Here is a 114,266-nt window from a genome sequence, read left to right on the forward strand (position 1 = left end):
AACGATAGCGGCGTTCAGTGCGCCGTTTTTCAGGATGATGTCCTGAACTGCTTTCAGCTCTTTGCCCTGCAGCATGTAGCCGCCATGGCTGGCGAAACGCTCGCGAACGGCGTCATATACGGAGTCAACGACCACAACAGACTGTTCAGAAGCACAGATAACGCCGTTATCGAAGGTTTTAGACATCAGTACAGAAGCAACGGCACGTTTGATATCAGCGGTTTCGTCGATAACAACCGGCGTGTTACCTGCACCAACACCGATAGCAGGTTTACCGGAGCTGTATGCTGCTTTAACCATGCCTGGACCACCGGTCGCGAGGATCAGGTTAATGTCCGGGTGATGCATCAGCGCGTTAGACAGTTCAACGGAAGGCTGGTCGATCCAACCGATCAGATCTTTCGGTGCGCCAGCGGCAATAGCAGCCTGCAGCACGATATCAGCGGCTTTGTTGGTTGCATCTTTAGCACGCGGATGTGGGGAGAAGATGATCGCGTTACGCGTCTTCAGACTGATCAGTGATTTAAAGATTGCTGTGGAAGTCGGGTTAGTCGTCGGAACGATACCGCAGATAATACCGATTGGTTCGGCGATAGTGATAGTACCGAAAGTGTCGTCTTCAGAGAGAACACCGCAGGTCTTTTCATCTTTATATGCGTTATAGATGTATTCGGAAGCGAAGTGGTTTTTGATGACCTTGTCTTCGATAATGCCCATGCCGGATTCGGCAACGGCCATTTTAGCGAGAGGGATTCGAGCATCTGCGGCAGCCAAAGCGGCTGCACGGAAGATCTTATCAACTTGTTCTTGAGTGAAACTGGCATATTCACGCTGGGCTTTTTTTACGCGCTCTACGAGTGCGTTAAGTTCAGCGACATTAGTAACAGCCATAATGCTCTCCTGATAATGTTAAACTTTTTTAGTAAATCAGTAGCTCGATTCGACAGTATAGTCAGCCTGTTAACAGCTTGCATCTAAATGTTAAGAGGCGATTTAGACGCTGCTGGCTTCATTGATTTACTAAATAAGCTTGTGGGTGTTGCCTCTCAGGTACCGCTGTTTTGCACTCTTTGGTGTGAACAAGGTTACTCACTTCTGAGTACGATTTACGTGATTTAGATCAAGTTTACGTGAAGCTGACACCTTTCAGCTGGTTGTTTATTGACCGGTTAAATCAAGTGTAATAATAATTATGCAAAATAAGTGAGTAAGTAGCATGGCGGAAACAAATATATAACATCCGGTTTTGTCACAGTTATACGCACATTTTAGATGAATTATGCTGCCAAAAAGCGTATCTTCTGCGCGAATATTTTATGTGACTAACTGTCAACAGCCATTATTAATGATGCTGCGGAGCGCACTGTGATCCAACCGTTGTTTGATTTTTCAGCTTACTTCAAGTTTTTCATCGGGTTATTTGCGCTGGTAAACCCGGTCGGCATCATTCCCGTCTTCATTAGTATGACCAGCTACCAGACGGCGGCGATCCGCAATAAAACCAACCTGACGGCAAACCTTTCCGTCGCCATCATTCTGTGGACTTCGCTGTTCCTCGGTGACGCCATATTGCAGGTCTTCGGCATTTCTATTGATTCATTCCGTATTGCCGGCGGGATCCTGGTGGTGACCATCGCGATGTCGATGATCAGCGGCAAACTGGGTGAGGATAAACAAAACAAGCAGGAAAAATCAGAAACTGCGATTCGTGAAAGCATTGGAGTTGTGCCGCTGGCATTGCCGTTAATGGCCGGGCCAGGGGCGATTAGTTCGACCATCGTCTGGGGGACTCGCTATCACACCGTGGCGCACCTGTTTGGTTTCTCGGTCGCGATCGCACTGTTTGCGCTGTGCTGTTGGGGTATTTTCCGCATGGCGCCATGGCTGGTTCGCCTTCTCGGGCAAACGGGGATCAACGTCATCACCCGTATTATGGGTCTGTTGCTGATGGCGCTGGGTATTGAGTTTATCGTCACCGGTATTAAAGCCCTGTTTCCTGGTCTGGTGGGGTAAGCCGACTGACATCCGGCGGAGCTCAGCGTTCCGCCTTTTTTGATTATTAGCAAAACATATCAATATAGCTGATACAGGCGCGTAAAATACTTTTCCGTGATGTTTGTTTTTGTCTTTTATTATCATGTAGTTATTGAATTTTCTCTCTGTTTCCCTCACTTTATCCTCTTCGTAATAACTGTTATTTTCTTCACATCATTCTCTGGTGCTTGCCGTTGGATAATTGAAATGATATTAGTAATTTCACTATCAGAGCAGATGAATGTGCTAAAAAATAATCTATTGTTAAATTTTCGTACAAAAAAGCATCATCGCCACGTTGCCGGGGCTTTGACCGAAGGTTGAAAACTTATCTGTATGAAATATAAATGCTTTACTCTGCCAGAGTTTTGAAAGCAGGACAGGGCGGTAGGGTAAGAACAAAGATAAAAGAGAATTCGGTAACATATTTGCAAATTGCATTGGCGGTGGTGATGGCCTTTTGATATTTTCCGGCCTGATCCTTCGCTCAAAAATATACGTAAATGAGAATCATTATTAATTAACTCGTTGCGACCACCCTGAATAAGCGGGTGAAAGAATCGACGCTAAGGCTGCCGTTTGAGCGGCCGTAATAAATAAGTCGGTGATAGCAAGCAGTAAAGTCTGACAGCAGCAAAAACTCCTGCACTGTACAGAATCCCGCAAGGGGAAAAAAACAGGCTGGTTAAATAGCCAGTAATTATAATGAATGGAGTAACAACACAATGACCATCATCACCAAAAAAAGTCTGGTAGCTGCAGGGGTTCTCTCTGCGCTAATTACCGCCAATGTTGCCATGGCGGCAGATGTACCTGCTGGAGTGCAGTTGGCGGACAAGCAAACGCTGGTTCGTAATAACGGCGCAGAAGTGCAATCGCTGGATCCGCATAAAATTGAAGGCGTGCCGGAATCCAACATTAACCGCGATTTGTTTGAAGGATTAGTGATCGGCGATGTAGAAGGCCATCCAATTCCTGGCGTGGCGGAGTCCTGGGATAATAAAGATTTTAAAGTCTGGACGTTCCATATTCGCAAAGATGCAAAATGGTCTGACGGCTCGCCGGTCACCGCACAAGATTTCGTTTACAGCTGGCAACGCCTGGCTGATCCAAAAACCGCTTCCCCTTACGCCAGCTACCTGCAATACGGCCACGTGCTGAATGTCGATGAGATTATCGCCGGCAAAAAACCGACCAGCGACCTGGGCGTGAAAGCCATCGATGATAAAACCTTCGAAGTCACGCTGAGCGAACCGGTTCCTTATTTCTATAAACTGCTGGTTCACCCATCAGTTTCTCCGGTCCCTAAAGCCGCTATTGAAAAATACGGTGAGAAGTGGACCCAGCCTGCCAATATCGTCACCAACGGCGCTTATAAACTGAAAGACTGGGTGGTGAACGAGCGTATTGTGCTTGAGCGTAATACCAACTACTGGGATAACGCGAAAACCGTCGTTAATCAGGTTACCTACCTGCCGATTGCTTCGGAAGTAACTGACGTTAACCGTTATCGCAGCGGCGAAATTGACATGACCTATAACAACATGCCGATTGAACTGTTCCAGAAACTGAAGAAAGAGATCCCGAAAGAAGTTCACGTCGATCCGTATCTGTGCACCTATTACTACGAAATTAATAACCAGAAAGCACCGTTTACCGACGTGCGTGTACGTACCGCCCTTAAAATGGCGCTGGATCGCGACATTATTGTCAATAAAGTGAAAAACCAGGGCGACCTGCCGGCTTATAGCTATACGCCGCCATATACCGATGGGATGAAAGTTGTTAAACCAGAGTGGTTCAACTGGACTCAGGACAAGCGTAACGAAGAAGCGAAAAAACTGCTGGCTGAAGCGGGATATACCGCTGATAAACCGCTGACCTTTAATCTGCTGTATAACACCTCTGATTTGCATAAAAAACTAGCGATTGCCGTTGCCTCCATCTGGAAGAAAAATCTGGGTGCCAACGTGAAGCTGGAAAATCAGGAATGGAAAACCTTCCTCGATAATCGTCATCAGGGGACCTTCGATGTGGCGCGTGCCGGCTGGTGTGCGGATTACAACGAACCGACTTCCTTCCTTAATACCATGTTGAGCGACAGCTCAAACAACACCTCTCATTATAAGAGCCCGGCTTTCGATAAGATCATCGCTGCAACCCTGCAGACCACTGATGATGCGAAACGTGCAGACCTGTACGCGCAATCGGAACAACAGCTGGATAAAGACTCTGTGATCGTACCGGTGTTCTATTATGTCAACGCCCGTCTGGTTAAACCGTGGGTCGGTGGCTACACCGGTAAAGACCCGTTAGATAATATCTACGTTAAAAATCTGTATATTATCAAACATTAATGGCAATACGTGGGGCAGGCGCAGCTTGCCCCACCGTGTCTGAATTCATCGCACTCGATAGGCACAGGCCAGAAGGTACGGGCAATGTTAAAATTTATATTTCGTCGCTGTCTGGAAGCGATTCCGACGCTATTCATTCTAATTACAATTTCTTTCTTCATGATGCGTCTTGCACCGGGGAGTCCGTTCACTGGTGAACGCACACTGCCGCCGGAAGTCATGGCGAATATCGAAGCCAAATACCATTTAAATGACCCCATCATGACCCAGTATTTTCATTATCTGAAACAACTGGCGCACGGTGATTTCGGTCCTTCTTTTAAATACAAAGACTATTCGGTAAACGATCTGGTGGCCTCGAGCTTCCCGGTCTCTGCCAAATTAGGTCTTGCCGCCTTTTTGTTGGCGGTCATTCTTGGCGTCACTGCGGGGGTGATTGCGGCACTGAAACAAAACACCAAGTGGGATTATGCGGTGATGGGGGTGGCCATGACCGGGGTAGTGATACCCAGTTTCGTGGTCGCGCCGCTGCTGGTGATGATATTCGCCATCACCTTGCACTGGCTGCCCGGCGGTGGCTGGAACGGTGGGGCGTTGAAATTTATGATCCTGCCGATGGTGGCCCTGTCGTTAGCCTATATCGCCAGTATCGCGCGTATTACCCGCGGCTCAATGATTGAAGTTCTGCACTCTAACTTCATCCGTACCGCCCGGGCGAAAGGGCTGCCGATGCGCCGGATTATCTTCCGCCATGCGCTGAAGCCTGCACTGCTGCCGGTCCTTTCTTATATGGGGCCCGCGTTTGTTGGGATCATCACCGGTTCAATGGTCATCGAAACGATCTACGGTCTTCCGGGAATTGGTCAGCTGTTCGTGAATGGCGCGTTGAACCGCGACTATTCACTGGTGTTGAGTCTGACCATTCTGGTCGGCGCGCTGACTATTCTGTTTAACGCGATTGTTGACGTGCTGTATGCCGTTATCGATCCGAAGATTCGCTACTGAAGCCGGGGTTCGCCATGATGTTAAGTAAGAAAAATAGCGAAGCGCTGGAAAACTTCAGTGAAAAGCTCGAAGTTGAGGGACGTAGCCTGTGGCAGGATGCCCGCCGCCGCTTTATGCATAACCGCGCCGCGGTTGCCAGCCTGATTGTGCTGGTGATTATCGCGCTGTTCGTGACCATTGCACCGATGGTATCCCAGTTCTCCTACTTTGATACCGACTGGGGCATGATGTCCAGCGCACCGGAGATGGAGTCCGGCCACTACTTTGGCACCGACTCTTCCGGTCGTGACCTTCTGGTTCGCGTCGCCATCGGTGGGCGTATCTCGCTGATGGTTGGTGTGGCTGCCGCGCTGGTGGCGGTGGTGCTGGGGACGCTCTACGGTTCGCTCTCCGGCTATCTGGGCGGCAAAGTGGATTCGGTAATGATGCGTCTGCTGGAGATCCTCAACTCCTTCCCGTTCATGTTCTTCGTCATCCTGCTGGTCACCTTCTTCGGCCAGAACATCCTGCTGATTTTCGTGGCTATCGGGATGGTCTCCTGGCTGGATATGGCGCGTATCGTGCGCGGCCAGACGCTGAGCCTTAAACGTAAAGAGTTTATCGAAGCAGCGCAGGTTGGCGGGGTATCCACCTTTAATATTGTGGTTCGCCATATCGTGCCGAACGTGCTGGGAGTGGTGGTGGTGTACGCCTCGCTGCTGGTGCCAAGCATGATCCTGTTTGAATCCTTCTTAAGCTTCCTTGGTCTGGGTACCCAGGAGCCGCTGAGCAGCTGGGGCGCATTACTCAGTGATGGTGCTAACTCCATGGAAGTATCGCCATGGCTGCTGCTGTTCCCTGCCGGTTTCCTGGTGGTAACGCTGTTCTGTTTCAACTTTATCGGCGATGGCCTGCGTGATGCCCTCGACCCGAAAGACCGTTAAGGAGCGCCGTCATGAGCATAATTGAAACGGCAAAAGCGCCGCAGGCGCAGCAACAATCTGGCCTGCTGCTGGATGTAAAAGATCTCCGCGTGACCTTTAAGACACCGGATGGCGATGTTACGGCGGTCAATGACCTCAATTTTAACCTGCGTGCCGGGGAAACTCTGGGCATCGTCGGTGAATCGGGCTCCGGTAAATCGCAGACCGCATTTGCCTTGATGGGCCTGCTGGCCTCTAACGGCAATATCGGCGGCTCGGCGTTATTTAACGGCCGCCAGATCCTTAATTTGCCGGAACATGAGCTGAATAAGCTGCGTGCCGAACAAATTTCAATGATCTTCCAGGACCCGATGACCTCCCTGAACCCTTACATGCGGGTGGGTGAGCAGCTGATGGAAGTGTTGATGCTGCATAAAGGTATGGGCAAAGCCGAAGCGTTTGAAGAGTCGGTGAAGATGCTCGATGCGGTCAAAATGCCGGAAGCGCGCAAGCGCATGAAAATGTACCCGCACGAGTTTTCCGGCGGGATGCGTCAACGCGTGATGATTGCCATGGCGTTGCTGTGTCGGCCAAAACTGCTGATTGCCGATGAACCGACTACCGCGCTGGATGTGACCGTTCAGGCGCAGATCATGACCCTGCTGAATGAGCTCAAGCGCGAGTTCAATACTGCGATCATCATGATTACTCACGATCTCGGTGTGGTTGCCGGGATCTGTGACAAAGTGCTGGTGATGTACGCCGGACGCACCATGGAATATGGGATGGCGCGCGATGTGTTTTATCATCCTTCGCATCCGTACTCGATTGGCCTGCTGAACGCGGTGCCGCGCCTGGATGCCGAAGGCGAGTCGCTGCTGACCATTCCGGGCAACCCGCCCAACCTGCTGCGTCTGCCAAAAGGCTGTCCGTTCCAGCCGCGCTGCCCGCATGCGATGGAAATTTGCCATAGTGCTCCACCGCTGGAGGAGTTTGCACCGGGCCGCCTGCGCGCCTGCTTTCAACCAGTAGGGGATCTGCTATGAATGCCGTTACCGAACAAAGAAAAGTCTTGCTCGAAATCGCCGACCTGAAAGTCCATTTCGATATCAAGGACGGGAAACAGTGGTTCTGGCAGCCGGCCAAAACGTTGAAAGCGGTCGATGGCGTCACGTTGCGTCTGTACGAAGGTGAAACCCTGGGCGTCGTTGGCGAGTCCGGCTGCGGTAAATCGACTTTTGCGCGGGCGATTATTGGCCTGGTGAAAGCGACCGATGGCAAAGTGGCCTGGCTTGGCAAAGATTTGCTCGGCATGAAACAGGAAGAGTGGCGTGCGGTGCGCAGCGATATCCAGATGATTTTCCAGGATCCACTGGCCTCGCTGAACCCGCGTATGACGATCGGTGAGATTATTGCTGAGCCGCTGCGCACCTATCATCCGAAAATGACGCGTCAGGAAGTGCGTGACAAGGTTAAAGCGATGATGATGAAGGTGGGGCTGTTACCCAACCTGATCAACCGCTATCCGCACGAGTTCTCCGGCGGCCAGTGCCAGCGTATTGGTATTGCCCGCGCGCTGATCCTGGAACCGAAGCTGATTATCTGTGATGAGCCGGTATCGGCGCTGGACGTGTCGATTCAGGCGCAGGTAGTCAACCTGCTGCAGCAGCTACAACGGGAAATGGGCCTGTCGCTGATTTTTATCGCCCATGACCTGGCGGTGGTGAAGCACATTTCCGATCGCGTCCTGGTGATGTATCTCGGGCACGCGGTGGAGCTGGGCACCTATGATGAGGTGTACCATAATCCGCTGCACCCTTATACCAAGGCTCTGATGTCCGCGGTACCGGTTCCGGACCCGGATCTGGAAAAGAATAAAACCATCCAGCTGCTGGAGGGCGAGCTACCCTCGCCGATTAACCCGCCATCGGGATGCGTGTTCCGTACCCGCTGTCCTATTGCCGGGCCGGAGTGTGCGAAAACACGACCGGTGCTGGAGGGCAGCTTCCGTCATGCGGTTTCCTGTCTGAAGGTAGACCCGTTATAATCTCAGGGGCTGACGTAGGTCAGCCCCTTATTTTTTGAGAGGTTAACGTGGCCGTCCATGCTTATTCCGCCCGCCAGCGGCTGTATCATTTACTCTTCGATCAATCCCGACGCTCCGGGCGCCGCTTTGAAGCCCTGTGCGGCATGTTTGCGCTGCTCAGCGTGCTGGTGATATTTGTCGAGTCTGGTCTTGGCACGCAATATCATCTGACCTTTGATGAATGGCATATTTTTGTCTGGCTTGAGATTTTTGTTACCGTCGTTTTTACCCTGGAATATATCCTGCGTATTGCCACCTGGCCGAAACCACTGAGCTATATTTTTAGCTTTTGGGGTATCATCGATCTCGCCACGATTCTGCCGCTCTATGTCATGTGGATGTGGCCGGAAATGAGCCTTAATTATGTTTTTGCCTGGCGAGCGATGCGGGCGATCCGCTGTTTGCGTATTCTCAAACTGCTGCGGTTTATGCCGTCACTGAATATTTTCTGGGTGGCCGTCGTCAGCGCCCGCCATCAGTTAATCCTGTTCTATTCATTTATTGCGATCGTGATGGTGATTTTCGGATCGCTGATGTACCTGATTGAAGGCCCGGAATATGGTTTCACCACCTTAAATGCGTCGGTGTACTGGGCAATCGTCACCATCACAACGGTAGGCTATGGGGATATCACCCCGCATACCCCAATGGGAAGGGTGCTGGCGTCGATCCTAATCTTAATCGGCTACTCGATTATTGCGATCCCGACGGGGCTGATTACCACCCATATGACCAGCTCGTTGCAGGAGCGTCGTGCTCGTCGGACGTGCTCCAGCTGTCAGCACACGGCGCATGATAAAAATGCACGCTATTGCAATGCCTGCGGGAGTGAACTGCCGGAGTGACGGGAGAGTGAAAATAAAATGGCAGCCGGTCTGATGAGCGGCTGCCATTTTTTTAGCTGTTGCGGCGAGCAGGGCGCTTATTCACGCCACAGGATATGGCACAGCTTATGATCTTTTTCACGGCACAGCAGAATGCGCGCGAAGATATCATTAATTTCGCCACCATCGGTATCGGCAAGGCCAATCACCACTTCGGCGAAGAAGTCCGGGTTCAGGTCGTAATCGACATGCTCTTCCCAGTCCGCCGCAGGGTCAAACAGCTCGGCACCGCCGCGCTCTTCAAACTGCAGGTTGAACAGAATGACATCCGCCGGATCGAGGTTGTCGACAGCCAGCTCCAGGAAGATGTCATACGCTTGTTCAAGCGTTTCGTCTTCGGTCAGGCGATTGTTTAAATCCATATCCATGATTGCTACCCGTTAAACATCTGATTGGCACGTTTTACAGCAACGGACTGAAGAAGTAAAACAGTCGCTCAGCGATCCGTTGCCACAGCGGACGTTTTAACCACAGCTTCGCATCCAGCAGGCGCGAACGGGAAATATAATCATCCTGAACGGCCGCCAGATCGCCGCCGAATCCGACGTCATCAATCACCAGGGTGATTTCGAAATTAAGCCACAGGCTACGCATATCGAGGTTCACCGTACCGACCAGGCTAAGCTCGCCGTCAACCAGGACACTCTTAGTATGCAGCAGGCCACCTTCGAACTGATAAATTTTTACCCCGGCGGCCAGCAGTTCGGTAAAGAAGGCCCGGCTGGCCCAGCCGACCAGCAGTGAATCATTCTTCCGCGGCAGGATAATGCTGACGTCGACCCCGCGCTGCGCTGCCGTACAGATCGCATGCAGCAGATCGTCGCTGGGCACGAAGTACGGCGTGGTCATGATCAGGTGTTCTTTGGCGGAATAGGCGGCGGTCAGCAATGCCTGATGAATCAGGTCCTCCGGGAAGCCCGGGCCCGAGGCGATAGTGTGGATAGTATGGCCGCTGGCCTCTTCAAAGGGCATGATATTGAGGTCCGGCGGTGGCGGAAGAATGCGCTTGCCGGTCTCAATTTCCCAGTCGCAGGAGTAGACAATGCCCATTGAGGTGGCGACCGGGCCTTCCATACGCGCCATCAAATCAATCCACTGACCCACACCGGAATCCTGTTTAAAGAAACGCGGATCGACCATGTTCATACTGCCGGTATAGGCAATATAGTTATCAATCATGACCATTTTGCGGTGCTGGCGCAGGTCCATGCGGCGCAGAAACACACGCATCAGATTGACCTTCAGCGCTTCGACAACTTCAATTCCGGCGTTGCGCATCATCGCCGCCCACGGACTGCGGAAGAAGGCGACGCTCCCGGCCGAATCCAGCATCAGGCGGCAATGAACGCCGCGTCGTGCTGCGGCCATCAGCGATTCGGCAACGTTATCGGCCATTCCACCAGGCTGCCAGATGTAAAACACCATCTCGATGTTGTGCCGGGCCAACTGGATATCGCGTATCAGCGCCTGCATTACATCATCCGACTCCGTCAGCAGCTGGAGCTGGTTACCTTTAACACCGGCAATCCCTTGACGGCGCTCGCAGAGCTGGAACAAGGATTCCGCAACCGGGCTGTTATCATCGGCAAAGATATGTTTGCAGGCTTTAAGGTCGTTAAGCCATTTGGCGGTAGAAGGCCACATCGCCCGGGCTCGTTCTGCCCGGCGTTTGCCCAGATGCAGTTCGCCGAAGGAGAGATAGGCGATAATCCCGACCAGCGGCAGAATATAGATAATGAGTAACCACGCCATTGCGGAGGGAACGGCGCGCCGTTTCATCAATATGCGTAACGTTACACCGGCGATGAGTAGCCAGTAACCAAGAATGACCAGCCAGTTCACTACCGTGTAAAAGGTTGTCATAGATGAAAAATCCTTTTGAATTACTCTATGTCATGAGTTTACGCATCAACATGCATCTGGCAAATAAAAACACAGCGAAAGCGTTGGTCTGCCAGATTCATAGGTTTATAATGTGGACTGTTTTTCACTTGTAGAGTAGTAGCAATGAAGCGTAGTAGAACGGAAGTAGGGCGCTGGCGTATGCTAAGACAGGTGAGTCGCCGTAAGTCCCGCTGGCTGGAGGCCCAATCGCGCCGCAACATGCGCATCCTTTCTATCAGAAAGGAGTTGGTGAAACGACAACGTGGCTCCCTGCTGTTTGTCTTCACTGATTACTGATAGCTGAGTACCGATAAGAAAGGCACCGTTTACGGTGCCTCTGTTCTTTAAGCGCCCAACCGGTCTCAGAAAACCTGCTTATAAGGTTTTACTGACACGTTCTGATATACCCCAGCGGCGTTATAAGGGTCATCATTTGCCCATGCTTTTGCCACTTCCAGCGATTCAAACTCTGCAATGACCGTTGAACCGGTAAAGCCAGCCGCGCCAGGTTCATTACTGTCAACTGCCGGCATTGGGCCGGCGGTCAGCAGACGACCTTCATCACGTAATAATTGTAAACGTGCCAGATGGGCAGGGCGAACCGACATGCGTTTTTCCAGAGAATCGGCGATGTCTTCAGCGTAGATAACGTAAAGCACGGCAAGGCTCCTTATCAATAAATTGGCGAATCACGTTAAGTGAATCCACCGTTGACTGCAATGCAAAGATGCGAGTCAGCACGAAAATGTCTGGCCTCAACGTTTTTTTTCCACAAAATGAGGCAAATATTGATGCCAGATAACACGGCTTATTGAATATGATTGCTATTTGCATTTAAAATCAGACCATCATTTTTCAACAGAAACGACTATGAGCGCAATGACCCTTGATTTACCTCGCCGCTTCCCGTGGCCGACGCTGCTGTCTGTGGTTATCCACGGTGCCGTTGTAGCCGGGCTGCTTTACACCTCGGTACATCAGGTTATTGAAAGGCCATCGCCCTCTCAGCCCATCGAGATAACCATGGTCGCGCCAGCGGATCTCGAACCGCCTCAGGCAGTGCAGCCGGTGGCTGAACCTGTCGTCGAGCCAGAGCCTGAACCGGAAGTGGTGCCGGAGCCGGAGCCGCCGAAAGAAGCGCCGGTGGTTATCCATAAGCCTGAGCCGAAGCCAAAACCGAAGCCGAAGCCAAAACCTGAGAAAAAAGTTGAGCAGCCGAAGCGCGAAGTGAAGCCGGCGGAACCGAAGGCGGTCTCACCGTTTGAATCGACGAATACCGCACCGGCGCGTACCCAGCCGAGCACCGCCACGGCGAACGCGAAGCCAACGCTGACGACGCCGAGTGGCCCGAGAGCATTGAGCCGCAACCAACCCGCATACCCGGCACGCGCCCAGGCGCTGCGTATTGAAGGTTCAGTTCGCGTTAAATTCGATGTGACGCCAGACGGGCGGATTGATAACGTGGTCATTCTCTCCGCACAGCCGGCGAATATGTTTGAACGTGAAGTCAAAAACGCGCTGCGTAAATGGCGTTATGAAGTAGGTAAGCCGGGCTCCGGCGTGACGATGACCATCAAATTCCGCCTGAAAGGTGTGGAAATCAGCTAACCGCACAGTAATCAGTAACCGTAATAAGGCCCCTATGGGGCCTTTTCCAGTAGCACGTCATCCAGCGCTTTTTGCACCACCACCAGGTGCTGCCCGCCGAACAAAATCGCCCGGTTCAACAGTGTGTAAAGCTGATACACCGGCTGGCGGTCGAGGAACCCGGAAGGTAGCGGCGAAACCGACTGATAGCCGTCGTAGATCTGCGGCGGCTGTTCCGGGTGCAGCGGCAGCATGGCAAGGTCGCACTCTCTGTCACCCCAGTAGCAGGCGGGGTCGAAGATGTAGGGGCCGTTTGGCCCAAGCGCGCAGTTACCGGACCAGAGATCGCCGTGCAGCAGCGACGGTTGAGGCTGGTGATTGCTGAGGCGCTGTTGCACATGATCGACAATCGTATCGATGTCGCCGAAGTTGAGCCCTTTTTCGGCAGCCAGTTCCAGCTGCCAGCCGATGCGCTGTTCGGCAAAAAACGTCGACCAGCGGCGTTGCCAGGCGTTGGGCTGCGGCGTGGTGGAAAGATCGTTATCAAAATCCAGCCCGAACTGCGGCTGATCGCTCCACTGATGCAGGTGCGCAATTTGCTGCCCGAGTAAAAAGGCGTTGTGCGCATCCAGCGGGCGAGGGGGCAGATACTCCATCACCACAAAGCTGTAATCGCGATCGCTGCCGACGGCATAAACCTGCGGGACGCTAACGGTGTTACTGCGCGACAACAGCTCCAGCTGGTCAGCTTCAGCGGTAAAGATAGGCAGCAACTCACGTTCATCACATTTGACAAAGTAATCTCGCCCACCGAAACGCAGGTGCCAGGCTGCGTGAATCTCACCACCGGGTAGTTCATTGCGCAGTTCGATTTCAGCTGCTTCAGTGTGCCAGTCGCTTAACAAATTACTGATAGCTTGCCACATGCTGTCTCTCCCCTTGTTTTCCACCATTTCATAAGGTTAGCTCATAACCCCGGTGTAAAATTCGAACTAACGCACAACTGGTGCTTTCCGCTGCGCTAATCGCACTTATTGAGCTTTCAACCACGCATCAAATGTGGTGACCGTGACGTCAACGGGACGACCGAGCGCGGTTTCCGCCAGTCCGGCACACAACGCTTTGACTTCATCCGTCGTCTGCGCTGAGATCATGCCGAAGGTGTTAGTACCCAGCTCATGAACCTTGCCGTTCTCATCATTGAGCACGAGAGTGAATCCTGCACGGGTGAGGTGATTACTGAGTTCGTTAATTTCGGTTAGCGTCTCTTCCTGAAAGTTAACCGTTGCGACGTGAGTAACAATTTCTGTGCTCATTTTTCACCCTGTTGTAAACCATGAAATTTTTAGCATAGACCAAGATGATGATTTGGCGACTCCCTCTGCGCGAGCAGAGGGAAGGGGAATTAGCGACCGCAGAGGTAGCGGTAGATTTTTTGCGTGTTTTCCAGCGAGCACAGCCGGGTGCCCTGGTTGATGGTGGCGGCGCTGCCGGCGGAGACGCCGAAGCGGACCATGTCTTCCAGACTGGCATTTTTAGCCAAACGCAGGGTCATGGCGCCGACCATGCTGTCACCGGCACCGACGGTGCTTTGACTTTTCATCGGCGGCGGTACGACATGAACACTACCGTTGGCATCAACGCCCAGCGCCCCCTGGGGACCGAGAGAAACTACCACCCGGCGTGCTTTGCCCGAATGGATTAACTCTTCCGCGGCCTGACGCACATCATCCGGCTGGCTGAGATCGCGCTGGACCAGAGCACTGAGCTCTTTTTGGTTGGGTTTCACCAGCTCGATATTGCCGACGGTCAATGCCGCCGCCAGCGCGTCGCCGGAGCTGTCAATAATGCAGCGTAGTCCGTGCTGCTGCGCGTTTTTGACCAGTTGGGTCAGGTCATCAACGCTAATGCCCGGCGGAAGACTGCCGCTGACGACCAGCAACGAACCCGGTTCGATAGCCAGCACTTTTTCTTCCAGCCGCTGGAATTCTTCTGCCGTTAAGGCGGCCCCTGGCATGACAAAACGGTATTGCTCGCCACTGGTGCTGACGTGCACATGCAGGTTTTGCCGTGTCCAGTCCTGAGCGTCGATGGTGTCCACCGGAACATGTTCACTTTCCAGCAGGGCGGTGAGGTGTTCCCCGGTGGCGCCACCGGCCGGATAAATCGCCGTGGCCGTACCGCCAAGGAAGGTGATGGCGCGCGCGACATTAATGCCGCCGCCGCCGGGTTCGAAAACCGGCGCGCTGCAACGAAGTTTACCTTCAGGATAGATTTGCGGGGTCAGCGTGGCGCTGTCGAGCGAAGGGGCCAGCGTAAGCGTATAGATTTTGGTCATCCAGATTCCTCCATGATACGAATTTAGCTGCTGTGGTTTTAAGCATGGCACTTCTTGTCTGGAAGGGGAAGCGGTGGCAGGTGGTGTTTTGTAAAGCGCTATTTATTTTTATCATTATGAAATAATGATTGTTCTGAGAGCTGTCTTATTCAAAAAATGAAATAGTAATTGATTGCTATGTTAATCGTGCTTTTTTATAATTCTCTGCCTTTCATTGGACCTGCAAGATACAAAAAATCATTCAAGATGCGTCGAGGCGGCAAGGAAAGATTTACCTCCGGGAGCACAGCACATGCTGTGATAGAGGAAGTCTTAGCGGCGCCAGCAAAGAAGTAGCCTGAAGGATGACGCGTATAGCGATCCTTGCGAAAGTTTCCGGGACCCGACGGGTCTCTCTTTATGTTGTACGGACTCTAAATTAAATGAAGCTTTTGATGACAGTACCCGCAGCGGCATTGCTGGCGGGGGGGCTCTTTGCGTCTATGCACGCACTGGCCGATGATTCCGTTTTTACTGTTATGGATGACCCTTCCACTGCCAAAAAACCTTTCGAAGGTGCTGTTAACGCCGGTTATCTGGCGCAGTCCGGAAATACGAAAAGTTCTTCAATGACTGCGGATTCAACACTCACCTGGTACGGCAGCACCACGGCATGGTCGCTGTGGGGTAATGCCAGCAACACCTCGTCGAACGACCAGCGCTCTTCCGAGAAGTATGCGGTGGGTGGTCGTAGCCGTTACAACCTGACCGACAGCAACTATGTCTTTGGTCAGGCCAGCTGGTTGACCGATCGCTATAACGGTTATCAGCAGCGCGATGTATTAACCGCCGGTTACGGTCGCCAGATCCTCAACGGCCCGGTCCACAGTCTGCGTTTTGAATTCGGTCCTGGTGTACGTTATGACGAGTTTACCGATGGCGACAACGATACCCAGCCGCTGGGCTATGCGTCCGGCACCTGGGCCTGGCAGATGACGGATAACACCAAGTTCACTCAGGGTGTATCGGTCTTTGGCGCGCAGGACACGACGCTGAACTCGGAAAGCGCATTAAACGTCGCAATCAATGCGCATTTCGCACTGCGTGTTGCCTACAATCTGACCTGGAACTCCGAGCCGCCGGCATCGGCGCCAGAGCACACCGATCGTCGCACCACGCTGTCGCTAGGTTATAAAATGTAATATATTTCAGGCCGGTAAATCCGGCCTGATTGTTTTGAAATTAGCAATAAGTGACATTATTATTTTTGGTCTTCAGTTTTGTTTTTTATAAAAAGAAAATAGCCTCCATATTTCCTTCACAATTGCTTAATTCGACACGCCTTCTGACATGTTTTACGTTAATTTGACACAAATAGCTAAATATTGGCTCGGACAAAGTTGTGATCTGGATCTATACTGTGGTTTATCGACAGAGACGAACGCTTTGCCGAAAAACCTTAAGTAAATAAGAGAACCACCATCATGAAAAATAGCAAAATCGCAATGGCGGCTGCCGTGCTGTGCACCCTGTCGTTTGGCGCATTCGCCGCCGATCAGGTCCCACCGTCAGGCGCTACCGAACATACACAAATTGGCATTGCCAAAGCGACGGATGTCGAAGCGGGTTCTAATATTGCTCCCGGTTCACAATCAACCGGCCACACTATGGATGATGCTTTTAATGTGCATACTCTTGTTGCCGGTGAGTGGTCCTGATATTTCGCCTGTACATCGCGTATATTAAATTCAGGAAATATAAAGCCGGGTAAAGATGTACCGGTTTATTTCCCGAGTTTTACTCCCAAGTCATTTATGTTTTCTCCTGTATTCTACGCCTGATTATTTTAATGACGGCAGCGCGGTTTCATGGTTTATCCCCTGACGAATTACCCCATCGTTTTTTATCCACCCCCCTTGTTTTATCAATCATTGCAACCATTTATCTTGTTCAGACTTTTAACCCGCAGAAATGATGTGTAGACTAAAGGTCGGTGTTATCAGCAGGCGGCTACAGGTGGGAACGGTTCGGTAAACGGGCGTCCTCATATTTCGCAGAGTGAAGCGGGAGCTGTGCTACAACTTGTTGATAATTATGATTATATTGTTTTGTATGTGCTCTTTCGTGCGGGGCACCACTGCAAATAAGGACATGAAATGCCTGTAATTACGCTTCCTGATGGCAGCCAACGCCATTTTGACCACGCAGTCAGCCCGCTGGATGTTGCTCTGGATATTGGTCCAGGCCTCGCGAAAGCGACTATCGCCGGACGTGTTAATGGTGAGCTGGTTGATGCCTGCGACCCTATCGAAAACGATGCAACCCTCTCTATCATCACCGCTAAAGATGAAGATGGGCTGGAGATCATTCGTCACTCCTGCGCGCATCTGTTAGGTCATGCCATTAAGCAACTGTGGCCCAATACCAAAATGGCCATCGGCCCGGTTATCGACAACGGCTTCTATTATGATGTCGACCTCGACCATACGCTGACCCAGGAAGATATCGACGCGCTCGAAAAACGTATGCATGAGCTCGCCGAAAAGAACTACGACGTCATCAAGAAGAAAGTCAGCTGGCACGAAGCGCGTGAAACCTTCGTCAAGCGTGGCGAAACCTATAAGATTTCAATTCTTGATGAAAACATCGCCCATGATGACAAGCCTGGCTTGTACCATCACGAAGAATATGTCGATATGTGCCGTGGGCCGCACGTACCGAACATGCGTTTCTGTCATCACTTCAAACTGATGAAAACCGCAGGCGCGTACTGGCGTGGCGATAGCAACAACAAGATGCTGCAGCGTATTTACGGCACCGCATGGGCCGATAAAAAAGCGCTTAACGCGCATCTGCTGCGTCTGGAAGAAGCATCTAAGCGTGACCACCGTAAGATCGGTAAGCAACTCGACCTGTATCATATGCAGGAAGAAGCGCCGGGAATGGTGTTCTGGCATAATGACGGCTGGACTATCTTCCGCGAACTGGAAACTTTCGTACGTTCTAAACTGAAAGAGTACCAGTATCAGGAAGTGAAAGGCCCGTTCATGATGGACCGCGTGCTGTGGGAAAAAACCGGGCACTGGGACAACTACAAAGATGCGATGTTCACTACCTCTTCTGAGAACCGTGAATACTGCATCAAGCCGATGAACTGCCCGGGTCACGTACAGATCTTTAACCAGGGTCTGAAATCGTACCGCGATCTGCCGTTGCGTATGGCAGAATTCGGTAGCTGCCATCGAAACGAGCCGTCGGGTGCACTGCATGGCCTGATGCGCGTACGTGGCTTCACACAGGATGATGCACACATCTTCTGTACTGAAGATCAGGTACGTGATGAAGTTAACGCTTGTATTCGTATGGTCTACGATATGTACAGCACTTTTGGCTTCGAGAAAATCGTCGTCAAACTCTCAACTCGTCCGGAAAAACGTATCGGTAGTGACGAGACCTGGGATCGTGCTGAGGCGGATCTGGCAGTCGCGCTGGAAGAAAACAATATCCCGTTTGAATATCAACTGGGTGAAGGCGCGTTCTACGGTCCGAAAATTGAATTTACATTGTATGACTGCCTCGATCGTGCATGGCAGTGCGGTACTGTGCAGCTGGACTTCTCCCTGCCGCAGCGTTTAAGCGCCTCTTATGTTGGCGAAAGTAACGAGCGTCAGGTCCCGGTAATGATTCACCGTGCCATTCTTGGTTCACTGGAGCGCTTCATTGGCATCCTGACCGAAGAGTTCGCCGGCTTCTTCCCAACCTGGCTTGCGCCGGTGCAGGTTGTAGTGATGAATATTACTGATTCTCAGTCTGAATACGTTAACGAATTGACCCGTAAACTACAAAATGCGGGTATTCGGGTAAAAGCGGACTTGAGAAATGAGAAGATTGGCTTTAAAATCCGCGAGCACACTTTACGTCGTGTCCCGTATATGCTGGTCTGTGGCGACAAAGAAGTCGAAGCCGGCAAAGTTGCGGTGCGTACCCGTCGTGGTAAAGACCTCGGCAGCATGGACGTAAACGAAGTGATCGAAAAGCTGCAACAAGAGATTCGCAGCCGCAGTCTTCAACAACTGGAGGAATAAGGTATTAAAGGCGGAAAACGAGTTCAAACGGCACGTCCGAATCGTATCAATGGCGAGATTCGCGCCCTGGAAGTTCGCTTAACAGGTCTGGAAGGTGAGCAGCTGGGTATTGTGAGTCTGAGAGAAGCTATCGAAAAGGCTGAAGAGGCCGGAGTAGATTTAGTTGAAATCAGCCCTAACGCCGAACCGCCAGTTTGTCGTATTATGGACTACGGCAAGTTCCTTTATGAAAAGAGTAAGTCTTCTAAGGAACAGAAGAAGAAGCAAAAAGTTATCCAGGTTAAGGAAATCAAATTCCGACCTGGTACCGATGATGGCGACTATCAGGTAAAACTCCGCAGCCTGATTCGCTTTCTGGAAGATGGCGATAAGGCCAAGATCACGCTGCGTTTCCGCGGTCGTGAGATGGCCCACCAACAGATCGGTATGGAAGTGCTTACGCGCGTCCGTGACGATCTGAGTGAACTGGCAGTAGTCGAATCCTTCCCAACGAAGATCGAAGGCCGCCAGATGATCATGGTGCTCGCTCCTAAGAAGAAACAGTAAGGCCTTCAAGTAGCAATGTCTGTGGAGCCTTTAGGTTCCGCAGTTGTTGCTCGCCTACGTTTCGTTTATTAACAATGCGAAGTGGAAGTTATTAAAATGCCAAAAATTAAGACCGTACGCGGTGCTGCTAAGCGCTTCAAAAAAACCGGTAAAGGTGGTTTTAAGCACAAGCACGCTAACCTGCGTCACATTCTGACCAAAAAAGCTACCAAGCGTAAACGTCACCTGCGTCCGAAAGCCATGGTTTCCAAAGGCGATCTGGGCCTGGTAATCGCGTGCCTGCCGTACGCATAAGTCGTTAACCCTTTTAACTTTTTAATTAGAATAGATACAGGAGAGCACATATGGCTCGCGTAAAACGTGGTGTAGTTGCCCGTGCACGTCACAAGAAAATTTTGAAACAAGCTAAAGGCTACTACGGTGCGCGTTCTCGCGTATACCGCGTTGCCTTCCAGGCTGTTATCAAAGCTGGTCAGTACGCTTATCGTGACCGTCGTCAGAAAAAGCGTCAGTTCCGTCAACTGTGGATTGCGCGTATCAACGCAGCAGCACGTCAGAACGGTATTTCTTACAGCAAATTCATCAACGGCCTGAAAAAAGCCTCTGTTGAAATCGACCGTAAGATCCTGGCTGACATCGCAGTATTCGACAAATTAGCGTTCACCGCGCTGGTCGAAAAAGCGAAAGCAGCTCTGGCATAAGCCAGTTGAAAGAGGGAGCTTGTCTCCCTCTTTTTGTTTATGCCCGTCTTAGAATTATTTCGGGCATAACCCTATCAGAAGATTGACTTTTATTGCTGTAAGCTTTTCAATACAGCTCTTACGTTTAGTTCCTGACAAGGTAATGCAAGCATGAATGCTGCTATTTTCCGCTTCTTTTTTTACTTTAGCACCTGAATCCAGGAGGCTAGCGCGTGAAAGATGAAACGGAAAACAGCGCCAGAAAGCCTCCCACTGTGGAGGCTTTTTTCGTATATGAACCCGTTCATGCTATTTCAAGCTGCAGGGGCGTTAGTGAGTTTGCGCCTGCGACGACAGAGATCTTTTTGCCACGTGATGCGCGGCGCTGCCTGTAACTCGAAATAGTCAGAACAACATAATGACCATAACCGGTGTCTGCACCGACATAATGAGGAAAACCATGTCACATCTCGCAGAGCTGGTTGCCAGTGCGAAGGCAGCCATTAATGAGGCATCAGATGTTGCCGCGCTGGACAACGTCCGCGTGGAATACCTGGGTAAGAAAGGGCATCTGACCCTTCAGATGACCACCCTGCGTGAGCTGCCGCCAGAAGAGCGTCCGGCCGCTGGTGCGGTCATCAATGAAGCGAAAGAGCAGGTTCAGCAGGCGCTTAACGCGCGTAAAGCTGACCTGGAAGGCGCCGCGTTGAACGCCCGCCTCGCCGCTGAGACCATCGACGTCTCTTTACCGGGGCGCCGTATTGAAAACGGTGGCTTGCATCCGGTAACCCGCACCATCGACCGTATCGAGAACTTCTTCGGTGAGCTGGGCTTTACCGTGGCGACCGGTCCGGAAATCGAAGATGATTACCACAACTTTGATGCGCTGAATATCCCGGGTCACCACCCGGCTCGTGCCGATCACGACACCTTCTGGTTTGATGCCACACGTCTGCTGCGTACCCAGACCTCTGGCGTGCAGATCCGCACCATGGAAAACCAGCAGCCGCCGATCCGTATCATTGCCCCGGGCCGCGTCTATCGTAACGACTACGACCAGACCCACACCCCAATGTTCCACCAGATGGAAGGCCTGATTGTTGATACCAACATCAACTTCACCAACCTGAAAGGGACGCTGCATGACTTCCTGAATAACTTCTTTGAAGAAGATCTGCAGATTCGTTTCCGTCCGTCCTACTTCCCGTTCACCGAACCGTCCGCGGAAGTTGACGTTATGGGTAAAAACGGTAAGTGGCTGGAAGTGCTTGGCTGCGGCATGGTGCACCCGAACGTCCTGCGTAATGTCGGCATTGACCCGGAAGTCTATTCCGGCTTCGCATTCGGGATGGGGATGGAGCGTCTGACGATGCTGCGCTACGGCGTGACCGATTTACGTGCGTTCTTCGAAAACGATTTGCGTTTCCTCAAACAGTTTAAATAAGGGCAGGACAGAATAATGAAATTCAGTGAACTGTGGTTACGCGAGTGGGTGAACCCGGCGATCGACAGCGAAGCGCTGGCGAACCAGATCACCATGGCTGGCCTGGAAGTTGACGGCGTTGAGCCGGTGGCGGGGACGTTTAATGGCGTCGTGGTTGGTGAAGTGGTTGAGTGCGGCCAGCACCCGAACGCTGACAAACTGCGGGTAACCAAAGTCAACGTCGGTGGCGAACGTCTGCTGGACATCGTCTGCGGCGCGCCAAACTGCCGTCAGGGTCTGAAAGTTGCGGTAGCGACCATCGGTGCCGTACTGCCGGGCGACTTCAAAATTAAAGCGGCTAAACTGCGTGGCGAGCCGTCTGAAGGGATGCTGTGCTCGTTCTCCGAGCTCGGTGTTTCCGACGATCATAGCGGTATTATCGAACTGCCGGCGGATGCGCCGATTGGCACCGATATCCGTGAATACCTGAAGCTGGACGATAACACCATCGAAATTAGCGTCACGCCGAACCGCGCTGACTGCTTAGGTATCATCGGCGTGGCCCGTGATGTGGCCGTGCTGAACAAATCTCCGCTGAACGCGCCGGAAATCGCACCGGTCGCGGCGACCATTGCCGATACGCTGCCTATCAGCGTTGAAGCGCCGGACGCCTGTCCGCGCTACCTGGGCCGTGTGGTCAAAGGCATCAACGTCAAAGCGCCGACGCCGCTGTGGATGAAAGAGAAGCTGCGTCGCTGCGGCATTCGGTCGATCGATGCGGTCGTTGACGTGACCAACTATGTGCTGCTTGAGCTGGGCCAGCCGATGCACGCGTTCGACTGCGACCGTATTGACGGCGGCATCGTCGTGCGTATGGCGAAAGAGGGCGAGAAGCTGGTTCTGCTGGATGGCAGTGAAGCCAAACTCGATACCGACACCCTGGTGATTGCCGACCATCACAAAGCGCTGGCAATGGGCGGCATCTTTGGTGGCGAACACTCTGGCGTCAATGATGAAACCCAGAACGTGCTGCTGGAGTGTGCTTTCTTCAGCCCGCTGTCAATCACCGGTCGCGCACGTCGTCACGGCCTGCACACCGACGCCTCTCATCGCTATGAGCGTGGTGTTGATTCCGCGCTGCAGTATAAAGCGATGGAACGTGCAACCCGTCTGCTGATCGACATCTGCGGCGGCGAAGCCGGCCCGATCATCGACGTGACCAACGAAGCGACCTTGCCGAAGGCAGCAACCATCACGCTGCGCCGTAGCAAACTCGATCGTCTGATTGGCCATCATATTGATGATGCGCAGGTCAGCGATATCCTTACCCGTCTGGGCTGTGAAGTGACGGCAGGTAACGGCGAATGGCAGGCGGTGGCACCGAGCTGGCGTTTCGATATGGAAATCGAAGAAGATCTGGTGGAAGAAGTTGCCCGCGTTTACGGCTATAACAATATTCCCGATCAGCCGGTGCAGGCGGGGCTGATTATGGGCACCCACCGCGAAGCCAATCTGTCGCTGAAACGTGTAAAAACGATGCTCAACGACAAAGGCTATCAGGAAGTGATTACCTACAGCTTCGTTGACCCGAAAGTACAGCAGCTGGTTCACGCGGGTGAAGAGGCGCTGATTCTGCCAAGCCCGATCTCCAGCGAAATGTCGGCCATGCGCCTGTCGCTGCTGACCGGCCTGCTGGGTACGGTAGTGTATAACCAGAACCGTCAGCAAAGCCGTGTGCGTATCTTTGAGAGCGGTTTACGCTTCGTACCTGATACTCAAGCGCCGCTGGGGATTCGCCAGGACGTGATGCTGGGCGGTGTTATTTGCGGTAACCGCAATGATGAGCACTGGAATCTGGCAAAAGAGACCGTCGATTTCTATGATTTAAAAGGCGATCTGGAATCCGTTCTGGACCTGACCGGTAAATTAGCCGACATCGAGTTCCGTGCAGAAACGCACAGCGCCCTGCATCCGGGCCAGTCAGCAGCGATTTATCTGAAAGGTGAACGTATTGGTTTCATTGGGGTTGTTCACCCGGAGCTGGAACGTAAACTGGATTTGAACGGCCGCACTTTAGCCTTCGAACTGGAGTGGAACAAGCTCGCAGACCGCGTGGTGCCTCAGGCGCGCGAGATTTCACGTTTCCCGGCGAACCGCCGCGATATCGCTGTTGTAGTAGCTGAAAATGTACCTGCAGCTGATGTTTTGACCGAGTGTAAGAAAGTTGGCGTAAATCAGGTAGTTGGCGTAAACTTATTTGACGTGTACCGCGGTAAAGGTGTGGCGGAAGGCAGTAAAAGCCTTGCGATTAGCCTAATCCTTCAGGATACCAGCCGTACACTCGAAGAAGAGGAGATTGCCGCTACCGTCGCCAAATGTGTAGAGGCATTAAAAGAGCGATTCCAGGCATCATTGAGGGATTGAACCTATGGCGCTTACAAAAGCTGAAATGTCAGAATATCTGTTTGATAAGCTTGGGCTTAGCAAGCGGGATGCCAAAGAACTGGTAGAGTTGTTTTTCGAAGAGGTGCGTCGTGCTTTGGAAAACGGAGAACAGGTTAAACTCTCCGGGTTCGGCAACTTCGATTTGCGGGATAAAAACCAACGCCCGGGTCGTAACCCGAAAACGGGGGAAGATATTCCCATTACAGCCCGGCGTGTGGTGACCTTCAGACCAGGTCAGAAACTGAAAAGCCGTGTCGAAAACGCTTCGCCCAGAGAAAAATAATCTGAACTAACTAAAAAGGCCGCTTCTGCGGCCTTTTTCTTTGGCATTTTTTTCTATTGTATTGAACGTTAAGACTTTACGGCCGTTATCATCACTTCGACCAGAATGTCCGGGCGCGCCATCTCGGCCTGCACCGCCGCTCGTGCCGGGCTGTGACCTTCCGGCAACCATGCAACCCACTCCTCATTAAACCCGGCAAAATCTCGCGCCATATTCTTTAACCACACCTGCGCGGAAAGCAGGTGGCGATTATCGCTTCCGGCCTCAGCCAGCAACGCATCAACTTTCGCTAACACCTCCCGGGTCTGCAGCCGGATATCCTGGTCGCTGCTAATCGGGGTTTGCCCGGATAAAAAAATCAGATCGCCATACCCGACGCTGGCGGAAAGACGGGGCTGCGGGTGGTTACGTTGGATTGTCATACGGCGTGTTCCCATGTCAGGCCTGCTAAAGAAATTGCAGGGTTATCATCATTGAGCAGGGCGGCAAGGACTACCGCGCTGCCGGCAGCCAGGGTGAAGCCAAGGCTCCCCTGACCGAGGTTCATCCACAGATTCTGATAGCCGGCACGGCCAAGCAGCGGCGGCCCGGCCGGTGTCGAAGGGCGCATGCCGCACCAGGCTTCAGCATCCTCAATGCCCTGTAACTCCGGAAAGCTACGAGCGACGATCTTTTTGAGTGCCTGGATCCGCTCCGGGCGCAGTTCATCGCCGTCATAGCCGATGTCGACCATCGCCGCAATGCGCAGGCGGTTGCCCAGGCGGGCGTAGACCACCTTATGGCCGTAGTCGGTCACGCTGAGATCAGGGGCGATACCGGGCACTGTCGGGAAGGGCAGGGTCAGACTGTAGCCTTTCAGCGCACACAGCGGCACGCGCACGCCGGTCGTTGCCAGTAAGGGCGCGCTGCCGTTACCCGCCGCCACGATGTACTCATCGCCGACGATGGTTCCCTGGCTGGTGTCGACGGAGTGAATGCGGCCGGCTTGTTTATTCAACTGCTGCACTTCGCAATGGCTGGTCAGCGTAAAGGTGGGGCTGGCGTTCAGCTTGCGAAGCAGCGCCTGACAGAATTTTTGGCAATCGGCGGTTTCATCGCCCGGGGAATAAATACCGCCATGCAGCGCGGAGTGAATGTATTTCAATGCCGGCTCAAGCTGAATACACTCATCGGCATTCAGCGCCTGCTGATATTGCGGGTTAATACCTTTGGCGGCTTTATTGAAATCATATGCCCGGCGATGAACAATTAATTTCCCGGAACGCCGCCAGTGAAAGTCGCTCAGATTATCCGCATTCAGCCACTCCTGCATCACCTGACGGCTCAATAATGACAGACGCAGAATATGGTCGCCGTTGACCTTATTGGTCTGGCTGTTACAGGCGCGGAGAAACTGCAGCAGCCAGCGCCATTGATCCGGCGCCATTTTCAAACGCATATTCAGCGGAGAGTCGCTTTTCCCCATCCACTTTATTCCCTGCAGGGGAACGCCACGGTCGGCCAGCGGCGCCACATAACGGTAGCTGAGCTGTCCGCCATTGGCGAAACTGGTCGCCATTCCGGGTTGTGCCTGACGCTCCAGCAATTGAACCTGGTGGCCGCCTTTAATTAACTCATAGGCCGTTGCCAGCCCAATCACTCCGCCGCCGATAATGACAATACGCTTTTTCATATCCTGATATATCCGCCACTGATAAATACCTGCGCTTTATGTCAAAGCATTTACCGGTGGGGCGCAATTGACTTTTTATTTTCAGGGTATAACTCCAGGTTAATCTCCTGCAGCTGATAGCGAAGTCGCTTGCAGAGAAAATCGACCAGTTTCTGGCTAATGGGACTGAGGGAAACGTCCGCCCGTCGCAGCAGACACAGGGGGAGCAGCATCGGCGGCTCGATAGGGTGAATCAGCGCCGGGTCGAGGTTATGCCGGGCGGAAAAAATATCGGTAATGCTGCATCCCATTCCCCGTTTCACGAACTCGGTGGCCATGTAATAGGTTTGCACGTTCAGGCGGGTGGTTAAAAAATCACGGCGGGTGGCAATGGCGGCGGAGAGCGAGTGGGGGCCGGGCGAGATCCAGCGCTGCTGGTCAATCTCATCAATTGCCACCGCACCCTGACGGAAATCCCGGTCGATATAGACCAGCGGAACTTCGGCAATCACGGTAGATGTGATCTCCCCTTGCTGAACGGGCTGTAACGTCAGGGCCAGATCGATCTCGCGCAGGTCCAGTTTTTTGACCAGGGTCTCAGTATGTTCGGTACTGAGGGTCATCACCAGATTGCTGTTTTGCTGATAGAAATCGGTGACCAGTTCCGGGACCAGACTCAGGCCGAGGCTCGGCAGGCAGCCAAGGCTGATTTTCGCTCTCGGGTCACGGGCCAGGTTATCGGCCAGCAACCGTAGGTTATCCAGATCCTGGTAGATACTCTGGGCTTTTTCGAACAGCGTCAGCGCTTCGCTGCTCGGCAGCAGCTTGCCGCGAACCCGCTGGAATAGTTGAAAACCGAGCTTCTGCTCGGCGTTTTTCAGCGCTTTGCTGGCGGCGGGTTGAGAGATATTCAGCGATTCCGCCGCGCGAGAAAGTGTGCCGCAGGTCATCACGGCGTGGAAGATTTCCAGGTGACGCAGTTTCATGACGAGTTAACTCAGGGTTATAGAGAACAGATAAAAAGTCATTTTCTAATAACAGTAAGTTAACATAAATTTAATCCGCGTTCAGCGCGCCGTTCACATATTGCGCTGGCTGCGCCGCCGTCAGGCGGATAATCCGATTCTCAGAACATGATCTGTAAACCCTACACACCCCTCAGGCGACAGAGCCAACAATGATAACGAGGGGGGATATTTTCTGAGCAGGTCCGAAAACGCCGCGCTGAAATAACGGCCGGTTTGATTGGCAATAAGGAGTTATATGAGTGACTCAACGCTCTCTGGCAACCCGATATCCAGACAAAATATCACCAGAAAAAATATTTTTATTGGCCTGCTGTTAGGGGTGTTTTTATTGACCGCGCTCTGGTGCCACAACCAGCCCGTCGCGGAATTAGGCTTGCTGAGTTTTACGCCGCTGGTTGCATTAGCGGTGCTGTCGATCGTCGGCGTGGATATTGTGCTGGCGGTGATCTCTTCCATTATTATTGCGATGATCATGACCTCTACCAGCCTGCCCGAAATGGGCACGATGCTGGCGAAGTCCACCGGTTCTTTTATCGCCACCGTCGGTCTGATTATTATGCTCGGAGCCGGGGTCGGCGAAGTGGCCACCCGCACCGGCGCGGCAGTGGAACTGGTGAAATTTGTGGTGCATCGCATCGGCCTGTCCAGCCAGACCCGGGTTAAATTTGGCATCGTCATCTCGTCGATCCTGATCTGCGGGGCGCTGGGCACGATGGCCGGCGGCAACGCGATCATTGTGGCGGTAATTATTCCCGTTGCTGCCGCGGTCAGGCTGACGCCGCCGACGGTCGCCGCGCTGATGATGACCGCCGGTTCGATCGGTCTTTTTACCGGGCCGTTTACTCCCAGCACCGTGACCATCCTTAAACTCGGGGGGCTGAGCTACCCGGATTACCTGCTGTATGTCGGGCTGCCAATGAGCGCCGTCACCCTGCTGGCCGGTTGGGTGATGGCGGGGCGGATTCAGAAAATGACCGAAGGTAAACTGAGTTATGAGGTTGACCTGTCGGAAAAAATCCAACAGGAAGAGAGCCCTGCGGTGTCTCGCCGCAAGAAGCTGAGCGCCCTGGCCTTTGCGGCAACCATTATCGTGATGGCGGTGATTGGCGTGGTGATTAAAGCCGGCTTTAGCTTCGCGATTATTGTGATGCTGCTGGTGGCGCTGATCACCGGGCTGGTCGGGGGACTGCGGCCCACGCAGATTTTGCAGGCGCTGTATCATGGCTGCGGTCGTCTGGTGTGGATGTTTATCCTCTACTGGCTGTATAACCCGATTCTTGAGCTGATGGACGGGCTCCATGCCTATCAGGGTCTGCTGGATTATACCCAGCCGCTGCTGGAGGGGATCTCGCCGGCCTGGCTGTGCTTCTGTATCTTTGCGTTCAATATTATCGGCCACGTGCCCGGTGCAGCGGTGGCGCAGATGACCTTCACCCATAAAATTTTTGGCCCGATGCTGATGGCCGCCGGGGTGCCGCCGCAGGGAACCACCGCGGTGCTGCTGGCCTCATCGCAGGTAGACTGGTTTGGCCCGTTCCCGTCCTCGGATATGTTTGGTCAGATGGGGCTGGCGCAGTCGACGCATCTCAAATATATGCTTTATAACGGCTGGGCTATCGTCATCGCCAACATTATTCTCTTTGCGCTATTGTTCCAGGTGCTGGTGTAAGCGCTCTTCAACGTCGCGCGGCGCGCCGGAATCGCTGGCGCCGCGCTTCCCGAACCCTCCGCGATAAATGCTGTCGACGGAGGTTTTGCTTTTCTCCCCCGGATCCCCACCGTAAAATCAACGGCATCTCTTTCTTGCGTCACGGAAATTATGCTGACCTTTGCTCAGATTCAACAGCGCCGCAGCCGGCGCTGGCTTATCGCTTTACTGCTGTTGCTCCTCGCCATGGTCGTTGTCAGCCTCTGCGCCGGAGAACAATGGATCGGCCCGCAAGAGTGGTTCAGCGCCAAAGGGCAGCTGTTTATCTGGCAGATTCGCCTGCCGCGCACCGTTGCGGTGCTGTTGGTGGGCGGCGCGCTGGCGCTCTCCGGGGCCATTATGCAGGCACTTTTCGAAAATCCGCTGGCAGAGCCGGGGCTACTCGGGGTCTCTAACGGCGCCGGGGTCGGGCTGATTGCCGCGGTATTGCTGGGGAAAGGCTATCTGCCGGGTTGGGCGCTGGGGCTATGCGCCATTGCCGGCGCGTTGCTGATCACCTTTATTCTGCTGCGTTTTGCCCGCCGCCATCTCTCAACCAGCCGTCTGCTGCTGGCGGGCGTGGCGCTGGGTATCATCTGTAGCGCGTTGATGACCTGGGCGGTCTACTTTTCAACCTCCTTCGACCTGCGTCAACTGATGTACTGGATGATGGGCGGATTTGGTGGCGTAGACTGGCAGCAGCTCTGGCTGATGCTGGCGCTGCTGCCGGTGCTGGTCTGGGGATGCCTGCAGTCGCAAGCGCTGAATCTTCTGGCGCTGGGTGAAGTCTCGGCCCGTCAGCTGGGTCTGCCGCTGTGGTTATGGCGGCGGCTGCTGGTGGTCGCGACCGGCTGGCTGGTGGGGGTGAGCGTGGCGCTGGCGGGAGCCATTGGCTTCATTGGCCTGGTTATCCCTCATATTCTGCGGCTCTGTGGATTAAGCGATCACCGCGTCCTGCTGCCCGCCTGCGTGCTCGGCGGCGCCAGCGCGCTGTTGGGGGCGGATATTATTGCCCGCCTGGCGCTGTCGGCGGCGGAACTGCCGATCGGGGTGGTCACCGCGACGCTGGGGGCGCCGGTCTTTATCTGGCTGTTACTGAAATCTGTCCATTCGCACTAAGCAATAATGCCTGAGTAAGCTGGCGCAGCGCAGGCCGCCGCGCCAGCGCAGGGATTACCAGCCTTGGATGGCATCGCCTTTATAGACTTCCATCGCTTTATCCGCGACTTCTTTGGTCTGGAAGGCCGCGGTCAGCTCCTGAATCTTCTTGCTGTCTTTGTTGTCATCGCGAGAGACGATAGCATTGACATACGGCGAGTCTGGCCCTTCCATAAACAGGCCGTCACGGGCGGCAGAAAGCCCCGCTTGCGCCGAGAAGTTGGTGTTGATAATCGACAGTGCGACGTTCGGGTCGTCCAGCGTACGGGTCAGCTGCGGGGTGTCCACTTCAACAATTTTCAAATGTTTCGGGTTATCGATGATATCCAGCGAGGTTGGCAGATAGCCGACGCCGTCTTTGAGCTTAATTAAGCCCTGCGCCTGTAACAGCAGCAGGCTGCGGCCCAGGGTAGTGGTTTCGTTGGAGATAGAAACCGTCGCGCCATCCGGGAGCTCGTTGAGGTTTTTAATTTTGCGCGAGTAGGCGGCGATCGGGAAGACAAAGGTCTTGCCGACGACAGCAAACTTGTAGCCACGCTCTTTTGACTGTGCTTCAAGGTAGGGCAGCGTCTGGAAGGCGTTAGCATCCACGTCTTTATTATTTAACGCTTCGTTAGGCAGCACGTAATCATTGAAGGAGATCACCTCGACATCGAGGTTATATTTTTCCTTTGCAACCTGCTCAACCACCTTCCAGATAGCTTCATCCGGGCCGGTGTTGATCGCAACTTTCACCTTGTTGTTATCGTCAGGAGAGCAGGCCGATAACAACACCACCGATGTGGCGATTAACACCGAACTTAACAACTTTTTCATCTCAAAAACTCTCTCAAATTAGTCCATAAGAAAATGCTATTACATCCATTTAACACTCTACACTGAATTGCCCTTCTACCATATTGAGAGGAATTCATGTTGCCAGAGGGCCGGTGCGGTGTAACCGATAGCGGATTCAAAGTACAATAGCGCGCTGTGAATCCGCTACAGTAGATAGGGATCACCTTAAACAACAACCGGTTTTATCGACTGAGGGAAGGCTATGCAACACGATATTCTGAATACGGAAGTCACCACTATCGATGGCGAAAAAACGACGCTGGCGGGCTACGCGGGTCAGGTACTGCTGATCGTAAACGTAGCATCAAAATGTGGTCTGACGCCGCAGTATGAGCAACTGGAAACCTTGCAAAAAGATCTCGAAAACGACGGGTTTACCGTGCTTGGTTTCCCGTGCAACCAGTTCCTGGGCCAGGAGCCGGGGAGCGAAGAAGAGATTAAAACCTTCTGCAGCACCACCTACGGCGTGACTTTCCCGCTGTTCAGCAAAATTGATGTTAACGGTGAGCATCGTCATCCGCTGTATCAGAAACTGGTCGATGCTGCGCCGCAGGCCGTGGCGCCGGAAGGCAGCGGTTTCTACGAGCGAATGGCTAGCAAAGGCCGCGCGCCGGTCAACAGCAACGACATTTTGTGGAATTTCGAAAAATTCCTGATCGGCAAAGATGGCCTGGTTATCCAGCGCTTCTCGCCGGATATGACCCCGGACGATCCGCAGCTGGTTGCCGCCATTAAAGGGGCGCTCGCGAAATAATGCCGTTTTTGATGCAGCTTGCAGATGTCGAAGAGGCCGGGCGGCTGGCGCCATTTAGCGCGCAGATCCGCCCGGGCGAAATGGTGCATCTGGTGGGGCCAAACGGCGCCGGTAAAAGCACCTTACTGATGCGCATGGCGGGGCTGAGCAGCGGCCCCGGACAGGTTCTTTTCAATGAACGCCCGCTGACGCAGTGGCCGGCGCAGGAACTTTCCCGGCACCGGGCCTTTCTGAGTCAGCATCAGGCGCCACCATTCGCCATGCCGGTCTGGCATTACCTGTCGCTACATCTGCAAAACGGTGTGCAAAACGAACTGCTCGGCACGGTGGCCGCACAGCTGGGCCTGAGCGACAAGCTTGGGCGTCAGGTCGGCCATCTGTCGGGCGGGGAGTGGCAACGCGTGCGCCTGGCTGCGGTGATCCTGCAGGTTCATCCGCAGGCCAATCCGGCGGGGCAGTTGCTGCTGCTGGATGAACCGATGAACAGCCTTGACGTCGCGCAACAGGCGGCGCTCGATCGCGTACTGGCCGGACTGTGCGAGGCGGGCGTAGCGGTGGTGATGAGCAGTCACGATCTAAACCATACCCTGCGGCACGCGCAGCGGGCGTGGCTGATCTGTCGCGGGCAGGCGATCGCCTGTGGTGATACATGCGCGGTATTAACCGAAGAGAATTTAATCGCCGCTTACGACATTCCCTTTGAGCGCATTGCGGTTGCCGGTCATTTTATGCTCGTTGCATCACAGTAGCACGATGCTACCTTGCCAGTGCATTGATAAACCAGCTAAATTATCCTGACGAAATCATAGGGAACAGAGGAATCGTCTGAGATGCGTTTGTGGTTCATTTTATTGACGGCGCTATTTCTGGCTGGCTGTAGCCACCACCGGGCGCCGCCGCCGAATCCGCGGCTGGCAGATTCCATCACCGTTATCGCCAACCTCAACGAGCAACTGCGCAACTGGCGTGGCGCGCCGTACCGCTACGGCGGCATGTCGCCGCGCGGAGTGGACTGTTCAGGCTTCGTGGTGATGACCTTCCGCGACAAGTTCTCGATGCAGCTGCCGCGCGAAACGCGCGAACAGGCGGAAGTCGGCACCAAAATTGATAAAAGTGACCTGCTGCCGGGGGATCTGGTGTTCTTCAAAACCGGGTCCGGTGAGAGCGGGTTGCACGTAGGGATCTACGATACCGATAATCAGTTTATCCACGCCTCAACCAGCCAGGGCGTGACACGCTCTTCGCTGGATAACGTCTACTGGAATAAGAAATTCTGGCAGGCGCGCAGAATATAGCATCGGGTAGGTATCGTGGATGCAGTGAAAGGGGAAGCGCGGGCTTCCCTTTTTTTATGTTGATAACCCTGCGGTTCACCCGTGTTAATACCTTGTTGAAGGCACTACACTGGAGACAGGAGGAACCATGACCCTGTCTTTTACTACCCACTGGCGTGATGAACTGCCAGATTTCTATACTGCGCTCGCGCCCACACCGCTGCACAATGCCCGGCTTATCTGGCATAACCCGGCGCTGGCGCAAACTCTGGGCGTCCCTGACTCACTGTTCCACCCGGCGCAGGGCGCTGGCGTGTGGGGCGGCGAAACGTTACTGCCCGGCATGTCCCCGCTGGCGCAGGTCTACAGCGGCCACCAGTTTGGCAGCTGGGCTGGTCAACTGGGCGATGGCCGGGGGATCCTGCTCGGCGAACAGCAGTTGCCCGATGGTCGTCGCGTCGACTGGCATCTGAAAGGCGCCGGGCTGACCCCTTATTCACGAATGGGAGACGGGCGGGCCGTACTGCGTTCAACGATTCGTGAAAGTCTGGCATCGGAAGCGATGCATGCGTTAGGGATCCCGACCACCCGCGCCTTAGCCATGGTCACCAGCGACACCCCGGTACAGCGCGAGACCCTCGAGAGCGGGGCGATGCTGATGCGTATTGCCGAGAGCCACGTGCGCTTTGGCCATTTTGAGCACTTCTACTACCGCCGCGAGCCGGAGAAGGTCCAGCAACTGGCGGATTATGTGATCCGCCATCACTGGCCAGAACTGAACGATGAAGCGGATAAGTACGTGCTGTGGTTCCGTGACGTTGTCACGCGAACGGCGACGATGATCGCCAGCTGGCAGACGGTGGGCTTTGCCCATGGGGTGATGAATACCGATAACATGTCGATTCTTGGCCTGACCATGGACTACGGTCCTTACGGCTTCCTCGATGACTTCAAACCTGATTTTATCTGCAACCACTCCGATTATCAGGGGCGCTACAGCTTCGAGAATCAACCGGCTGTTGGCCTGTGGAACCTTCAGCGCCTGGCGCAGTCGCTGTCACCGTTTATTCCGGTTGAGGCGCTGAATGCGGCATTAGACAGCTATCAGCATGCTTTGCTGACGGTATATGGCCGCCGTATGCGCGACAAACTGGGCCTGTTTAGCCAACAGAAAGGCGATAACGACCTGCTGGATGGCCTGTTTGCCCTGATGATCCACGAAGGCAGCGATTATACCCGCACCTTCCGGATGCTCAGCGTCAGCGAGCAGCACAGCGCCGCATCGCCGCTGCGCGACGAGTTTATCGACCGGGCAGCCTTCGATAGCTGGTTCGACCGCTATCGTGCGCGTTTGCGTGACGAGCAGATTGATGATGCTCAGCGTCAGCAGCAGATGCAGAGCGTCAACCCGGCGCTGGTGTTGCGAAACTGGCTGGCACAGCGCGCCATTGAGCAGGCAGAGCAGGGAGATATGGCTGAACTGGCACGTCTGCATCAGGTATTAACTCAACCGTTCAGCGACCGGCAGGACGATTATGTTAATCGCCCTCCCGACTGGGGAAGGCATCTGGAGGTCAGCTGCTCGAGCTGATGCCACGCTAAATGCCTTCTCCGCCCGGTGGCTGGAGAGGGCTTATTTGGTGAGGATCAGTTTGCCCGCATGGGTCTGGCGCAGCAGATAGTGCTGGCCGCCGTGTTCTATCACCACCCGGCCTTCCGGCCCGAGCAGGGTGCGGCTGTTAATCTTACGATCCGTCGGCACGGGGTAAGGGGCATTGTCTTTTGTTTTTTCTGCTGTGGCAGTGTTATCCATTCGCGTCATAGCACCAAAATAAAAATAAAAGCAACAATGATAATCATTATCAGTAATGTTAATTTTTACGGCAAGCGTTATTTGTGAAAACCCTGGATTTTGGGGGTGTTAGCGGGGAAATAGCGTACAACGAAGGGGTGAAACAGCCCTACCACAGAGCGGCAGGGACAGGGCAATACAGTAACTACAGGCGGGTAGCGGTAGCGGCGGCCAGTTCGGCCAGCAGACGCTCGCTGTCTTCCCAGCTCAGGCAAGGGTCGGTAATTGACTGCCCATGGGTAAGCGGCTGACCGGCAACCACCTTCTGAGTCCCTTCCAGCAGGAAACTTTCCGCCATGATGCCGGCAATAGCGGTGGAACCAGCACGGATCTGCTGGCAGATATCGGCACACACCTCCAGCTGACGGCGGTGCTGCTTCTGGCAGTTGCCGTGGCTGAAATCCACCACCAGCTGTTCCGGAAGCGCAAACTCGCGCAGCGCCTCGCAGGCCGCGGCAAGATCTTCCGCGTGATAATTCGGCCGTTTCCCACCGCGCATGATGATATGGCCATACGGGTTGCCGCTGGTCTGATAGATCGTCATCTGCCCCTGTTTATCCGGCGACAGGAACATATGGCTGGCGCGGGAGGCGCGAATCGCGTCAACGGCGATGCGGGTGTTACCATCAGTACCGTTTTTGAAGCCTACCGGGCAGGAGAGCGCCGAGGCCATTTCACGGTGGATCTGGCTTTCGGTAGTACGCGCGCCGATGGCGCCCCAGCTAATCAGATCGGCAATAAACTGCCCGGTCACCATATCGAGAAACTCGGTTGCGGTGGGGACGCCCAGCTCGTTCACCTGCAGCAACAGCTGGCGGGCCAGCTCGATACCATGGTTTACCCGGTAGCTGCCATTGAGGTCAGGATCCGAAATTAACCCTTTCCAGCCCACCACGGTACGCGGTTTTTCAAAGTAGGTGCGCATCACGATTTCCAGCTGCGGCTGGTAACGCTCACGCATTTCCTGCAGGCGGCGGGCATAGTCCATCGCCGCGTCGGTATCGTGAATGGAGCATGGGCCGATGATCACCAGCAGGCGGCGATCTTCACCATTAAGGATCTTCTCAATCCGACGGCGGGAGGCGGCGACATGCGCCGCAACATCGGCAGACACCGGGTGGCGCTGCGCCAGTTCCGCGGGCGTCACCAGGCTTTCAATGCGCGCGGTACGCAATTCGTCTGTTTTATTCATTGGAGTCTCAAAAAATCTGTTTCTTCCGCGGCGAAAATGCCGGGAAGTGATGCGCATCACGATAAACCAATCCCTGCTTATTGCAAGAGCAGGTCATGATCCTGTATAGGCCACGGGTGATAGCATAAACACATTTCATCCAATGCACTAGCTCATTAGTACATTCTTCGATTCAGCCCCATGATGTCCATGATTTTAGTGGCAATTTCTTCAACCGAATAATTGGTACTATTCAGGCAGGGAATTTTATTCTTGCGGTACAGCGCTTCCACCTCGGTGACTTCCATCCGGCACTGGCGCATCGAAGCATAGCGGCTGTTTTCGCGACGCTCTTCGCGGATAGCGGCGAGGCGCTCCGGGTTAATGGTCAGTCCGAACAGCTTATGCTGTAACGGCTTAAGGGAGGCCGGCAGGATTAAGTTATCCATATCGTCGGCGATAAACGGATAGTTTGCCGCGCGGATGCCGTACTGCATGGCCAGATAGAGGCTGGTGGGGGTTTTACCGCAACGGGACACCCCGAGCAGAATCACCTGTGCCTGATCGAGGTTACGCAACGAAATACCGTCATCGTGGGCGAGGGTGTAGTCGATAGCCGCAATACGGGCATCGTATTTATTGAGGTTACCCGGCGTCAGGCCGTGGGTCCGATGGGCGATGGGGGTCGGGTCGAGACGCAGCTCCTGCTGTAGCGGAGCCACCAGCGCCTGCACGATATCCTGACAAAATCCCTCACTTTGCACGATGATATTGCGAATTTCCGGGATCACGATGGAGTAAAACACCAGCGGACGGATGCCGGTCTGCTGGTAGATGGTGTCAATCTGCTCCTTAACGGCCCGCGCGCGACTGACATTTTCGACAAACGGCAGGGTAAAGCTGCTGATGGCAACAGGAAATTGCGACATCACCGCATGCCCCAGTACTTCTGCCGTAATGGCAGTACCGTCAGAAATATAAAATACGTGGCGATCTACAGCACTTTCCATTTTTGACCATCCGGTATAATGAGTTTAATTACCTGAAAGCAGATATTAAATTTAAGCATATCCCCCCTCGGCTTGTCTCATTTTAAAAATGAAACGGTATTTTTATTTTTAATGAAAAGGATGGTTCAGTTTTCTGTTTTTTCTGGATTCTGTATCAAATTGCAGCAGATTTCAGCAGAATCATTGGCTTAGGTATATTGCTGGAACTGTCCTAAAACAGGAAAAATAATTTGCTTGAACGATTCACCGTTTTTTTAAGCCGCATAAATATGTCAGGATAAATCCCGTAGTTGATCGTGAGTTTTTTATCACTGGTATTAAATCACAAAAGGATTGTCTCGATGTCCAACAATGGCTCGTCACCGCTGGTGCTTTGGTATAACCAACTCGGCATGAATGATGTAGACAGAGTTGGGGGCAAAAATGCCTCCCTTGGTGAAATGATTACGAATCTGTCCGGTATGGGTGTTTCCGTACCGAACGGCTTTGCCACCACCGCTGATGCTTTTAATCAGTTCCTGGACCAAAGCGGTGTTAACCAGCGCATCTATGAGCTGCTGGATGAAACCGACATTGACGACGTTTCCGCATTAGCGAAAGCGGGCGCCCAGATCCGTCAGTGGATCATTGACACGCCGTTCCAGAGCGAACTGGAAGACGCTATTCGTGATGCTTATCGACAGCTGTCCGCTGACAATGCCGAGGCCTCCTTTGCCGTGCGTTCCTCCGCCACCGCGGAAGATATGCCGGACGCCTCCTTCGCCGGGCAGCAAGAGACATTCCTCAACGTGCAGGGCTTTGATGCCGTGCTCGTCGCCGTGAAGCACGTGTTTGCTTCGCTGTTTAACGATCGCGCGATCTCCTACCGCGTGCATCAGGGTTATGACCATCGCGGCGTGGCGTTGTCCGCCGGGGTTCAACGGATGGTGCGCTCCGATCTCGCCTCATCCGGCGTCATGTTCTCCATCGATACCGAGTCCGGTTTTGACCAGGTGGTGTTTATTACCTCCGCCTGGGGCCTCGGCGAAATGGTGGTGCAGGGGGCGGTGAACCCGGATGAGTTCTATGTCCACAAACCGACGCTGGCCGCTGGCCGCCCGGCGATCGTGCGCCGTACCATGGGGTCGAAAAAGATCCGCATGATCTATGCGCCGACCCAGGAGCATGGCAAGCAGGTACGTATCGAAGACGTACCGCAGGAACAGCGCGACATTTTCTCGTTAACCGATGAGGAAGTGCAGGCGCTGGCCGTCCAGGCGGTACAGATCGAGAAGCACTACGGTCGACCGATGGATATCGAATGGGCGAAAGACGGCCACACCGGTGAGCTGTTTATTGTGCAGGCGCGTCCGGAAACCGTCCGTTCCCGCGGTCAGGTGATGGAACGCTATACCCTGCATGCGCAAGGTCAGGTCGTGGCCGAAGGCCGCGCCATCGGCCACCGCATCGGGGCAGGTCCGGTTAAGGTGATTCACGATATCAGTGAAATGAACCGTATCGAGCCGGGCGACGTGCTGGTGACCGACATGACCGACCCGGACTGGGAACCGATCATGAAGAAAGCCGCGGCGATCGTCACCAACCGTGGCGGGCGTACCTGTCACGCGGCGATTATTGCCCGTGAGCTGGGGATCCCGGCAGTGGTTGGTTGCGGCGACGCGACGGATCGTATTCAGGAAAACCAGAACGTGACCGTCTCCTGCGCTGAAGGTGATACTGGCTACGTGTACGCCGAGCTGCTCGACTTCAGCATCAAGAGCTCCAGCGTCGGTGAAATGCCGGATCTGCCGCTGAAAATCATGATGAACGTCGGTAACCCGGACCGTGCATTCGATTTCGCCTGTCTGCCGAACGAAGGCGTGGGTCTGGCGCGTCTGGAATTTATCATCAACCGGATGATTGGCGTACACCCGCGCGCGCTGCTGGAATTTGATGACCAGGAGCCCACGCTGCAGAAAGAAATCCGCGAGCTGATGAAAGGCTACGACTCACCGAGAGAGTTCTACGTCGGTCGCCTGACCGAAGGGATCGCTACACTCGGCGCGGCGTTCTATCCGAAGCGCGTGATCGTTCGTCTCTCTGACTTTAAATCTAACGAATACGCCAACCTGGTCGGCGGTGAGCGTTATGAGCCGGAAGAAGAGAACCCGATGCTTGGCTTCCGCGGTGCCGGTCGTTACGTCTCCGACAGCTTCCGCGATTGCTTCGCCCTGGAGTGTGATGCGGTTAAGCGCGTACGTAACGATATGGGGCTGAGCAACGTCGAGATCATGGTGCCGTTCGTACGTACCGTTGCTCAGGCGAAAGCGGTGGTTGAAGAGCTGGCGCGTCAGGGACTTAAGCGCGGTGAAAATGGCCTGAAAATCATTATGATGTGCGAAATCCCATCGAATGCGTTACTGGCCGATCAGTTCCTTGAGTATTTTGACGGCTTCTCTATCGGTTCGAACGACATGACGCAGCTGGCGCTGGGTCTGGACCGCGATTCCGGCGTGGTTTCTGAGCTGTTTGATGAACGCAACGAGGCGGTGAAAGCGCTGCTGTCGATGGCGATTCGCGCAGCGAAGAAACAGGGTAAATATGTCGGCATTTGCGGGCAGGGCCCGTCAGACCATGAAGATTTTGCCGCGTGGCTGATGGATGAAGGGATCGACAGTCTGTCCCTCAACCCGGACACCGTCGTGCAAACCTGGCTTGGCCTGGCTGAACTGAATAAATAAGCCCGGCGTTAAAACCACAAAATCCCCGTCAGTAATGACGGGGATTTTTTTATTTTCTTTTCCTGATGCAGAACCGCATATTTGCAGTCAGTCACATAAACAGAAAAAAACAAAATATCGTAACCACGCAGTGAATTTCGACAATTGTTGCCTCGCCGGACATTCTCAATACTGATACCGCGTCATCGGATTCTGATACTAACGACTTAGTGATAAACGCTATCTTGCGTGTAAGGATAATAATGACTATCTCCTCTGTATTGACCATAAAAAATAAAATTGGTTACGGCCTTGGCGATATGGCCAGTGCGCTGGTGTGGCAAACTGCCACGCTGTTTCTGGCCTATTTTTATACCGACGTATTTGGTCTGCCTGCGGCGATTATGGGCACGATGTTTTTAGTCGTGCGGGTGGTGGATGCTGTGGTCGATCCCTGTATCGGTGCGCTGGTGGACCGTACCCAGACCCGTCACGGACGCTTTCGTCCCTGGCTGCTGTGGTTTGCGATCCCTTTTGGGGTCAGTTGCATCATCACCTTCTACGTGCCTGACGTCGGCGAAACCGGGAAAATCATTTACGCCTGTCTGACCTACACCATTCTGAGCTTTATCTATTCGGCGATTAACGTCCCGTACTGCGCGATGCCAGGCTCCCTGACCATGGACCCGCACGAACGGCATTCGCTGCAATCGTGGCGCTTTGCGTTATCGTTTGTCGGCGGTCTGATTGTCACCGTGATTGCGCTGCCGCTGGTGGCTCATCTGGGGGGCGGGAATGCGCAGAAAGGCTATTTTTATGCCATGAGCCTGATGGGACTGCTTGGCATCGTGCTTTTCTTTAGCTGTTTTTTCCTCACTCGCGAACGCTATACCCCACCGCGCGATACCTCCGGTTCATTATTAAAAGACCTCAAACTGCTGGCCGGTAATAGTCAGTGGCGAATCATCTTCGTGTTTAACATTTTATTATTAACGGCTGTCGTTACGCGCGGGTCGGCGACCATGTATTACGTCAAGTACGTGATGCAGCGACCGGATATGGTGTTTACGTTTATTGTCTCCGGAATGATTGCGGCTCTGCTCGGGGCATTATTATCCGAGCGCTTATTGGGTAAATTCGACCGGGTCCGCGCTTATCAGTGGACGATTATTACTTTTGTCTGTTTTGCCACGGCTATTTTCTTTATTCCAGCGAATCAGGTGTGGCTGATATTTGGCGTCAACGTGGTCTTTAGCTTTATTCAGAACCTGACCACGCCGCTACAGTGGACCATGTTCTCGGACGTGGTGGATTACGAAGAGCATCGCAGCGGCCGTCGCCTCGACGGGCTGGTCTTCTCCACGGCATTGTTCGCCATTAAGTTCGGCCTTGCGCTGGGTGGCGCGGTGGTGGGCTGGGTTCTCGGCATTGTCGACTATATCCCTAACGCCACAACCCAGTCGGCGACGGTGCTGAGCACCATTAATACCCTGTTCACCTTGATCCCGGCGGTCCTGTTTATTGCAATGGCGCTGCTGCTGGTGTTCTACAAGCTCAATAGCGCCACGGCGGACAGCATTGCCCGCGATCTTATCCGTCGCCGCGAAACCAACCTCACGGACACCGCACAACCGGCGCTGAATACCGCCTTACAGGAGTAATTGTATGACCGAAATTTATCAGGATGCCAGTCGCCCGATTCAGGAACGCGTCGCGGATTTACTGGCGCGCATGACGCTGGACGAGAAAATTGCCCAGATGCACGCCTACTGGTTGGTGCTCGTGGAAGATGGTGAGCACCGGGAGCGCAGCGACATGAGCGATGAGTTTGCCGGCGTCAGCGCGCAGGCGTCTCTGGCCGAACGTTTAATGCTCGGCGTCGGACAGATAACCCGTCCGCTAGGCACCCACATTGTGACGGCGCAAAGCGGCGTACGCGCGGCCAACCGTCTGCAAAAAATGCTGGTCGAGGAGACCCGACTCGGGATCCCGGCGCTGTTCCATGAAGAGTGTCTGGTGGGGCTGCTGTGTAAAGAGGCGACGTTGTTCCCCTCATCGCTCAACTACGGTTCGACCTGGGACCCGGCGCTGGTGGCCCGGGCGGCGCGGGAAATCGGCGCTGAAGCGCGATCGACAGGCTGTAAGCAGGGGCTGGCGCCGGTGCTGGATGTGTCACGCGACGTGCGCTGGGGGCGTACCGAGGAGACCTTCGGTGAAGACCCGTGGCTGGTCGGAGTCATGGCCTGCGCCTATGTGGAAGGATTACAGGGGGAAAAGCGTGACCTGCTAGCAACCCTGAAGCACTACGTCGGCCATTCGTTCAGCGAAGGGGCCCGCAACCATGCGCCGGTGCATCTGGGATTTTGCGAACTCAACGATACCTTCCTGCTGCCGTTTGAGATGGCGATCAAGCTGGCAAACGCCGGGTCAGTGATGCCAGCCTACCATGATATCGATAACCAGCCCGGACACAGCGACCACTTCCTGTTAACCACTATTCTGCGCGAGCAGTGGGGTTTCGACGGCATTATCGTGGCCGACTATGGCGGCGTCAGTTTGCTGCATCAGCACCACGGCATTGCCCATGATGCAGCGGAGTCTGCCGCGCTGGCCTTCAACGCCGGTCTTGACGTGGAGCTGCCGAAAGATGACTGCGCGCGCCATCTACAGCAGGCGCTGGAGCGGGGGCTGATCACCCTCGAGAAAATCGATGAAATTGTCGGGCGTACCCTGACGGAGAAGTTCCGGCTTGGCCTGTTTGAACAACCCTACACCGATGTAGCCGGCATTACCTTGCAATCACCTGCGGCCCGCCAGGCGGCGCGTGACGTGGCAACCCGTTCGCTGACTCTGCTGGAAAACCGCGGCATCCTCCCGCTGAAAGGGCAGCCGAGGGTTGCAGTGGTGGGACCCACTGCCGACGATCCGCTGGCGCTGCTCAGCGGCTACAGTTTCCCGGTGCATCTGATTATCAGTGATATGGTCGACGAGGTGTCTCAGGTGACCACACCGCTGGCGGCCCTGCGCCACATGCTGGGTGAGGCGCGGGTCAAGTACGCCAAAGGCTGCCATATTATCGAGCAGCGCATGGCGGGGGCGCCGGTGTTCCCCGGCGACAGCGGCGGCAAACCGACGCAGACCTCGCCGGTGTCGTTCGATATCAGCCTCATCCCCGACGCGGTCAGCGTGGCCCAGGAGAGCGATGTTATCGTTGCCTGCGTGGGCGATCTGGCCGGGCTGTTCCAGAGCGGAACCGTCGGTGAAGGGTCCGATACCGATAGCCTGAATCTGCCGGGGGTACAGCAGCAGCTGCTGGAGGCGCTGGTCGCCACCGGCAAGCCGGTCATTGTGGTGATGACCGGCGGGCGGCCTTATCACCTGCAGGGGATTGAGGATCGCGTGGCGGCATTGCTGATGGCCTGGGCGCCAGGACAAGAGGGCGGTTGGGCCATTGCTGACGTACTTACCGGGCGCGAGGAGCCGCAAGGGAGGCTGGTGGTCAGCGTGCCGAAAAGCGCCGGTGCGATGCCTTATTACTACAACCACAAACTCAAAAGCGGCGGAACACCGTTTGCTTTCCACTTTGGCTCACGCTATCCGTTTGGCTACGGGCAAAGCTGGACCACCTTTGAGTATGGTCAGCCCGAGCTGCTGGCGTCCCAGGTGGCATCGGACGGGGAAATAGCCCTTCAGGTAACGGTACGCAACAGCGGCGATCGTCGTGGGAGTGAAGTCGTCCAGCTATACGTCCGCGATAAAGTGGCATCGATGGTGCGTCCGCTGCAGGAGCTCAAAGCCTTCCAGCGGGTGACAATTGACGCCGGTGCCAGCGCCACGCTGACCTTCTCCGTGCCTGTCGATATGCTGAATTTCACCCGCCGTGACGGCAAGCGTATTGTCGAGCCGGGGGAGTTTGAGCTGCAGATCGGGGCATCTTCGGCGGATATCAGTGGCACGGCCACCGTGACCGTACGCGGCCAGGTCCGTGAACTGCCGCAACACTGGCAGATGATGAGCCGCTGTGAGGTGAGCTAAACGTTCAGGTATTTCTTCGACAGAGGCGGCCTGTGACTCTGAAAACAGGTCCGCATCAAAATAATCTGAGGTTGCAGGATAAAAAAAAGCCCATCGTGGGAGATGGGCAAAGACTACACACAGCAATTCGTTGTTTCACTCAGGGGATTTCCATGCTTATAAATCAACGTATTGATTCATAACCGTGCCCTAATAGTAGATATCGCTGATTAATGCGTCGATCGGATTCATCCCAATAGTTAAATTGGTGTGAAGTATGATTGTGAGAATGGCGGGAAATACGACGAAGAAGGTGAAAGTTAAGGGTGTTTTTATTAGATTTTCTTATATTTAAGGCGGGTTTCCCCGCCTCATTTTTTTACTTCTCGCAGCTGTTATTCACCGCATTGAGCTCTTCCAGTTCGGCGAGCACCTGATCCGGATCTTTTGGCGGCGGCGGAACCTCATGCAGCCAGGCGTCGAACAGGCGCCAGGAGACGGCGAGCAGCACCGGGCCGATAAACAAACCAATCATCCCGAAGGCGATCAGGCCTCCGATAACGCCGGAAAGAATCAGGATCATCGGCAGGTCGGCGCCCATTCGAATCAGCATCGGGCGGATAACGTTATCCATGGTGCCGACGACGCAACTCCACACCAGCAGCACCGTGCCCCAGGTGGTATCCCCGGTCCAGTAGAGCCAGATAATCGACGGGATCAGCACAATCAATGGCCCCAACTGCACCAGACAGGTGAAGATCATCACCACGGTCAGCAACGCGGCGTAAGGTACGCCGCTGATGGCCAGACCAATCCCGCCCAGTACGGCCTGGACCAGCGCGGTGACCACGACGCCCAACGCCACGGCGCGAACCGCCTGACCGGCCAGCAGCACTGCCGCGTCGCCGCGTTTAGCCGCCAGACGGGTGGCAAAATAGCGCAAACCGTAGGCGACCTTTTCACCCTGCCAGTACAGCAGGGCGCTGAACAGCAGCATCAGACCGCAGTACACCAGCAGCTTGCCAATATGCGCTGCCTGGCCGACAAACCAGGTGGTGGTGGTGCCGATATAGGGACGAATTTTAGCCATAATGGCCGCGCCGCCCATATCCAGCAGGCCATGCCAGGCCGCGTAAAGTTTATTACCAATCAATGGAATACTGTTGAGCCAGGCCAGATCCGGCAGGCTGACGTTGCCGCTGGTGATGACTTTGATCAACGGCGCGCTGTTATCCACCAGGCTGTTGACCAGCAGCGCAATGGGGATCACGAACAGTAAAAATAGCAATATGGTCATCACCAGCACGGCGAGGGCGCGTTTACCAAACAGCACACGCTGCAGGCGTATCAGCACCGGCCAGGTGGCGATGACGACGGTGCCTGCCCAGGCGAAAGACAGAATAAAGGGTTGCACCACCCATAAGCAGGAGATAATTATCAGGGACAAGAACAGTACCGACAGCAGAACTTGCGGTATATCCCGGGGCTGGCGATCGTTAATCATAGAGAAATTTTACCTTTCCAGTGGCGTCAAAATGCTGACGCTGCGTAAATCCATGTACTGATAATAATATCAATAATTTCACGGGCCTGATTTTGCACATAAATCTGGTGGGCGCATATGAAAAAAATGTGATAAAAAGTTGAGTGCACTACGCAATCGTTTAGTTACCCATACACAAAATCATCCAGCATGCATTAAGGCGGCGAAAGGGTCCTGCGGTTTTACATCAGTAAACCCCCCGGTACACCGATGCGCCAACGAGAGGCAGTCTGAAGGATGAAGTTTATACAACACAACATAGTCAGGCAGGGTCAAGCGTTATGATCCCACAAATTTCTCAAGCACCAGGTGTCGTTCAACTGGTATTGAATTTTTTGCAGGTACTGGAGCAACAAGGATTTACCGGCGATACCGCCACAAGTTACGCCGACAGGCTAACCATGGCGACAGATAACAGCGTTTATCAGCTGTTGCCGGATGCAATATTATTTCCCCGCTCGACGGCAGATGTGGTTTTGCTGGCAAGGATCGCGGCGGAAGAACGTTTTAAATCACTGATCTTTACCCCGCGCGGCGGCGGCACGGGAACCAATGGTCAGGCGCTAAACGCCGGGATCATTGTCGATATGTCCCGCTATATGAACCGCATCCTCGAAATTAACCCTGAAGAAGGGTGGGTGCGGGTTGAAGCGGGGGTGATTAAAGATCAGCTCAACCAATATCTGAAACCCTACGGCTACTTTTTTGCCCCGGAACTGTCGACCAGCAACCGTGCGACGCTGGGCGGGATGATCAACACCGACGCTTCCGGCCAGGGATCGCTGGTGTATGGCAAAACCTCAGACCACGTGCTGGGCGTTCGCTCGGTGCTGATGGGCGGCGACATTCTTGATACCCAGGCGGTCCCCGTAGCGCTGGCTGAAACGTTAAGCCAGGAGCAGTCGGCGATAGGGCGCATTTACCGTACCGTATACCAGCGCTGTAAAGCGCAGCGTCAGCTGATCATCGATAAATTCCCCAAACTTAACCGCTTCCTGACCGGCTATGACCTGCGCCACGTCTTTAACGACGATATGAGCGAGTTCGACCTGACGCGGATTCTCACCGGTTCGGAAGGGACGCTGGCCTTTATCACCGAAGCGCGCCTGGATATTACCCGCCTGCCGAAAGTGCGCCGTCTGGTGAATATCAAATATGACTCCTTTGACTCGGCGTTACGCAACGCGCCGTTTATGGTCGAGGCAAAAGCGCTGTCGGTGGAAACCGTCGACTCGAAAGTGCTTAACCTGGCGCGGGAAGATATCGTCTGGCACTCGGTCAGCGAGCTGATCACCGATGTGCCGGATAAAGAGATGCTGGGGCTGAATATTGTCGAATTTGCCGGCGATGATGCACCGCTTATCGACAACCAGGTGACCACGCTGTGCCAGCGCCTGGATGAACTGATCGCCGCCAGCGAGGCCGGCGTCATCGGCTGGCAGGTGTGTAACGAGCTGGACGGCGTGGAGCGAATCTACGCGATGCGTAAAAAAGCGGTCGGCCTGCTGGGGAACGCCAAAGGCGCCGCCAAGCCGATTCCGTTCGCCGAAGATACCTGCGTCCCGCCGGAACATCTTGCCGACTATATCGTTGAGTTTCGTGCTCTGTTGGACGGCCACGGCCTGAGCTACGGCATGTTCGGCCACGTGGATGCCGGCGTGCTGCACGTCCGCCCGGCGTTGGATATGTGCGATCCGCAGCAGGAAGTGCTGATGAAGCAGATCTCTGACGAGGTAGTGGCCCTGACGGCAAAATACGGCGGCCTGCTGTGGGGCGAACATGGCAAAGGATTCCGGGCGGAATACAGCCCGGCCTTCTTTGGCGAGGCCCTGTACGGCGAGCTGCGCAAAATTAAAGCGGCGTTCGATCCGCATAACCGCCTCAATCCGGGCAAAATCTGTCCGCCGGAAGGCGTGGACGCGCCGATGATGAAGGTGGACGCGGTGAAGCGCGGCACCTGGGATCGCCAGATCCCCATCGCGGTGCGCACCTCCTGGCGTGGGGCGATGGAGTGTAACGGTAACGGATTGTGCTTTAACTTTGACGTGAAAAGCCCGATGTGTCCGTCAATGAAGGTCAGCAATCACCGCATCCATTCGCCGAAAGGGCGGGCAACGCTGGTGCGCGAATGGCTGCGTCTGCTGGCCGATCGCGGCGTTGACCCGAATCAGCTGGAGAAGGGGCTGCCGGAAAAACGCGCCAGCCTGCGTACCCTGGTGGAACGTACCCGTAATAGCTGGCATGCGCGCAAGGGCGAGTATGATTTCTCTCACGAAGTCAAAGAGGCGATGTCCGGCTGTCTGGCCTGCAAAGCCTGTTCGACCCAGTGCCCGATTAAAATTGACGTGCCGGAGTTCCGCTCGCGCTTCCTGCAGCTCTATCACAGCCGCTATCTGCGGCCGGTGCGCGACCACCTGGTGGCGACGGTCGAGTCCTATGCGCCACTGATGGCTCAAGCGCCGAAGACCTTCAACTTCTTTATTAATCAGCCGTGGGTGCGCAAGCTTTCCGAGAAGCATATCGGTATGGTCGATCTGCCGTTACTCTCGACGCCGTCGCTGAAGCAACAAATGGTCGGGCATCGTTCGGCGAACATGACTCTGGAGCTGCTGGAAACCCTCAGCGCGGAGCAAAAAGCCAGGATGGTGCTGGTGGTGCAGGATCCGTTCACCAGCTACTACGACGCGCAGGTGGTGGCCGATTTTGTCCGTCTGGTCGAAAAAGTCGGCTACCAGCCGGTGCTGCTGCCGTTTTCACCTAACGGCAAGGCTCAGCACATCAAAGGTTTCCTGTCGCGCTTTGCCCGCACGGCGCAAAAGACCGCAGATTTCCTCAACCGCGTGGCGCAGTTGGGCATGCCGATGGTTGGCGTCGACCCGGCGCTGGTGCTGTGTTACCGCGATGAGTACAACCAGGTGCTGGGCGACAAGCGCGGCGATTTCCACGTGATGCTGGTCCACGAGTGGTTGCCCAAAGCGCTGCCGGAGACCCGCGAACAGGATCGCAGTGGGGAAGCGTGGTATCTGTTTGGTCACTGTACCGAAGTGACGGCGCTACCCGCCGCGCCGAAGCAGTGGGCCGAGATTTTTGCGCGCTTTGGCGCGAAGCTGGAAAACGTCAGCGTTGGCTGCTGTGGTATGGCCGGGACCTATGGCCATGAGGTGAAAAACCATGCCAACTCGCTGGATATCTACGCGCTTTCCTGGCAACAGGCGATCCAGCGTTTACCACGCAACCGTTGCCTGGTGACCGGATACTCCTGTCGTAGTCAGGTGAAGCGTATTGAAGGCAGCGGGGTTCGTCATCCGCTGCAGGCGCTGCTGGAGATTATTGGATGATTTGGAAACGTCAGACAACGCTAGAACAGCTCAATGGGATGGGCGAAGGCAACATGGTCGGGCTGCTGGATATTCATTTTGATGTCTTTACCGATGAGACTATCGAAGCCACCATGCCGGTGGATCAGCGCACGCATCAGCCGTTTGGTCTGTTGCACGGCGGAGCCTCTGTGGTCCTGGCGGAAACGCTCGGTTCGGTTGCCGGCTATTTGTGCAGTGAGGGTGAGCAAAAAGTGGTCGGGCTGGAGGTCAATGCTAACCACATTCGTTCGGTGCGCGGCGGCCGGGTGCGCGGCGTATGCCGGGCGCTCCATGTCGGCTCTCGTCATCAGGTGTGGCAGATTGATATCTCTGATGAACAGGGGCGTTTGTGCTGTTCTTCGCGGCTCACCACCGCGGTTGTCTGAGGTCATCGGCGAAGAGAGCGTCTCTCTTCGCCCCACGGCGTTTAGCGCCGTTCGTTAGCCAATAAGGGGGCGTAGTTTCCCCCTGATCTTCTCGCTTCAGTCACGCGTCAGGATGCGGTCTCATCCTTGATAGTATCGCTCGGCCCATTCTTCTGCACCGAGGCAATCCCCTTTTTCGCTGCATCCTTCGAGGAATACATTTCACTGGTGGCAATGGTTTCGTGGTTATCGGCTTTTAGCAGGAAATACCACGGCTGGGACACGCTTTTCTCAGACTTTTTAATAACGTAATAACCCATCTTTAACTCCTTTGCGGATTAACAATGACCCCTTGATATGTAGACTATGATTGCTTATGCAGCAAGTCATCACTATTAAAAATATAATTCATGAATCATTCAGGTTATTTATGCTACTATTTAAGAACGATATACTTGTGAGTAACATAGAGGACGGAGTTAACTATGGGTATCATTTCCTGGATCATTTTTGGTCTTATTGCCGGTATTTTGGCTAAGTGGATTATGCCAGGCAAAGACGGCGGCGGCTTTATCGTCACTATCGTTCTGGGGGTTATCGGTGCAGTTGTAGGTGGTTGGATTAGCACATTTTTTGGCTTCGGCAAGGTCGATGGATTTAATTTCGGCAGCTTTGCAGTCGCGGTCATTGGTGCATTAGTTGTACTGTTTATCTACAGAAAGATTAAAAGTTAATATCCCGTCGTCATTCATGCGTCCTCGGCGCAGGTTGCCACGAGGATAAAGATTTGTAGCACGAAGCCAGACGTAAAATAAAAAGCTGCCCTCAACACCGGCAGCTTTTTTTGTCTTCAAAGATTAGGTCAGTGAATGAATTCAGCCGCGTTCCGGCATATCAGGGACGGGAACCACTTCCACACGTACTTCATAATGTTTGGCTTTATCCGTCGGGATCAGCGGAGTCAGTTTGTTAATGGTCTCAGCCGGGTTGTCGGTGGCGACGGTGGCGGAGAATATCACCGGCTTTCTCGGTGGGAATGGCGGTAAAGGCATGGGCATCGCGCCGCGGCCCTGGGGCATATCCATCATCGGCTGACCGGCATAATGGTCGGCTGGGGCTGGACTCTCGGTTTTATCTGCCGCAAATGCGCTGGCGGCGACAACAGATACGGTGGCTAACAGAGCAATAATCGTTCTTTTCATCTTCGTTACCTCTTTATACCCGCCATACTTCAGGTTGTCGCCTACAGGCAACTCGAACTATTTAGGATATAGATTTTGAATGTGAGCGAAAGCTTAGAGATAACCAGGTTGGCGAACAATCCCACGGGGGGCGAATCCTCCAAAACTCCTCATTTCATCACGAATGTGAAGTCCTGGCGGCGTACAGCGGAAAGGGGGCTAATTTAGTTCAGCAGTACGCTCATCACCAGCAGTACTACCATGCACATCGACATAATACTGATATCTATCATTCTGTACTGCGTAGCTCCGGGTGAGCAGTGACTCCGACGACATTGGGCCGAAAACTGTAGGAAATTTAAGCGGGAATTGTACATCAAGTTACCAGTAGACTAATACGCTTTAATCCAGGGTTTTGTCCGAATTTATCTGAATCGCCGCTTCATTTTTCCAGATAACTGACAATCTTCCCGACCGGTGTTTATAGATTGTTCTGGTTGATAAGGGGTGAAATAACCACTGAAAAACGTTATTCACAATTAATTCATTGATTTTGTTATGTCTGTTGTTCACAGAAGGTGCCATTTTCTATTTCAAAAATAGGCATTTCCGATGCATCTTTTATCTTGCGCCCTAATCCCCACGCAGTGCCTCACTAAATCGTTATTTATCAAATAATTAAGTTTGTAAATAGTCCGCTGTTAACCTGCAAGGTAGGGTCTATGCTTATAAAAAGCGCTAAAAAAGCATCAGAGCAGGGAATATCCCTTCTCCAGCTGGGTTGAAGTGATAATCGTTATCATTAACATAGCTGCATGCCCTGATGGCGCCAACCAATGAGGTAGAGCGATGGAATTAGATACTGGAACCTTCAATCCCGATGAGTTTAGCTGGCGTGGTCTGATGATGACCCCGACCGCCGCTGCCCATATTCGTGATTTGGTGACGAAGCAGCCCGACAAGCAAGGCCTGCGTTTGGGGATTAAAACCAGCGGCTGTGCCGGATTTGCCTACGTACTCGAACTAATTGCCGAACCGGCGAAAGACGATCTGTTGTTTGAACGTGATGGCGCGAAGCTGTGGGCGCCGCTGCAGGCCATGCCGTTTATCGATGGCACGGAGCTGGATTACGTCCGGGAAGGATTAAATGAAATCTTTAAGTTTCATAACCCAAAAGCGCAGCACGAATGTGGTTGCGGTGAAAGCTTTGGGGTTCAGGCGGAGTAATTATGTCTCGTAATACTGAAGCAACTGACGATGTCAAAACCTGGTCCGACGGCTCACTGAATTATAAAGAAGGTTTTTTTACCCAACTAAAAACCGATGAGCTGGCGAAAGGCATTAATGAAGAGGTGGTGCGCGCCATCTCCGCCCGTCGTAATGAGCCCGAGTGGATGCTCGAGTTCCGCCTGCGCGCGTTTAACGCCTGGCTGGAGATGGAAGAGCCGCACTGGCTGAAAGCGCAGTATGAGCAACTGAATTATCAGGATTACAGCTATTACTCCGCACCGTCCTGCGGTAACTGCGATGACACCTGCGCATCCGAGCCCGGTGCGGTGCAGCAAACCGGCCCGGCGGCCTACCTGACGCAGGAGGTGGAAGAGGCCTTCAATCTGCTGGGCGTCCCGGTCCGTGAAGGGCGAGAAGTGGCGGTTGACGCGATTTTTGACTCGGTATCGGTGGCGACCACCTATCGCGAAAAACTGGCGGAGCAGGGGATTATCTTCTGCTCGTTCGGGGAGGCGATCCACGACCACCCGGAACTGGTGAAAAAGTATCTCGGGACCGTGGTACCGAGCAACGACAACTTCTTTGCCGCGCTGAATGCGGCGGTGGCCTCTGACGGCACCTTTATCTACGTGCCAAAAGGCGTTCGCTGCCCGATGGAGCTGTCCACCTACTTCCGTATTAACGCCGAAAAAACCGGCCAGTTCGAACGAACTATCCTGGTGGCCGATGAGGGGAGCTACGTCAGCTATATCGAAGGCTGCTCGGCGCCGGTGCGCGACAGCTATCAGCTGCACGCGGCGGTGGTCGAAGTGATTATTCACAAAGACGCCGAAGTGAAATATTCCACGGTGCAGAACTGGTTCCCCGGGGATAACAACACCGGCGGGATCCTCAACTTCGTCACCAAGCGCGCACTGTGCGAAGGCGAGAACAGCAAAATGTCGTGGACGCAGTCCGAGACCGGTTCCGCCATCACCTGGAAGTACCCGAGCTGCATTCTGCGCGGCGATAACTCGATCGGCGAATTCTTCTCCGTCGCCCTGACCAGCGGTCACCAGCAGGCGGACACCGGCACCAAAATGATTCATATCGGCAAAAACACCCGCTCGACGATCATCTCGAAAGGGATCTCCGCCGGGAAGAGCCAGAACAGCTACCGGGGGCTGGTGAAAATCATGCCCACCGCCACCAATGCGCGCAACTTCACCCAGTGTGACTCGATGCTGATTGGGCCGGACTGCGGGGCGCATACCTTCCCGTACGTTGAATGCCGCAACAACAGCGCACAGCTTGAGCACGAAGCGACCACGTCGCGGATTGGCGAAGACCAGCTGTTCTACTGCCTGCAGCGCGGGATCAGCGAAGATGATGCTATCTCGATGATCGTCAACGGCTTCTGTAAAGACGTCTTCTCAGAACTGCCGCTGGAATTTGCCGTCGAGGCGCAAAAACTGCTGGCTATCAGTCTGGAACACAGCGTCGGCTAAGCGCCAGGCGACACGAATTAAGGGAAACAAGATGTTAAGTATTAAAAACTTGCAGGTTGCCGTTGAAGACAAATCGATCCTGCGTGGCCTGGATCTGGAAATCCGTCCTGGCGAAGTGCATGCCATTATGGGGCCGAACGGCTCCGGGAAAAGTACGCTCTCCGCGACCCTTGCCGGACGGGAAGACTATGAAGTCACCGGCGGTAGCGTGGAGTTTAAAGGCAAAGATCTGCTGAGCCTCGCGCCGGAAGATCGCGCGGGCGAAGGGATCTTCATGGCCTTCCAGTACCCGGTCGAAATCCCCGGCGTCAGCAACCAGTTCTTCCTGCAAACCGCGCTCAACGCGGTACGCGAATATCGTGGTCAGGAGGCGCTGGACCGTTTCGACTTCCAGGACCTGATGGAAGAGAAGATTCAGTTGCTGAAGATGCCGGAAGATTTACTGACCCGCTCGGTCAACGTCGGTTTCTCCGGCGGCGAGAAAAAGCGTAATGACATCCTGCAAATGGCGGTGCTGGAACCGGAGCTGTGCATCCTTGATGAGTCCGATTCCGGGCTGGACATCGATGCCCTGAAAATCGTCTCTGAAGGCGTCAACGCGCTTCGTGACGGCAAGCGCGCGTTTATTATTGTGACGCACTACCAGCGTATTCTCGACTATATCAAGCCCGACTTTGTTCACGTGCTCTATCAAGGGCGGATCGTCAAATCCGGTGATTTTACGCTGGTCAAACAGCTGGAGGAGCAGGGCTATGGCTGGCTTACCGAACAGCAGTAACACATTGCAGCAGTGGCACCATCTGTTTGAGGCACAGGGCGCACAGCGCACCCCAGAGGCCCGCCAGCATCTCCAGCAGGTGCTGCGTCTTGGCCTGCCGACGCGCAAACATGAAGAGTGGAAATATACGCCGCTGGAGGCGCTGTGCAACGATACCTTCGTGGCCCTGCAGCCCGGCGACTTCAGCGCGGCGCAGCGTGACGAACGCGCGCTGGCGCTGGATGCCTGGCGTCTGGTGTTTATCGACGGACAGTTTAGCCCAGCGCTGAGCGACGATCTGGCCGGCAGTGGTTATGAGGTCAGCGTCGACAACCAGCGCCAGGGGATCCCCGAGGCGCTACAGCCGGAAGTCTTCCTGCACCTTACCGAAAGCCTGGCGCAGACGGTGACCCGCATCCGCGTTAAACGCCATCAGCGCCCGGAAAAGCCGCTGCTGCTGATGCACGTGACGCGTGGGCTGGCGGGTGGCGAGATGAACAGCGCCCATTACCGCCACCATCTTGAGCTGGAGAGCGGTGCCGAAGCGACCATCGTCGAACACTACCTGAGCCTCGATGAACAGCGCCACTTTACTGGCGCGCGCCTGACCATGTCGGTGGCGGATAACGCCCACCTGCAGCATCTTAAGCTGGCGTTTGAAAATGCCCAGAGCTATCACTTCTCCCACAATGACCTCGCGCTTGGCCGTGATGCCTCGGCCTTTAGCAGCAGTTTCCTGCTCGGCGGCGCGGTGTTGCGTCACCACACCAGCACCCGGATGCAGGGCGAGAACAGCGACCTACGGATCAACTCGCTGGCGATGCCGGTGAACAATGAGGTGTGCGACAGCCGCACCTGGCTGGACCATCAGGTGGGCTACTGCAATAGCCGCCAGCTGCACAAGACCATCGTCAACGACAAAGGGCGGGCGGTCTTTAACGGCCTGATCAATGTCGCGAAACACGCGATTAAAACCGATGGTCAGATGACCAACAACAATTTGCTGCTGGGGCGCTTGTCCGAAGTGGATACCAAGCCGCAGCTGGAAATCTATGCCGATGACGTCAAGTGTAGCCACGGCGCCACCATCGGGCGGATCGACGACGAACAGCTGTTCTACCTGCGTTCGCGCGGTATCTCCGGGCAGGCGGCGCAGCACATGATCCTCTACGCTTTCGCCGCCGAACTGACGGAAGCGGTCGCCGATGACACGCTCAGGGCTGCCATTCTGGCGCGCATTGGCCAACGTTTACCGGAGGAATCAGCATGACATTTTCTGCCGAACGGATACGCGCGGATTTTCCGGTGCTCAGCCGGGAGGTTAACGGTCAGCCGCTGGCCTATCTCGACAGCGCCGCCAGCGCGCAAAAACCAGAGGCGGTGATCCGCGCCGAGGCGGAGTTTTATCGCCATGGCTACGCCGCCGTTCACCGTGGCATCCACACCCTCAGCGCGGAGGCCACGGCGCGGATGGAGCAGGTGCGCCAGCAGGCGGCCAGCTTCCTGAACGCCCGCTCTGCAGAAGAGCTGGTGTTCGTGCGCGGGACCACCGAAGGGATCAATCTGGTGGCCAACAGCTGGGGGAATGCCAACGTTGGTGCCGGGGATAACATTATCATCAGCGCCATGGAGCACCACGCCAATATCGTGCCGTGGCAGATGCTGTGCGCGCGGGTCGGGGCAGAGCTGCGGGTCATTCCGCTCAATCCAGACGGCACCCTGCAGCTGGACGCGATCCCGGGGCTGTTCGATGATCGTACCCGGCTGCTGGCGATTACTCAGGTTTCCAACGTGCTGGGCACGGAAAACCCGCTGGCGGCCCTGATCCCGCTGGCCCATCAGCATGGGGCTAAAGTCCTGGTCGATGGCGCACAGGCGGTAATGCACCATGCGGTCGACGTTCAGGCGCTGGACTGCGATTTTTATGTCTTCTCCGGGCACAAGCTGTATGGCCCCACCGGGATTGGCATCCTGTATGTCAAAGAGGCGCTGCTGCAGGCGATGCCGCCGTGGGAAGGCGGCGGGGCGATGATTGCCACCGTCAGTCTGACCGAAGGAACCACTTGGGCGAAAGCACCGTGGCGCTTTGAGGCGGGCACGCCCAATACCGGCGGCATTATCGGCCTCGGGGCGGCCTTCGAGTACATTAACGCGCTGGGCCTGACCCAAATTGCGGAGTATGAGCAGACGCTGATGCACTATGCGCTACAGGCGCTGAAAAACGTGCCCGATCTGACCATCTATGGGCCTGACCATCGCCTGGGCGTGATTGCCTTTAACCTTGGCAAGCATCACGCCTACGACGTGGGCAGCTTCCTCGATAACTACGGGATTGCGATACGCACCGGTCACCACTGCGCGATGCCGCTGATGGCGTTCTATCAGGTGCCGGCAATGTGTCGGGCATCGCTGGCGATGTACAATACGACGGAAGAGGTGGATCGGCTGGTCGCAGGACTACAGCGCATCCACACGCTATTAGGCTAAAGGAAGCAATCATGGCGGCGTTACCGGATAAAGACAAACTGCTGCGCAACTTTAGTCGTTGCGCCAACTGGGAAGAGAAGTACCTTTATATTATCGAGCTCGGCCAGCGTCTGGCACCGCTACCGGCTGAAGAGCATACCGCGCAAAACATCATTCAGGGCTGCCAGAGCCAGGTGTGGATTGTGGTGGAGCAACGCGACGGCGGCGTACTTTCGCTGCGCGGAGATAGCGACGCCGCGATTGTCAAAGGGTTGATCGCCGTGGTGTTCATTCTGTATGACCAGATGACCGCTAAAGACATCACTGACTTCGACGTGCGCCCGTGGTTTGAAAAAATGGCGCTCACGCAACACCTCACGCCCTCGCGCTCGCAGGGGCTGGAAGCAATGATCCGCGCAATTCGCGCGCAGGCTCTCACTTTTAGCTAGACTATTTATAAAGCTTTCATTCTGTTAAGCGGGACGGGGTATCCGTCTCGCGGGTGGTTCAACTTTCTGACGGCCTGTCAGTGACTAAGAGGGAAACTCAGTATGAAACGCGCGTCTCTACTCACTCTTATGCTTTTAGGTGCTCTCGGCGCGTCTCAGGCCGCCAGAGCGGTTGAATACACATTACCGGCCAACGGTAGTCGTCTGGTGGGACAGAATCAGACCTACACGGTGCAGGAGGGCGATAACAGCCTGCAAACCATTGCCCGGCGCTTTGACACCGCGGCGATGATCCTGCTGGAAGCCAACAACACCGTTGCACCCGTCCCACAGCCCGGGACGCAGATGCTTATTCCACTACAGCTGCTACTGCCCGATGTGCCGCGTGAAGGGATTGTGGTGAACCTGGCAGAGCTGCGGCTCTATTATTTCCCGCCGGACGGCAACACGGTGCAGGTCTATCCGTTAGGGATCGGGCAACTCGGGCTTGAAACGCCGGAGATGACTACCCGCATCGGGCAAAAAATTCCTAATCCGACCTGGACGCCGACCGCCGGTATTCGCCAGCGCTCGCTGGAAAAAGGCATCACCTTACCGGCGGTGGTGCCGGCGGGGCCGAACAACCCATTAGGCCGCTTTGCCCTGCGCCTGGCGTACGGTAACGGTGAATACCTGATTCACGGTACCAATGCGCAGAACAGCGTCGGGCTGCGCGTCAGCTCAGGCTGCATGCGGATGTTTACCGACGATATTAAAGCACTGTTTGCCCAGGTTCGTGTGGGCACGCCGGTGCGGGTGATCAACCAGCCGGTGAAGTTTTCCATCGAATCGAACGGCACGCGCTATCTGGAAGTGCATCGCCCGATGACCCAGAGCGAAACGCAGAATCCGCAGACCATTGCCTACGTGCTGCCGGAAGGCTACGCGCAGTTCGCCAACGACAAGGGAACGGATAAAGCGATGGCGGATAAAGCGATGCATCGTCGCATGGGGGTTCCGATGGTGGTTTCAGCCGGGGCGACGCCTGACGTGAGTGGGGCCAGTTCGGTGCAGTCAGTCCTGAACGGTACGCCGGCGACGGCGTCAGAAGCGCGGGTAACGCAATAACCGATGGATAAACAGGGAAGGGAACGGGAAACGGCAGACAAAAAAATGGCGCACAATGTGCGCCATTTTTATAACACAGCTACAAATACTATTACTTACGGTATTTGGTAGCAGCGTTGTCCAGGCGCTGGTTAGCGCGTGCTGCGTCGTCTTTAGCAGCCTGAACGTCGGAACGCATTGCGTTCACGTCGTTGCTCAGCTGGTCAACTTTAGCGTTCAGAGTCTGAACGTCAGAAGACAGCTGATCGATTTTAGCATTGCTGGAGCAACCAGCCAGCAGAGTAGAACCCAGGATTACCGCGCCCAGTACCAGTTTAGTACGATTCATTATTAATACCCTCTAGATTGAGTTAATCTCCATGTAGCGTTACAAGTATTACACAAACTTTTTTGGGATGAGAATATTTTTTTACGGTAATACGCTTATTTTTGATCGTTCGCTCAAAGAAGCATCGAATTTGACAGGCGAGTTAAAAATTCTTTGTGAAAACAGCACGCTTCCATCGGATTCATCTTAGATAATCTCTTATTAAATAGTAAATTCCGATTTGCATTTTTATTAAGAGGAGCTAAGGATTGAATAAAAAAAACGCCTCCGAAGAGGCGTTTTATAAAAATAATTAACTTGTAAAAGATTACAGCACGTGTACGGAAGCTGTATTGGTCGTTCCGCTCGGTACCAGCGCACCAGATACCATCACAACTACGTCGCCTTTACGCGCCAGGCCGCTCTGTACCGCCAGCTCTTTGCCGAGACGGTAGAAGTCATCGGTGGAGTCGAGCTGTGCAACCAGCTGCGGCACCACGCCTTTGGTCAGCACCAGCTGACGGGCGGTGGTTTCGTTGGTGGTCAGCGCCAGGATGGTCGCATCCGGGAAGTATTTACGTACGGCACGTGCAGATTTACCGCCTTTGGTCGCGACCACAATCAGCGGTGCTTCCAGTTTTTCAGCCGTTTCTACAGCGCCACGGCACACTGCTTCAGTGATACGCAGTTTACGGTTGTCGTTGTTGAACTCCAGACGGCTGGTCATCACGCGGTCGGTACGTTCGCAGATGGTCGCCATGATGGTGACCGCTTCCAGCGGGTATTTACCCTTAGCGGATTCGCCAGACAGCATTACTGCATCGGTACCGTCGAGGATGGCGTTAGCGACGTCGCCGGCTTCTGCACGGGTCGGACGCGGGTTTTTGATCATGGAATCCAGCATCTGAGTCGCAGTGATAACCACTTTACGTGCACGGATACATTTTTCGATGATCATTTTCTGGGCGAAGATAACTTCTTCAACCGGGATCTCAACGCCCATGTCGCCACGAGCAACCATGATGCCGTCAGACGCTTCGAGGATTTCGTCGAAGTTGTTCAGGCCTTCCTGGTTTTCAATCTTGGAGATGATCTGAATGTTCTCACCGCCGTGGGCTTTCAGGTGCTCACGAATTTCCACTACGTCAGAACGCTTACGGATAAAGGAAGCCGCAACGAAATCGACGCCTTGCTCGCAACCGAAGATCAGGTCCTGTTTGTCTTTTTCTGCCAGTGCCGGCAGGGCAATGGAAACGCCCGGCAGGTTAACGCCTTTGTTTTCGCCCAGGTCGCCGTTGTTCAGCACTTTACAGATAACGTTTTTACCTTCGATGGCGGTGACTTCCATACCGATCAGACCATCGTCTACCAGTACGGTGTTACCGACGGACAGGTCAGTGGTGAAACCTTCATAGGTAACTGCCACGATGTCGCTGTTGCCGACCACGGATTTGTCGGTGGTGAAGGTGAAGGTCTGGCCCGCTTTCAGGGAGACGTCATTGCCGCCTTCCAGCTTGATGGTGCGAATTTCCGGACCCTTGGTGTCCAGCAGGATAGCGGCTGTCTTACCGGTTTTGCTCACCACGTTACGCAGGTTCTGGATGCGTTGACCGTGTTCAGCATAGTCACCGTGAGAGAAGTTCAGACGCATGACGTTCATGCCCGCGTCCAGCATTTTGGACAGCATCTCTTCGGATTCGGTTTTCGGACCGATGGTGCAAACAATTTTGGTCTTTTTCATGAAAGTTTTAGTCTTTAAGTTGTGAAGGATATGGAAAACTCGCTCCGTTGGCATGCCGCCGCGGAGTCAAACCTGTATTGCGAAAGTTGCTATGCCAAGCTCTAAGAATAGATGACAACAAAAGAGCGTGCAGAAGAAAGTGTGCTGGCGGTTCAGCCCATAAAAAGGAGCAGTATTTTATGCGTTTAGTTGTGCAGTCCAATGCGCTGAAACCATTCAAGAAAGAATCGGTGGGCATTATACGACGCTGAAACAAAAAAAGAAAATGAAAACAGCGTTTCATTATATGCCATAAAAATGTAACAAAACTCACACTAATAGCAATCGTATTCGCAACACAAATTTCCACCAGTCGCACAGTTAACTGGCGGCTATCAGGGGTTGCCTGTCACGGTTCAGCAATGAAAATACTCTGTTGGCAGGAAAAAAGGAGGGGAGTTTGATTTATCCCAAAATCCTATCAATAATGATTTGATTGATAATGATAATTTATGAGCAAAAAAGAATGGGAAATAAAGCTAAAGACGACGAGTTGTATCAGGAAATGTGCCGGGTAGTCGGGAAAGTGGTGCTGGAAATGCGCGATTTGGGCCAGGAGCCGAAACACATTGTCATTGCCGGGGTGGTTCGCACCGCGCTGGCCAACCCGAAAATTGCGCGCAGCGAACTGACCAGAGCCGCCATGGAGAAAGTGGTTCATGCGTTGTCCGGCCATGAGTAGTCAGCCGGCATCACGCTAAAAGGCACTCAGGAAATCACAAAGCGAACCACCGCTTTCACCGCGATATCGCAGTGGTGCGCCACCATCGCTTCATCGTCGATGGCCGGCAGCGGATCGTCGAGATACAGGCTATTGAAGGTGTAAAAGTTCGAGACCTGGTAAAAGCTAAAGCTGCTGATAAGCCGGTGGACATCCCGTGCCTGCAGCCCCTCCTGAAAAACCCCCTGCTGCTGCCCGCGCTGGAGAATATCCTCCAGAATCGACAGGGCGGTACGGTTCAGCGGCTTTAACTGCCCTGACGACTTCAGCCACTTCCCACGCTGCATATTCTCCATACAGATAACCCGCATATAGTCCGCATGGGTGGCGTGATAGCGCACGCTCCAGCGTACCAGCTGCACCAGCGCCTCTACCGGCGGCAGGTGCTCCAGTCCGAGCTGCTGCTCGGTTTCGCGAATGCGCGCATAGACGTGTTGCAACACCGCCTGGTACAGCTGTTCCTTGGTTTTGAAGTAGTACACCACCATCCGCTTGGTTGTCTGCGCTTCGGTTGCAATTTGCTCCATTCGCGCCCCGGACAAGCCATGTTCGGCAAAGACGACGATGGCGGCGGCAAAAATCCGCTCCTTTAGCGGTTGCGCTTCATCTTGATCCACGTGATCCACGACAGACATAACGACTCCTTTTTCCAATGGACAAAAAATACACATAACGATCACAATTTCGCAACCTTATGTGGCGTGAGTGAACCAAATGATACATATTCAGTGCTCACGTCGACTGATGACACGAGGACTTATGCTGCGATCCATTGCCACCGTCTCGATTTCTGGCACCTTGCCCGAAAAGCTCCATGCTATTGCGGCTGCGGGTTATCAGGGCGTCGAAATCTTCGAAAACGACCTGCTCTATTATACCGGTACGCCGACGGATATTCGTAATCTGGCAGCGGATTTAGGGCTAAAAATCACGCTTTTTCAACCCTTTCGCGATTTTGAAGGGGCAAGCCGCAGCCAGTTCGCCGCCAACATGGAGCGGGCGAAGCGCAAATTTGAACTGATGCATGAACTGGGCTGCGACACCTTACTACTATGTAGCAACGTCCAGCCGGACTGCTCCGCGGACGTCTCGCTGCAGATAGCGGACTTAACGGCGCTGGCGCAGCTGGCCGAGCAGGAAAAGATTGTCATCGGCTATGAGGCGCTGGCCTGGGGCACTCACGTAAACCGCTGGCATCAGGCGTGGGAGCGGGTGAAAAGCGTCGACAGCCCGGCGCTGGGGATCGTGCTGGATAGCTTCCATATTCTGGCCCGCGGCGACACGCTGCAGGGTCTGTCAGATGTCCCGGTCGACAAGATCACCTTCCTGCAGCTGGCCGATGCGCCGCTGATGAAGATGGACGTGCTCGAATGGAGCCGCCATTTCCGCTGTTTCCCTGGACAGGGGCAGCTGCCGCTGGTGGAGTTTGCCTGCGAGTTAACCCGCTGCGGCTATCGCGGGCCGTGGTCGCTGGAGATCTTCAACGACAGCTTCCGCGCCTCGCCAAACGGCGCCACCGCCAAAGATGGCTACCGTTCGCTGCAGTGGCTGGAAGAGCAGACCCGCCTGCAACTGGGGCACAGCGACGCACAGCTGTTTGCACCGCCAGCGCTGCCGCAGTACCTCGGACTGGAGTTTATCGAATTTGCCGCCAGCCCGTCGGAAGCGAAAGCGCTCGGCGAGCGCCTGACGCAGCTCGGCTTTTGCCAGCAGGGGCGCCATCGCTCGAAGCAGGTAGCGCTGTGGCGCAACGGCGGAGCGCGGGCGATCGTTAACTATCAGCCCCACAGCTGGGCCGATCATTTTCACCAGCGTCACGGCGCCTCATTGTGCGCCATGGCCCTGCGCGTGAGCCACAGCGCCGCGATTGTTGAACGGGCCCGCGCCTACGGCTATGCCACCTGGCAGGGCGATGCCGGGCCCAATGAAAGCCCGATACCCGCAATTTGCGCCCCCGACGGCAGCCTGATCTACCTCATCGAAGCCGGGGACGATATCTACGCCCGCGATTTCCATCTGTCCGATAGCCCGACGCTGCGCCATGACTACAGCGGTATCGACCACCTGGCGCTGGGTATGGAAGCCGATCAACGCGACAACTGGGTGATGTTTTTCCGCAGCGTTTTCGGCTTCACGCTGGAGCATGAGCAGACGTTGCCGGACCCTTACGGCCTGGTACGCAGCCTGGCGGTGCACAGCCCACAGGGCAATATTCGCCTGGCGCTGAATATCTCGCAGAGCCGCGCCACTCAGATTGCCCGCTCTGTCGCCTGTTACCAGGGGGCGGGCCTGCAGCACGCGGCGTTCGCCTGCCACGACCTGCCGGCTACCCTTGACGATCTGCCGCAGGTGTCGCTGAACGCGCTGCCGATCCCGGCGAACTACTACGACGATTTGCTGGCGCGCTTTGGTGATGCGGCGAACGTGGAGACTCTGAAACGCCTGCAGATCCTCTATGACCGGGGGCCGCACGTCGGCGAATTCCTGCATCTGTACACCCGGCCCTTCTCGGCAGGGCGCTTTTTCTTCGAATTGACCGAAAGGCGGGGCGGCTACGCGCTGTATGGCGCGGCGAACGCAGCCGTGCGTCTTTCGGCGATGCAGTACAGCTAGTTTTGTATCAAATGGTTCATTAAAAATAATAGCTCAAACATAACAACAACATTCATCTGCACCCTACGACAGGAAACGACTATGAACTCGTACAGCCATAACCCGACGGCGGCGGCGGACGCCGCGGCTACCGTTCCGCGTTCCCGGCGGCGCATTGGGATCCTCGCGCTGCTGGCCGTCGGCACAATGATTAACTATCTCGACCGCACGATACTCGGGATTGCCGCCCCCGGCTTAACCTCTGAACTGGGTATCGACGCGGCAGTCATGGGGATCGTCTTTTCGGCCTTTGCCTGGACCTACGCCCTGGCGCAAATTCCCGGCGGTCTGTTCCTTGACCGCTTTGGCAACAAGATAACCTACTTTCTGTCGTTAACCCTGTGGTCGCTGTTTACCCTGTTTCACGGCATGGCCATCGGCCTGAAAACGCTACTGCTGTGCCGCTTTGGCTTAGGGGTCAGCGAAGCGCCGTGCTTCCCGGTCAACAGCCGGGTGGTCAGCGTATGGTTCCCCCAGCAGGAGAGGGCCAAAGCCACGGCGGTGTATACCGTCGGCGAATATCTTGGACTGGCCTGCTTCTCACCGCTGCTGTTCTGGATCATGGGCAGCTTCGGCTGGCGCGCGCTGTTTATCAGCGTCGGCGTGGCGGGCGTGCTGTTTGCGCTGGTGTGGTGGCGCTGCTATCGCGAGCCCCATGAAGACAAACGCCTTAGCCAGCAGGAGCGCGATCATATCGTCAACGGCGGCGGCCTGGCGACGGTCAGCGACCAGCAGGTGGGGTTCAGCTGGTCGGTAGTGGGTCAGCTGTTGGCGAAACGGCAGATTCTCGGCGCCAGCATTGGCCAGTTCGCCGGCAATACGGTGCTGGTGTTCTTCCTGACCTGGTTCCCGACCTATCTGGCGACCGAACGTCATATGCCGTGGCTGAAGGTCGGGTTCTTCGCCATTCTGCCGTTTCTTGCCGCCGCCGGCGGGGTCATGTTCGGCGGATGGGTCTCCGATAAACTGCTGAAAGCCACCGGTTCAGCCAACCTGGCACGTAAATTACCGATCGTCGCCGGCCTGCTGATGGCCAGCAGCATTATCTCCGCCAACTGGCTGACCAGCGATCTGGCCGTCATTCTGGTGATGTCGTTCGCCTTCTTTGGCCAGGGGATGGTTGGCTTAGGCTGGACGCTGATCTCTGACATTGCGCCGAAGGGGTTTGGTGGCCTGACCGGCGGGTTGTTTAACTTCTGCGCCAACCTTGCCGGGATACTCACTCCGCTGGTAATCGGTTTTATCGTGGCGGCCTTTGGCAGCTTCTTCTATGCGCTGGTCTATATCGGCTGCGCGGCGCTGCTCGGCGTGGTGGCGTATCTGTTTATTCTGGGCGATGTCAAACGTATTGAGTTATCGCAGTAAAGGAGCAGGGGATGATAATTAGTGGTAATACGCGCCTGATCGCCCATCTGGGCTATCCGACCGCCAGCTTTAAAGCGCCGATGATCTACAACCCGTGGTTTGACCATCAGCAGGTGGATGTCAAAGTGGTGCCCACGGGGGTGAAGCCGGAGGCGTACGCGATCCTGGTGCCGGCGCTGTTTACGATGACCAACATTATCGGTGCGCTGGTCACCATGCCGCACAAGATAGCCACCTGCACGCTGGTCGATCACCTCAGCCCGGCGGCGATGATTGCCGGGGCCTGCAACGCCATTCGCCGCGAAGCGGATGGCAGCCTGAGCGGCGATATGTTTGACGGCGACGGCTTTGTCCTCGGCATCCGCCGGAAAGGCTTTCAGCCAGCGGGCACCCGGGCGCTGGTGATTGGCTGCGGCGGCGTCGGCTCGGCCATTGCCGCGTCGCTGGCGGCGGCGGGAGTGCGCGCCCTGACGCTGTTCGATAGCCGCCAGGAGGCCGCCAAAGCGCTGGCGGACCGGCTATGGCAACACTATCCGGCGCTGGATATCAGCCTGATGCAGTGCGATCCGCAAGGGCATGATCTGGTGGTCAACGCCACACCGTTGGGCATGAAGGCCAGCGACCCGCTGCCCGTGGATCCGCAGCGGCTGACCCCCGGCACCTGGGTGGGCGAAGTGGTGATGACCCAGGAGTACACGCCGCTGCTGCAGGCCGCCCAGGCCCGGGGCTGCCCGATCCAGCGCGGTACCGACATGCTGTTCGAAATGATCCCTGCCTACCTGCGCTTCTTCCACCTGCCGGTGGCGACGCCGGAACAGTTGCGCGAACTGGCGCAAATTGGCTACTGAATCGCTTAGCGCCCGGGTAACATAGCGTTTTGTTTCCGGGTATTCAGTGAGCGTCTTATGACACCTTCCGTCGTATTGCTGGCCGCGGGGAGCCTGAAAGGGGCATTTATCCCGCTGCTGGCACGTTTCCATCAGCAAACCGGTATTCAGGTCGAAGCCCGGTTTGGTCCCGCGGGCCTGCTCCGCGAGCGCATCGAATCCGGCGAGCGCTGTTCGGTGTTTGCCTCCGCCAATAGCCAACACCCTTTGGCGCTGCAGCAGGCCGGGCTGGCGGGGGAGTGTCATCCCTTTGCCCGCAATCAGTTGATGCTGACCGCCCGATGCCAGCCATCGACTGAAGATGCCGACTGGCTGGCGCTGCTCAGCAACCCGCAGCTTAGGCTGGCAACCTCGACGCCAGGCTGCGATCCTTCCGGCGACTATACCTGGCAACTGTTTACCCGCATTGAGGCCGACTTCCCCGGCGTCGGGCGCGCGCTGATGGCTCGCGCTCAGCAACTGGTGGGGGGCAGAACCTCGCTTAGCGTGCCGCCGGGGGAGACCGCCGGGGGATGGCTGATCGGTGAAGATTTTGCCGACCTGTTTATCGGCTATGCCCATTACGCCCGCCAGATGACGGCCAGAGACGACCTTCGCACGGTGGCGATCCCCGCCCCCTGGAATGTACAGGCGGAATACCTGCTGACGATGACCCAACCGAGCGCCGGGGCGCAGCAGTTATGCCGCTATATCCTCGGCGTCGACGGCCAGCAGTCCCTGCGCAGTGCTGGCTTTTTACCCGCTAACGGCGAATCGTAAACTGCGGCGCCAGCAGCGGGCCCCCGGAATCGGGGCGCTCAATTTTATGGACCGGTAACCCGTAGGCACGCTGCAGATGGCGCTCGCTGAGCACCACCTCAGAGCGCCCGGCCAGCCACTCGCCGTCCGGCAACAGCAGCAGAGTATGGCTGGCGACCTGCAGGGCATGGGTTGGATCGTGGGTGGTGAACAGCACCGTACGCGACTGGCGATAGGCCAGGTCGCTGATCAGTTGCAGCACCACCTGTTGATTGGAGAGGTCCAGTGCCGAGCAGGGCTCATCCAGCAGGATATTCTGGCTGTCGCCCACCAGCGCCCGGGCAATGAGCGCCATCTGCTGCTGGCCGCCGGAGAGTGAACGAAAGGCGCTGGTTGCCAGATCGGCGATCCCCAACTGGCTCAGCGCCTCGTGGACCCGCCTGCGATCGTCGTCGCCGGGCTGGGCGAACAGATTGACCTGGCGGGCGCGCCCCATCAGCACCACATCGGCGACCTGCCAGCTAAAGGCCGGACGGAACGACTGCGGGACGATCGCCACGCCGCCCTGTTCGTGGAAGCTGCCCGCCAGCGGCGGCAGTACCCCGGTCAGGGTATCGAGCAGCGTGCTTTTGCCGCGTCCGTTGGCGCCGAGTATCGCCCAGATATCACCGTGCTGGCACTGCAGGCTGAGCGGGGTAAACAGTGGCTGACGATGACCAAACTGCAGGGCCGACAGGCTAAGAGAGGGCGTCATCAGGCGGCACTCCGGCGGCGGGACTGCACCAGCAGCCAGGTAAACAGCGGGGCGCCGAGCAGGGCGGTAATAATGCCCACCGGAACCTCCGCCTGGGTCAGCGAGCGAGCCAGGTCATCCACCACGATCATAAATCCACCCCCGAGCCAGAAAGCGGTCGGCAGCAGCCGACGGTGGTCGGCACCCACCAGCAGTCGTGCCAGATGGGGGATCACCAGCCCGACCCACGCAATGCTACCGCTCACCGCCACCTGCGCGGCGACCAGTACGGCGCAGCACACCAGCACGCCACGACGCAGCGCGGTCACCGGCACGCCGAGGCCGCGGGCGTCCTTCTCATCCAGCGCCAGCAGATTAATCCGCCAGCGCAGCGCCAGCAGGATCGCCGCGGTAATCAGGATTGGCGGCGCCATCATCGTCACTTTGTGCCAGTTGGCGGTGGCGAAGCTGCCTAGCAGCCAGAAGACGATATTGGGTAGCGTCTCTTCGCTGTCGGCCAGATACTGAATCAGGCTGACGAGGGCGGCGAAAAAGCCGCTGAGGACGATCCCGGAGAGGATCAGCACCAGCGTATTTTCCCGTCCCTGCAGCGCGGCAATCAGATACACCAGCATCAGCGCCAGCAGGCCAAAACCAAAGGTGGAGGCCATCATCAGCAGGGTGTCCAGCCCCAGCAGAATCGCCAGGGTGCCGCCAAACGCCGAGCCGGAGGTGACGCCGATAATATGCGGATCGACCAGCGGGTTCTGGAACACGCCCTGCAGCGTCGCCCCGCACAGCCCCAATGCGCCACCGGCCAGCAGCGCCATCACCACCCGGGGCAGGCGTACCGACCAGACGATCTGCCCGGCAATTCCGTCCCCGGGCGGCGCCTGCGTCAGCTGAGTTATCACCGCGGCGGGGCTCAGGTGATACTGGCCGACGCAGAGCGAAGCGACAGCAATCACCAGGGTCGCCAGCGCCAGCCCGCTCTGTAGCAGGGCCGAATGACGATTACTGTGCATCCGGCGTCCATTTCACGCGATAAAACCGCTGGTAGTAATCTGCGGCGCGGGCGTCAACATCGACTCCCTGATAGCGGGAAGGATAGAGCTTTTTCGCCATCCACAGTTCGCCGAGCGCCAGCGCTTCCGGCATCGGATAGCCCCAGGCTTTGGCATACTCCGGCATCAGCCACACGCGGTGGTTTTTCACCGCATCAATGCCTTGCCACTGCGGATCGTTGACGATCTGCGTCACCACCTGCGGGTAACGATCCTGCACAAAGATCACCTGCGGATTCCACTGCAATACCTGTTCCAGCGAGACCTGGCGTGCGCCTTTGACCGTCGCCGCCGCGACGTTTAAGGCCCCGGCATGTTTCATCATCAGCCCGGTATATTTGCCCGAACCATAGGTATTGAGGTCCGGGTTGGCCATATACACGCGGACCCGCTGGTCGTCGGGAATATCGGCCACCGGAGCGTTGGCCGCTTTGCGGGCCGCGAAGGTGTAGTCAATCAGCGCTTGTGCCTGGCTCTGGCGCTCGACCACCTCGCCAATCAGGCGGATCCCCTGTTGCAGCCCCTGGTTATAGGCCTGCTCTTCATCGGCCATCGACGGGTTCATCTTGTTTTTTTCGCCCGCGGCATCCTGGCGCAACGACACCGCCACCACCGGGATCCCGGCGTTCTGAATCTGCTGAATCATCGCCGGCGGGGCATAGTTGGCGACAAATACCACCTGCGGATGCAGCGCCATCAGGCTTTCGATATTGACCTGGGTTAAGTCCCCGGGCATCGGCAGCTGTTCGATACCCGGCATAAAACGGGCGAATGCCGGGCCGAGCTGTTTTTTCCAGCTGCTCATCACCCCGACGATATCGTCGGCGGCGTTGAGCTGCACCAGCAGGTTCAGGGTCTGGTGCTGGAGCACCACCACGCGGGTCACATGATCCGGTATGGTCACTTCACGGCCGAGCTGGTCGGTGACGGTACGTTCAGCAAAGGCATGGCTGGCAAACAGGCAGGCGCCGATCAGCGTCAGCCCCGGTAACAGACGGGAGAGAGTTGGCATGAGAAAGCTCGGTTGCGTAAGAAGAATCGCTGTGTATTAGAATATATAGCGATGCAGGAAGCAATTTTTTAGCGACCGATATAGCCGTTCAGAACAACTTTACTCGTAAAAAACTTCTTCTTCGGCCATCCGCGCCTCAATCTGGTTGGCGACGGTTTGCAGCGGGGCGAGATATTTCTGCGCGGCCTGCTCGATGGTCATCGCTTTGGCCATATACACCAGGTTCAGGCAGCCAATCACCCGTTGCTGGAGGCGGATCGGCACGGCGATGGAGGCGATTCTCTCCTCCTGTTGCCAGCCGCGGAAGTTCTCGCCGTAACCGTTGAGGCGCGTTCGTTCGAGGATCGCGGCTAGCCTGGCCGGCTCCCGCGCCAGCTGGTATTCCGCTTCCGGGCGGGTCGCGAGCAGCGCGATCATTGCCTGACGTTCGTGCTCCGGCGCAAAGGCCAGCCAGGTTAATCCCGAGGCGGTCAGCAGCAGCGGCAGGCGGCGCCCGACCATCGCCCGGTGAAAGGAGAGGCGGCTAAAACGGTGGGTGGTTTCGCGCACCACCATCGCATCGATGTCCAGCGTGGTGATGTCCGTCGGCCACAATACTTCCCGCAGCAGCTCGCCCAGCAGGGGCGTCGCGAGGGCAGAAATCCAATGCTCGTCACGAAATCCCTCACTCAACTGACGGATTTTGATGGTTAAACGGAAACTGTCATCCGAGCGGCTGCGGCGGACATAACCCTCCTCCTGCAGCGTCTCCAGCAACCGTCTGACGGTGGTGCGGTGCAGGCCGCTAAACTCCGCCAGGGTGCCGACCGTGGCCCCTCCGTCGAATTTATTTAACAAATTTAATAACAATAACCCGCGGGTTAAACCGCGCACCGTTTTGTAATCTGCAGCGCTATTTTCTCGCATATTTCCTCGATAAATATCCATATAAACAACGTTGTGCACCTGGTGCACATCAGGCGATGTTTTGATTGTAGCGCAAATCTCCCTGCCTATACTGGCCTCACTATAAAAATATATTCACATTTGATTAACAAATTGTGCAGCGTGCGGTTTCCGACGCGACGGCACTTTGTCTGAGTCGTGAGGTTCTGAAATGACAACATCAAATCCGGATATTCAACCTGCTGTACAGCACACCGCCCAGGTGGTCATCGCCGGCGCGGGTCCGGTCGGCCTGATGATGGCCAACTACCTTGGCCAGATGGGGGTCAGCGTGTTGGTGGTCGAAAAGCTCGACAAGCTGATTGATTACCCACGTGCCATCGGTATTGATGACGAATCGCTGCGGGCGATGCAGGGCATCGGGCTGGTGGAGAACGTGCTGCCGCATACCACCCCGTGGCACGCGATGCGCTTTCTGATGCCGAAAGGCCGCTGCTTCGCCGATATCCAGCCGATGACCGACGAGTTTGGCTGGCCGCGGCGTAACGCCTTTATTCAGCCGCAGGTCGATGCGGTGATGTACGAAGGGCTGCAACGCTTTCCCCACGTGCGCTGCCTGTTTTCCCGCGAAGTCGAAGCTTTCAGCCAGTCGGCGCAGGCGGTGACCTTAAATCTGAAAGGGCCGGAAGGCGAACGCGAAACGGTTCAGGCCGACTGGCTGGTGGCCTGCGACGGCGGCGGAAGCCTGATTCGCCGCACCTTAAATATCCCCTTTGAAGGCAAAACTGCCCCCAATCAGTGGATCGTCATTGATATTGCCAACGATCCGCTGGCGACGCCGCACGTCTATCTGTGCTGCGACCCGGTACGTCCGTATGTTTCTGCGGCATTGCCACACGGCGTGCGCCGCTTTGAATTTATGGTGATGCCGGGCGAAACCGAAGCGCAGCTGAGCGAACCGCAGAATATGCGCAACTTGCTGAGCAAAGTGCTGCCGGACCCGGACAACGTCGAACTGATCCGCCAGCGCGTCTACACCCATAACGCCCGGATTGCCGAACGCTTCCGGGTGGACCGTATCCTGCTGGCGGGCGATGCCGCGCACATCATGCCGGTGTGGCAGGGGCAGGGTTACAACAGCGGGATGCGCGATGCCTTTAACCTCGCCTGGAAACTGGCGTTGGTGGTCAACGGCAAGGCGGGGAGCGGCTTACTCGACAGTTATCAGCAGGAGCGACGCGACCATGCCAAAGCGATGATTGACCTCTCGGTCACCGCCGGCAACGTGCTGGCGCCGCCTAAACGCTGGCACGGCACCCTGCGCGATGGGATCACCTGGTTGCTGAATTACGTTCCGCCGGTGAAGCGTTACTTCCTTGAAATGCGTTTTAAGCCGATGCCGCAGTACCGCGACGGGGCGCTGCTGACGGAAGGCGCAAGCCAGACTTCGCCGGTGGGGAAAATGTTCATCCAGCCAAAAGTGACGCTGGAAGACGGTACGGTCACCTTGCTGGATGAGGTCCTCGGCGCCCGTTTTGCGATTATCGCCTGGGGCTGTAACCCGCAGTGGGGGTTGAATCGCGAGCAGATCGCCCAGTGGAATGCGGTCGGCGTGCGCTTTATCCAGGTGGTGCCGGACGTCCAGATTCGCCGCCAGCAGGATAATTTCGCCGGAGTGCTGCGCGTCGGCGACACGCAAAACCGCCTGAAAAGCTGGTTTGCTGAATACGACACCGCCATTGCGGTGGTGCGACCTGACCGCTTCGTGGCGACGGTGGCTATCCCGCAAACCCTCGGCGGCAAGCTGGACCGTCTGGCAAGCAAAATGAGTCTGGCGCCCGTCGGTGACGCCGCTGCTATCAACAAGGTGGCCTGATATGAATGCCTATTTGCACTGTCTCTCACACACCCCGCTGGTGGGCTATGTTGACCCGGAACCAGCGGTACTCGACGAAGTGAACGGCGTGATCGCCGCGGCCCGGGCGCGGATCGCCGCGTTCAACCCTGAACTGGTGGTGCTGTTTGCCCCCGACCACTACAACGGCTTTTTCTACGATGTGATGCCGCCGTTTTGTTTAGGGGTTGGTGCAACATCGATCGGCGATTTCTCCAGCGCCAGCGGGACCTTACCGGTGCCGGCGGCGCTGGCGGAGGCCTGCGCGCATTCAGTGATGAAAAGCGGCATCGACCTCGCGGTTTCCTACTGCATGCAGGTGGATCACGGCTTCGCACAGCCGCTGGAGTTCCTGCTCGGCGGACTCGATAACGTGCCGGTGCTGCCGGTATTTATTAACGGCGTTGCCACGCCGCTGCCGGGATTCCAGCGCACCCGCATGATGGGCGAGGCGATGGGGCAGTTCCTCACCACCCTCAACAAACGGGTGCTGATTCTGGGATCCGGCGGCCTGTCGCATCAGCCGCCAGTGCCGGAGCTGGCGAAGGCCGATGCCCATATGCGCGATCGCCTGCTCGGCAGCGGCAGGCAGCTGCCGCCGGAAGAGCGCGAGCGGCGCCAGCATCGGGTGATCAGCGCCGCGAAGCAGTTCGTTGACGACCAGAACTCGCTCTATCCGCTGAATCCGATCTGGGACAACCGCTTTATGAGCCTGCTGGAGCAGGGACGACTGACGGAGCTGGATGCCGTCAGCAATGACGAACTGTCGGCGATGGCCGGTAAATCAACCCACGAAATTAAAACCTGGGTGGCGGCCTTCGCGGCGCTGTCCGCGTTTGGCGACTGGCGCTGCGAAGGGCGCTACTACCGGCCAATACCGGAATGGATTGCCGGATTTGGCTCACTGAGCGCCACCCCCCGGAACTGAATCATCAGGAGAAAAATATGACTTATCAACCGCAGACCGAAGCCGCAACCAGCCGTTTTCTGACCGTCGAAGAAGGCGGAAGTACGCTGCGCGTTCACCTTAACGACTGTGGCCACGGCGCTGAAACCGTAGTGCTGCTGCACGGTTCAGGACCGGGCGCCACCGGCTGGGCTAACTTTAGCCGCAATATCGACCCGCTGGTGGCCGCAGGCTACCGCGTGCTGCTGCTGGACTGCCCCGGCTGGGGGAAAAGCGACACTATCGTCAACACCGGTTCCCGCTCTGACCTCAACGCGCGGATCCTCAAGCAGGTTGTCGATCAGTTAGGGATCGACAAAGTTCACCTGCTGGGGAACTCGATGGGCGGGCACAGCGCAGTGGCCTTCACCCTGAGCTGGCCGGAGCGCGTCGGCAAACTGGTGCTGATGGGCGGCGGAACCGGCGGCATGAGCCTGTTCACGCCGATGCCGACCGAAGGGATCAAGCTCCTGAACGCGCTGTATCGTGAACCGACTATCGAAAACCTGAAGCGCATGATGAACATTTTCGTCTTCGACACCCGCGACCTGACCGAAGGGCTGTTTGAAGCGCGGCTGAACAACATGCTGTCGCGCCGGGATCACCTCGAAAGCTTTGTGAAAAGCCTTGAGGCTAACCCGAAACAGTTCCCGGACTTTGGCCCACGGCTGGGCGAGATCGCCGCTCAGACCCTGATCGTCTGGGGGCGCAACGATCGCTTCGTCCCGATGGATGCCGCCCTGCGTCTGCTCTCCGGGATCAACGGTTCCGAATTGCATATCTATCGCGACTGCGGCCACTGGGCGCAGTGGGAACACGCCGACAGTTTCAACCAGCTGGTGCTGGATTTCCTGGCGCGCCAATAAGGAGCCGCAATGAGCACATTTTCTCTCGAACAACTGGCGCAACAACTGCGCGATGCCGAGGCCCACGGTCAGGCTATTGAGCCGCTGCGCGAGCTGATTGGCGTGGATAACGCCGACGCCGCCTACGCTATCCAGCGCCTCAACGTCGAGCACCACGTCGCCCACGGGCGGCGGATCGTCGGGCGCAAAGTGGGCCTGACCCACCCGAAAGTGCAGCAGCAGCTGGGGGTCGATCAGCCCGACTTCGGTACGCTGTTTGCCGATATGTGTTATGGCGATAACGCCCTGGTGCCATTTTCCCAGGTGCTTCAGCCGAAGGTGGAAGCGGAAATTGCGCTGGTGCTGAAACAGGATTTGCCCCACGTCGATACCACCTTCGATGAGCTGTATGCCGCCATTGAGTGGGTGCTTCCAGCGCTGGAAGTGGTCGGCAGCCGGATCCGCGACTGGTCGATAGGCTTTGTCGATACCGTGGCGGATAACGCCTCCTGCGGCGTGTATGTCCTCGGCGGTCCGGCCCAGCATCCGGCAGGGCTGGATCTGAAAAACTGCACCATGAGCCTGACCCGTAATCAGGAAGAGGTCTCGCGCGGACTCGGCAGTGAATGCCTCGGCCATCCGCTGAATGCCGCGGTGTGGCTGGCGCGCAAAATGGCCACTCTTGGGGAGCCGCTGCGCGCCGGTGATATCGTGCTGACCGGGGCGCTGGGGCCGATGGTGGCGATTAATGAAGGCGATCGCTTCGAGGCGCACATTGCGGGTATTGGTTCGGTTGCCGCCAGTTTTGTGGCGACCGACGCGGTAGATAAAGGAGGGGTGGCATGAGTAAGCGTAAAGTGGCGATCGTCGGTTCCGGCAATATCGGTACCGACCTGATGATTAAGATCCTGCGTCATGGGCAGCACCTCGAGATGGCGGTGATGGTCGGTATCGACCCGCAATCTGATGGCCTGGCACGGGCCCGCCGGATGGGCGTCGCGACCACCCACGAAGGCGTAGGTGGGTTAATGCAGATGGCGGAATTTGCCGATATCGATTTTGTCTTTGATGCCACCAGCGCCGGCGCGCACATCAAAAACGACGCCGCGCTGCGCGAGGCCAAACCGGGGATCCGCTGCATCGACCTGACCCCGGCGGCCATCGGCCCGTACTGCGTGCCGGTGGTTAACCTGGCGGACAACCTCGACCAGCACAACGTCAATATGGTGACCTGCGGCGGGCAGGCCACTATCCCGATGGTGGCGGCTGTCTCACGGGTGGCGAAGGTTCACTACGCGGAAATTATCGCCTCCATCGCCAGTAAATCGGCGGGGCCGGGCACCCGCGCCAACATCGACGAATTTACCGAAACCACCTCCCAGGCGATTGAACAAGTCGGCGGGGCGGCGAAGGGCAAGGCGATTATCGTCCTCAACCCGGCAGAGCCGCCGCTGATGATGCGCGACACGGTGTATGTCCTCAGCGAGGCGGCATCGCAGGACGCGATCGAAGCGTCGATCAACGACATGGCGGCAGCGGTGCAGGCCTACGTGCCAGGCTACCGCCTGAAGCAACGAGTGCAGTTTGAGGTGATTGCGGCAGACAACCCGGTCAACCTGCCGGGCATCGGCCGCTTCTCGGGCTTGAAAACCGCGGTCTATCTGGAGGTCGAAGGGGCCGCCCATTACCTGCCATCCTACGCCGGTAACCTCGATATTATGACCTCGGCGGCGCTGGCAACGGCGGAGAAAATGGCCCAGTCAATGAACGACGCGGCGGGAGACAACGCATGAACGGTAAGAAACTTTATATCTCGGACGTGACCTTACGCGACGGGATGCACGCCATCCGGCATCAGTATTCGCTGGATAACGTGCGCCAGATCGCTCGTGCGCTGGATCAGGCCGGCGTCGATTCTATCGAGGTGGCCCACGGCGATGGCCTGCAAGGGTCGAGCTTTAACTACGGCTTCGGCGCCCACAGCGATATCGAATGGATTGAGGCGGCGGCGGAATCGGTGTCGCAGGCCAAAATCGCCACGCTGTTGCTGCCGGGGATCGGCACCCTGCACGACCTGAAACAGGCCTATCAGGCGGGGGCGCGGGTAGTACGCGTCGCGACCCACTGTACGGAAGCCGATGTTTCCGCACAGCACATCGCCTTTGCCCGTGAGCTGGGCATGGATACCGTCGGCTTCTTGATGATGAGCCACATGACCAGCGCGGAACAACTGGCGCAGCAGGCGAAAAAGATGGAGTCCTACGGCGCCACCTGCATCTACGTCGTCGATTCCGGCGGGGCGATGAACATGAACGACATTGGCGATCGCTTCCGCGCCCTGAAGGCGGAGCTGAAGCCGGAAACTCTGACCGGGATCCACGCGCACCATAACCTGAGCCTCGGGGTGGCGAACTCGCTGGCCGCCGTGGAAGAGGGGTGCGACCGTATCGACGCCAGCCTCGCCGGGATGGGGGCCGGTGCCGGGAACGCGCCGTTAGAGGTCTTTATCGCCGTGGCGGACAAGCTCGGCTGGGATCACGGCACCGATCTTTACGCCCTGATGAACGCCGCCGATGAGCTGGTGCGCCCGCTGCAGGATCGCCCGGTGCGGGTCGATCGCGAAACCCTGGCACTGGGTTATGCCGGCGTCTACTCCAGTTTCCTGCGCCATAGCGAAGTGGCCGCGGCGCGTTACGGCCTCAGTGCGGTAGATATCCTCGTTGAGCTGGGCAAGCGGCGGATGGTGGGCGGTCAGGAGGATATGATCGTCGATGTGGCGTTGGATCTGCTGAACCGCGCGAAATAAAACGACAGGCGGCTGGCAACGTATCAGCCGCCATTCACCTGCTCTGTTACTCCTATCGCACAGGTACTCTTATGACCACAACGACCTCTGGATCGGCTTCACGCCTGGTGTTAACCATCGGGCTTTGTTTTATGGTAGCTCTGATGGAGGGGCTGGATTTGCAGGCCGCCGGGATTGCCGCCGTCGGCATGGCCCAGGCGTTCTCGCTGGATAAAATGCAGATGGGCTGGATTTTCAGCGCCGGGATCCTCGGCCTGCTGCCCGGCGCGCTGGTGGGCGGGATGCTCGCCGACCGCCATGGCCGCAAGCGGGTGCTGATTGTCTCGGTGATGCTGTTTGGCCTGTTTTCAATCGCTACCGCGCTGGCGTGGAGCTTCCCGACGCTGTTGCTGGCGCGCCTGATGACCGGCGTAGGGCTGGGGGCAGCGCTGCCGAACCTCATCGCCTTAACCTCTGAAGCCGCCGGGCCGCGTTTTCGCGGTACCGCCGTGAGCCTGATGTACTGCGGCGTACCGATTGGCGCCGCGCTGGCGGCGGCGCTGGGCTTCTCGGGTCTGGCGTCGGCCTGGCAGACGGTATTTTGGGTCGGCGGCGTTGTGCCGCTGCTGCTGGTGCCGATGCTGATGCGCTGGCTGCCGGAATCCGCCGTTTTTCACACCGGCGTGCAACCGGCACCGCTGCGCACGCTGCTGGCACCCGGCAACGCTTCGGCGACCTTACTGCTGTGGCTGTGCTATTTCTTCACCCTGCTGGTGGTCTACATGCTGATCAACTGGCTGCCGATGTTGCTGGTTGAGCAGGGGTTCAGCGGCAGCCAGGCGGCTGGCGTAATGTTTGTGCTGCAGCTGGGGGCGGCCTTCGGCACCTTGCTGCTGGGGGCGCTGATGGACAAGCTCAGCCCGCTACTGATGTCGTTGCTTATCTACAGCGGCATGCTGGCGTCGCTGCTGGCGCTCGGCAGCGCATCCACCCTGACCGCGATGCTTGCCTCCGGTTTTGTCGCCGGGCTGTTTGCCACCGGGGGACAAAGCGTGCTGTACGCCCTGGCGCCGCTGTTCTATCGTACTGAAATTCGCGCCACCGGTGTCGGCACGGCGGTGGCGGTCGGGCGGCTGGGGGCGATGAGCGGCCCGCTACTGGCCGGCAAAATGCTGGCCCTGGGGACCGGCACCGTGGGGGTGATGGCCGCCTCCGCGCCGGGGATCCTGCTGGCAGGTGTGGCGGTATTCTGGCTGATGAACCGCCAACGGCGTCAGTCGCTCGCCTGAGCAATCTACCCGGCCCGGCACCTGCTGTCGGGCCGGCATTACCCGGTTTGCGTCTTGCGCTGCGGCAGACTTTGACCTAGGGTAAATCATCCTCCATCGATACTCTCTGCCGCCATGTCCTTTCACTCCCGTTTACTGAGCGATATTCCCGGCATTCGCTATGCCTTCCTCGACGTCCATGAAACCGCCGCCTTTCCCTATCACGAGATGGCGCCGGTGAAGCTGGTGCATGGCAATGTGGTGCATCACTACCAGGTACCGCTGGCGGAACGTCCGCACGCCGATGCGGTCTTTACCGAATGCGCTGGGCAAAAGGTCGGGGTGGTGACGGCGGACTGCCTGCCGATGCTGATGGCCTCGCGCGACGGGCGCTTCGTCTGTAGCGTCCACGCCGGCTGGCGCGGCGCGGCAAACGGTATTATCGCCAATAGCCTTGCCTGCTTTGCGCAACATGGCGTGGCGCCGGAAGAGGTGGTGGTGGCGATCGGGCCGCACATTCGGGCCTGCTGCTATGAGGTGACTCCGGATTTTTATCCGCTGCTGCTGGCAACGCCGGCCGGTGAACTGGCCAGCCAGCACCGGGAGTGGCTGTTTGCGCCACGGGATGAGCTCGCCATTGGCGCGGCGCAAGCCCGGGCCACGGGGCCGGATAATCAGTGGTTCGATCTGCGGGCATTCGGCCAGCTGCTGCTCGACCACGCCGGAGTGCCCGAGCGCAACGTCGAATGGCTGGGGAGCTGCACCTACTGCACGCCGCAATCCCTGGGATCGTTCCGGCGTCGCACCCACTTTCCGGCCCAGAAAACCTTCCAGTACTCGTGGATTATGCGCGACGCCTGATGCCCCGGATGTTGGCTTAGATCACTGCAAACCCATGGGTGCCATCGCGTGCCAGCTGGTCGACGAGGCCATACTCCCACTCCAGATAGGCCGCCATCGCTTCGCGGGGATTATCCGTACCTTCATAGGGCCGACGATAGCGGTCGCGACGCGGGGTGGCGAGGCCGGTCTCACCCTGTTCCAGCGCGCGTCCGGCGGCAATCCACGCGCTGGTTCCGCCGCGCAGCACCTGCACCGGTTTGCCGGTCAACGCCGCCACCTCGGTGACAGCGTAACGTGCCAGCAGACTGCTGCCGCAGGTCAGCACGTAGCGACTGGCGGGCGGGATGGTCTCCAGCGCCTGTTTCAGCTGCGACCGTACCAGCCAGTAAGCACCCGGGATATGCCGTGCCACATAGTTGGCGCTGGTGGTGAAGTCGAGCACCACCGTACCCGGCGTCAGCAGCTGCGCCGCCAGCTGCTCGTCGTCGATTTCATCCGCCTGCGGCGCCGGTGGCACGCTGGCGGCCGGCACGCCGCGTTCACTAAAGTGGGCGGCGGTCAGGCCGTGCAGGACCGCAGTTTCCCAACCCATCTGCGCCAGCCACGAGGCGCTCATCGCGGCGCGCACGCCGTCATCATCCAGTAGCACAATCCGCGCCCCGCGTACGCTGGCGTGGTGATCGGTCTCCTGTACCAGCTGGCCGCCAGGGGCGCTGAGGCTGCCCGGCAGATGACCATCGGCATACTCCTGGGGGCTGCGGACGTCGAACAGGTAGGTGGTACGATCCGGCTGCTGCTGCCAGCGCTGGAGCGTCGGGAGATCGATGAAGGTCACACCGGCGCGTTGCGCCAGCTGGTTAGCCTGCTGCAGGCGGGCGCTTGAGGCCAGCGTTTCGTTGGCATAGCGGCGCTGCTGGTCGTGTTCGAGGGGCAGCCCGGCCAGGGTCCAGCCGATGGTGCCGTTACGCAGGGCGTAGACCGGGTTGCGCACGCCGGCGTTGATTAACGACTGGGCGCCGATAATGCTGCGGGTCCGGCCCGCGCAGTTGACCACGATCGGCGTGTGGGCTGAGTTCACCAGACCCTCAATGCGCAGCGCCAGCTCGCCCCCCGGAACGCTGATGCTGCCGGGAATGCTCATGGTGTGATACTCATCGAAGCGCCGGGCATCAACGATTAACAGCGGCTCCCTGGCATCGATCAGCGCGTTCAGCGCCTCGGCGGTGAGCGAAGGGGTGTGGCGCGTGCTCTCAACCAACTCGCCGAAGGCTTTACTGGCGGAGTTCACATCCTGGAACAGCTCGCCGCCGCTGCGCTGCCAGCCGCTCAGGCCGCCCTCCAGTAACGCCACGTTCTGATACCCCCACTCACGCAGGCGTTGGTACGCCGTCGCAGCAAGACCTTCGCCGTTATCGTAAACGGTGATCGGGGTAGTCAGGCGCGGCACCCGACGGTGGATCTCCAGCTCCAGCTTGCTCAGCGGCAGGTTGGCGGCGAACAGCGGGTGCGCCTCGGCGAAATCGGCCTCTTCACGCACATCAATCAACGCTACTTCGCTGTGGTCGAGCAGGGCCTGGCGCACTTCCGCGGCCTGGCGATACAGATAAACGGGCATATTAATTATCCTTCGAGAAATCCCAAAGATTGGGAAGGTGGCGATTGGAGTAACCAGAGATAAACGGTTTGACGAGGCCTTCCGGGGTGTACACGGCCCGCTTCACGGCGCCGATATTGCCGCCGTACACATGGATGCTGATGGACACCCCGTCGGCCAGGGCATTGCTGACCCGGTGAATATCTCCGTCCTGGGCAGAGACTTTTTCTACTTCGCCGGGGGAGAGGCGCGCGGCAATCCCGTCCGCCACCGGCAGCCCCACGTCATCCAGGCGATAGCGTTGATTTTCCTCGGCGCCGCGCAGCATGCCGATGGCGCCCCACACCCGGTGATCGTGAATCGGCGTTGACTGCCCCGGTCCCCAGACAAAACTGACGATCGAAAAGCGTTGCCCGGCGTCGGCGTAGAGCAGGTATTGTTGATAGTGGTGAGGATGCGGCAGGCTGTACTCTTCCGGTAGCCAGTCGTCGTGTTTTACCAGCAGCGCCAGACGCTGCGCCACCGCGTCGAGCAGCGGCGAGGGGTGGCTGAACTCGCGATGTAGAGCATCAACCTCTTGAATAAAATGGCGTAATTTTTCCAGTCGTGGTGCGGTCATGAGCGGTTCCTGTCAGAGGGACTGGTCATTACGCTAACAAAGGCGTTAATATTATTTAAATGCAATTTACGCATATATTAATATGCAAAAATCACATTAAGGATTCTATGCGCATCGACGACATTGACGCACTGCTGGCAACGGTCCAGTTTTCCTCCCTCAATCAGGCGGCGGACTATCTGGGGATCACCCAGTCGGCCATCACCCGTCGGCTGCAGCGTCTGGAGCAGACGCTGGACGTCACCTTGCTGGAGCGCCAGACCCGGCCGTTGACGCTGACCGCCACCGGCCATCGGGTCTACGAGCAGTGCCTGAGCATCAAGCGAGAGACCAAAAAACTGTACGGATTGCTCGACCCGGAGGCTGAGCCGCACGGTATTTTGCGCCTTGGGGTGCCGCAGAGCGTGGCGGAGATCGCGCTCCAGCCGGCGCTGATGGCGCTACGTCAGCAGTTTCCACAACTGCAACCCCAGGTCACCTGCGGCTGGAGCGGGCTGCTGCAAAAGCGGCTGGAGAGCGTCGAGCTCGACGGTATGCTGGCGATGGGCCCGACGCAGCAGACGTTTGCCGACGGCTACAGCGGGCGACTGCTGTGCCCGCTGGATATCGTGGTGATTGCCGCGAAAAGCCTGCGCCTGCGGGCGACGGAGCTGCGGGACTGTGCGGCCCAGGGCTGGGTGCTCAACCCCGATGGCTGCGGGCTGCGGGCGGGGCTGATCCGCGAACTGCAGGCCCAGGGGCTGCGGCTGCAGTTGAACGTCGAAACCGCGGGCGCCCGGCTGCAAATTGGCCTTGTTGCCCAGGGGCAGGGACTTGGTCTGGTGCCGCGGGCGGCGCTGGCAGCCAGCCCGTGGCGCGAAGAGGTGACGGTGTTGACGCTGGAAGATTTTCAGCCGGCGGTGTCGCTGTGGCAGGTCAACGCGCACAACCTGGTCAATCTGCAGCAGCCCTTCACTTTTTTTGCCGGAAAAGTGGCGCAGCAGCTACAGCTATCTAACTGAAAATATGCAGAAAAGAAGTTAAATGCCAGTTTTGCATATTAAGATATGATAAAAATGCATTTTGCTCATTGAATGCCGGTGTATAGGGTAACGACAGGTGCCGCCGCTGCGGCCAACCGTTTCCCGACACAAGGAGTTCAGTTATGAGCATTCAGTTTCTCGGCATGATTGGTCATCGCCTCTCATCCGAAACCATCGCCCCGGTCGGCCCCATCTTTGACCGCGATTATATCGTGCGCTTTGCGCAAACTCACGAAGCCGCCGGGTTCGATCGTCTGCTGGTCGGCCATTGGTCCGATCAACCAGACGGCTTCCTGGTGACCGCGCTGGCGGGCCTGTCGACGCAGAAGATTGGCTACCTGCTGGCCCACCGTCCGGGGTTTGTCTCGCCGACGGTCGCCGCCCGTAAATTTGCCACCCTCGAACACCTGCTTGGCGGGCGCCTGGCGGTGCATATCATCAGCGGCGGCAATGATGCCGAACAGCGCCGGGACGGCGACTATCTCGATCATGACCAGCGCTACGCCCGGACGGACGCCTTCCTCGAGACGGTGCGTCAAATCTGGACCGCCGAGCAGCCCGTAGATATCGCCAACGACTATTATCAGGCGCAGCAGGCGTGGTCAGCGATCCGCCCACTGCAGAAACCGCATATTCCCATCTATTTTGGCGGTTCCTCCGAGGCCGCGCTGCGGGTCGCCGGTAAGCACGCCAACGTCTTTGCCCTGTGGGGCGAGTCGTTAGCGCAAACGGAAGAGACAATCCGTCGGGTGCGGGCCGAAGCGGCCAGCCACCAGCGCGAAATTGATTTTAGCGTCTCTTTCCGACCGATCGTTGCCGATACTGAAGCCGAGGCCTGGGAGAAGGCCGAACACATTTTGCACGTCGCCACCCAGCAGGCGGCTCAGGCGGGCAACGGCTTTAAAGCCAAACCTGATAGCGTGGGGGCGCAACGTCTGCGGGCCACCGCAGCCCAGGGCAATGTCGTGGATACGCGGCTGTGGACCGGGATCGCGAAACTGGTCGGCGGCGGGCATAACTCGACGGCGCTGGTCGGCACCCCGGAGCAGGTCGCCGATGCGCTGCTGGAGTACTACGACCTCGGGGTCCGCAACTTCCTGATCCGCGGTTTCGACCCTCTCAATGATGCCCAGCAATATGGCAAAGCGTTGCTGCCGATTACCCGGGAGAAAGCTGCGCAGCGTGCCCTGCAGGAGCGCGCATCGTGACCATTGCAGGCCAATCGTCAGCACAGCCGACGAGCGACTGGGCGCAGCAGCTGACCACCATTCGCCAGCAGATAGCGGAGCAGGCGGCGGCCCTTGACCACAGCGGCGACTTTCCCGCGGGGCCGCTGGCACAGCTGCAGCAGGCCGGTTTTCTGAGCCTCGCGACGCCGGTGCAGTATGGCGGGGCGGGCGCTGATTTAGCGCGTTTGCAGCAGGCGATCGCCGCCATTGCGTGGGGCGAACCGGCGACCGCGTTGATTGTCTGCATGCAGTATATCCACCATCTGCGGCTGGCGGAAAACGACGGCTGGGCGGAACCGCTGCGCCGGCAGGTATATCGCGATGCGGTGGAACAGGGGGGGCTTATCAACAGCCTGCGGGTGGAGCCTGAACTAGGCTCGCCGGCACGCGGGGGACTGCCGCAAACCGTCGCCGAGCGTACCGCCGACGGCTGGCGGCTGAACGGACACAAACTGTATACCACCGGCATCGAAGGGCTGAGCTGGCTGGCTATCTGGGCGCGCAGCGACGATGCCGAGCCGCTGGTGGGCACCTGGCTGGTACCGAAGAATAGTGACGGTGTCACTATTATCAAAAGCTGGGACCACGCCGGCATGCGCGCCACCGGCAGCCATGAAGTGGTGCTCAAAGATGTGGTGATCCCCCGGGACCATGCGGTGGATATCTGGCCGCTAAGCGCACCCCCCGCCACGGATGCCGAAAGCGTCCGGCGGTTTGCCAACCGCCAGACCGCCTTACTGGCGGCCATCTATGACAGCGTGGCCCACGCGGCGCGCGACTGGCTGCTGGGCTGGCTGCGTTCGCGCACGCCGGCTAATCTCGGCAAGCCGCTCGCCACGCTGCCGAGAGTGCAGGAAAAAGTCGGCCAGATAGAGAGCGGGTTGCTGACCAACCGCTGCCTGCTTCAGCAAGCGGCCGGGCTGGCATTCACCACCAGCGAGGCCGGTCTGGCGAAGGTCACCATCACTGAAAACGCCATTCAGGCGGTCGCGCTGGCGCTGGAACTGACCGGCAATCATGGCCTGAGTCGACAACACCCTCTGGAACGTCACTATCGCAACGTGCTGTGCGCTCGCGTGCATACGCCGCAGAACGACAGCGCATGGCTGGCGGCAGGTCAACACGCTTTTCACTTATAAGGATAATGTCTATGGCCACACCCACTCTCACCCGCATCGCCGGGGCGTTGATGCTGCTGGCGCTCAGCGGCTACGCGGCGGCGCAGGAGCGCGTCACCTTGCGGATCGCCGATCAGAAAGGCGGTATGCGCTCGCAGCTTGAAGCGGCCAATGCGCTGCAAAACCTTAACTATGACATCAAATGGGCTGAGTTCCCGGCCGCCGCGCCGCTGGCGGAAGCCCTCAATGCCGGCGCGGTGGATGCCGGGATTATTGGTGATGCGCCGCTGCTGTTCGCCCTGGCCAACGGGGCGCCGGTAAAAGCCATTGCCGTGGATAAAAGCAACCCGGCGGGCACCGCCGTGCTGGTGTCTCCCGGCAGCCCGCTGAAGGACGCCGCGGCGTTAAAAGGCAAGCGCATTGCCACCGGCAAAGGGTCGATTGGCCATTTTGTGGCGTTGAAAGCGTTGCAGCAGGCCGGGATTTCGCCGAAGGACGTGCAGTGGGTCTTCCTCGGTCCGGTGGACGCCAAGGTGGCGCTCCTTAACGGGTCGGTGGACGCCTGGGCGACCTGGGAGCCCTATACCACCCAGTTGGTGAAAACCGGCGAGGGGCAGATTCTGGTAAGCGGCAAAGGGCTGCTGCCGGGCAATACCTTCCTGGCGGCCACCGACGAGAGCCTAAAGGACCCGGCGAAGCGGGCGGCGCTGCAGGATTATTTGACCCGTCTGGCCGGGGCGGAACGCTGGGCTTACGCCAACCTCGACAGCTATGGCAAAACGCTTGGGGAGATCATTCGTTTCCCGCCGGAAATTGCCCGGGCGCAGTTTGCCAACCGTCAGTCGCAGTGGCAGCGTCTGGACTCCCGCACCGTGGAACAGCAGCAGGCGACCGCCGATTTTTACCAGGCCAACGGCCTGATCCGCACGACGCTCGACGTCACCCCGACCTTTGACCTGACGTTTACGCTGCCGGACGTTCCCGCTGCCCAGGAGGCCACGCCATGAGCCAACACCTTCTTTCCCGCCGTCGTTTTTTACAACTGACCGGCGGCACCGCGCTGGCCGCAGCAGCGTTGCCGCTGTGGGCGCATGATATGGCGGCGATGGCCGACAGCGGTGAAAATCTCGCGCTGCGTCTGGCCCAGCCGTACAAGCTGAAGCTGGCGATCAACAAGAGTGCGGTGTGTCTTGCCCCGGTGGCGGTTGCCGAACAACAGAAGTTCTTCAGCAAATACAATCTGGACGTGGAGTTCGTCAACTTTGGCAACTCGACCGACGTACTGCTGGAGGCGATTGCCACCGGTAAAGCCGATGCCGGGGTCGGGATGGCGCTGCGCTGGCTGAAGGCGCTGGAGCAAGGGTTTGACGTCAAGCTGACCGCCGGCACCCACGGCGGATGCCTGAATCTGCTGACCGCCAAAAACTCGCCGTTCGGCGGCCTCGCGAGCCTGAAGGGACAAACCATCGGCGTCACCGATATGGCCGGGCCGGACAAAAACTTTTTCGCCATTTTGCTTAAGCGCCACGGCATTGACCCGATTAGCGACGTGCAGTGGAAAGTCTATCCGGCGGACCTGCTCAGCATTGCGCTGGATAAACAGGAGATTGCCGCCATCAGCGGCAGCGAACCGTTCAGCTACCGCCTGCTGCAAAGCGGCAAATATCAGCTGATCGCCAGCAACATGACCGGCGATTACGCCAATCTTAGCTGCTGTGTGCTGGGGGTTAGCGGGGCGCTGGCCCGCGACCACCGGCCGGTGGCTGCGGCGCTGACCCAGGCGATCCTCGAAGCGCACAGCTACGCGGCGGCTCATCCTCAAAGCGTGGCGCAGTCGTTTATGGCCCATGCCTTAAATACCGATGAAGCCGAAGTCTCGGGCATTATTCACGGCCAGGGCCATGGACATCACGCGGTCGGGGAGGCCTTTGTCAACGAGCTGACCCAGTACGTCACCGACCTGCAACGGGTGCAGGTGATCAAACCGGGGACCGATCCTCATCAGTTTGCGGAGAGTATCTATGCCAACGTATTCGCCTGAGCGGCGGCTGCCGCTGGCCGGGGCGCGTTATCCTCAATGGGGTGAAGGATGGCTGGCCGCCGCGCTGTGGCTGGCGGCAGGCGGTTTTACCCTCGCCTGGCCGGATGCCGGGCGACGCTGGCCCTACAGCGAGACCTGGGCGCTGATGCAGTTCAGCCTCGCCGGTGGGTTACTGGTGCTGGCGCTGAGCTACCGCTACTGGCGCCAGCGGGGCGCCCGATTGCTGCATGCCGGTAAATGGCTGGCGCTGCTGCCGCTGCTGTTTGTCCTGTGGGAGTGGCTGACCGCCAAAACGACGATTCTGCCGGTACCGTTTTTTGCCCCGCCGCAGGCGCTGATTGGTGTGCTGGTGGATGACTGGCCGCGTCTGCTGGAGAGCCTGCTGCACTCGCTGGGACTGCTGAGCCTTGGGGTGCTGCTCGGCACCACCTGCGGTTTTATCAGCGGGCTGGCGATTGGCTGGTCTCAGCGGATTGGCTACTGGCTGCATCCGGTGCTGCGCCTGCTGGGGCCGGTTCCGTCCACCGCGCTGCTGCCGCTGTGCCTGTTTATCTTCCCCTCAAGCTTTGGCGCCAGCGTGTTTCTGATTGCCCTCAGCACCTGGTTTCCGGTCACCGTGCTGACCTGGTCTGGAGTGGTGAGCATCGATAAAGCCTGGTATGACGTGGCGCGGACGCTGGGGGCCAGCCAGCGCTTTCTGATCCTGCGGGTGGCGATCCCCGCGGCGCTGCCGAACGTTTTCGTCGGGCTGTTTATGGGGCTGGGGGCATCGTTTTCGGTGCTGATCGTCGCCGAAATGGTGGGGGTGAAAGCGGGAATCGGCTTCTATCTGCAGTGGGCCCAGGGCTGGGCCGCCTATCCCAATATGTATGCTGCGCTGCTGGTGATGGCCTTGCTATGTTCTGGCCTGATCAGCGGCCTCTTTCTGGTGCGCGACCGACTGCTGAAATGGCAGCGAGGAGGAATGAAATGGTAGCGCTGGCACAGACCCGGACCGCGACAACATCTGGGGCGACGGTTGAGATCCATCATCTGCAGCATGCTTTTACGCTTGGCAAAGAGCCGGTACCGGTGCTGCAAAATATCAGCCTGCAGCTGCGTGCCGGGGAGAGCGTGGCGCTGCTCGGGCCTTCGGGCTGCGGGAAATCCACGTTGCTGCGGCTGCTGGCGGGGCTGGAGCCGTTGCAAGAGGGACAGATCCGCATCGATAACGCCCCAATGCCGGGACCGGGGCCGGAGCGGATTCTGGTGTTTCAGGACCCGACGCTCTACCCGTGGCTGACGGTGCGGCAAAACGTGCTGCTCGGGCCGCAGGCCCAGGGCAAAAAGGGCTGGGAAGCCCAGGCCGATGCGCTAATTGCCCGTATCGGCTTGCAGAGCTTCAGCGAGGCGTGGCCGCGACAGCTCTCCGGCGGCATGGCCCAGCGCGCCGCGCTGGCACGAGCGCTGCTCAACGAGCCTCGTCTGCTGCTGCTGGATGAGCCCCTCGGCAAGCTGGATTCGCTGACCCGCATCAGCATGCAGCGCGAGCTGATTGGCCTGTGGCAGCAGCAGGGCTACACCAGCCTGCTGGTGACCCACGACATCGAAGAGGCGCTGCTGCTGTGCGAACGGGTGCTGGTGATGTCGCCGCGACCGGGGCGAATCATCGCGGAGTTCACGCTGCCGCTGGCGTTTCCACGCCATCGCGATAACCCGCAACTGCTGGAATACCGGCAGAATATTTTGCGTATTCTCGGGCAGGAAGAGGACTGGTAGCTTCAGGTGGGCGGGGAAAAACGGCCCGGACAGGCCGTCGTTTACCATCAACAGTGGCACGGTCCGGGACAGGGTGACGGACTCAGAAGTCCATTTTCACCGTGAACTGCACTTCGCGCGGATCGCCAATCTGGTTGCCCAGGTTGTTGGTGGCGATGGAGGAGGTGTAGTAGGTCTTATCAAACAGGTTCTTCACGTTCACCTGCAGGGTGACCGGGTACTGTAGCTTCATCTTATAGGCGGCAAAGACATCGGCCACCGCGTAGCCCTGCAGATAATAATCCGCACCGTTGGTGCCGGAGCGCTTGCTGACCGCACGACCACCGCCGCCGACGGTCAGGGTGTTGCTGTCGTAGGCGTTATGGATGTCGTAGCTCAGGAACAGCGAACCGGTGTGTTTTGGCACATTAGGTAGCGGCTTACCGGCGTAGTCCGGATCGTCGAGCACCTTGGCGTCGGTGTAGCCGTAGCTGGCTATCACGCTCAGGTTGTCGGTGATCGAGCCGGCCAGATCCACCTCGACGCCGCGGGAGCGCACCTTGCCTGCGGTCTTGGCAACGGTCTCATCGCCGACGCTTTCGGTGTACATCACGTTGCGTTTATGAATATCAAACAGCGCGATATTGGCGGTAATGCCGTTTAACAGATCAAACTTCGCCCCGACCTCATAGGAGGTGGACTCTTCCGGCGGCAGGTTGCCGATGTAGCTGGCGATCGACGACTGCGGCATAAACGACTGAGCCACGTTACCGAACAGCGACACGTTTGGCGTCAGTTTATAGACCAGACCAAACTTCGGCGTCCATTTTTGATCGTTGCTGTCGGTGTTGACGTTAAACGGTCGACCCTTGCCCGCATACTGGGTGTAGTACTGATAGCGGACCCCGGCGACGGCAATCCAGTTATCGGTCAGATACAGCGCGTCCTGAACGTAGGCGGCGTAGCTTTCCTGCTGGATGGTCTGATCGCTATCGGACGCTGACACGGTGTTACAGGTACCGACCGTACCGTATACCGGGTTGTAGATATTGAACCCTTTGACGTTTTTACAGCGAATCATGTCGGTACGCAGCAGATCGTAATACTCATAGGCGACGCCGGTGAGCACTTCGTTATAAAAGCCGCCGACGACCACGTTGCCCTGCAGATCGGCTCGGGTCGAGTGCATTTTCTGCGTCGAGCCGTGGGTTGCATCGACGCGGCGGGTCAGATCGCCGGTGGCTGAATCGTAGGCCATGACCCGCGCCTGGTTATCGTTGTAGTGATCCTGGCTGTAGCTGTAGTCGAAGCGGGCGGTCCAGGCGTCGTTCAGACGGTATTCGGCATTCAACTGCGCCAGGTCGGAATAGCCGTCGGTAATGTTAAACGGTTCGTCAAAACGGGTTTTGCGATCGACGTTGACCGCGTGGCCGGTATTGAGATCGAAGATGGTTCCGCGATCGAACGGCGTATTGTAATCGCGGTGCGAGTAAGAGACGTTCACCGTCGCGTTGTCGCCAAACCAGGTCAGAGAAGGGGCGATAAAGCTGCTTTTCTCTTTGCCGAAGTTGCGCCAGTAATCTTCATTTTGATACTCACCGATAATGCGATAGGCCAGACGGGTCCCTTCTATAGGGCCGGTCACGTCGAACTGGCCGGTTCCGCCGCCGAAGCTGGTGGAGGTCGCGGAAATCGAACCGCCGAAGGTGCGTTCCGGGCGTTTCGTCACCACGTTAATTAATCCGCCGGGATCCAGAATACCGTATAGCGTTGACGCCGGTCCTTTCAGCACTTCGACGCGCTCGGTGGCGGCGGTAAAGCTGCGCGGCAGGACGGTACGCAGGCCGTTAGTCATGATCGAACCATCACGGTTGGCGCCAAAACCTCGGCGGGTAAAGGCATCCTGGGTGCCGCCCAGCGTATTGGTCTGAACGACGTTGGCGACGTTATACAAAGCCTCGTCGAGGGTGGTCACGTGCTGGTCTTCCAGCACCTTATCGCTGACGGTATTCACGACCTGCGGAATATCCATCAGCGGCATTGACGTTAGCGTCGCCGTTGAACTGGTCACTGGCTGATAGCCGTTGGTCGCCGGCTGCTGCGACTTGTCGGCCACCACGGTGATGGTTTCATCGGCGGTAGTTTTATCGCTGGTGGCGCTGTTTTCGGCTGCAACTAATCCCGGTGAGGCAAAGGAACCTAAAAATATCAGTGAAAAAAGTGCGCGCCCTTTCAGCGTAGTGAAAGGGATCGTTGATTGAGTCATTATCTGTTTCTCGCGAACGCATCTGTCCTTTGCGGACAGAAAAGCCAATTAAATCATTGCCCTTAACAATATTATCTGCCCGTTATTCGCGGTAATTTGCGCCCAGGCATGTAATTGAGAATCATTCAATCATGCGGGAATGTAGTAGTAAATGTTATGTAAGATAAAAAATCATCAATCCGCCACCACGCCCGTTTTGCCCGTTAATAGCGTCATGTCATTCAATTAATATATTGTTTATCAACGAATAAATAGATTGTCGTTGTCGAGGGCTATTCCGTAGTGATGACGGGTGCCGCCTGAAGCGTTGGGGTATTGACTACTACATTCATCCGCCGCATGATCAAAAGAGAATGAGATTTATTTTTGTTTGAGTGCGAACGTGCGGGCGCGATGCCACGCCGTTGCGGCGCAGGAGTGAGTTATGCCACAGCGGGTGATGCCTGCAGAGCAGGGGATCGTACTGGATGCCCTGTCGGCCGGATATGGCCAGACCCTGATTGTCGACGATATTCATCTGACGATCCCTCACGGTAAAATGACGGTGCTGGCCGGGGCCAACGGCTCGGGTAAATCCACGCTGCTGTCAACCATCGCCCGTATGCTGAAGCCGCTTGGCGGCAGCGTTCGTCTGGACGGGCAGTCCATTCACGAGATGCCGACCCGGGCGGTTTCACGCCAGTTAGGCATTCTGCCGCAGTCGCCTCTGACCCCGGAAGGGCTGACGGTGTTTGAACTGGTATCGCGCGGGCGCTATCCCTGGCAGGGGTTTATGCGCCAGTGGTCGGATGCCGACCAACAGGCGGTGGAAGAGGCGATGGCGCTCACCGGCACCACGGAATTTGCCCGTTTGCCGGTAGACAGCCTCTCCGGCGGCCAGCGGCAGCGCTGCTGGATAGCCATGGCGCTGGCCCAGCAAACGGCGACCATTCTGCTCGACGAACCCACCACCTGGCTCGATCTGCGCTACCAGGTCGATATCCTCGAACTGCTGCAAACCCTGACCCGTGAACACGGGCGTACGGTGGTCACGGTGCTGCACGACCTGAACTTCGCGGTCAACTACGCCGACCTGCTGGTGTTCCTTAAACAGGGGCGGATCGCTGGTGTAGTGGGGGAAGATGAATGCTGTACCCCGGCGCTGATCAAAACCGTGTTTGACGTTGAGGTCCAGATGTCTCTCAACCCGCAAACCGGCAAACCTTTCTTTATGCCTTTCCGCTCGCCGCAGGGGGCGGGACAATGAGTGCCACCGCGCTGGCGCTGCCGCACCGTCGTCAGTCGCGTCCGCTGCTGGCGTTGGTTCTGCTGATGCTGTTGCTGGCCGGGGCGTCAGTGATCCATTTGGGGCTTGGGGCGCGCTGGATTGCGCCGCAGACGATCCTGCAGGCGCTGACCCATTACGATCCGCGAAATTTTGACCACCGGATCATCGTCGATCTGCGGCTGGTCCGCCTGCTGGCGGCGCTGCTCACCGGGGCGGTGCTCGGCGTGGCCGGGCTGTTGCTGCAGACGGTGATTCGTAACCCGTTGGGAGAACCGCATATTCTCGGGCTGAACGCCGGCGCGTCGCTGGCGGTGGTGGGCACCTCTGCGTTGGGGCTGGGCGGGCTGGCGTGGGAGCGTCCGCTGATTGCCTCCTGCGGTGGAGCGTTGCTGTTCGGTGGGGTGATGCTGCTGGTGACCTCCGGGCGCGGCGGGGCGACGCCGCTGCGCATCACCCTGTGCGGCGTGGCGCTTTCGGCCTTTGCCTCTGCGGTCACCGCGGCCATCCTGATCCTTGATGAACAAACGCTGCTAGCGATGCGCACGTGGCTGGCGGGCGATCTTGCTGGTCTGAACGGTACCATCCTGCGTTCGGCGGCGGTGCCGGCGCTGGCGGGGGCGCTGCTGGCGCTGTTTATCGCGCCACGGCTGAATATCCTGGCGCTGGGCGATAACGTGGCGCTGGGGCTGGGGGTCAAGATCGCCCAGACCCGACTGCTTGGCCTGGCGGCAATTGCCCTGCTGTGCGGCTCGGCGGTGGCGGTGGCCGGGCCGATCGGCTTTGTCGGCCTCGTGGTCCCGCATATTGTTCGCCGGTTGATCAGCGAAGATTTGCGTCTGGCGCTGCCGCTGGCGGCCCCCGTCGGGGCGCTGGTGCTGGTAGTGGCCGACATTGCCGCGCGCACCCTCGTTGCGCCGCAGGAGCTGGCCACCGGGGCGATGACCGCGCTGGTGGGCGCCCCGGTGTTTATCTTTATTGCCGCGAGATTTTTTAAATGAAAGACGTTGCCACTCACGCCGGTTTTCGCCCGCTGCGGGTCGGGTCCTGCCAGCTGCTCATTCGCCCGGCGGCGCTGAAAATCGCCGGCGTGTTGATTGTCGCGATCCTGCTTCTGGCGTGCTTTGGCCTTGCGCGCGGCAGCTTCCCGCTGCCGACGGGCACCCTGGCCCGCGCGCTGTTCGCCCCGCAGGATCTGGCGGAGCAGCCGCGCTTTATCCTGTTAGATATCCGCCTGCCCCGGCTGCTGATGGCGCTGCTCTGTGGGGCGATGCTCGGCCTGGCGGGCGCGGCGATGCAGAGTATTACCCGCAACGGCCTGGCCGATCCGGGGCTGATTGGCGTCAAAGAGGGGGCCAGCGTGGTAGTGCTGGCGCTGATCCTGTTTTTCCCGGCGCTGGGGCTGGTCTGGCGACCGCTGGCGGGGATCCTCGGTGGGCTGCTGGTGGCATTGCTGGTGCTGGCGCTGGCCCGCGACTGCGCACGCCCGCGCTTTATTTTGATTGGTATCGGCGTCTCCTGGACGCTGGCGTCGGCGGTGGGCATTTTCATGACCACCGCCGATGTCCGCGATGTACAGACCGCCATGATCTGGCTGGCCGGAAGCCTGCATGCCGCAACCTGGCCGCTGCTGACGGTGGCCCTCATCTGGGCGCTTCCTGGTGCGCTGATTTTGCTACTCACCGCCAGGGCGGCGGACGTGGCGCTGCTTGGGGATCGCACCGCCGTCGGGCTGGGGGTGCGGTTGCAGAGCCTGACCCTGCTGCGCTTTTTCGCCCCGGTGCTGCTGACCTCGGCCAGCGTCTCCTGCGTCGGCAGTCTGGGGTTTGTCGGCCTGATGGCGCCGCATATGGCGCGCTTTGTGCTGCGCGGCGGCCAGGTGGCGCTGCTGTGCGGCAGCGCCTTGATCGGTGCGCTGCTGGTGCTGCTGACCGACACCATCGGCCGTCTGGCCTTTGCGCCATTGCAAATTCCGGCCGGGATCGTTATCGCTCTGGTCGGGTGTCCATTTTTTATCTTGCTGCTGTGGCGTCGTCGTGACGCCCTGTAACGTTGAAGGGTTGCTATGCGTTGGTTGATCTCTTTGCTGTTGGTGGTGGGCGCTGCTGCTGGTGCCGCCGAAGGTCAGACTCAAATATTTACCGACGATCTCGGTCGGGCGGTGACGGTGCCGCTGCATCCGCAGCGCATTGTCTCAATGCACGATCTCGATATCACGATCCCGCTGATTGAGCTTGGGGTGCCGCCGGTGGCCAGCCACGGGCGGACGCGCCCGGACGGCAGTCATTTTCTGCGCTCCAGCGCCCAGCTGACCGGCATCGATTTCGATAACAGCGCGATTCAGTTTATCGGCACGGCGGATATCGACCTCGAAGCGGTGGCGGCGGCAAAGCCGGATCTGATCATCACCGAACCGAGTCGTCACGTCTCCGTTGAGCAGCTACAGAAGATTGCACCGACGGTCAGCATCGACCATCTGCAGGGCAGCGCGCCGCGGATTTACAGCAAGCTGGCGCAGCTCACCGGCAGCGAAGTGCGGCTGGCGATCCTCGAACGGCGCTACCAGGCGCAGATCGCCCAGCTTAAAGCGATGGTCGACACCCAACATATCAGCGTGTCGGTGATTCAGGCCAATAACGGCAAAGTGACCGTGCACCACTCGTATCATGCCCTGGGACGGGTGCTGCGCGATGCCGGCTTCCGTTTCCCGCCGCTGATCGACAAGATCCCCGACGGCCAGCGCATTGACGTCAGTGCCGAACAGCTGCCGGAACTGGATGCGGACTTTGTTTTTGCCACCTGGCGCTCGGACACCGGCGGAAAACCGCAGGACGAGCTGCAGGCGATGGAGGCGGTGATGCCCGGCTGGTGCGACTTTATGCGCGCCTGTCGTACCGGGCGCTATATCCTGCTGCCGCGCGAAGAGGTTATCTCTAACTCCTTTGCCGCCCTGAGCCTGATGGTGGCGCAGGTGCAATCGCATATTGCCGGGCGGCCTTTGCCAGCGGGGCTGAAATGAAAACCGCGGTGAAAAAAGAGAAAGGGCGGGTCGACCTGTTTGGCGACCGTTTCCGCGCCCGGGCGCACCAGCTGTCGCCGCGTCTGCTGGCGGTGGTCAGCTATATCAACGAAAACCGCGAAGTGGTACTGGAGCGCACGGCGATGGAGATTGCCGCCGCGACCCAAACCTCAGACGCCACGGTGGTGCGGGCGATTCAGGCGCTGGGGTTTGCCGGTCTGCGCGAACTGAAGCAGACCATGGAGCGCTGGTTTGGCCCTTCGGTCACCTCGTCGGAGAAAATGCTCTCCACGGTCAACGCCCTCTCAAGCGACGTCAATTCGAGCATCGATTTTGTGCTTGAGGGGCATCAGCGCGCCTGCGAAGTGCTGTCCCGTCCCGCCAACCGGGCCGCCGTCGCCCAGGCGGTGGCGCTGCTCAGTGAGGCGCGGCAGGTGGCGATTTTCGGCATCGGGGCCTCGGGGATTCTGGCGGAGTATACCGGCCGACTGTTCAGCCGCATCGGCTTACCCTCCTACGTGATGAACCGGACCGGGTTCAGCCTGGCCGAGCAACTGATCAACCTGCAACGCGGGGACGTGATGATTATGATGGGGCAAAAATCGCCGCATCGTGAAGGGATGACCGCGCTGCGGGAGGCCCGGCGGCTGGGGATCCCGACGATTCTGCTGACTCAGGCGGTGGACTCGCGCTTTAGCCAGGAGGCGCAGGTGGTGATTGACGTCCCGCGCGGCGGCGATAATGGCCGGGTGCCGCTGCACGGTACGGTGCTGGTGTGTCTCGAGATGCTGGTGCTGTCGGTTGCGACCACCTCGCCGCAGCGAACCATCAAGTCGATGAAGCGCATTAACGAATTGCACAAGGCGATCGGCAAGTCCGGCGGCAAGCGCGGCTAAGCGGAGAACCCACCTGGCCGCCGGTGATTACGCGGTGGCTGGTTGCGCATCATCATCGTCATCGCTATCCTCATCGGCCGCCGCCAGCAGGGTCTGCTCCGTTTTCCCCAGACACTGAATCAGCAGGAACAACCCGCCGCTGGCCAGCAGGGTGATCAGTAACCCGTCATAGCCCGATACGCTGATCACCAGACTGCTGATGACCGGTCCGGCCACGCTGCCCGCCGACCAGAAGAATCCCAGCAGCGCATTTATCATGATTAGCTTTTGCCCGTTGAAGGTCTTGCCGGCTCGCACCAGCGAGAGGGTATACAGCGCCCCCGCCGCGGCGCCGAGCACCAGGCAGCCGATAATCAGCTGAACGGGCGATACCAGCAGGAACGGCAGCGCCAGCAGGGAGAGGCAGAACACCGCGGCGCAGCTGAGGTGCACCCGACGGATGCCGAAGCGGTCGGCCACCCAGCCCAGCGGTGCCTGGAACAGCGCATCGCCGGTTAAGACGATGGTCACCAGCAGCACCGCCATCGCTTCGTTCAGCCCTTTATCCATGCCGTACAGCGGCAGCAGCGCCAGGATGCTGGCGTCAAAGAAGGCAAAGCAGAATACCCCGGAGGCCAACACCGGTAAGAAGGCGCCGAGGCTCCGCCAGCTGGCGCGCTCTGACAGGGTTTCGCGGCTGCCGGTTGGCAGATGGCGCAGCATCAGCAGGCAGGCGGCGGTGAGGACGACGACCGCCACCAGCACCCAGATTTGATATTCGCTACCGGCGGAGATCAGCAGCGGCCCCGCCAGCTGGCAGCCGGTGAAGGCTGAGGCATAAATGCCGGTCAGCGTCGCGCGATTTTTGCCCGCCGCGCCGCCGGTGATCCAGCTTTCGCCGAGGACGATAATCACCCCGGACGCGATACCGGTCAGGAAACGAGGCAGCAGCAACTGCATCAGATCCACCGTCAGGCAGGAGGCTATCGTCGCCAGCGCCAACAGGATCAGGCTGGCGCTCAGCAGGTGGCCCATCTCAAAACGACGGCACAACGCAGGGGAGAGGAACGACGAGAGCATCATGCCCGCAGGCGGCAGCGCGGCCAGCAGACCGACGTAGACGGTGTCTGTCTGTTGCTGGGCAAGCTCGAGGCTGATTAACGGCACCGTATAACCGGTGATAAATCCCACTAATGACGCGGCCATGATCATCGCCAGCGTGGGGGCAAGGCGATTCTGGTCTTGGTTAAACATTTTATTCCCGATAACGGAAGTCAACAGGTGGATAATCCGGCGAATTGCCGACAGCTCTGTATATTAATTAATCGTATGGCGGATGTCACCGTTGAAATGACTACTATTATTGATACGTCAGTGCCAGCCGCCGGAAAAACAGCGGGTTTGTCCCTGCGGGGAGTGTTGTCAGCGCGCTGACGAAAGGATATAACCAATAGGGCACTCCGCGGGGGCGGAGGCGTGCTGGCGGGCATAACAATCGAGGCCCGCACTATTTTTCGATCGGCTATTCGTTCAGCTATGCGTTCAGCGTTGAAGCTGTGCAGGAAAGGAGCAAGACATGGCAGTATCGCCATCATCGATCGCTGAGGCCATTCGCTGGCGACGTGAATTTCATGCCTGCCCGGAGCTTGGCTATCAGGAACAGAACACCGCGCGCCGTGTCGCTGAATTACTGACCTCTTTTGGCCTGCAGGTGCATACCGGGCTGGCTGGGACCGGCGTGGTCGCCACCCTGGAGAACGGTCCGGGGCCGGTTATCGGACTACGGGCCGATATGGACGCGTTACCGATTACCGAATCCGGCGATCTCAGCTATAAATCGCGCAATCCTGGCGTGATGCACGCCTGCGGGCACGACGGCCATACCGCCATGCTGCTGGCGACGGCGTCGCATCTGGCGCAGACCCGCCGTTTTCGCGGCACGGTGCACTTTGTCTTCCAGCCGGCGGAAGAGAATCTCGGCGGCGCGCGCAAAATGGTCGAAGAGGGGCTGTTTGAACGCTTCCCGATGGACGCTATCTATGCGCTGCACAACTGGCCAGGTCTGCCGTTAGGCCACGTGGCGGTCAACGAAGGGGCGATGATGGCCTCGCTGGACGCCTTTGAAATCACCCTCACCGGCAAGAGCTGTCACGCGGCAATGCCGGAAAGCGGTGCTGACCCGATCGTCGCCGCGGCGCAGCTGATTATGGCGCTGCAGACCATCCCGTCACGCCGCCTGTCGCCGCAAGAGTCGGCGGTGGTCAGCATTACCCAAATTAACGGTGGCGAAGCGATTAACGTACTGCCGGATAAGGTCGTGCTGCGCGGGACGTTCCGCTGCCTGAGCAACCAGGTTCGCGCCCGGGTGAAAGGGCTGATCGCGCACTACGTCGCCACCCAGCCACAGGTTTCTGACGTGCAGGGAGAAATTGCCTGGTATCCCGGCTATCCGGTGACCAGGAACCATCCCGCACAGGCGCAGAAAGTGCGCGAGGTGGCGATAGCCGCGCTGGGCGAAGCGGCGGTGAACGGGCAGATTAACCCGTCGATGGCGTCAGAAGATTTTGCCTGCATGCTGGAAGCTTGTCCGGGCGCTTATTTCTGGATTGGCACCGATGGCGACATACCGTCAAAGCCGCTGCACAACGCTGGCTACGATTTTAACGACGATCTGATAGCCCCTGGCGTGGCGATATGGACGACCCTGGTGGAGTCGCTGCTGCCGGCTGGCTGAAACGCGCAGCGACGGGGTGAACAGGGAGAGGCGAGGCCTCTCCCTTTTTTACGTCAGCCGTACCGTCAGGCGCTGACCGCCGCCTTCAGACGGGCCTTCATGTCGCTGTAGGCGCGCCAGGCGTACTGCTCGGCCCACTGCTGGTCCTCGATGGCGTCGATTTTCACCGCGCAGTACTTGGTTTCCGGCGTTTTCGAGATCGGATCCAGGTTGTCCTGGGTCAGTTCATTACAGGCGCCGACCCACCATTGATAGGTCATATAGACGGCGCCGCGATTGATGCGGTCGCTGATGTCGGCGCGGGTGATCACTTTCCCGCGTCGCGAGCTGACCCACACCAGCTGCCGGTCGGCGATCCCCAACTGTTCGGCGTCGGCGCGGCTGATCTGCACCCGACCGGGTTCATCGGCAAGGGATTGCAACGCCGCGCAGTTGCCGGTCATGGAACGGCAGGAATAGTGGCCCACTTCGCGCACGGTGCAGAGCACCAGCGGATAGCTGGAATCCGGCGTCTCTGCCGGCGCTCGCCACGGGGCGGCAAACAGCTGGCCTTTGCCGGTCGGAGTATCGAAACGGTTCTCTTTATACAGCCACGGCGTGCCGGGGTGGTCGAGAGTCGGACACGGCCACTGAACGTGGTTCATATCACCCATTTTCTCGTAGGTGACGCCGTAGAACAGCGGGCAGAGTTCGCGCATTTCGTCCCAGATTTGCTGGTTGTTATCGTAATGCATTGGATAGCCCATCTCGGTCGCCAGCAGGCTGATGATCTCCCAGTCGCGTTTGACGTTCGCCGGTGCCGGGATCGCCTTCTCGAAACGCTGAAAACCGCGGTCGGCGCAGGTGAAGACGCCGCCGTGTTCGCCCCATGAGGTCGCCGGCAGCAGGACGTCGGCGATCTCTGCGGTTTTGGTCATGAAGATATCCTGCACCACCACAAAATCCAGCGCCTCGATACCTTTACGCACCAGCCCCAGATCGGCCTCGGTCTGCAGCGGATCTTCGCCCATGATGTAGTAGGCTTTGATCTCTCCCTCCATGGCTTTATGAGGCACTTCGGTGATGCGGGTGCCCACCTGGTCATCCATGAGAGCCGGGTCGATGCCCCAGGCGCTGGCGAATTTCGCGCGCACGGCGGGGTCGGTGACCTCCTGATAGCCCGGGAACAGGTTCGGCAGCACCCCCATATCGCAGGCGCCCTGAACGTTGTTTTGCCCACGCACTGGCCCGACGCCAACGTGTTCGCGCCCGAGGTTGCCGGTCAGCAGCGCCAGGCTGGCCAGCCCTTTAACCACGTCCACCGCCTGGCCGAACTGGGTGACGCCCATGCCCCACATGATGGTGGCTGACGGCGCGGCGGCAAACATTCTCACCGCCTGACGCACCTCCTGCGCCGGTACGCCGGTGACCGCTTCGACCGCTTCAGGCGAGTAGGCTTGTACCGCGTCGCGGTAGGCCTCCAGTCCTTCGGTAAAGCGGTCAACGTAGTCATGGTTGTAGAGATCTTCTTCCAGCAGGACGTGGCCGAAGGCATTTACCAGCGCCATATTGCTGCCGTTATTAAGCTGCAGGTGGCGGTCGGCGATGCGGGCGGTTTCGATGCGCCGCGGGTCGCAGACGATGATCTTCGCGCCGTTTTCACGGGCTTTAATCACCCGGCGGGCGACGATAGGGTGGGAGTCTGCGCAGTTATAGCCAAAGACCAGCAGACATTTGGAGTGTTCGATATCGCTGATGGAGTTACTCATCGCCCCGTTGCCGAGGGCCACCTGCAAGCCCGCCACCGAAGGGCCGTGACAGACGCGGGCGCAGCAGTCGACGTTATTGGTGTTCAACACCGCCCGGGCGAATTTTTGCATCACATAGTTGGTTTCATTGCCGGTACCACGGGACGAACCGGTGGTCATAATGGCGCGCGGGCCGTGCTGCGCTTTGATCTCCCGCAGCTTGTTGGCGGTGTAGCGAATGGCCTCTTCCCAGCTGACCGGGGTTAATTTGCCGCCTTTCTGGTAGCGAATCATCGGCTGCTTGAGGCGTGGCGTCAGGAGCTGGGTATCGTTGAGAAAATCCCAGCCGTAGTATCCCTTGAGGCACAGCTGATTCTGGTTGGTGACCCCATCGGCCGCTTCCGCGCGGATAATTTTATTGTTATCGACAACCAGCTTGAGTTTGCAACCCGCCCCGCAATAAGGGCAAACGCTTGTGACTTTTTTCATCAGTAACAGACCTGTTAACAGTGAATGAAGATCAATGGTCAGGCCGGGCCCGGCCCGCCATCGTCATGGAATCCTTGCGCCGCGATGCTGGCAGAAGGCCGAAGCGTTATGCAGGAGTCATGCCAAAAAATAATTGATTGATATATATAGTTATTTTAATGTCAGGAGCGGCAGGCGTCATGATGTCGTCACTAATGACGATGACGTAGCAGAACGCCCGGGAAGGGCGCTCTGCGGTGGGATCAGACCATTTTCTGCTGGAACTGCGCCAGGGTCTCGGGGGCCATACCGGCTTCGCGGGCCGCTTCGCAGATGGCCTGCCAGCTACCGGCATCCAGCGGGATCCCCTGCGCCAGGCGGGACTGACGATTGGCTTCTTCCCACTCTCCCGGCACCAGAATCGGGGTCTGTTGGTCGTGAGGTGACTGCTTACACCAGTCGATAAAGGCCTCGGTTTCGCCCTGCATATCCGGCGCGTCGAAGGTTTCCGGATTGAGAATAATGGTGGTCATGCAGTTGAAAATGGCGTCGACGCAGGTCTGCAGGCTCGACTGATGGGTCGTTTTGCCGCCGGAGACGGCGCCGCCGAGGATCTCGCACAGCGTCGCCAGGGCGTAGCCTTTATGCTGGGCGAAGGTGAGCAGGGCGCCTAACGGCGAAGTCTGCATGACCGCCGGGTCGGTGGTCGGCTCTCCGTGGGCGTCAATCAGTGAACCCGGCGCCACGGCTTCACCTTTGTGCCAGGCGACGCGGGTTTTGCCGAAGGCAATGGCACTGGTGGCGTAGTCGAGCAGCAGCGGAGGCTGGCCTTTGCGCGGGAACACGACGCACAGCGGGTTGGTGCCAAAACGGCTGTCTTTGCCACGAAACGGCGCGACCATCGGGTCACCCACGACGCTGACAAAGTGGATGGAGATAAACCCTGCTGCCGCGCATTGTTCGGCCCAGTAGCCGATGCGACCGATATGGTGCGCGTTGCGCAGGGCGATAGCCGCCATGCCGTGCTGCCGGGCCTTTTCAATGCCCGTTTGCATCGCCTCATGGGCGACCACCTGTCCAAAGCCGGCGTTGCCGTCGAGGGTTACCACCGCACCGGCATCCTTCATGATGCTGGCGTGCTGGTTAAGCTGCAGATGGCCCTCGGCGTGCGAACGCACGTAGCTCGGGATCATCCCGACACCGTGTGAATCATGCCCGGCAAGATTGGCCGCCACCAGATGGTCGGCGACGAGAGCAGCCTCGTCAGAGGTACTGCCCAGTTGATTGAACAGCGTGGTAACGAACTGATGCAGATCGGTAGCCTGAATACGATATCCGGTTGGCACTGATAAGCTCCTGTAGTTAGCTGATGGTGTTGTTTTTTTTGTTAAAAGCCTGACTCAGTAGGCTTTGTGTTTGCTCAGCCATGCTGCTACAGCATAGGGAGAAGATCAACGTTTGCGCGCGTAAGCGCGATGAGGGGCAAACAACAGGATTGAGGCCCGGGGTGCTGTTCGTGGAGGGCAGAATCATTATGATAAAAATGTAAGAATAATTGATAAAGAGAATATCAAAATGAATATCAGCACCCTGCTGTTAATTATCGTTGCCATCGCGCTGCTGGGGATCTCGGTCTATTGCTTACTGAGCTATATCAAAGAACGCAAAGCCACGCAGTTTAAATCGTTTCGCCACCGCTAAAATAGTAACCTGCGGCTCACTCGCCCGTTTATTGGTGATGGTTGTCGCGCCAGGCTTTTGGCGACGCATGATATTTTTCGCGAAAGCTTTTGCTGAATAACGGATGACTGGTGAAGCCGCAGCGCCAGGAGACTTGTTCAACCGCCAGCTGACGATCCTTTTCCAGCAGCTGGCGGGCCGCTTCCAGCCGAATCTCTTTGATTGCCACCATCACCGATGTACCTTGTTGGTGGAACGCCCGGTCGAGGCTGGCCCTGGAGCAGCGCAGCGCATGGCAAATCAGGTCGGGTGACAGCTGGTGCTGATGATAGTTAAGGGCGATAAACGCGCGCGCGCTGTCGACGAGGTGGCTTAATTTCCCTGTTGAACGCAGCCCGCTTTCTTCGGCCACATCGGCCAAAACCCGCAGTGCAATCTGGTGCAGACCGTCGACAATCACCGCCGTTTCTGGCTGAGATAAACGATCCGATTGCGCATCCAGCAATAACATATGTGATTTTAAAAACTGGGCTAAAGGGTGGTTTTCCAGTGAAACTATCGGGCTGGACAGTTTACCGCTGAATAATGTTTTGATTTTATCGCTATGCGGAATGATATATAGCTGTTTAACATCGTCACACTGATAATGGTAATAATCGCTGCGCTGGTGAACAACCAACATTCCGGCATCCACCTGGCCGCGGGTGGCGGGGGTTCTGCCGCTGATAACCTGTTTACCCTGGAGCAATAACGAAATATAAATCGACGATGAATCTACCTGATGCGGATCGAAGATCGTCTCGTTTTTAGAGCCCATAGCACTACAAAAATCGCCAGAAACTCCGGAGATAGTTTTATGGTTGGCAATTATCGCTTCCGGACGGCGGTTATTCACCACCTTAATACCGTAGCAGTTAAGATTTTGCGATATCCGTTGATAGCGCTCTTCCGGTGCAATATCGGCCGCGCTTAACACATGTGGAACGTACAGCGTCGAAGGTCTGGACATGTTTGTCTCTTATCCCGGGGTGACGGTAGCAGGTGGCTCTGTAGTGTGCTGACATTATAAGATTAATCCTATCACAAGCCAGCGTCCGGGCGATTTTTTACAATTCGGCCAGCGTGCAGAGTCATGGTGGTGCAAGGCTCAGGGGGACTAAAAATAATAATGACGCGGTCGTTTTTATATTAATTTGGCCGTTAGCGATGCGTCGGATTAAATAAAAATAAACAGCAGGTAGGCCAGGGAAATATATTATCAACGGAGGGTGACCTGAGCACCATCGCCAGCAGACCGGCCCAGAACGGGTCGTTGAGCACTATCGCCGTTGACGGCGCTGCCAGGTGTTATCGTGCAATAACACTATGCTGCCACTCTTCGCTGTGCGGCAATTAGTAAATTTTTGGTCTTTAATTTTAAAAAAACTAAACCGGCGGGGTTTCTGTCAGCCCCGGACGAGAATAGCTGGCCGCACAGGCGGGAAAATAAGCGCAAAGCCGTGGTTGGGCGCTGGAGCCGGGAGATGCGGTGGCCTTCCATTATCGCACGGTGCACGGTGCCAGCGGCAATCATACCCAGCGCGCGCGCCGGGTGTTCTCCGCCCGTTGGGTCGGCGATGACGCTACCTTTGTCGATCGCGGCGGGGTCACTTCACCGCCGTTCCCGGAACTGACCCTGCAAGATGGTGAGGCGCTGATCTCACCGCTGTTTCCGCAGGTCTGGCCGCGCGCTGTGGCGTAACATGTGCGATGGGTTCGACACACCGTCGGACCCAGTTTTACTGCGATAATGCCATTTAAGTTGCACAATAGATTTTTTCTCAGCCGTATTTCTGGTGCTTAACCTATTACGCAGTTAATAATGTTAATTGATTAGCGTTATTTGATTTCCATTTATTTTATAAGATAGAGCGTTTGCCTGCTTAATGTTGTCTTAATATTTGCACCCTTCCTGCAGTGCCGCCGAACGTCTGCCAATGCGGCTGTCTGATATTTAATTCCGCCAGCGTCACAAAAGCCGGAAAAAAACAAACCCTGCCATTGCAACCCTCAGCATGAGCGCTATAAGTTAATTTTACGTTAATTAAATGATAATAAAGGGTTGGATCTATGCATAGGAAAATGAGCGGTTTAGTGGTTTCACTGACAGCAGTCTTCTCCTGTTCTGTTCTGGCAGCATTACCTCAGGGTTACCCGGCAGATTATCAAAAAGTGATTAATGCCGCGCTGGAAGAGGGCAAAGTGGTTATCTATTCCACGACGGATATTAAAGCCTCGGGGCCGTTAATAAACGGGTTTGAGACCCAGTACCCTGGGGTGAGAGTGGAATATAACGATATGAACAGTACCGAGCTTTATAACCGCTTTATCAGCGAACTGGCCGCCGGTGGCGGCAGCGGTGATGTGGTCTGGAGCTCCTCGATGGACACGGCGCTGAAGCTGGCGACCGAGTACGCCGTGCCGTATGCCTCGCAGGAGCTGGACAAGCTGCCGAAGTGGGCGGTGTGGCAACAAAAAGCCTACGGAACCACCTACGAGCCGGTGGTTTTTATCTATAACAAGCGCCTGATCCCGCAAAATGAGGTCCCGGATTCACATACTGCGCTGGCGAAGCTGGTCGCCGCTCAGGCCGATAAGTTCAAAGGCAAAGTCACCACTTACGATATCGAAAAGTCCGGGCTGGGCTTTATGCTGGCGGTGCAGGACAGCAAAGCGGACGCTAATTATTTCGGCGATCTGGCCGGGATGGCGAAAGGTGGCCTGACCGTGCAGTCTTCCACCGGCACGATGATGGAAAGGGTCTCTTCGGGGGAAAACCTGCTGGGCTATAACATTCTCGGCTCCTATGCCGAAGCGCGGGCCAAAACGGACCCGTCATTAGGTATTTCGTATCCGAAAGATTATGTGCTGGTGTTATCGCGGGTCTCTTTTATTTCTCAGGAGGCCAAACATCCTAATGCCGCCAAATTGTGGTTCGATTATGTGCTGTCGAAACAAGGGCAAAGCATTCTGGCTAATCAGGCCGATATTCCTTCGATTCGCAACGATATTGACGGGGAAAATGATATCGACGGGATGACCAAAATGCTGGGTAATGCGCTGAAGCCGATTCCGGTCGATGAATCATTGCTGGAATATCTGGAACCGAAAAGCCGTCTGGAATTTATCAAACAATGGCGTAGCGCCGCCGCAAAATAATGTCCTGTCAGGCTGTGTGATTTGCCATGCAGCCTTTTTCGTGCCTGCGCTTTGCCCGTCTGGTTATGCAGTGCACCGGCTTAAAGGGATGGTATATGAATGTATCAGGCAGAAAGTTGCAGGGACTGCCGCGCGGCATCGTCGTCCTCATTACCGCATTAGTGATTTATGTCCCGCTGCTATTTATCGTGGTGCAAAGTTTTCTTTCGGCACCTTTTTTTGCGCGCTCGAAAGAAATCAGTCTGGAAGCCTTCGCGTTTATCTTCAGCGATCCCGATTTTTATCTCGCGCTGAAGTCCGGTTTTATTCTGGCGTTTGGCCTGGTGGCGATTGCTATCCCGCTTGGGGGGATCCTCGCATTTCTGATGGTGCGTACCGACTTGCCCGGTCGGCGGTTTATTGAGCCGCTGATCCTGGTCCCGGTGTTTGTCTCGCCGATGGTACTGGCCTTTGGCTATGTAGTGGCGGTGGGGCCGGTGGGCTTTCTCTCGCAATGGGCCGGGCAGCTGCTGGGATTTGTGCCGTGGAACATCTACTCGATGTTCAGCATCGTGGTGATTGCCGGGCTGACCCACGTTCCGCATGCCTACCTGTATATCTCTTCGGCATTGCGCAGCGTCGGCTCGGACGTCGAGGAAGCGGCGCGCACCGTCGGGGCATCGCCGCTGCAGATTATGACGTCGGTCAGCCTGCCGATGGTGCGCCCGTCGATCCTGTACGCCTGCGTGCTGTTGTTTTTTCTCGGTCTCGAAGTGTTCGGCCTGATGCTGGTGTTGGGCGACCCGGAAGGCAATATGGTGCTGGCTACCTACCTCTATAAGCTGACCAATAAACTCGGCACGCCGTCCTATCACCTGATGGCGGCGGTGGCGGTGGTACTTATCTGCATCACCATTCCGCTGGTGATGCTGCAGCGCCGCCTGATGCGTACCGCTAATCGCTTCGTCACCATGAAAGGCAAAGCCTCGCAGGCGCGGGCGCTGCCGTTGGGGAAATGGCGCTGGGTCGCCGGTGCGGTGGTGGTCTTGTGGCTGACGGTGACGATTGGCGTGCCGCTGCTGGGGGTGGCGCTACGGGCGTTTATCTCCAACTGGGGCGTTGGGGTGTCGATTTGGGACCAGCTCTCGCTGACCACCTTCCACAATATCTGGCAACAGCCGAATCTGTTGCGGGCCATTGTCAACTCGATGGCGATCGGGGTGTTTGGCGGCGCGCTGGCGGTGGTGTGTTATCTGTTTGTCGGCATTGCGATGCACCGCAAAGCGGATAATGTCACGCGTTTTCTCGACTACAGCGTGCTGGTTCCACGGGCGGTACCGGGTCTGCTGGCGGGGCTGGCGTTTTTGTGGGTGTTCTTGTTCCTGCCGATGTGGCTGGATCAGTCGCTTAAGAATGGCTGGCTGTCGGCGCTGCCGGTGGCAGACTGGCTGCGCGAACACCTGATTGTCCAGCTCCGGGCGCTGCGCAATACCATCTTCAGCGTCTGGCTGGCCTACACCGTGGTGTGGATGGCCTACGGCCTGCGCCTGATCTCTTCCACCCTGTTACAGGTCGCGCCGGAGCTTGAAGAGGCCGCCCGCAGCACCGGTGCGTCGCGTGGCCAGGTTACCCGCCACGTCACGGTGCCGCTGTCGCGCTACGGCTTGATTGGCTCCTGGCTGCTGATGTTCCTGATTTTTGAGCGCGAGTATTCCACCGGCGTCTATCTGCTATCGCCGGGCACGGAGACCATCGGTTCGATGCTGGTGTCGCTCTGGGCGGCCGGGGCTATCGATATTGTCGCCGCACTCTCGTTTATCAATATTCTGCTGGTGGTGGTTGGACTGGGGATCGCCCTGCGGTTTGGAGTGAAATTACATGATTGAATTATCGGTAGAAAACCTGCATCTGACCTATGGCGACAACCCGGTGTTGAAAGGGGTGTCGATGGATCTGAAACGTGGAGAAGTGGTGTCGCTGCTGGGGCCATCCGGCAGCGGGAAAACCACCTTGCTACGTGCCGTTGCCGGGCTGGAGAAACCCTCCGGCGGGCGCATTACCATTGGCAAACATCAGGTTTATGACGGCAACCCGCGCAGCGAGATCCCGGCGGAAGAGCGTAATCTTGGGCTGGTGTTTCAGTCCTACGCTTTGTGGCCGCACAAGACGGTGTTTGAAAATGTCGCTTACCCATTGCGGCTGCGTAAGGTGGCAACTGGTGAAATCAAGCAACGGGTGCAGGCGGTGCTCGATCAGTTAGGGCTGGGGCACCTTGGCGCCCGGCACCCGCATCAGCTGTCGGGCGGGCAGCAGCAGCGCGTCGCCATTGGCCGGGCGCTGGTCTACAACCCGCCGGTCATCTTGCTTGATGAACCGCTGTCAAACCTTGATGCCAAACTGCGCGAAGAGGCCCGGGTATTTTTGCGCGAGCTGATTATCACGCTGGGGCTATCGGCGCTGATGGTCACCCACGATCAGAACGAAGCGATGGCGATTTCTGACCGCATCCTGCTGCTGAATAATGGCGTGATTGAGCAACAGGGGACGCCGCAGGAGATGTACAGCACGCCGGCCACGCTGTTCGCCGCCGAGTTTATGGGCAGCAACAACCGCCTGCACGGGAAGATAACCGCGCTGGTTGACGGGCGGGCGCGGATCGAGGGGGCGAGCTGGGCGCTGTGGGGGATGGCGGGCGACCGGGTCAGCGTCGGGCAGGAGGCGACGGCGGTGATCCGCGTCGAGCGTCTGCAACTGGGCTCCACGCCGCAGGACAACATGCTGGAACTGCCGCTATTAACCAGCATGTACCTGGGGGACCGCTGGGAATATCTGTTCCGCACTCAAGGGGACGATTTTGCGATTCGCGCCTACGGCAACGCGCTTCGCGATGCGCAACATTGCCACCTGTCTTTCCCGGCCCATGACCTGTGGATTTTCCCCAAATCATAGCGCCGGTGCGGTTTCCCGGGCGGCGGCAATCGTTGATGCCGTCACCCGCGCGCGATGTCAAGGCAGGGCGCAGATTATGAAAGATAGACGTTGGCTGCCGTAGGGCCGCGCAAGCCGTTCACTCGACGAAATTCAACGCGAATACCTGGAGTAATTATTTCTGATTCGCCTGGGGATAATGCTGAAATATGGACCTGAACGTCTTTACGACCATCGGAGGGAATTATAAGGCCTTTGCCGGTTTTATTATCAAACGCTTTGACAATGCCTGTCATTTTTTGGAACAAATAAAATCCTTGTGAAAATAAATACCAGCATATTATACATTAAATAAATGATAAAGCCATCTGTTTTATTTTTTCACCGGCGCAGATTTCGATTTGTCCACAAAAGTAACAACCGATTGCACCAGGCATTCAAGGTGATCAGATAGCTCTAATCAAAATTGGATTTCGTGGAACAATCAGCGTCTGGTATCTGGCAATTAAGCAGCGGTTTTCGCTGTGGTCTGGAAGAGTTTGTGGCAGTAAGGGCAGATGAGCTGGGAGCCTTTTTGTACTCGGCTAAAGCTGTGTTCGGAATCTTGTGAGCAATGTGGGCAGGTGCATTTTACAAGGTAATTACGGCGGGTTTTGTTATTTTTTCGATCTGACATATGATTTCCTTCCTGATTTAATGGCCTGAAACCATACATCATTATCAAATGAATAGCTCGGAATGATTGTGTATCGGCAAAAATAAGCCAGGGCCGGGTCTGCGAGGGTAGCAGCAGTTTATCGCTCAGAAGGCGCCAGACGCCCCCCTCCTGAGCGACCACGATGATTTATTGTGCGACCCAACCCCCGTCCATGTTCCACGCCGCGCCGCGTACCTGTGCGGCACCGTCGCTGCAGAGAAACAGCGCCAGCTCCCCTAACTGTTCCGGGGTGACAAACTCGCCGGACGGCTGTTTTTCCGCCAGCAGCTGTTCACGGGCCTGTTCGGGTTCAGCGCCTTCGCTGATGCGCTTGTCTATCTGCTGTTGCACCAGCGGCGTTAATACCCAACCGGGGCAAATCGCGTTACAGGTCACGCCAGTTCTGGCGGTTTCCAGCGCCAGGGTTTTGGTCAGTCCCACGACGCCGTGCTTGGCGGCGACGTAGGCCGATTTATCCTTCGAGGCCACCAGCCCGTGCACCGAGGCAATATTGATAATGCGCCCCCAGTTACGCGCCCGCATGCCGGGCAGCGCCAGGCGGCTGGTGTGGAAGACGCTGGAGAGATTAATCGCAATAATATCGTTCCACTTCTCGACGGCGAAACTCTCCACCGGCGAGACATGTTGGATCCCGGCGTTATTGACCACGATATCGACGCCGCCGAACTCGGCGTTAGCGTAGGCCATCATGGCTTCAATCTGCTGCACATCGCGCAAGTCGGCATCGTGGTAGCCCGGCGTTTTCCCGACCTGAGCCACCGCCGCCCGCGCGGCTGCGCTGTCGCCAAAGCCGTTAAGGATCAGCTGCGCGCCGGCTTTCGCCAGCACGGTGGCAATCCCTAAACCGATGCCGCTCGTTGAACCGGTGACCAGCGCCACTTTTCCGTTCAGATTCATCATATTTTCCTTAGTGATTCGGTTAAACCGTGCCCGTCAGACAATACCGGTTAAGTAGAAGACAGCGATAACAAACAGCACCGCCAGACTTTTAATCAGGGTGATGGCAAAAATGCCGCCGTAGGCCTGACGATGGCTGAGGCCGGTGATCGCCAGCAGAGTGATCACCGCGCCGTTATGCGGCAACGTGTCCATTCCGCCGCTGGCCATCGACGCCACGCGGTGCAGCACCTCCAGCGGAATATCGGCGGCGTGGGCCGCGGCGATAAAGGTCTCTGACATCGCCGCCAGCGCGATGCTCATCCCGCCGGAGGCGGAACCGGTGATCCCCGCCAGAACCGTTACGCTGATCGCTTCATTGAGCAGCGGGTTAGGAATGGCGGTGAGCGCTTTGGATAACACCAGAAAACCCGGCAGGGCGGCGATTACCGCACCAAAACCATACTCCGATGCGGTGTTCATCGCCGCGAGGATCGCCCCGCTGACGGCGGTCCGGCTGCCTTCCGCGAGACGGCCACGAATGTTACGAAAACCGAACACCAGCACCATCAGGATGCCAGAAATCAGCGCCGCTTCCACGGCCCAGATCGCCGTGATTTTGCCCACTTCCGTCACGATGGGTTTCGCCAACCCCGGCAGAACCAGCTCGTGGCTGGTGCCGTACCACTGCGGGATCCAGCGGGTAAACAGCAGGTTCAGCACCCCAACCAGCAGCAGAGGGGCAATGGCAATCAGCGGATGGGGCAGGTTGATGTTATCCGGCGTATCCGGCTCATTTTGCAGATCCGTGCCGTAACCTTCGCCCTTAGCCTGCGCTTTGCGACGCTGACGCTCCAGCCACAACAGGCCAAAGGTGATGATAAACAGCGAACCGATAAGCCCGAGCCAGGGGGCGGCCCAGGCGTTGGTGCCGAAGAAGCTGGTGGGGATAATGTTCTGGATCTGCGGGGTACCGGGCAGGGCATCCATGGTGAAGGAGAAGGCCCCCAGCGCCACGGTGGCCGGGATCAGCCGTTTGGGAATGCCGCTCTGGCGGAACAGCTCGGCGGCAAACGGGTACACCGCAAAGGCCACCACAAACAGCGAGACGCCGCCGTAGGTCAGCAGGGCGCAGACCAGCACGATCACCGGAATGGCGTGGCGGCGGCCGAGAATGCGAATTGCCGCGGCGACGATGGAGCGCGAGAAACCCGACAGCTCAATCAGTTTGCCGAACACCGCCCCCAGCAGGAACACCGGGAAGTACAGTTTGACGAAGCCGACCATTTTTTCCATAAACAGACCGGTAAAGGTCGGGCCAACCGCGCCAGGGTCGGTGAGCAGCACCGCGCCGAGGGCGGCGATAGGGGCAAACAGGATAACGCTGTATCCGCGATAGGCTGCCAGCATCAGTAATGCCAGCGCGGCCAGGGCAATCAAAACACTCATCACGACACCTCACTCTCATTGTTATTGTTGGGTACAGTTCGCGAAGTTACGGTTTCAGGGCATAGCGCAGCAGGTGTTCCCGGCGCGACTGGATGCGGGCCGTCCGGGCGTTATCCCAGCAGTAAAAGCCTTGCCCGCTGCGGGTACCGGTATCGCCCCGGGCGACCTTCTCCGCCACCAGGTCCATCATTTGCGTCCCGCTCGCCAGCTCCGGCAGCAGGTGTTGACAGATATCCTGGACCGTCGCCAGCCCGGTCATATCTGCCGCTTCCAGCGGGCCGACCATTGCGTAACGGCGGCCGAGAGAGGCCCGCATAACCCGGTCAACCACCTCCGGAGAGGCGATGCCGCTATGGACGATATGCAGCGCTTCACGCAGCAGGGCAAACTGCAGGCGGTTGCCGACAAAGCCCGGCGCCGCGCGGTTCAGCACCACGGCTTCGAGAGCGGTGGTGGTAAAAAAGTCGCTGACCAGCGTCGGCAGTTCCGCCCGGGTAGCGCTCCCGGGCACCACTTCCACGAGCGGAATAAAGTGCGGCGGATGCCAGAAGTGGGCAATCAGCAGGCGATTCGGATGGGTCATGCCTTCGGCGAGACGATCCGGCGGCAGGCCGCTGGTGTTGCTGGCGATGATGGCGTCAGCGGCGATTAACGTTTCCAGCTGCGCGTACAAGGCATGCTTCAACGGCAGACGTTCAGGGATCGCCTCGATCAACAGCGTGCACTCCGCCAGCTCGTCGAGATGGCGGGTGCCGACCAGACGCGCCAGCACCGCGGGTTGCGCGGCGATGTCGAACTGTCCGCTGTCGCGCAATTCATGCAGAATGGCCGCGGCCACGGCGGGGACTTCGGCAAGGCGTGCCGGGTCGGTGTCGTAAAGCCGCACCCGATGGCCGTGGCGTGCAAAGTGGCAGGCGATGCCGATCCCCATAAGACCGGCACCCAGTACCGCCAGCGTTGGTTTATACATAGTGACTCCTGTTAGCGTGCAATCGTCATAGCGATACCCTGACCGCCGCCGACGCACAGTGTGGCAAGCCCTTTACTGGCGCGCCGACGCTGCATTTCATGCAGCAGGGTGACGAGGATCCGGCAGCCGGAGGCGCCGATAGGGTGGCCCAGCGCAATAGCGCCGCCGTTGACGTTGACCTTGCTGCCCTCCCAGCCGAGGGACTGGCCCACCGCCAGCGCCTGAACGGCAAAGGCTTCATTGGCCTCAATCAGCTCCACTTCATCCAGTTGCCAGCCGGCCCGTGCCAGCGCCATCTCGCAGGCGCTGACCGGCCCAATGCCCATCACCGCCGGATCGACCCCCGCCACGGCGGCGCTGACGATGCGGCCCAGCACCGGTAGCCCGAGCTCTCGGGCCTTATCGGCGCTCATCAGGAGCACCGCCGCCGCGCCATCGTTTAATGACGAGGCGTTGCCGGCGGTGACGGAACCGGTGTGCTGGCGGAATGCCGGGCGCAACTGCGCCAGCTGCGCCGGGGTGGTGTCCGGGCGCGGCTGCTCATCGCGGGTAATGGTCTGCGGCGGCTGTTTGCCCTGTTTGACGGTGACCGGAACGATCTCGTCGTCAAAGCGGCCCGCTTCGGTTGCCGCTGCCGCTTTAAGTTGGGATTGGGCGGCAAAGGCATCCTGCTGCTGGCGGTCGATGGAATAGCGGTCGGCCAGATTCTCCGCCGTCATCCCCATGTGGTAGTCATTGAAGGCATCCCACAGGCCGTCCTGGATCATGCTGTCCTGCATGCTGCTATGGCCTACCCGCAGCCCGGCCCGGGCGCCGTCAATCAGATAGGGGGCATTGCTCATGCTCTCCTGGCCGCCGGCGATCACCACCTGCGCGTCGCCGCTGCGGATTGCCTGCACCGCTTGCTGTACCGCCTTCAGACCGGAACCGCACACCAGATTGACCGTGACCGCCGGACAGCTGACCGGCAGACCGGCGCGTAATGCTGTCTGACGCGCCGGGTTTTGCCCGCAGCCGGCGGTCAGGACCTGGCCGAAAATCAGTTCATCGACTTCCTCGGCCGGTAACGCACAACGGGCCAGCAGGCTACGAACCACCTCGGCGCCCAGTTCAACGGCGGAAAGGGTTGAGAAGACACCGCGAAAACTGCCTATGGGCGTGCGGACGGCGCCGACTATCACGACTTGGTTCATTAGGTTTCCTCAGTTAAAACGCATTTCGCAGACGTCGTCCGGCACGATCAATCGTCCGGCAGTTTTGCTGGCAATCTCGTCGAGAGAGACGCCCGGGGCGTATTCGCGCAGCACGAAAGCGCCGTCGCGTATCTCCAGCAGGGCGAGGTCGGTCAGTACCCGCCGGATGCAGCCGACGCCGGTGAGCGGCAGGGTGCATTGCGCCAGCAGTTTCGATTCGCCGCTTTTCGAGGCGTGGGTCATCACCACGATGATGTTCTGCGCGCCGGCCACCAGATCCATCGCGCCGCCCATGCCTTTCACCATTTTTCCGGGGATCATCCACGAGGCGATATTGCCCGCCACGTCGACTTCGAAGGCCCCGAGGACGGTCAGGTCAACATGGCCGCCACGGATCATGGCGAAGGACTGCGCGGAGTCGAAAATCGCCGCGCCGCTGCGGGCGGTCACCGTCTGTTTCCCGGCGTTGATCATGTCCGCGTCGAGCTGCGCTTCATCCGGAAAGCCGCCCATGCCGAGCAGACCGTTTTCGGACTGCAGCATCACGTCTATGCCCGCCGGAATATAGTTGGCTACCAGCGTCGGGATCCCGATGCCGAGGTTGACGTAGTCGCCATCGCGCAGCTCTCTGGCGACGCGCATGGCCATTTGTTCGCGAGTCAGCATGATTAGCGGCTCCTTGTGTGCAGCGTGCGCTGCTCAATACGCTTTTCGAACTGACCGACAATCAGCCGATCGACATAGATGCCGGGGGTGTGTATCGCGGAAGGGGGGAGCTCACCGGGGGGCACGATCTCTTCAACCTCGACCACCGTAATCCGACCGGCGGTGGCCATCAGCGGGTTAAAGTTTTGTGCAGTATGGCGATAGATAACGTTGCCATACCAGTCGGCTTTCCAGCCTTTGACCAGTGCAAAATCACCGGTAATCGCCTCTTCAAGGATGTAGTGTTTACCGGCAAACTCGCGGACTTCTTTACCCTCAGCCACCGGAGTGCCGTAGCCGGTGGCGGTATAAAAACCGGGGATCCCAGCGCCGCCGGCGCGGATTTTCTCTGCCAGCGTACCTTGCGGCGTAAGCTCGACCTGCAGTTCGCCGCTGAGCGCCTGTTGCTCAAACAGGGCGTTTTCGCCAACGTAGGAGGCGACAACCTTGCGTACCTGGCGGCTCTCCAGCAGAATGCCGAGGCCAAAACCGTCGACGCCGCAGTTGTTGGAGACCACCGTCAGCCCCTGCACGT

General features: G+C 57.4%; 107 protein-coding genes, 1 other RNA gene, 2 pseudogenes and 1 other annotated feature (2 of these 111 cut by a window edge). Of the genes and pseudogenes, 69 read left to right on the top strand and 41 right to left on the bottom strand.

From position 1 onward, the window contains the following. On the bottom strand, positions 1-891 hold the 5' portion of the coding sequence (adhE, locus tag ACMYSN_RS00250) for a bifunctional acetaldehyde-CoA/alcohol dehydrogenase (protein ID WP_123754743.1). It extends 1,788 nt beyond the left edge of the window; only the first 891 of its 2,679 coding nucleotides appear in the window; the start codon lies at positions 889-891; its stop codon lies beyond the left edge, outside the window. A gap of 474 nt (positions 892-1,365) precedes the next feature. On the opposite strand from adhE, the gene ACMYSN_RS00255 reads away from it, so the two are divergent. The 7 genes from ACMYSN_RS00255 to ACMYSN_RS00285 all read left to right on the top strand — a co-directional run bounded on the left by ACMYSN_RS00255 (position 1,366) and on the right by ACMYSN_RS00285 (position 9,229). Then, positions 1,366-2,013, top strand: a complete 648-nt coding sequence (locus ACMYSN_RS00255) for a YchE family NAAT transporter (RefSeq protein WP_123754742.1) — start codon at positions 1,366-1,368, stop codon at positions 2,011-2,013. A gap of 746 nt (positions 2,014-2,759) precedes the next feature. Next, positions 2,760-4,391: an oligopeptide ABC transporter substrate-binding protein OppA gene (oppA, locus tag ACMYSN_RS00260; protein ID WP_462496566.1), complete on the top strand. Its 1,632-nt coding sequence runs from the start codon at positions 2,760-2,762 to the stop codon at positions 4,389-4,391. 84 nt (positions 4,392-4,475) lie between these two features. Further along, a complete protein-coding gene (gene oppB / locus ACMYSN_RS00265; RefSeq protein ID WP_123754739.1) occupies positions 4,476-5,396 on the top strand; it encodes an oligopeptide ABC transporter permease OppB in 921 nt (306 codons plus the stop codon). A 14-nt stretch (positions 5,397-5,410) separates the two neighbouring features. Further along, positions 5,411-6,319: an oligopeptide ABC transporter permease OppC gene (gene oppC, locus ACMYSN_RS00270; protein ID WP_123754738.1), complete on the top strand. Its 909-nt coding sequence runs from the start codon at positions 5,411-5,413 to the stop codon at positions 6,317-6,319. A gap of 11 nt (positions 6,320-6,330) precedes the next feature. Then, positions 6,331-7,344 (top strand): ABC transporter ATP-binding protein, encoded by a 1,014-nt coding sequence (oppD, locus tag ACMYSN_RS00275; protein ID WP_123754737.1) that lies wholly within the window; start codon positions 6,331-6,333, stop codon positions 7,342-7,344. Further along, the gene (gene oppF, locus ACMYSN_RS00280; RefSeq protein WP_154145086.1) at positions 7,341-8,345 is read left to right on the top strand and encodes a murein tripeptide/oligopeptide ABC transporter ATP-binding protein OppF; all 1,005 of its coding nucleotides are present in this window, start codon (positions 7,341-7,343) and stop codon (positions 8,343-8,345) included. Before oppD ends, oppF begins: the two co-directional genes overlap by 4 nt. A 47-nt stretch (positions 8,346-8,392) precedes the next feature. After that, on the top strand, positions 8,393-9,229 hold the full coding sequence (locus tag ACMYSN_RS00285; protein WP_462496567.1) for an ion transporter: 837 nt from the start codon (positions 8,393-8,395) through the stop codon (positions 9,227-9,229). A gap of 77 nt (positions 9,230-9,306) precedes the next feature. Here the strand turns inward: ACMYSN_RS00285 and ACMYSN_RS00290 are convergent, their stop codons facing one another. After that, complete coding sequence (locus ACMYSN_RS00290; protein ID WP_123754734.1) at positions 9,307-9,636, bottom strand: HI1450 family dsDNA-mimic protein; 330 nt, start codon at positions 9,634-9,636, stop codon at positions 9,307-9,309. A 34-nt stretch (positions 9,637-9,670) separates the two neighbouring features. Further along, a complete protein-coding gene (cls, locus tag ACMYSN_RS00295; protein WP_462496568.1) occupies positions 9,671-11,131 on the bottom strand; it encodes a cardiolipin synthase in 1,461 nt (486 codons plus the stop codon). 144 nt (positions 11,132-11,275) lie between these two features. Here cls and ACMYSN_RS00300 point away from each other — a divergent pair, with 144 nt between their 5' ends. Continuing rightward, positions 11,276-11,449 carry a YciY family protein gene (locus ACMYSN_RS00300; protein WP_123754732.1) on the top strand — a complete coding sequence of 58 codons (174 nt, stop codon included), beginning with the start codon at positions 11,276-11,278 and terminating at the stop codon, positions 11,447-11,449. 65 nt (positions 11,450-11,514) lie between these two features. On the opposite strand, the gene ACMYSN_RS00305 is transcribed toward ACMYSN_RS00300, so the two are convergent. Continuing rightward, a complete protein-coding gene (locus tag ACMYSN_RS00305; RefSeq protein ID WP_123754731.1) occupies positions 11,515-11,811 on the bottom strand; it encodes a YciI family protein in 297 nt (98 codons plus the stop codon). 220 nt (positions 11,812-12,031) lie between these two features. On the opposite strand from ACMYSN_RS00305, the gene tonB reads away from it, so the two are divergent. After that, positions 12,032-12,760, top strand: a complete 729-nt coding sequence (gene tonB, locus ACMYSN_RS00310; protein WP_462498170.1) for an energy transducer TonB — start codon at positions 12,032-12,034, stop codon at positions 12,758-12,760. A 32-nt stretch (positions 12,761-12,792) separates the two neighbouring features. Here tonB and ACMYSN_RS00315 read toward each other — a convergent pair whose 3' ends face one another. The 3 genes from ACMYSN_RS00315 to pfkB form a co-directional block, all read right to left on the bottom strand. Next, positions 12,793-13,665, bottom strand: a complete 873-nt coding sequence (locus tag ACMYSN_RS00315; RefSeq protein ID WP_462496569.1) for a fructosamine kinase family protein — start codon at positions 13,663-13,665, stop codon at positions 12,793-12,795. Between the two features lie 105 nt (positions 13,666-13,770). Next, entirely contained in the window at positions 13,771-14,055 is a 285-nt protein-coding gene (ghoS, locus tag ACMYSN_RS00320) for a type V toxin-antitoxin system endoribonuclease GhoS family antitoxin (protein WP_462496570.1), read from the bottom strand. 89 nt (positions 14,056-14,144) lie between these two features. Next, positions 14,145-15,077, bottom strand: a complete 933-nt coding sequence (gene pfkB / locus ACMYSN_RS00325) for a 6-phosphofructokinase II (RefSeq protein ID WP_462496571.1) — start codon at positions 15,075-15,077, stop codon at positions 14,145-14,147. Positions 15,078-15,499: 422 nt separating this feature from the next. Here pfkB and ACMYSN_RS00330 point away from each other — a divergent pair, with 422 nt between their 5' ends. From ACMYSN_RS00330 to ihfA, 10 genes are all read left to right on the top strand, one after another. After that, positions 15,500-16,258, top strand: coding sequence for a DUF481 domain-containing protein (locus ACMYSN_RS00330; protein WP_462496572.1), 759 nt, complete (start codon positions 15,500-15,502; stop codon positions 16,256-16,258). A 282-nt stretch (positions 16,259-16,540) separates the two neighbouring features. Further along, entirely contained in the window at positions 16,541-16,774 is a 234-nt protein-coding gene (locus ACMYSN_RS00335) for a YdgH/BhsA/McbA family protein (protein ID WP_123754725.1), read from the top strand. A 438-nt stretch (positions 16,775-17,212) separates the two neighbouring features. Continuing rightward, positions 17,213-19,141, top strand: coding sequence for a threonine--tRNA ligase (gene thrS, locus ACMYSN_RS00340; RefSeq protein ID WP_462496573.1), 1,929 nt, complete (start codon positions 17,213-17,215; stop codon positions 19,139-19,141). 3 nt (positions 19,142-19,144) lie between these two features. Continuing rightward, the gene (infC, locus tag ACMYSN_RS00345) at positions 19,145-19,687 is read left to right on the top strand and encodes a translation initiation factor IF-3 (RefSeq protein ID WP_123754723.1); all 543 of its coding nucleotides are present in this window, start codon (positions 19,145-19,147) and stop codon (positions 19,685-19,687) included. A gap of 96 nt (positions 19,688-19,783) precedes the next feature. Beyond that, the gene (gene rpmI / locus ACMYSN_RS00350; RefSeq protein WP_001124225.1) at positions 19,784-19,981 is read left to right on the top strand and encodes a 50S ribosomal protein L35; all 198 of its coding nucleotides are present in this window, start codon (positions 19,784-19,786) and stop codon (positions 19,979-19,981) included. Positions 19,982-20,031: 50 nt separating this feature from the next. Beyond that, a complete protein-coding gene (gene rplT / locus ACMYSN_RS00355; RefSeq protein WP_004102963.1) occupies positions 20,032-20,388 on the top strand; it encodes a 50S ribosomal protein L20 in 357 nt (118 codons plus the stop codon). Positions 20,389-20,533: 145 nt separating this feature from the next. Further along, positions 20,534-20,659, top strand: a sequence feature (Phe leader region). Then, entirely contained in the window at positions 20,539-20,583 is a 45-nt protein-coding gene (gene pheM, locus ACMYSN_RS00360; protein WP_001386830.1) for a pheST operon leader peptide PheM, read from the top strand. (Overlaps the previous feature by 45 nt.) Positions 20,660-20,827: 168 nt before the next feature. Continuing rightward, positions 20,828-21,811 carry a phenylalanine--tRNA ligase subunit alpha gene (pheS, locus tag ACMYSN_RS00365; RefSeq protein ID WP_032687130.1) on the top strand — a complete coding sequence of 328 codons (984 nt, stop codon included), beginning with the start codon at positions 20,828-20,830 and terminating at the stop codon, positions 21,809-21,811. A 15-nt stretch (positions 21,812-21,826) separates the two neighbouring features. Next, positions 21,827-24,214, top strand: a complete 2,388-nt coding sequence (pheT, locus tag ACMYSN_RS00370; protein ID WP_462496574.1) for a phenylalanine--tRNA ligase subunit beta — start codon at positions 21,827-21,829, stop codon at positions 24,212-24,214. A 4-nt stretch (positions 24,215-24,218) separates the two neighbouring features. Continuing rightward, positions 24,219-24,518: an integration host factor subunit alpha gene (gene ihfA, locus ACMYSN_RS00375; RefSeq protein ID WP_004851790.1), complete on the top strand. Its 300-nt coding sequence runs from the start codon at positions 24,219-24,221 to the stop codon at positions 24,516-24,518. A gap of 68 nt (positions 24,519-24,586) precedes the next feature. On the opposite strand, the gene ACMYSN_RS00380 is transcribed toward ihfA, so the two are convergent. Genes ACMYSN_RS00380 through admX form a run of 3 tightly spaced genes read right to left on the bottom strand, consistent with a single transcriptional unit; the run spans position 24,587 to position 27,155 of the window. Next, a complete protein-coding gene (locus ACMYSN_RS00380; RefSeq protein ID WP_462496575.1) occupies positions 24,587-24,940 on the bottom strand; it encodes a RidA family protein in 354 nt (117 codons plus the stop codon). Beyond that, positions 24,937-26,190 (bottom strand): FAD dependent oxidoreductase family protein, encoded by a 1,254-nt coding sequence (locus ACMYSN_RS00385; protein WP_462496576.1) that lies wholly within the window; start codon positions 26,188-26,190, stop codon positions 24,937-24,939. Before ACMYSN_RS00385 ends, ACMYSN_RS00380 begins: the two co-directional genes overlap by 4 nt. A gap of 50 nt (positions 26,191-26,240) precedes the next feature. Then, complete coding sequence (admX, locus tag ACMYSN_RS00390) at positions 26,241-27,155, bottom strand: LysR family transcriptional regulator (protein WP_462496577.1); 915 nt, start codon at positions 27,153-27,155, stop codon at positions 26,241-26,243. Between the two features lie 277 nt (positions 27,156-27,432). Between admX and ACMYSN_RS00395 the strand changes: the two genes are divergently transcribed. Together ACMYSN_RS00395 and btuC are read left to right on the top strand one after the other, a co-directional pair. Then, on the top strand, positions 27,433-28,866 hold the full coding sequence (locus ACMYSN_RS00395) for a gluconate:proton symporter (protein ID WP_462496578.1): 1,434 nt from the start codon (positions 27,433-27,435) through the stop codon (positions 28,864-28,866). A 150-nt stretch (positions 28,867-29,016) separates the two neighbouring features. After that, positions 29,017-30,003 (top strand): vitamin B12 ABC transporter permease BtuC, encoded by a 987-nt coding sequence (btuC, locus tag ACMYSN_RS00400; protein WP_434669427.1) that lies wholly within the window; start codon positions 29,017-29,019, stop codon positions 30,001-30,003. A gap of 54 nt (positions 30,004-30,057) precedes the next feature. Here the strand turns inward: btuC and ACMYSN_RS00405 are convergent, their stop codons facing one another. Beyond that, positions 30,058-30,858, bottom strand: a complete 801-nt coding sequence (locus ACMYSN_RS00405; RefSeq protein WP_462496579.1) for a MetQ/NlpA family ABC transporter substrate-binding protein — start codon at positions 30,856-30,858, stop codon at positions 30,058-30,060. Between the two features lie 223 nt (positions 30,859-31,081). Between ACMYSN_RS00405 and ACMYSN_RS00410 the strand changes: the two genes are divergently transcribed. From ACMYSN_RS00410 to selO, 4 genes are all read left to right on the top strand, one after another. Continuing rightward, positions 31,082-31,633, top strand: coding sequence for a glutathione peroxidase (locus tag ACMYSN_RS00410; RefSeq protein ID WP_462496580.1), 552 nt, complete (start codon positions 31,082-31,084; stop codon positions 31,631-31,633). Further along, complete coding sequence (gene btuD, locus ACMYSN_RS00415; RefSeq protein ID WP_462496581.1) at positions 31,633-32,382, top strand: vitamin B12 ABC transporter ATP-binding protein BtuD; 750 nt, start codon at positions 31,633-31,635, stop codon at positions 32,380-32,382. Before ACMYSN_RS00410 ends, btuD begins: the two co-directional genes overlap by 1 nt. An 81-nt stretch (positions 32,383-32,463) precedes the next feature. Beyond that, positions 32,464-32,928 carry a C40 family peptidase gene (locus tag ACMYSN_RS00420; protein ID WP_123754713.1) on the top strand — a complete coding sequence of 155 codons (465 nt, stop codon included), beginning with the start codon at positions 32,464-32,466 and terminating at the stop codon, positions 32,926-32,928. A gap of 127 nt (positions 32,929-33,055) precedes the next feature. Then, entirely contained in the window at positions 33,056-34,498 is a 1,443-nt protein-coding gene (gene selO / locus ACMYSN_RS00425) for a protein adenylyltransferase SelO (protein WP_462496582.1), read from the top strand. Positions 34,499-34,540: 42 nt separating this feature from the next. Here the strand turns inward: selO and hemP are convergent, their stop codons facing one another. From hemP to ppsR, 3 genes are all read right to left on the bottom strand, one after another. Then, a complete protein-coding gene (hemP, locus tag ACMYSN_RS00430; protein WP_174509949.1) occupies positions 34,541-34,720 on the bottom strand; it encodes a hemin uptake protein HemP in 180 nt (59 codons plus the stop codon). A gap of 184 nt (positions 34,721-34,904) precedes the next feature. Next, positions 34,905-35,951 carry a 3-deoxy-7-phosphoheptulonate synthase AroH gene (gene aroH, locus ACMYSN_RS00435; protein ID WP_462496583.1) on the bottom strand — a complete coding sequence of 349 codons (1,047 nt, stop codon included), beginning with the start codon at positions 35,949-35,951 and terminating at the stop codon, positions 34,905-34,907. 155 nt (positions 35,952-36,106) lie between these two features. Then, complete coding sequence (gene ppsR, locus ACMYSN_RS00440; RefSeq protein WP_462496584.1) at positions 36,107-36,940, bottom strand: pyruvate, water dikinase regulatory protein; 834 nt, start codon at positions 36,938-36,940, stop codon at positions 36,107-36,109. Between the two features lie 341 nt (positions 36,941-37,281). On the opposite strand from ppsR, the gene ppsA reads away from it, so the two are divergent. From ppsA to ACMYSN_RS00455, 3 genes are all read left to right on the top strand, one after another. Further along, positions 37,282-39,660: a phosphoenolpyruvate synthase gene (gene ppsA, locus ACMYSN_RS00445; protein WP_462496585.1), complete on the top strand. Its 2,379-nt coding sequence runs from the start codon at positions 37,282-37,284 to the stop codon at positions 39,658-39,660. Positions 39,661-39,902: 242 nt separating this feature from the next. Continuing rightward, positions 39,903-41,300 carry an MFS transporter gene (locus ACMYSN_RS00450; protein WP_462496586.1) on the top strand — a complete coding sequence of 466 codons (1,398 nt, stop codon included), beginning with the start codon at positions 39,903-39,905 and terminating at the stop codon, positions 41,298-41,300. Positions 41,301-41,304: 4 nt separating this feature from the next. Continuing rightward, positions 41,305-43,674, top strand: a complete 2,370-nt coding sequence (locus tag ACMYSN_RS00455; protein ID WP_462496587.1) for a glycoside hydrolase family 3 protein — start codon at positions 41,305-41,307, stop codon at positions 43,672-43,674. Positions 43,675-43,752: 78 nt separating this feature from the next. On the opposite strand, the gene rprA is transcribed toward ACMYSN_RS00455, so the two are convergent. Both rprA and ydiK read right to left on the bottom strand, forming a co-directional pair. Then, an RNA gene (gene rprA / locus ACMYSN_RS00460) (antisense sRNA RprA) lies at positions 43,753-43,860 on the bottom strand. Positions 43,861-44,032: 172 nt separating this feature from the next. After that, a complete protein-coding gene (gene ydiK, locus ACMYSN_RS00465) occupies positions 44,033-45,157 on the bottom strand; it encodes an AI-2E family transporter (RefSeq protein ID WP_462496588.1) in 1,125 nt (374 codons plus the stop codon). Between the two features lie 320 nt (positions 45,158-45,477). Here ydiK and ydiJ point away from each other — a divergent pair, with 320 nt between their 5' ends. Continuing rightward, a complete protein-coding gene (gene ydiJ / locus ACMYSN_RS00470; RefSeq protein WP_462496589.1) occupies positions 45,478-48,534 on the top strand; it encodes an FAD-binding and (Fe-S)-binding domain-containing protein in 3,057 nt (1,018 codons plus the stop codon). Continuing rightward, positions 48,531-48,941, top strand: coding sequence for a 1,4-dihydroxy-2-naphthoyl-CoA hydrolase (gene menI / locus ACMYSN_RS00475; RefSeq protein ID WP_123754704.1), 411 nt, complete (start codon positions 48,531-48,533; stop codon positions 48,939-48,941). The genes ydiJ and menI overlap by 4 nt, the downstream gene beginning before the upstream one ends. Before the next feature lie 107 nt (positions 48,942-49,048). On the opposite strand, the gene ACMYSN_RS00480 is transcribed toward menI, so the two are convergent. After that, positions 49,049-49,240, bottom strand: a complete 192-nt coding sequence (locus ACMYSN_RS00480) for a YegP family protein (protein ID WP_123754703.1) — start codon at positions 49,238-49,240, stop codon at positions 49,049-49,051. A gap of 165 nt (positions 49,241-49,405) precedes the next feature. Here ACMYSN_RS00480 and ACMYSN_RS00485 point away from each other — a divergent pair, with 165 nt between their 5' ends. Beyond that, the gene (locus ACMYSN_RS00485; protein WP_123754702.1) at positions 49,406-49,654 is read left to right on the top strand and encodes a GlsB/YeaQ/YmgE family stress response membrane protein; all 249 of its coding nucleotides are present in this window, start codon (positions 49,406-49,408) and stop codon (positions 49,652-49,654) included. 141 nt (positions 49,655-49,795) lie between these two features. On the opposite strand, the gene ACMYSN_RS00490 is transcribed toward ACMYSN_RS00485, so the two are convergent. Then, positions 49,796-50,122, bottom strand: a complete 327-nt coding sequence (locus ACMYSN_RS00490; protein WP_462496590.1) for a hypothetical protein — start codon at positions 50,120-50,122, stop codon at positions 49,796-49,798. An 828-nt stretch (positions 50,123-50,950) separates the two neighbouring features. On the opposite strand from ACMYSN_RS00490, the gene sufA reads away from it, so the two are divergent. The 7 genes from sufA to ldtE all read left to right on the top strand — a co-directional run bounded on the left by sufA (position 50,951) and on the right by ldtE (position 57,597). Continuing rightward, a complete protein-coding gene (gene sufA / locus ACMYSN_RS00495) occupies positions 50,951-51,328 on the top strand; it encodes a Fe-S cluster assembly scaffold SufA (RefSeq protein WP_123754699.1) in 378 nt (125 codons plus the stop codon). Positions 51,329-51,330: 2 nt separating this feature from the next. Next, a complete protein-coding gene (gene sufB / locus ACMYSN_RS00500; protein ID WP_462496591.1) occupies positions 51,331-52,818 on the top strand; it encodes a Fe-S cluster assembly protein SufB in 1,488 nt (495 codons plus the stop codon). A gap of 31 nt (positions 52,819-52,849) precedes the next feature. Continuing rightward, positions 52,850-53,596 carry a Fe-S cluster assembly ATPase SufC gene (gene sufC, locus ACMYSN_RS00505; protein WP_123754697.1) on the top strand — a complete coding sequence of 249 codons (747 nt, stop codon included), beginning with the start codon at positions 52,850-52,852 and terminating at the stop codon, positions 53,594-53,596. Beyond that, positions 53,571-54,845 (top strand): Fe-S cluster assembly protein SufD, encoded by a 1,275-nt coding sequence (gene sufD / locus ACMYSN_RS00510; RefSeq protein ID WP_462496592.1) that lies wholly within the window; start codon positions 53,571-53,573, stop codon positions 54,843-54,845. The genes sufC and sufD overlap by 26 nt, the downstream gene beginning before the upstream one ends. Then, positions 54,842-56,062 carry a cysteine desulfurase gene (gene sufS, locus ACMYSN_RS00515; protein WP_462496593.1) on the top strand — a complete coding sequence of 407 codons (1,221 nt, stop codon included), beginning with the start codon at positions 54,842-54,844 and terminating at the stop codon, positions 56,060-56,062. Before sufD ends, sufS begins: the two co-directional genes overlap by 4 nt. Positions 56,063-56,073: 11 nt before the next feature. Next, positions 56,074-56,490, top strand: a complete 417-nt coding sequence (gene sufE, locus ACMYSN_RS00520; protein WP_462496594.1) for a cysteine desulfuration protein SufE — start codon at positions 56,074-56,076, stop codon at positions 56,488-56,490. A 102-nt stretch (positions 56,491-56,592) separates the two neighbouring features. Next, positions 56,593-57,597 (top strand): L,D-transpeptidase family protein, encoded by a 1,005-nt coding sequence (gene ldtE, locus ACMYSN_RS00525; protein ID WP_462496595.1) that lies wholly within the window; start codon positions 56,593-56,595, stop codon positions 57,595-57,597. A gap of 91 nt (positions 57,598-57,688) precedes the next feature. Here the strand turns inward: ldtE and lpp are convergent, their stop codons facing one another. From lpp to ynhH, 3 genes are all read right to left on the bottom strand, one after another. Further along, positions 57,689-57,925 carry a murein lipoprotein Lpp gene (gene lpp / locus ACMYSN_RS00530; protein WP_003029373.1) on the bottom strand — a complete coding sequence of 79 codons (237 nt, stop codon included), beginning with the start codon at positions 57,923-57,925 and terminating at the stop codon, positions 57,689-57,691. A 307-nt stretch (positions 57,926-58,232) separates the two neighbouring features. Further along, the gene (gene pykF / locus ACMYSN_RS00535; RefSeq protein ID WP_123754692.1) at positions 58,233-59,645 is read right to left on the bottom strand and encodes a pyruvate kinase PykF; all 1,413 of its coding nucleotides are present in this window, start codon (positions 59,643-59,645) and stop codon (positions 58,233-58,235) included. A gap of 7 nt (positions 59,646-59,652) precedes the next feature. Further along, positions 59,653-59,928: a protein YnhH gene (gene ynhH / locus ACMYSN_RS00540; RefSeq protein ID WP_419144748.1), complete on the bottom strand. Its 276-nt coding sequence runs from the start codon at positions 59,926-59,928 to the stop codon at positions 59,653-59,655. A 222-nt stretch (positions 59,929-60,150) separates the two neighbouring features. Here ynhH and fumD point away from each other — a divergent pair, with 222 nt between their 5' ends. Next, positions 60,151-60,366, top strand: coding sequence for a fumarate hydratase FumD (gene fumD, locus ACMYSN_RS00545; protein WP_123754691.1), 216 nt, complete (start codon positions 60,151-60,153; stop codon positions 60,364-60,366). A gap of 26 nt (positions 60,367-60,392) precedes the next feature. Here fumD and ACMYSN_RS00550 read toward each other — a convergent pair whose 3' ends face one another. Then, positions 60,393-61,040, bottom strand: coding sequence for a TetR/AcrR family transcriptional regulator (locus ACMYSN_RS00550; protein WP_123754690.1), 648 nt, complete (start codon positions 61,038-61,040; stop codon positions 60,393-60,395). A gap of 124 nt (positions 61,041-61,164) precedes the next feature. On the opposite strand from ACMYSN_RS00550, the gene ACMYSN_RS00555 reads away from it, so the two are divergent. From ACMYSN_RS00555 to ACMYSN_RS00570, 4 genes are all read left to right on the top strand, one after another. Then, on the top strand, positions 61,165-63,018 hold the full coding sequence (locus tag ACMYSN_RS00555; RefSeq protein WP_462496596.1) for a bifunctional sugar phosphate isomerase/epimerase/4-hydroxyphenylpyruvate dioxygenase family protein: 1,854 nt from the start codon (positions 61,165-61,167) through the stop codon (positions 63,016-63,018). An 81-nt stretch (positions 63,019-63,099) separates the two neighbouring features. Then, a complete protein-coding gene (locus tag ACMYSN_RS00560; RefSeq protein ID WP_462496597.1) occupies positions 63,100-64,422 on the top strand; it encodes an MFS transporter in 1,323 nt (440 codons plus the stop codon). Positions 64,423-64,433: 11 nt separating this feature from the next. Then, positions 64,434-65,270, top strand: coding sequence for a shikimate dehydrogenase family protein (locus ACMYSN_RS00565; RefSeq protein ID WP_462496598.1), 837 nt, complete (start codon positions 64,434-64,436; stop codon positions 65,268-65,270). Between the two features lie 57 nt (positions 65,271-65,327). Further along, entirely contained in the window at positions 65,328-66,068 is a 741-nt protein-coding gene (locus ACMYSN_RS00570) for a type 2 periplasmic-binding domain-containing protein (RefSeq protein WP_462496599.1), read from the top strand. Here ACMYSN_RS00570 and ACMYSN_RS00575 read toward each other — a convergent pair. The 4 genes from ACMYSN_RS00575 to ACMYSN_RS00590 all read right to left on the bottom strand — a co-directional run bounded on the left by ACMYSN_RS00575 (position 66,052) and on the right by ACMYSN_RS00590 (position 69,762). Beyond that, on the bottom strand, positions 66,052-66,801 hold the full coding sequence (locus tag ACMYSN_RS00575) for an ABC transporter ATP-binding protein (RefSeq protein WP_462496600.1): 750 nt from the start codon (positions 66,799-66,801) through the stop codon (positions 66,052-66,054). The genes ACMYSN_RS00570 and ACMYSN_RS00575 overlap by 17 nt on opposite strands. Continuing rightward, a complete protein-coding gene (locus ACMYSN_RS00580) occupies positions 66,801-67,805 on the bottom strand; it encodes a FecCD family ABC transporter permease (RefSeq protein WP_462496601.1) in 1,005 nt (334 codons plus the stop codon). The genes ACMYSN_RS00575 and ACMYSN_RS00580 overlap by 1 nt, the downstream gene beginning before the upstream one ends. Next, the gene (locus ACMYSN_RS00585) at positions 67,795-68,856 is read right to left on the bottom strand and encodes an ABC transporter substrate-binding protein (protein ID WP_462496602.1); all 1,062 of its coding nucleotides are present in this window, start codon (positions 68,854-68,856) and stop codon (positions 67,795-67,797) included. The genes ACMYSN_RS00580 and ACMYSN_RS00585 overlap by 11 nt, the downstream gene beginning before the upstream one ends. A 99-nt stretch (positions 68,857-68,955) precedes the next feature. Beyond that, on the bottom strand, positions 68,956-69,762 hold the full coding sequence (locus ACMYSN_RS00590) for a DNA-binding transcriptional activator MhpR (RefSeq protein WP_462496603.1): 807 nt from the start codon (positions 69,760-69,762) through the stop codon (positions 68,956-68,958). 190 nt (positions 69,763-69,952) lie between these two features. Between ACMYSN_RS00590 and ACMYSN_RS00595 the strand changes: the two genes are divergently transcribed. The 8 genes from ACMYSN_RS00595 to ACMYSN_RS00630 all read left to right on the top strand — a co-directional run bounded on the left by ACMYSN_RS00595 (position 69,953) and on the right by ACMYSN_RS00630 (position 78,340). After that, positions 69,953-71,617, top strand: a complete 1,665-nt coding sequence (locus ACMYSN_RS00595; RefSeq protein ID WP_462496604.1) for a bifunctional 3-(3-hydroxy-phenyl)propionate/3-hydroxycinnamic acid hydroxylase MhpA — start codon at positions 69,953-69,955, stop codon at positions 71,615-71,617. A 1-nt stretch (position 71,618) separates the two neighbouring features. Then, the gene (gene mhpB / locus ACMYSN_RS00600; protein WP_123754681.1) at positions 71,619-72,563 is read left to right on the top strand and encodes a 2,3-dihydroxyphenylpropionate/2,3-dihydroxicinnamic acid 1,2-dioxygenase; all 945 of its coding nucleotides are present in this window, start codon (positions 71,619-71,621) and stop codon (positions 72,561-72,563) included. A 17-nt stretch (positions 72,564-72,580) separates the two neighbouring features. After that, positions 72,581-73,447: a 2-hydroxy-6-oxonona-2,4-dienedioate hydrolase gene (mhpC, locus tag ACMYSN_RS00605; RefSeq protein WP_462496605.1), complete on the top strand. Its 867-nt coding sequence runs from the start codon at positions 72,581-72,583 to the stop codon at positions 73,445-73,447. Positions 73,448-73,456: 9 nt separating this feature from the next. After that, the gene (gene mhpD, locus ACMYSN_RS00610; protein WP_462496606.1) at positions 73,457-74,272 is read left to right on the top strand and encodes a 2-keto-4-pentenoate hydratase; all 816 of its coding nucleotides are present in this window, start codon (positions 73,457-73,459) and stop codon (positions 74,270-74,272) included. Continuing rightward, positions 74,269-75,219 (top strand): acetylating acetaldehyde dehydrogenase, encoded by a 951-nt coding sequence (gene mhpF / locus ACMYSN_RS00615; protein WP_462496607.1) that lies wholly within the window; start codon positions 74,269-74,271, stop codon positions 75,217-75,219. Before mhpD ends, mhpF begins: the two co-directional genes overlap by 4 nt. After that, the gene (gene mhpE / locus ACMYSN_RS00620) at positions 75,216-76,232 is read left to right on the top strand and encodes a 4-hydroxy-2-oxovalerate aldolase (protein ID WP_462496608.1); all 1,017 of its coding nucleotides are present in this window, start codon (positions 75,216-75,218) and stop codon (positions 76,230-76,232) included. The genes mhpF and mhpE overlap by 4 nt, the downstream gene beginning before the upstream one ends. 71 nt (positions 76,233-76,303) lie before the next feature. After that, the gene (gene mhpT, locus ACMYSN_RS00625; protein WP_462496609.1) at positions 76,304-77,500 is read left to right on the top strand and encodes an MFS transporter; all 1,197 of its coding nucleotides are present in this window, start codon (positions 76,304-76,306) and stop codon (positions 77,498-77,500) included. Positions 77,501-77,614: 114 nt separating this feature from the next. After that, on the top strand, positions 77,615-78,340 hold the full coding sequence (locus tag ACMYSN_RS00630) for a purine nucleoside phosphorylase YfiH/LACC1 family protein (RefSeq protein WP_462496610.1): 726 nt from the start codon (positions 77,615-77,617) through the stop codon (positions 78,338-78,340). Between the two features lie 16 nt (positions 78,341-78,356). On the opposite strand, the gene ACMYSN_RS00635 is transcribed toward ACMYSN_RS00630, so the two are convergent. Together ACMYSN_RS00635 and ACMYSN_RS00640 are read right to left on the bottom strand one after the other, a co-directional pair. Continuing rightward, positions 78,357-79,937: a rhodanese homology domain-containing protein gene (locus ACMYSN_RS00635; protein ID WP_462496611.1), complete on the bottom strand. Its 1,581-nt coding sequence runs from the start codon at positions 79,935-79,937 to the stop codon at positions 78,357-78,359. Position 79,938: 1 nt separating this feature from the next. Beyond that, complete coding sequence (locus ACMYSN_RS00640) at positions 79,939-80,535, bottom strand: cysteine dioxygenase family protein (protein ID WP_462496612.1); 597 nt, start codon at positions 80,533-80,535, stop codon at positions 79,939-79,941. Positions 80,536-80,642: 107 nt separating this feature from the next. Here ACMYSN_RS00640 and ACMYSN_RS00645 point away from each other — a divergent pair, with 107 nt between their 5' ends. The 7 genes and pseudogenes from ACMYSN_RS00645 (at position 80,643) to ACMYSN_RS00675 (ending at position 87,703) form a co-directional block, all read left to right on the top strand. After that, positions 80,643-81,536, top strand: coding sequence for a LysR family transcriptional regulator (locus ACMYSN_RS00645; RefSeq protein WP_462496613.1), 894 nt, complete (start codon positions 80,643-80,645; stop codon positions 81,534-81,536). Positions 81,537-81,679: 143 nt separating this feature from the next. Next, positions 81,680-82,766, top strand: a pseudogene (locus ACMYSN_RS00650) (LLM class flavin-dependent oxidoreductase); the annotation flags it as partial. A gap of 1 nt (position 82,767) precedes the next feature. Next, positions 82,768-83,925, top strand: a complete 1,158-nt coding sequence (locus tag ACMYSN_RS00655) for an acyl-CoA dehydrogenase family protein (protein WP_462498171.1) — start codon at positions 82,768-82,770, stop codon at positions 83,923-83,925. A gap of 11 nt (positions 83,926-83,936) precedes the next feature. Next, positions 83,937-84,911, top strand: a complete 975-nt coding sequence (locus tag ACMYSN_RS00660; protein WP_462496614.1) for an ABC transporter substrate-binding protein — start codon at positions 83,937-83,939, stop codon at positions 84,909-84,911. After that, on the top strand, positions 84,908-85,945 hold the full coding sequence (locus tag ACMYSN_RS00665) for an ABC transporter substrate-binding protein (RefSeq protein WP_462496615.1): 1,038 nt from the start codon (positions 84,908-84,910) through the stop codon (positions 85,943-85,945). Before ACMYSN_RS00660 ends, ACMYSN_RS00665 begins: the two co-directional genes overlap by 4 nt. Continuing rightward, on the top strand, positions 85,926-86,921 hold the full coding sequence (locus ACMYSN_RS00670) for an ABC transporter permease (RefSeq protein ID WP_462496616.1): 996 nt from the start codon (positions 85,926-85,928) through the stop codon (positions 86,919-86,921). The genes ACMYSN_RS00665 and ACMYSN_RS00670 overlap by 20 nt, the downstream gene beginning before the upstream one ends. Continuing rightward, positions 86,915-87,703, top strand: a complete 789-nt coding sequence (locus tag ACMYSN_RS00675; RefSeq protein WP_462496617.1) for an ABC transporter ATP-binding protein — start codon at positions 86,915-86,917, stop codon at positions 87,701-87,703. The genes ACMYSN_RS00670 and ACMYSN_RS00675 overlap by 7 nt, the downstream gene beginning before the upstream one ends. An 82-nt stretch (positions 87,704-87,785) precedes the next feature. Here the strand turns inward: ACMYSN_RS00675 and ACMYSN_RS00680 are convergent, their stop codons facing one another. Next, the gene (locus ACMYSN_RS00680) at positions 87,786-89,948 is read right to left on the bottom strand and encodes a TonB-dependent siderophore receptor (RefSeq protein WP_462496618.1); all 2,163 of its coding nucleotides are present in this window, start codon (positions 89,946-89,948) and stop codon (positions 87,786-87,788) included. A gap of 424 nt (positions 89,949-90,372) precedes the next feature. On the opposite strand from ACMYSN_RS00680, the gene ACMYSN_RS00685 reads away from it, so the two are divergent. From ACMYSN_RS00685 to ACMYSN_RS00705, 5 genes are read left to right on the top strand one after another with little or no spacing between them, the layout of a single operon-like run. Continuing rightward, complete coding sequence (locus ACMYSN_RS00685) at positions 90,373-91,194, top strand: ABC transporter ATP-binding protein (protein ID WP_462496619.1); 822 nt, start codon at positions 90,373-90,375, stop codon at positions 91,192-91,194. After that, complete coding sequence (locus ACMYSN_RS00690; RefSeq protein ID WP_462496620.1) at positions 91,191-92,213, top strand: FecCD family ABC transporter permease; 1,023 nt, start codon at positions 91,191-91,193, stop codon at positions 92,211-92,213. The genes ACMYSN_RS00685 and ACMYSN_RS00690 overlap by 4 nt, the downstream gene beginning before the upstream one ends. Beyond that, on the top strand, positions 92,210-93,262 hold the full coding sequence (locus ACMYSN_RS00695; protein ID WP_462496621.1) for a FecCD family ABC transporter permease: 1,053 nt from the start codon (positions 92,210-92,212) through the stop codon (positions 93,260-93,262). Before ACMYSN_RS00690 ends, ACMYSN_RS00695 begins: the two co-directional genes overlap by 4 nt. A gap of 15 nt (positions 93,263-93,277) precedes the next feature. After that, complete coding sequence (locus ACMYSN_RS00700; RefSeq protein ID WP_462496622.1) at positions 93,278-94,231, top strand: iron-siderophore ABC transporter substrate-binding protein; 954 nt, start codon at positions 93,278-93,280, stop codon at positions 94,229-94,231. Further along, positions 94,228-95,127 (top strand): MurR/RpiR family transcriptional regulator, encoded by a 900-nt coding sequence (locus ACMYSN_RS00705; RefSeq protein ID WP_154145112.1) that lies wholly within the window; start codon positions 94,228-94,230, stop codon positions 95,125-95,127. Before ACMYSN_RS00700 ends, ACMYSN_RS00705 begins: the two co-directional genes overlap by 4 nt. Before the next feature lie 27 nt (positions 95,128-95,154). On the opposite strand, the gene ACMYSN_RS00710 is transcribed toward ACMYSN_RS00705, so the two are convergent. After that, entirely contained in the window at positions 95,155-96,360 is a 1,206-nt protein-coding gene (locus ACMYSN_RS00710) for an MFS transporter (RefSeq protein ID WP_462496623.1), read from the bottom strand. A 322-nt stretch (positions 96,361-96,682) separates the two neighbouring features. Between ACMYSN_RS00710 and ACMYSN_RS00715 the strand changes: the two genes are divergently transcribed. After that, a complete protein-coding gene (locus tag ACMYSN_RS00715) occupies positions 96,683-97,840 on the top strand; it encodes a M20 aminoacylase family protein (protein WP_462496624.1) in 1,158 nt (385 codons plus the stop codon). Between the two features lie 65 nt (positions 97,841-97,905). Here the strand turns inward: ACMYSN_RS00715 and fdhF are convergent, their stop codons facing one another. Together fdhF and ACMYSN_RS00725 are read right to left on the bottom strand one after the other, a co-directional pair. Next, complete coding sequence (gene fdhF / locus ACMYSN_RS00720; protein WP_462496625.1) at positions 97,906-100,056, bottom strand: molybdopterin oxidoreductase family protein; 2,151 nt, start codon at positions 100,054-100,056, stop codon at positions 97,906-97,908. 242 nt (positions 100,057-100,298) lie between these two features. Continuing rightward, positions 100,299-101,381, bottom strand: coding sequence for a dehydrogenase (locus ACMYSN_RS00725; protein ID WP_462496626.1), 1,083 nt, complete (start codon positions 101,379-101,381; stop codon positions 100,299-100,301). A gap of 235 nt (positions 101,382-101,616) precedes the next feature. Between ACMYSN_RS00725 and ACMYSN_RS00730 the strand changes: the two genes are divergently transcribed. Then, entirely contained in the window at positions 101,617-101,736 is a 120-nt protein-coding gene (locus ACMYSN_RS00730) for a small membrane protein (RefSeq protein ID WP_148060390.1), read from the top strand. A gap of 28 nt (positions 101,737-101,764) precedes the next feature. On the opposite strand, the gene ACMYSN_RS00735 is transcribed toward ACMYSN_RS00730, so the two are convergent. After that, the gene (locus ACMYSN_RS00735) at positions 101,765-102,724 is read right to left on the bottom strand and encodes a helix-turn-helix domain-containing protein (protein WP_462496627.1); all 960 of its coding nucleotides are present in this window, start codon (positions 102,722-102,724) and stop codon (positions 101,765-101,767) included. 495 nt (positions 102,725-103,219) lie between these two features. Here ACMYSN_RS00735 and ACMYSN_RS00740 point away from each other — a divergent pair. The 4 genes and pseudogenes from ACMYSN_RS00740 to ACMYSN_RS00755 all read left to right on the top strand — a co-directional run. Further along, a pseudogene (locus tag ACMYSN_RS00740) lies at positions 103,220-103,456 on the top strand (phytanoyl-CoA dioxygenase family protein); the annotation flags it as partial. A gap of 368 nt (positions 103,457-103,824) precedes the next feature. After that, a complete protein-coding gene (locus ACMYSN_RS00745; protein WP_123754641.1) occupies positions 103,825-104,913 on the top strand; it encodes an ABC transporter substrate-binding protein in 1,089 nt (362 codons plus the stop codon). 95 nt (positions 104,914-105,008) lie between these two features. Beyond that, positions 105,009-106,778, top strand: coding sequence for an ABC transporter permease (locus ACMYSN_RS00750; RefSeq protein ID WP_462496628.1), 1,770 nt, complete (start codon positions 105,009-105,011; stop codon positions 106,776-106,778). After that, positions 106,771-107,841 carry an ABC transporter ATP-binding protein gene (locus tag ACMYSN_RS00755; protein WP_462496629.1) on the top strand — a complete coding sequence of 357 codons (1,071 nt, stop codon included), beginning with the start codon at positions 106,771-106,773 and terminating at the stop codon, positions 107,839-107,841. The genes ACMYSN_RS00750 and ACMYSN_RS00755 overlap by 8 nt, the downstream gene beginning before the upstream one ends. Positions 107,842-107,915: 74 nt before the next feature. Here ACMYSN_RS00755 and cspF read toward each other — a convergent pair whose 3' ends face one another. From cspF to ACMYSN_RS00795, 8 genes are all read right to left on the bottom strand, one after another. After that, positions 107,916-108,128, bottom strand: coding sequence for a cold shock-like protein CspF (gene cspF / locus ACMYSN_RS00760; RefSeq protein WP_123754639.1), 213 nt, complete (start codon positions 108,126-108,128; stop codon positions 107,916-107,918). A gap of 197 nt (positions 108,129-108,325) precedes the next feature. Further along, positions 108,326-108,538 (bottom strand): YnfU family zinc-binding protein, encoded by a 213-nt coding sequence (locus ACMYSN_RS00765; RefSeq protein ID WP_462498172.1) that lies wholly within the window; start codon positions 108,536-108,538, stop codon positions 108,326-108,328. Positions 108,539-108,664: 126 nt separating this feature from the next. Continuing rightward, the gene (locus tag ACMYSN_RS00770) at positions 108,665-109,435 is read right to left on the bottom strand and encodes a Rossmann-fold NAD(P)-binding domain-containing protein (protein ID WP_462498173.1); all 771 of its coding nucleotides are present in this window, start codon (positions 109,433-109,435) and stop codon (positions 108,665-108,667) included. 36 nt (positions 109,436-109,471) lie between these two features. Then, positions 109,472-110,866: a GntP family permease gene (locus ACMYSN_RS00775; protein WP_217426891.1), complete on the bottom strand. Its 1,395-nt coding sequence runs from the start codon at positions 110,864-110,866 to the stop codon at positions 109,472-109,474. 43 nt (positions 110,867-110,909) lie between these two features. After that, positions 110,910-111,833: a 3-hydroxyacyl-CoA dehydrogenase family protein gene (locus ACMYSN_RS00780; RefSeq protein ID WP_462496630.1), complete on the bottom strand. Its 924-nt coding sequence runs from the start codon at positions 111,831-111,833 to the stop codon at positions 110,910-110,912. A gap of 11 nt (positions 111,834-111,844) precedes the next feature. After that, positions 111,845-113,026 (bottom strand): acetyl-CoA C-acetyltransferase, encoded by a 1,182-nt coding sequence (locus tag ACMYSN_RS00785; protein ID WP_462496631.1) that lies wholly within the window; start codon positions 113,024-113,026, stop codon positions 111,845-111,847. Between the two features lie 9 nt (positions 113,027-113,035). Next, complete coding sequence (locus tag ACMYSN_RS00790; protein WP_462496632.1) at positions 113,036-113,692, bottom strand: CoA transferase subunit B; 657 nt, start codon at positions 113,690-113,692, stop codon at positions 113,036-113,038. Positions 113,693-113,694: 2 nt separating this feature from the next. Then, on the bottom strand, positions 113,695-114,266 hold the 3' portion of the coding sequence (locus ACMYSN_RS00795; RefSeq protein WP_462496633.1) for a CoA transferase subunit A. Its footprint extends 136 nt past the window's final position; only the last 572 of its 708 coding nucleotides appear in the window; its start codon lies off the right edge, out of view; its stop codon occupies positions 113,695-113,697.

The sequence above is a fragment of the Klebsiella sp. R445 genome (assembly GCF_051131755.1).
Lineage (GTDB): Bacteria > Pseudomonadota > Gammaproteobacteria > Enterobacterales > Enterobacteriaceae > Klebsiella > Klebsiella lignicola.

Coding starts and splice junctions, on each gene's coding strand:
- oppA (WP_462496566.1), top strand. CDS start 2,760: ATGACCATCATCACCAAAAAAAGTCTGGTAGCTGCAGGGGTTCTCTCT.
- oppB (WP_123754739.1), top strand. CDS start 4,476: ATGTTAAAATTTATATTTCGTCGCTGTCTGGAAGCGATTCCGACGCTA.
- oppC (WP_123754738.1), top strand. CDS start 5,411: ATGATGTTAAGTAAGAAAAATAGCGAAGCGCTGGAAAACTTCAGTGAA.
- oppD (WP_123754737.1), top strand. CDS start 6,331: ATGAGCATAATTGAAACGGCAAAAGCGCCGCAGGCGCAGCAACAATCT.
- oppF (WP_154145086.1), top strand. CDS start 7,341: ATGAATGCCGTTACCGAACAAAGAAAAGTCTTGCTCGAAATCGCCGAC.
- ACMYSN_RS00290 (WP_123754734.1), bottom strand. CDS start 9,636: ATGGATATGGATTTAAACAATCGCCTGACCGAAGACGAAACGCTTGAA.
- cls (WP_462496568.1), bottom strand. CDS start 11,131: ATGACAACCTTTTACACGGTAGTGAACTGGCTGGTCATTCTTGGTTAC.
- ACMYSN_RS00300 (WP_123754732.1), top strand. CDS start 11,276: ATGAAGCGTAGTAGAACGGAAGTAGGGCGCTGGCGTATGCTAAGACAG.
- tonB (WP_462498170.1), top strand. CDS start 12,032: ATGACCCTTGATTTACCTCGCCGCTTCCCGTGGCCGACGCTGCTGTCT.
- ACMYSN_RS00315 (WP_462496569.1), bottom strand. CDS start 13,665: ATGTGGCAAGCTATCAGTAATTTGTTAAGCGACTGGCACACTGAAGCA.
- ghoS (WP_462496570.1), bottom strand. CDS start 14,055: ATGAGCACAGAAATTGTTACTCACGTCGCAACGGTTAACTTTCAGGAA.
- pfkB (WP_462496571.1), bottom strand. CDS start 15,077: ATGACCAAAATCTATACGCTTACGCTGGCCCCTTCGCTCGACAGCGCC.
- ACMYSN_RS00330 (WP_462496572.1), top strand. CDS start 15,500: ATGAAGCTTTTGATGACAGTACCCGCAGCGGCATTGCTGGCGGGGGGG.
- ACMYSN_RS00335 (WP_123754725.1), top strand. CDS start 16,541: ATGAAAAATAGCAAAATCGCAATGGCGGCTGCCGTGCTGTGCACCCTG.
- thrS (WP_462496573.1), top strand. CDS start 17,213: ATGCCTGTAATTACGCTTCCTGATGGCAGCCAACGCCATTTTGACCAC.
- rpmI (WP_001124225.1), top strand. CDS start 19,784: ATGCCAAAAATTAAGACCGTACGCGGTGCTGCTAAGCGCTTCAAAAAA.
- rplT (WP_004102963.1), top strand. CDS start 20,032: ATGGCTCGCGTAAAACGTGGTGTAGTTGCCCGTGCACGTCACAAGAAA.
- pheS (WP_032687130.1), top strand. CDS start 20,828: ATGTCACATCTCGCAGAGCTGGTTGCCAGTGCGAAGGCAGCCATTAAT.
- pheT (WP_462496574.1), top strand. CDS start 21,827: ATGAAATTCAGTGAACTGTGGTTACGCGAGTGGGTGAACCCGGCGATC.
- ihfA (WP_004851790.1), top strand. CDS start 24,219: ATGGCGCTTACAAAAGCTGAAATGTCAGAATATCTGTTTGATAAGCTT.
- ACMYSN_RS00380 (WP_462496575.1), bottom strand. CDS start 24,940: ATGACAATCCAACGTAACCACCCGCAGCCCCGTCTTTCCGCCAGCGTC.
- ACMYSN_RS00385 (WP_462496576.1), bottom strand. CDS start 26,190: ATGAAAAAGCGTATTGTCATTATCGGCGGCGGAGTGATTGGGCTGGCA.
- admX (WP_462496577.1), bottom strand. CDS start 27,155: ATGAAACTGCGTCACCTGGAAATCTTCCACGCCGTGATGACCTGCGGC.
- ACMYSN_RS00395 (WP_462496578.1), top strand. CDS start 27,433: ATGAGTGACTCAACGCTCTCTGGCAACCCGATATCCAGACAAAATATC.
- btuC (WP_434669427.1), top strand. CDS start 29,017: ATGCTGACCTTTGCTCAGATTCAACAGCGCCGCAGCCGGCGCTGGCTT.
- ACMYSN_RS00405 (WP_462496579.1), bottom strand. CDS start 30,858: ATGAAAAAGTTGTTAAGTTCGGTGTTAATCGCCACATCGGTGGTGTTG.
- ACMYSN_RS00410 (WP_462496580.1), top strand. CDS start 31,082: ATGCAACACGATATTCTGAATACGGAAGTCACCACTATCGATGGCGAA.
- btuD (WP_462496581.1), top strand. CDS start 31,633: ATGCCGTTTTTGATGCAGCTTGCAGATGTCGAAGAGGCCGGGCGGCTG.
- ACMYSN_RS00420 (WP_123754713.1), top strand. CDS start 32,464: ATGCGTTTGTGGTTCATTTTATTGACGGCGCTATTTCTGGCTGGCTGT.
- selO (WP_462496582.1), top strand. CDS start 33,056: ATGACCCTGTCTTTTACTACCCACTGGCGTGATGAACTGCCAGATTTC.
- hemP (WP_174509949.1), bottom strand. CDS start 34,720: ATGGATAACACTGCCACAGCAGAAAAAACAAAAGACAATGCCCCTTAC.
- aroH (WP_462496583.1), bottom strand. CDS start 35,951: ATGAATAAAACAGACGAATTGCGTACCGCGCGCATTGAAAGCCTGGTG.
- ppsR (WP_462496584.1), bottom strand. CDS start 36,940: ATGGAAAGTGCTGTAGATCGCCACGTATTTTATATTTCTGACGGTACT.
- ppsA (WP_462496585.1), top strand. CDS start 37,282: ATGTCCAACAATGGCTCGTCACCGCTGGTGCTTTGGTATAACCAACTC.
- ACMYSN_RS00450 (WP_462496586.1), top strand. CDS start 39,903: ATGACTATCTCCTCTGTATTGACCATAAAAAATAAAATTGGTTACGGC.
- ACMYSN_RS00455 (WP_462496587.1), top strand. CDS start 41,305: ATGACCGAAATTTATCAGGATGCCAGTCGCCCGATTCAGGAACGCGTC.
- ydiK (WP_462496588.1), bottom strand. CDS start 45,157: ATGATTAACGATCGCCAGCCCCGGGATATACCGCAAGTTCTGCTGTCG.
- ydiJ (WP_462496589.1), top strand. CDS start 45,478: ATGATCCCACAAATTTCTCAAGCACCAGGTGTCGTTCAACTGGTATTG.
- menI (WP_123754704.1), top strand. CDS start 48,531: ATGATTTGGAAACGTCAGACAACGCTAGAACAGCTCAATGGGATGGGC.
- ACMYSN_RS00480 (WP_123754703.1), bottom strand. CDS start 49,240: ATGGGTTATTACGTTATTAAAAAGTCTGAGAAAAGCGTGTCCCAGCCG.
- ACMYSN_RS00485 (WP_123754702.1), top strand. CDS start 49,406: ATGGGTATCATTTCCTGGATCATTTTTGGTCTTATTGCCGGTATTTTG.
- ACMYSN_RS00490 (WP_462496590.1), bottom strand. CDS start 50,122: ATGAAAAGAACGATTATTGCTCTGTTAGCCACCGTATCTGTTGTCGCC.
- sufA (WP_123754699.1), top strand. CDS start 50,951: ATGGAATTAGATACTGGAACCTTCAATCCCGATGAGTTTAGCTGGCGT.
- sufB (WP_462496591.1), top strand. CDS start 51,331: ATGTCTCGTAATACTGAAGCAACTGACGATGTCAAAACCTGGTCCGAC.
- sufC (WP_123754697.1), top strand. CDS start 52,850: ATGTTAAGTATTAAAAACTTGCAGGTTGCCGTTGAAGACAAATCGATC.
- sufD (WP_462496592.1), top strand. CDS start 53,571: ATGGCTGGCTTACCGAACAGCAGTAACACATTGCAGCAGTGGCACCAT.
- sufS (WP_462496593.1), top strand. CDS start 54,842: ATGACATTTTCTGCCGAACGGATACGCGCGGATTTTCCGGTGCTCAGC.
- sufE (WP_462496594.1), top strand. CDS start 56,074: ATGGCGGCGTTACCGGATAAAGACAAACTGCTGCGCAACTTTAGTCGT.
- ldtE (WP_462496595.1), top strand. CDS start 56,593: ATGAAACGCGCGTCTCTACTCACTCTTATGCTTTTAGGTGCTCTCGGC.
- lpp (WP_003029373.1), bottom strand. CDS start 57,925: ATGAATCGTACTAAACTGGTACTGGGCGCGGTAATCCTGGGTTCTACT.
- pykF (WP_123754692.1), bottom strand. CDS start 59,645: ATGAAAAAGACCAAAATTGTTTGCACCATCGGTCCGAAAACCGAATCC.
- ynhH (WP_419144748.1), bottom strand. CDS start 59,928: ATGAAACGCTGTTTTCATTTTCTTTTTTTGTTTCAGCGTCGTATAATG.
- fumD (WP_123754691.1), top strand. CDS start 60,151: ATGGGAAATAAAGCTAAAGACGACGAGTTGTATCAGGAAATGTGCCGG.
- ACMYSN_RS00550 (WP_123754690.1), bottom strand. CDS start 61,040: ATGTCTGTCGTGGATCACGTGGATCAAGATGAAGCGCAACCGCTAAAG.
- ACMYSN_RS00555 (WP_462496596.1), top strand. CDS start 61,165: ATGCTGCGATCCATTGCCACCGTCTCGATTTCTGGCACCTTGCCCGAA.
- ACMYSN_RS00560 (WP_462496597.1), top strand. CDS start 63,100: ATGAACTCGTACAGCCATAACCCGACGGCGGCGGCGGACGCCGCGGCT.
- ACMYSN_RS00565 (WP_462496598.1), top strand. CDS start 64,434: ATGATAATTAGTGGTAATACGCGCCTGATCGCCCATCTGGGCTATCCG.
- ACMYSN_RS00570 (WP_462496599.1), top strand. CDS start 65,328: ATGACACCTTCCGTCGTATTGCTGGCCGCGGGGAGCCTGAAAGGGGCA.
- ACMYSN_RS00575 (WP_462496600.1), bottom strand. CDS start 66,801: ATGACGCCCTCTCTTAGCCTGTCGGCCCTGCAGTTTGGTCATCGTCAG.
- ACMYSN_RS00580 (WP_462496601.1), bottom strand. CDS start 67,805: ATGCACAGTAATCGTCATTCGGCCCTGCTACAGAGCGGGCTGGCGCTG.
- ACMYSN_RS00585 (WP_462496602.1), bottom strand. CDS start 68,856: ATGCCAACTCTCTCCCGTCTGTTACCGGGGCTGACGCTGATCGGCGCC.
- ACMYSN_RS00590 (WP_462496603.1), bottom strand. CDS start 69,762: ATGCGAGAAAATAGCGCTGCAGATTACAAAACGGTGCGCGGTTTAACC.
- ACMYSN_RS00595 (WP_462496604.1), top strand. CDS start 69,953: ATGACAACATCAAATCCGGATATTCAACCTGCTGTACAGCACACCGCC.
- mhpB (WP_123754681.1), top strand. CDS start 71,619: ATGAATGCCTATTTGCACTGTCTCTCACACACCCCGCTGGTGGGCTAT.
- mhpC (WP_462496605.1), top strand. CDS start 72,581: ATGACTTATCAACCGCAGACCGAAGCCGCAACCAGCCGTTTTCTGACC.
- mhpD (WP_462496606.1), top strand. CDS start 73,457: ATGAGCACATTTTCTCTCGAACAACTGGCGCAACAACTGCGCGATGCC.
- mhpF (WP_462496607.1), top strand. CDS start 74,269: ATGAGTAAGCGTAAAGTGGCGATCGTCGGTTCCGGCAATATCGGTACC.
- mhpE (WP_462496608.1), top strand. CDS start 75,216: ATGAACGGTAAGAAACTTTATATCTCGGACGTGACCTTACGCGACGGG.
- mhpT (WP_462496609.1), top strand. CDS start 76,304: ATGACCACAACGACCTCTGGATCGGCTTCACGCCTGGTGTTAACCATC.
- ACMYSN_RS00630 (WP_462496610.1), top strand. CDS start 77,615: ATGTCCTTTCACTCCCGTTTACTGAGCGATATTCCCGGCATTCGCTAT.
- ACMYSN_RS00635 (WP_462496611.1), bottom strand. CDS start 79,937: ATGCCCGTTTATCTGTATCGCCAGGCCGCGGAAGTGCGCCAGGCCCTG.
- ACMYSN_RS00640 (WP_462496612.1), bottom strand. CDS start 80,535: ATGACCGCACCACGACTGGAAAAATTACGCCATTTTATTCAAGAGGTT.
- ACMYSN_RS00645 (WP_462496613.1), top strand. CDS start 80,643: ATGCGCATCGACGACATTGACGCACTGCTGGCAACGGTCCAGTTTTCC.
- ACMYSN_RS00660 (WP_462496614.1), top strand. CDS start 83,937: ATGGCCACACCCACTCTCACCCGCATCGCCGGGGCGTTGATGCTGCTG.
- ACMYSN_RS00665 (WP_462496615.1), top strand. CDS start 84,908: ATGAGCCAACACCTTCTTTCCCGCCGTCGTTTTTTACAACTGACCGGC.
- ACMYSN_RS00670 (WP_462496616.1), top strand. CDS start 85,926: ATGCCAACGTATTCGCCTGAGCGGCGGCTGCCGCTGGCCGGGGCGCGT.
- ACMYSN_RS00675 (WP_462496617.1), top strand. CDS start 86,915: ATGGTAGCGCTGGCACAGACCCGGACCGCGACAACATCTGGGGCGACG.
- ACMYSN_RS00680 (WP_462496618.1), bottom strand. CDS start 89,948: ATGACTCAATCAACGATCCCTTTCACTACGCTGAAAGGGCGCGCACTT.
- ACMYSN_RS00685 (WP_462496619.1), top strand. CDS start 90,373: ATGCCACAGCGGGTGATGCCTGCAGAGCAGGGGATCGTACTGGATGCC.
- ACMYSN_RS00690 (WP_462496620.1), top strand. CDS start 91,191: ATGAGTGCCACCGCGCTGGCGCTGCCGCACCGTCGTCAGTCGCGTCCG.
- ACMYSN_RS00695 (WP_462496621.1), top strand. CDS start 92,210: ATGAAAGACGTTGCCACTCACGCCGGTTTTCGCCCGCTGCGGGTCGGG.
- ACMYSN_RS00700 (WP_462496622.1), top strand. CDS start 93,278: ATGCGTTGGTTGATCTCTTTGCTGTTGGTGGTGGGCGCTGCTGCTGGT.
- ACMYSN_RS00705 (WP_154145112.1), top strand. CDS start 94,228: ATGAAAACCGCGGTGAAAAAAGAGAAAGGGCGGGTCGACCTGTTTGGC.
- ACMYSN_RS00710 (WP_462496623.1), bottom strand. CDS start 96,360: ATGTTTAACCAAGACCAGAATCGCCTTGCCCCCACGCTGGCGATGATC.
- ACMYSN_RS00715 (WP_462496624.1), top strand. CDS start 96,683: ATGGCAGTATCGCCATCATCGATCGCTGAGGCCATTCGCTGGCGACGT.
- fdhF (WP_462496625.1), bottom strand. CDS start 100,056: ATGAAAAAAGTCACAAGCGTTTGCCCTTATTGCGGGGCGGGTTGCAAA.
- ACMYSN_RS00735 (WP_462496627.1), bottom strand. CDS start 102,724: ATGTCCAGACCTTCGACGCTGTACGTTCCACATGTGTTAAGCGCGGCC.
- ACMYSN_RS00745 (WP_123754641.1), top strand. CDS start 103,825: ATGCATAGGAAAATGAGCGGTTTAGTGGTTTCACTGACAGCAGTCTTC.
- ACMYSN_RS00750 (WP_462496628.1), top strand. CDS start 105,009: ATGAATGTATCAGGCAGAAAGTTGCAGGGACTGCCGCGCGGCATCGTC.
- ACMYSN_RS00755 (WP_462496629.1), top strand. CDS start 106,771: ATGATTGAATTATCGGTAGAAAACCTGCATCTGACCTATGGCGACAAC.
- ACMYSN_RS00765 (WP_462498172.1), bottom strand. CDS start 108,538: ATGATGTATGGTTTCAGGCCATTAAATCAGGAAGGAAATCATATGTCA.
- ACMYSN_RS00770 (WP_462498173.1), bottom strand. CDS start 109,435: ATGAATCTGAACGGAAAAGTGGCGCTGGTCACCGGTTCAACGAGCGGC.
- ACMYSN_RS00780 (WP_462496630.1), bottom strand. CDS start 111,833: ATGTATAAACCAACGCTGGCGGTACTGGGTGCCGGTCTTATGGGGATC.
- ACMYSN_RS00785 (WP_462496631.1), bottom strand. CDS start 113,026: ATGAACCAAGTCGTGATAGTCGGCGCCGTCCGCACGCCCATAGGCAGT.
- ACMYSN_RS00790 (WP_462496632.1), bottom strand. CDS start 113,692: ATGCTGACTCGCGAACAAATGGCCATGCGCGTCGCCAGAGAGCTGCGC.